Source organism: Arthrobacter sp. ZGTC131, assembly GCF_002929275.1.
Lineage (GTDB): Bacteria > Actinomycetota > Actinomycetes > Actinomycetales > Micrococcaceae > Arthrobacter.
In genome coordinates this window covers 1-113,750 of record NZ_PJIK01000009.1, presented here as the reverse complement: position 1 = coordinate 113,750, position 113,750 = coordinate 1, and the positions used below count along the sequence as shown (strand labels likewise).

Annotated in this window: 104 protein-coding genes, 4 pseudogenes and 1 riboswitch (1 of these 109 running past the window's edge); of the genes and pseudogenes, 42 read left to right on the top strand and 66 right to left on the bottom strand. The window is 65.9% G+C overall.

Features of this window, described 5'->3' with window-relative positions; all coding sequences use genetic code 11:
* The 3 genes in view from CXQ90_RS12880 to radA are tightly spaced (at most 57 nt apart) and all read left to right on the top strand, a layout consistent with a single transcriptional unit that may run on beyond the window.
* On the top strand, window positions 1-150 hold the end of the coding sequence (locus CXQ90_RS12880; protein WP_104139646.1) for an NAD-dependent succinate-semialdehyde dehydrogenase. The gene continues 1,359 nt to the left of window position 1, outside the view; the window shows 150 of its 1,509 coding nt (coding positions 1,360-1,509); the start codon falls outside the window, past its left edge; the stop codon is at window positions 148-150.
* A gap of 44 nt (window positions 151-194) precedes the next feature.
* Complete coding sequence (locus CXQ90_RS12875; RefSeq protein WP_104139645.1) at window positions 195-1,319, top strand: aromatic acid exporter family protein; 1,125 nt, start codon at window positions 195-197, stop codon at window positions 1,317-1,319.
* Between the two features lie 57 nt (window positions 1,320-1,376).
* Window positions 1,377-2,750 (top strand): DNA repair protein RadA, encoded by a 1,374-nt coding sequence (radA, locus tag CXQ90_RS12870; protein WP_104139643.1) that lies wholly within the window; start codon window positions 1,377-1,379, stop codon window positions 2,748-2,750.
* 178 nt (window positions 2,751-2,928) lie between these two features.
* Here radA and CXQ90_RS12865 read toward each other — a convergent pair whose 3' ends face one another.
* Window positions 2,929-3,705 (bottom strand): YcnI family protein, encoded by a 777-nt coding sequence (locus CXQ90_RS12865; protein ID WP_104139641.1) that lies wholly within the window; start codon window positions 3,703-3,705, stop codon window positions 2,929-2,931.
* Window positions 3,706-3,820: 115 nt separating this feature from the next.
* A complete protein-coding gene (locus CXQ90_RS12860) occupies window positions 3,821-4,435 on the bottom strand; it encodes a hypothetical protein (protein ID WP_104139640.1) in 615 nt (204 codons plus the stop codon).
* 268 nt (window positions 4,436-4,703) lie between these two features.
* Between CXQ90_RS12860 and CXQ90_RS12855 the strand changes: the two genes are divergently transcribed.
* Complete coding sequence (locus CXQ90_RS12855; RefSeq protein WP_104139638.1) at window positions 4,704-5,333, top strand: hypothetical protein; 630 nt, start codon at window positions 4,704-4,706, stop codon at window positions 5,331-5,333.
* A gap of 119 nt (window positions 5,334-5,452) precedes the next feature.
* Window positions 5,453-6,235, top strand: coding sequence for a YcnI family protein (locus CXQ90_RS12850; RefSeq protein WP_104139637.1), 783 nt, complete (start codon window positions 5,453-5,455; stop codon window positions 6,233-6,235).
* Between the two features lie 29 nt (window positions 6,236-6,264).
* On the opposite strand, the gene CXQ90_RS12845 is transcribed toward CXQ90_RS12850, so the two are convergent.
* Together CXQ90_RS12845 and CXQ90_RS12840 are read right to left on the bottom strand one after the other, a co-directional pair.
* Window positions 6,265-7,485 (bottom strand): beta-ketoacyl synthase, encoded by a 1,221-nt coding sequence (locus CXQ90_RS12845; protein ID WP_104139635.1) that lies wholly within the window; start codon window positions 7,483-7,485, stop codon window positions 6,265-6,267.
* Window positions 7,486-7,640: 155 nt separating this feature from the next.
* Window positions 7,641-9,254, bottom strand: coding sequence for a peptide chain release factor 3 (locus CXQ90_RS12840; protein ID WP_104139634.1), 1,614 nt, complete (start codon window positions 9,252-9,254; stop codon window positions 7,641-7,643).
* A 398-nt stretch (window positions 9,255-9,652) separates the two neighbouring features.
* On the opposite strand from CXQ90_RS12840, the gene disA reads away from it, so the two are divergent.
* On the top strand, window positions 9,653-10,729 hold the full coding sequence (gene disA, locus CXQ90_RS12835) for a DNA integrity scanning diadenylate cyclase DisA (protein ID WP_104139632.1): 1,077 nt from the start codon (window positions 9,653-9,655) through the stop codon (window positions 10,727-10,729).
* 75 nt (window positions 10,730-10,804) lie between these two features.
* Here the strand turns inward: disA and CXQ90_RS12830 are convergent, their stop codons facing one another.
* The gene (locus CXQ90_RS12830; protein WP_258064520.1) at window positions 10,805-11,497 is read right to left on the bottom strand and encodes a hypothetical protein; all 693 of its coding nucleotides are present in this window, start codon (window positions 11,495-11,497) and stop codon (window positions 10,805-10,807) included.
* A 223-nt stretch (window positions 11,498-11,720) separates the two neighbouring features.
* Between CXQ90_RS12830 and CXQ90_RS12825 the strand changes: the two genes are divergently transcribed.
* The 3 genes from CXQ90_RS12825 (at window position 11,721) to CXQ90_RS23170 (ending at window position 14,024) form a co-directional block, all read left to right on the top strand.
* Complete coding sequence (locus tag CXQ90_RS12825; RefSeq protein WP_104139629.1) at window positions 11,721-12,185, top strand: hypothetical protein; 465 nt, start codon at window positions 11,721-11,723, stop codon at window positions 12,183-12,185.
* 196 nt (window positions 12,186-12,381) lie between these two features.
* The gene (locus CXQ90_RS12820; RefSeq protein ID WP_258064525.1) at window positions 12,382-13,218 is read left to right on the top strand and encodes an A/G-specific adenine glycosylase; all 837 of its coding nucleotides are present in this window, start codon (window positions 12,382-12,384) and stop codon (window positions 13,216-13,218) included.
* Between the two features lie 131 nt (window positions 13,219-13,349).
* Complete coding sequence (locus CXQ90_RS23170) at window positions 13,350-14,024, top strand: hypothetical protein (protein WP_181038551.1); 675 nt, start codon at window positions 13,350-13,352, stop codon at window positions 14,022-14,024.
* Window positions 14,025-14,067: 43 nt separating this feature from the next.
* On the opposite strand, the gene dhaM is transcribed toward CXQ90_RS23170, so the two are convergent.
* The 9 genes from dhaM to lysS form a co-directional block, all read right to left on the bottom strand.
* Window positions 14,068-14,823: a dihydroxyacetone kinase phosphoryl donor subunit DhaM gene (gene dhaM / locus CXQ90_RS12810; protein WP_104139626.1), complete on the bottom strand. Its 756-nt coding sequence runs from the start codon at window positions 14,821-14,823 to the stop codon at window positions 14,068-14,070.
* Entirely contained in the window at window positions 14,820-15,446 is a 627-nt protein-coding gene (gene dhaL / locus CXQ90_RS12805; RefSeq protein ID WP_104139625.1) for a dihydroxyacetone kinase subunit DhaL, read from the bottom strand. The genes dhaM and dhaL overlap by 4 nt, the downstream gene beginning before the upstream one ends.
* 2 nt (window positions 15,447-15,448) lie before the next feature.
* The gene (gene dhaK, locus CXQ90_RS12800) at window positions 15,449-16,450 is read right to left on the bottom strand and encodes a dihydroxyacetone kinase subunit DhaK (RefSeq protein ID WP_104139623.1); all 1,002 of its coding nucleotides are present in this window, start codon (window positions 16,448-16,450) and stop codon (window positions 15,449-15,451) included.
* 422 nt (window positions 16,451-16,872) lie between these two features.
* A complete protein-coding gene (locus CXQ90_RS12795; protein ID WP_104139622.1) occupies window positions 16,873-17,382 on the bottom strand; it encodes an amino-acid N-acetyltransferase in 510 nt (169 codons plus the stop codon).
* A gap of 196 nt (window positions 17,383-17,578) precedes the next feature.
* Window positions 17,579-19,711 (bottom strand): prolyl oligopeptidase family serine peptidase, encoded by a 2,133-nt coding sequence (locus CXQ90_RS12790; protein ID WP_181038550.1) that lies wholly within the window; start codon window positions 19,709-19,711, stop codon window positions 17,579-17,581.
* Window positions 19,712-19,907: 196 nt separating this feature from the next.
* Window positions 19,908-22,400 carry an ATP-dependent Clp protease ATP-binding subunit gene (locus CXQ90_RS12785; RefSeq protein WP_104139619.1) on the bottom strand — a complete coding sequence of 831 codons (2,493 nt, stop codon included), beginning with the start codon at window positions 22,398-22,400 and terminating at the stop codon, window positions 19,908-19,910.
* A gap of 440 nt (window positions 22,401-22,840) precedes the next feature.
* Window positions 22,841-23,167, bottom strand: a complete 327-nt coding sequence (locus CXQ90_RS12780; RefSeq protein ID WP_104139617.1) for an Lsr2 family protein — start codon at window positions 23,165-23,167, stop codon at window positions 22,841-22,843.
* Window positions 23,168-23,303: 136 nt separating this feature from the next.
* Window positions 23,304-23,561 carry a hypothetical protein gene (locus CXQ90_RS12775; protein ID WP_104139616.1) on the bottom strand — a complete coding sequence of 86 codons (258 nt, stop codon included), beginning with the start codon at window positions 23,559-23,561 and terminating at the stop codon, window positions 23,304-23,306.
* A 2-nt stretch (window positions 23,562-23,563) separates the two neighbouring features.
* Window positions 23,564-25,102: a lysine--tRNA ligase gene (gene lysS / locus CXQ90_RS12770; RefSeq protein WP_104139614.1), complete on the bottom strand. Its 1,539-nt coding sequence runs from the start codon at window positions 25,100-25,102 to the stop codon at window positions 23,564-23,566.
* Window positions 25,103-25,201: 99 nt separating this feature from the next.
* Between lysS and CXQ90_RS12765 the strand changes: the two genes are divergently transcribed.
* Both CXQ90_RS12765 and CXQ90_RS12760 read left to right on the top strand, forming a co-directional pair.
* Window positions 25,202-26,233 (top strand): alpha/beta fold hydrolase, encoded by a 1,032-nt coding sequence (locus CXQ90_RS12765; RefSeq protein ID WP_104139612.1) that lies wholly within the window; start codon window positions 25,202-25,204, stop codon window positions 26,231-26,233.
* A 9-nt stretch (window positions 26,234-26,242) separates the two neighbouring features.
* A complete protein-coding gene (locus CXQ90_RS12760) occupies window positions 26,243-27,079 on the top strand; it encodes an alpha/beta fold hydrolase (RefSeq protein WP_104139611.1) in 837 nt (278 codons plus the stop codon).
* 139 nt (window positions 27,080-27,218) lie between these two features.
* Here the strand turns inward: CXQ90_RS12760 and CXQ90_RS12755 are convergent, their stop codons facing one another.
* The 11 genes from CXQ90_RS12755 to ftsH form a co-directional block, all read right to left on the bottom strand.
* Window positions 27,219-28,742, bottom strand: a complete 1,524-nt coding sequence (locus tag CXQ90_RS12755; RefSeq protein WP_104139609.1) for an MDR family MFS transporter — start codon at window positions 28,740-28,742, stop codon at window positions 27,219-27,221.
* A 107-nt stretch (window positions 28,743-28,849) separates the two neighbouring features.
* The gene (locus CXQ90_RS12750) at window positions 28,850-29,779 is read right to left on the bottom strand and encodes a pantoate--beta-alanine ligase (protein ID WP_104139608.1); all 930 of its coding nucleotides are present in this window, start codon (window positions 29,777-29,779) and stop codon (window positions 28,850-28,852) included.
* A 1-nt stretch (window position 29,780) separates the two neighbouring features.
* Complete coding sequence (locus tag CXQ90_RS12745; protein ID WP_104139606.1) at window positions 29,781-30,701, bottom strand: Rossmann-like and DUF2520 domain-containing protein; 921 nt, start codon at window positions 30,699-30,701, stop codon at window positions 29,781-29,783.
* Entirely contained in the window at window positions 30,694-32,325 is a 1,632-nt protein-coding gene (locus CXQ90_RS12740) for a PH domain-containing protein (RefSeq protein ID WP_104139744.1), read from the bottom strand. Before CXQ90_RS12740 ends, CXQ90_RS12745 begins: the two co-directional genes overlap by 8 nt.
* Window positions 32,326-32,339: 14 nt before the next feature.
* Window positions 32,340-32,852, bottom strand: a complete 513-nt coding sequence (locus CXQ90_RS12735; protein WP_104139605.1) for a PH domain-containing protein — start codon at window positions 32,850-32,852, stop codon at window positions 32,340-32,342.
* Entirely contained in the window at window positions 32,833-33,384 is a 552-nt protein-coding gene (locus tag CXQ90_RS12730) for a DUF3180 domain-containing protein (protein WP_104139603.1), read from the bottom strand. Before CXQ90_RS12730 ends, CXQ90_RS12735 begins: the two co-directional genes overlap by 20 nt.
* A 4-nt stretch (window positions 33,385-33,388) precedes the next feature.
* Window positions 33,389-33,925 carry a 2-amino-4-hydroxy-6-hydroxymethyldihydropteridine diphosphokinase gene (gene folK, locus CXQ90_RS12725; protein ID WP_104139602.1) on the bottom strand — a complete coding sequence of 179 codons (537 nt, stop codon included), beginning with the start codon at window positions 33,923-33,925 and terminating at the stop codon, window positions 33,389-33,391.
* A complete protein-coding gene (gene folB, locus CXQ90_RS12720; protein ID WP_056631968.1) occupies window positions 33,922-34,281 on the bottom strand; it encodes a dihydroneopterin aldolase in 360 nt (119 codons plus the stop codon). Before folB ends, folK begins: the two co-directional genes overlap by 4 nt.
* 13 nt (window positions 34,282-34,294) lie before the next feature.
* Window positions 34,295-35,212 (bottom strand): dihydropteroate synthase, encoded by a 918-nt coding sequence (folP, locus tag CXQ90_RS12715; RefSeq protein ID WP_104139600.1) that lies wholly within the window; start codon window positions 35,210-35,212, stop codon window positions 34,295-34,297.
* 10 nt (window positions 35,213-35,222) lie between these two features.
* Window positions 35,223-35,861 carry a GTP cyclohydrolase I FolE gene (gene folE, locus CXQ90_RS12710; RefSeq protein WP_104139598.1) on the bottom strand — a complete coding sequence of 213 codons (639 nt, stop codon included), beginning with the start codon at window positions 35,859-35,861 and terminating at the stop codon, window positions 35,223-35,225.
* A 10-nt stretch (window positions 35,862-35,871) separates the two neighbouring features.
* The gene (ftsH, locus tag CXQ90_RS12705) at window positions 35,872-37,938 is read right to left on the bottom strand and encodes an ATP-dependent zinc metalloprotease FtsH (protein ID WP_104139597.1); all 2,067 of its coding nucleotides are present in this window, start codon (window positions 37,936-37,938) and stop codon (window positions 35,872-35,874) included.
* 473 nt (window positions 37,939-38,411) lie between these two features.
* Between ftsH and CXQ90_RS12700 the strand changes: the two genes are divergently transcribed.
* Window positions 38,412-39,245 carry an endonuclease domain-containing protein gene (locus CXQ90_RS12700; RefSeq protein WP_104139595.1) on the top strand — a complete coding sequence of 278 codons (834 nt, stop codon included), beginning with the start codon at window positions 38,412-38,414 and terminating at the stop codon, window positions 39,243-39,245.
* Between the two features lie 172 nt (window positions 39,246-39,417).
* Here CXQ90_RS12700 and hpt read toward each other — a convergent pair whose 3' ends face one another.
* The 4 genes from hpt to dacB all read right to left on the bottom strand — a co-directional run bounded on the left by hpt (window position 39,418) and on the right by dacB (window position 43,946).
* Window positions 39,418-39,969 (bottom strand): hypoxanthine phosphoribosyltransferase, encoded by a 552-nt coding sequence (gene hpt, locus CXQ90_RS12695; RefSeq protein ID WP_078027431.1) that lies wholly within the window; start codon window positions 39,967-39,969, stop codon window positions 39,418-39,420.
* 45 nt (window positions 39,970-40,014) lie between these two features.
* Window positions 40,015-41,064 (bottom strand): tRNA lysidine(34) synthetase TilS, encoded by a 1,050-nt coding sequence (gene tilS / locus CXQ90_RS12690; RefSeq protein ID WP_181038549.1) that lies wholly within the window; start codon window positions 41,062-41,064, stop codon window positions 40,015-40,017.
* A 140-nt stretch (window positions 41,065-41,204) separates the two neighbouring features.
* Complete coding sequence (locus tag CXQ90_RS12685; RefSeq protein ID WP_104139594.1) at window positions 41,205-42,323, bottom strand: zinc-dependent metalloprotease; 1,119 nt, start codon at window positions 42,321-42,323, stop codon at window positions 41,205-41,207.
* A 102-nt stretch (window positions 42,324-42,425) separates the two neighbouring features.
* Entirely contained in the window at window positions 42,426-43,946 is a 1,521-nt protein-coding gene (gene dacB, locus CXQ90_RS12680) for a D-alanyl-D-alanine carboxypeptidase/D-alanyl-D-alanine-endopeptidase (protein WP_104139592.1), read from the bottom strand.
* 140 nt (window positions 43,947-44,086) lie between these two features.
* On the opposite strand from dacB, the gene CXQ90_RS12675 reads away from it, so the two are divergent.
* Both CXQ90_RS12675 and CXQ90_RS12670 read left to right on the top strand, forming a co-directional pair.
* Entirely contained in the window at window positions 44,087-44,575 is a 489-nt protein-coding gene (locus CXQ90_RS12675; RefSeq protein ID WP_104139591.1) for an inorganic diphosphatase, read from the top strand.
* Between the two features lie 221 nt (window positions 44,576-44,796).
* Entirely contained in the window at window positions 44,797-45,396 is a 600-nt protein-coding gene (locus CXQ90_RS12670) for a hypothetical protein (protein WP_104139589.1), read from the top strand.
* Window positions 45,397-45,511: 115 nt separating this feature from the next.
* On the opposite strand, the gene CXQ90_RS12665 is transcribed toward CXQ90_RS12670, so the two are convergent.
* Complete coding sequence (locus CXQ90_RS12665; RefSeq protein WP_104139588.1) at window positions 45,512-46,357, bottom strand: HAD family hydrolase; 846 nt, start codon at window positions 46,355-46,357, stop codon at window positions 45,512-45,514.
* A 165-nt stretch (window positions 46,358-46,522) separates the two neighbouring features.
* Window positions 46,523-47,803, bottom strand: coding sequence for a serine--tRNA ligase (gene serS, locus CXQ90_RS12660; RefSeq protein WP_104139741.1), 1,281 nt, complete (start codon window positions 47,801-47,803; stop codon window positions 46,523-46,525).
* A gap of 136 nt (window positions 47,804-47,939) precedes the next feature.
* Here serS and CXQ90_RS12655 point away from each other — a divergent pair, with 136 nt between their 5' ends.
* On the top strand, window positions 47,940-49,028 hold the full coding sequence (locus CXQ90_RS12655; protein WP_104139586.1) for a diacylglycerol kinase family protein: 1,089 nt from the start codon (window positions 47,940-47,942) through the stop codon (window positions 49,026-49,028).
* 109 nt (window positions 49,029-49,137) lie between these two features.
* Here CXQ90_RS12655 and CXQ90_RS12650 read toward each other — a convergent pair whose 3' ends face one another.
* The 3 genes from CXQ90_RS12650 to CXQ90_RS12640 form a co-directional block, all read right to left on the bottom strand.
* Complete coding sequence (locus CXQ90_RS12650; protein WP_104139585.1) at window positions 49,138-49,359, bottom strand: hypothetical protein; 222 nt, start codon at window positions 49,357-49,359, stop codon at window positions 49,138-49,140.
* 93 nt (window positions 49,360-49,452) lie between these two features.
* The gene (gene pheA / locus CXQ90_RS12645; protein WP_104139583.1) at window positions 49,453-50,433 is read right to left on the bottom strand and encodes a prephenate dehydratase; all 981 of its coding nucleotides are present in this window, start codon (window positions 50,431-50,433) and stop codon (window positions 49,453-49,455) included.
* Window positions 50,434-50,473: 40 nt separating this feature from the next.
* Window positions 50,474-50,800 (bottom strand): rhodanese-like domain-containing protein, encoded by a 327-nt coding sequence (locus tag CXQ90_RS12640; RefSeq protein WP_104139582.1) that lies wholly within the window; start codon window positions 50,798-50,800, stop codon window positions 50,474-50,476.
* 193 nt (window positions 50,801-50,993) lie between these two features.
* Here CXQ90_RS12640 and CXQ90_RS12635 point away from each other — a divergent pair, with 193 nt between their 5' ends.
* Together CXQ90_RS12635 and CXQ90_RS12630 are read left to right on the top strand one after the other, a co-directional pair.
* On the top strand, window positions 50,994-52,472 hold the full coding sequence (locus CXQ90_RS12635; RefSeq protein WP_104139580.1) for an amidase: 1,479 nt from the start codon (window positions 50,994-50,996) through the stop codon (window positions 52,470-52,472).
* Between the two features lie 75 nt (window positions 52,473-52,547).
* A pseudogene (locus CXQ90_RS12630) lies at window positions 52,548-54,030 on the top strand (peptide MFS transporter).
* Here CXQ90_RS12630 and CXQ90_RS22410 read toward each other — a convergent pair.
* The 3 genes from CXQ90_RS22410 to CXQ90_RS12615 all read right to left on the bottom strand — a co-directional run bounded on the left by CXQ90_RS22410 (window position 54,011) and on the right by CXQ90_RS12615 (window position 56,468).
* Window positions 54,011-54,571 (bottom strand): hypothetical protein, encoded by a 561-nt coding sequence (locus tag CXQ90_RS22410; RefSeq protein WP_181038548.1) that lies wholly within the window; start codon window positions 54,569-54,571, stop codon window positions 54,011-54,013. The pseudogene CXQ90_RS12630 and the gene CXQ90_RS22410 sit on opposite strands and share 20 nt — an antisense overlap.
* Before the next feature lie 108 nt (window positions 54,572-54,679).
* Window positions 54,680-55,270, bottom strand: a complete 591-nt coding sequence (locus tag CXQ90_RS12620; protein ID WP_104139577.1) for a DUF4190 domain-containing protein — start codon at window positions 55,268-55,270, stop codon at window positions 54,680-54,682.
* Window positions 55,271-55,379: 109 nt separating this feature from the next.
* The gene (locus CXQ90_RS12615) at window positions 55,380-56,468 is read right to left on the bottom strand and encodes a nuclease-related domain-containing protein (protein WP_104139576.1); all 1,089 of its coding nucleotides are present in this window, start codon (window positions 56,466-56,468) and stop codon (window positions 55,380-55,382) included.
* Window positions 56,469-56,788: 320 nt separating this feature from the next.
* Between CXQ90_RS12615 and pgm the strand changes: the two genes are divergently transcribed.
* On the top strand, window positions 56,789-58,438 hold the full coding sequence (gene pgm / locus CXQ90_RS12610; protein WP_104139574.1) for a phosphoglucomutase (alpha-D-glucose-1,6-bisphosphate-dependent): 1,650 nt from the start codon (window positions 56,789-56,791) through the stop codon (window positions 58,436-58,438).
* A gap of 171 nt (window positions 58,439-58,609) precedes the next feature.
* Here the strand turns inward: pgm and CXQ90_RS12605 are convergent, their stop codons facing one another.
* Window positions 58,610-59,215, bottom strand: coding sequence for a malonic semialdehyde reductase (locus tag CXQ90_RS12605; RefSeq protein WP_104139573.1), 606 nt, complete (start codon window positions 59,213-59,215; stop codon window positions 58,610-58,612).
* Between the two features lie 286 nt (window positions 59,216-59,501).
* Between CXQ90_RS12605 and CXQ90_RS12600 the strand changes: the two genes are divergently transcribed.
* A complete protein-coding gene (locus CXQ90_RS12600) occupies window positions 59,502-60,848 on the top strand; it encodes a uracil-xanthine permease family protein (RefSeq protein ID WP_104139572.1) in 1,347 nt (448 codons plus the stop codon).
* Between the two features lie 149 nt (window positions 60,849-60,997).
* On the opposite strand, the gene CXQ90_RS12595 is transcribed toward CXQ90_RS12600, so the two are convergent.
* A complete protein-coding gene (locus CXQ90_RS12595) occupies window positions 60,998-61,540 on the bottom strand; it encodes a hypothetical protein (protein ID WP_104139570.1) in 543 nt (180 codons plus the stop codon).
* Between the two features lie 123 nt (window positions 61,541-61,663).
* Window positions 61,664-62,563, bottom strand: a complete 900-nt coding sequence (locus CXQ90_RS12590; RefSeq protein WP_104139569.1) for an SDR family oxidoreductase — start codon at window positions 62,561-62,563, stop codon at window positions 61,664-61,666.
* A 257-nt stretch (window positions 62,564-62,820) separates the two neighbouring features.
* Here CXQ90_RS12590 and CXQ90_RS12585 point away from each other — a divergent pair, with 257 nt between their 5' ends.
* Together CXQ90_RS12585 and CXQ90_RS23165 are read left to right on the top strand one after the other, a co-directional pair.
* Window positions 62,821-63,309, top strand: a complete 489-nt coding sequence (locus CXQ90_RS12585) for a DUF6328 family protein (RefSeq protein ID WP_104139567.1) — start codon at window positions 62,821-62,823, stop codon at window positions 63,307-63,309.
* Window positions 63,310-63,335: 26 nt separating this feature from the next.
* A pseudogene (locus CXQ90_RS23165) lies at window positions 63,336-63,452 on the top strand (DUF6766 family protein); the annotation flags it as partial.
* A gap of 58 nt (window positions 63,453-63,510) precedes the next feature.
* On the opposite strand, the gene CXQ90_RS12580 reads toward CXQ90_RS23165, so the two are convergent.
* Complete coding sequence (locus tag CXQ90_RS12580) at window positions 63,511-64,635, bottom strand: glycerate kinase (protein ID WP_104139566.1); 1,125 nt, start codon at window positions 64,633-64,635, stop codon at window positions 63,511-63,513.
* Window positions 64,636-64,777: 142 nt separating this feature from the next.
* On the bottom strand, window positions 64,778-65,011 hold the full coding sequence (locus CXQ90_RS12575) for a DUF6480 family protein (RefSeq protein ID WP_104139740.1): 234 nt from the start codon (window positions 65,009-65,011) through the stop codon (window positions 64,778-64,780).
* A gap of 192 nt (window positions 65,012-65,203) precedes the next feature.
* Here CXQ90_RS12575 and CXQ90_RS12570 point away from each other — a divergent pair, with 192 nt between their 5' ends.
* Complete coding sequence (locus CXQ90_RS12570) at window positions 65,204-65,677, top strand: hypothetical protein (protein WP_104139564.1); 474 nt, start codon at window positions 65,204-65,206, stop codon at window positions 65,675-65,677.
* Between the two features lie 172 nt (window positions 65,678-65,849).
* Here the strand turns inward: CXQ90_RS12570 and CXQ90_RS12565 are convergent, their stop codons facing one another.
* The 5 genes from CXQ90_RS12565 to CXQ90_RS12545 all read right to left on the bottom strand — a co-directional run bounded on the left by CXQ90_RS12565 (window position 65,850) and on the right by CXQ90_RS12545 (window position 69,744).
* Window positions 65,850-66,428, bottom strand: coding sequence for a GNAT family N-acetyltransferase (locus CXQ90_RS12565; RefSeq protein WP_104139563.1), 579 nt, complete (start codon window positions 66,426-66,428; stop codon window positions 65,850-65,852).
* 127 nt (window positions 66,429-66,555) lie between these two features.
* Window positions 66,556-67,308 (bottom strand): glycerophosphodiester phosphodiesterase, encoded by a 753-nt coding sequence (locus CXQ90_RS12560; RefSeq protein ID WP_104139561.1) that lies wholly within the window; start codon window positions 67,306-67,308, stop codon window positions 66,556-66,558.
* Between the two features lie 148 nt (window positions 67,309-67,456).
* The gene (locus tag CXQ90_RS12555) at window positions 67,457-67,699 is read right to left on the bottom strand and encodes a hypothetical protein (protein WP_104139560.1); all 243 of its coding nucleotides are present in this window, start codon (window positions 67,697-67,699) and stop codon (window positions 67,457-67,459) included.
* A 116-nt stretch (window positions 67,700-67,815) separates the two neighbouring features.
* Window positions 67,816-68,634, bottom strand: a complete 819-nt coding sequence (locus CXQ90_RS12550) for an HAD family hydrolase (RefSeq protein WP_104139558.1) — start codon at window positions 68,632-68,634, stop codon at window positions 67,816-67,818.
* Between the two features lie 57 nt (window positions 68,635-68,691).
* Window positions 68,692-69,744, bottom strand: coding sequence for a LacI family DNA-binding transcriptional regulator (locus CXQ90_RS12545; protein ID WP_258064519.1), 1,053 nt, complete (start codon window positions 69,742-69,744; stop codon window positions 68,692-68,694).
* Window positions 69,745-69,930: 186 nt separating this feature from the next.
* On the opposite strand from CXQ90_RS12545, the gene CXQ90_RS12540 reads away from it, so the two are divergent.
* The 6 genes from CXQ90_RS12540 to CXQ90_RS12515 all read left to right on the top strand — a co-directional run bounded on the left by CXQ90_RS12540 (window position 69,931) and on the right by CXQ90_RS12515 (window position 77,662).
* Window positions 69,931-71,256 carry an ABC transporter substrate-binding protein gene (locus CXQ90_RS12540; protein WP_104139557.1) on the top strand — a complete coding sequence of 442 codons (1,326 nt, stop codon included), beginning with the start codon at window positions 69,931-69,933 and terminating at the stop codon, window positions 71,254-71,256.
* A 63-nt stretch (window positions 71,257-71,319) separates the two neighbouring features.
* Window positions 71,320-72,246 (top strand): carbohydrate ABC transporter permease, encoded by a 927-nt coding sequence (locus CXQ90_RS12535; RefSeq protein WP_104139555.1) that lies wholly within the window; start codon window positions 71,320-71,322, stop codon window positions 72,244-72,246.
* Window positions 72,243-73,073 (top strand): carbohydrate ABC transporter permease, encoded by an 831-nt coding sequence (locus CXQ90_RS12530; RefSeq protein WP_104139554.1) that lies wholly within the window; start codon window positions 72,243-72,245, stop codon window positions 73,071-73,073. Before CXQ90_RS12535 ends, CXQ90_RS12530 begins: the two co-directional genes overlap by 4 nt.
* Window positions 73,074-73,157: 84 nt before the next feature.
* Window positions 73,158-75,740, top strand: a complete 2,583-nt coding sequence (locus CXQ90_RS12525) for a glycoside hydrolase family 78 protein (RefSeq protein WP_104139552.1) — start codon at window positions 73,158-73,160, stop codon at window positions 75,738-75,740.
* Between the two features lie 51 nt (window positions 75,741-75,791).
* The gene (locus tag CXQ90_RS12520) at window positions 75,792-76,547 is read left to right on the top strand and encodes a sugar phosphate isomerase/epimerase (protein ID WP_104139551.1); all 756 of its coding nucleotides are present in this window, start codon (window positions 75,792-75,794) and stop codon (window positions 76,545-76,547) included.
* Window positions 76,544-77,662 carry a Gfo/Idh/MocA family protein gene (locus CXQ90_RS12515; RefSeq protein WP_104139549.1) on the top strand — a complete coding sequence of 373 codons (1,119 nt, stop codon included), beginning with the start codon at window positions 76,544-76,546 and terminating at the stop codon, window positions 77,660-77,662. Before CXQ90_RS12520 ends, CXQ90_RS12515 begins: the two co-directional genes overlap by 4 nt.
* 58 nt (window positions 77,663-77,720) lie before the next feature.
* Here CXQ90_RS12515 and CXQ90_RS12510 read toward each other — a convergent pair whose 3' ends face one another.
* Window positions 77,721-78,053, bottom strand: a complete 333-nt coding sequence (locus CXQ90_RS12510) for a DUF1508 domain-containing protein (protein ID WP_104139548.1) — start codon at window positions 78,051-78,053, stop codon at window positions 77,721-77,723.
* Window positions 78,054-78,384: 331 nt separating this feature from the next.
* On the opposite strand from CXQ90_RS12510, the gene CXQ90_RS12505 reads away from it, so the two are divergent.
* Window positions 78,385-79,848 (top strand): YdiU family protein, encoded by a 1,464-nt coding sequence (locus CXQ90_RS12505; protein ID WP_104139547.1) that lies wholly within the window; start codon window positions 78,385-78,387, stop codon window positions 79,846-79,848.
* Between the two features lie 50 nt (window positions 79,849-79,898).
* Here CXQ90_RS12505 and CXQ90_RS12500 read toward each other — a convergent pair whose 3' ends face one another.
* Together CXQ90_RS12500 and CXQ90_RS12495 are read right to left on the bottom strand one after the other, a co-directional pair.
* Entirely contained in the window at window positions 79,899-80,354 is a 456-nt protein-coding gene (locus CXQ90_RS12500; protein ID WP_104139545.1) for a nucleoside deaminase, read from the bottom strand.
* Window positions 80,355-80,421: 67 nt separating this feature from the next.
* Entirely contained in the window at window positions 80,422-81,327 is a 906-nt protein-coding gene (locus CXQ90_RS12495; RefSeq protein ID WP_104139544.1) for a trypsin-like serine protease, read from the bottom strand.
* Window positions 81,328-81,562: 235 nt separating this feature from the next.
* Here CXQ90_RS12495 and CXQ90_RS12490 point away from each other — a divergent pair, with 235 nt between their 5' ends.
* The 6 genes from CXQ90_RS12490 (at window position 81,563) to CXQ90_RS12465 (ending at window position 88,215) form a co-directional block, all read left to right on the top strand.
* Window positions 81,563-82,798 (top strand): CaiB/BaiF CoA-transferase family protein, encoded by a 1,236-nt coding sequence (locus CXQ90_RS12490; RefSeq protein WP_104139542.1) that lies wholly within the window; start codon window positions 81,563-81,565, stop codon window positions 82,796-82,798.
* Window positions 82,799-83,674 (top strand): hydroxymethylglutaryl-CoA lyase, encoded by an 876-nt coding sequence (locus CXQ90_RS12485; RefSeq protein WP_104139541.1) that lies wholly within the window; start codon window positions 82,799-82,801, stop codon window positions 83,672-83,674.
* 83 nt (window positions 83,675-83,757) lie between these two features.
* Window positions 83,758-85,191, top strand: a complete 1,434-nt coding sequence (locus CXQ90_RS12480; RefSeq protein WP_258064518.1) for a 2-hydroxycarboxylate transporter family protein — start codon at window positions 83,758-83,760, stop codon at window positions 85,189-85,191.
* A gap of 87 nt (window positions 85,192-85,278) precedes the next feature.
* Window positions 85,279-85,818 carry a gamma carbonic anhydrase family protein gene (locus CXQ90_RS12475; RefSeq protein ID WP_104139539.1) on the top strand — a complete coding sequence of 180 codons (540 nt, stop codon included), beginning with the start codon at window positions 85,279-85,281 and terminating at the stop codon, window positions 85,816-85,818.
* 34 nt (window positions 85,819-85,852) lie between these two features.
* Window positions 85,853-87,541: a thiamine pyrophosphate-binding protein gene (locus CXQ90_RS12470; RefSeq protein ID WP_104139538.1), complete on the top strand. Its 1,689-nt coding sequence runs from the start codon at window positions 85,853-85,855 to the stop codon at window positions 87,539-87,541.
* A gap of 20 nt (window positions 87,542-87,561) precedes the next feature.
* A complete protein-coding gene (locus tag CXQ90_RS12465; RefSeq protein WP_104139536.1) occupies window positions 87,562-88,215 on the top strand; it encodes an IclR family transcriptional regulator in 654 nt (217 codons plus the stop codon).
* A 277-nt stretch (window positions 88,216-88,492) separates the two neighbouring features.
* On the opposite strand, the gene CXQ90_RS22655 is transcribed toward CXQ90_RS12465, so the two are convergent.
* A complete protein-coding gene (locus tag CXQ90_RS22655) occupies window positions 88,493-89,242 on the bottom strand; it encodes an SHOCT domain-containing protein (RefSeq protein ID WP_219816683.1) in 750 nt (249 codons plus the stop codon).
* Window positions 89,243-89,851: 609 nt separating this feature from the next.
* On the opposite strand from CXQ90_RS22655, the gene CXQ90_RS22960 reads away from it, so the two are divergent.
* From CXQ90_RS22960 to CXQ90_RS22955, 3 genes and pseudogenes are all read left to right on the top strand, one after another.
* On the top strand, window positions 89,852-89,980 hold the full coding sequence (locus tag CXQ90_RS22960; RefSeq protein WP_258064517.1) for a hypothetical protein: 129 nt from the start codon (window positions 89,852-89,854) through the stop codon (window positions 89,978-89,980).
* Between the two features lie 796 nt (window positions 89,981-90,776).
* The gene (locus CXQ90_RS12455) at window positions 90,777-91,601 is read left to right on the top strand and encodes an alpha/beta fold hydrolase (RefSeq protein ID WP_104139534.1); all 825 of its coding nucleotides are present in this window, start codon (window positions 90,777-90,779) and stop codon (window positions 91,599-91,601) included.
* Window positions 91,602-91,682: 81 nt separating this feature from the next.
* A pseudogene (locus tag CXQ90_RS22955) lies at window positions 91,683-91,885 on the top strand (helix-turn-helix domain-containing protein); the annotation flags it as partial.
* Window positions 91,886-92,021: 136 nt separating this feature from the next.
* Here the strand turns inward: CXQ90_RS22955 and CXQ90_RS12445 are convergent.
* A complete protein-coding gene (locus CXQ90_RS12445) occupies window positions 92,022-93,026 on the bottom strand; it encodes a DMT family transporter (RefSeq protein WP_104139533.1) in 1,005 nt (334 codons plus the stop codon).
* 835 nt (window positions 93,027-93,861) lie between these two features.
* Between CXQ90_RS12445 and CXQ90_RS12440 the strand changes: the two are divergent.
* Window positions 93,862-94,202: pseudogene (locus CXQ90_RS12440) on the top strand (helix-turn-helix domain-containing protein); the annotation flags it as partial.
* Between the two features lie 229 nt (window positions 94,203-94,431).
* On the opposite strand, the gene CXQ90_RS12435 reads toward CXQ90_RS12440, so the two are convergent.
* The 12 genes from CXQ90_RS12435 to CXQ90_RS12380 form a co-directional block, all read right to left on the bottom strand.
* A complete protein-coding gene (locus CXQ90_RS12435; protein ID WP_104139531.1) occupies window positions 94,432-95,817 on the bottom strand; it encodes an MFS transporter in 1,386 nt (461 codons plus the stop codon).
* Between the two features lie 179 nt (window positions 95,818-95,996).
* On the bottom strand, window positions 95,997-97,982 hold the full coding sequence (locus CXQ90_RS12430) for an FAD-binding monooxygenase (RefSeq protein ID WP_104139530.1): 1,986 nt from the start codon (window positions 97,980-97,982) through the stop codon (window positions 95,997-95,999).
* Window positions 97,983-98,326: 344 nt separating this feature from the next.
* Window positions 98,327-98,854, bottom strand: coding sequence for a MarR family winged helix-turn-helix transcriptional regulator (locus CXQ90_RS12425; RefSeq protein ID WP_104139528.1), 528 nt, complete (start codon window positions 98,852-98,854; stop codon window positions 98,327-98,329).
* Window positions 98,855-99,462: 608 nt separating this feature from the next.
* A complete protein-coding gene (locus CXQ90_RS12420; RefSeq protein ID WP_104139527.1) occupies window positions 99,463-100,125 on the bottom strand; it encodes a hypothetical protein in 663 nt (220 codons plus the stop codon).
* A gap of 396 nt (window positions 100,126-100,521) precedes the next feature.
* Window positions 100,522-100,656: a hypothetical protein gene (locus CXQ90_RS22950; protein WP_258064516.1), complete on the bottom strand. Its 135-nt coding sequence runs from the start codon at window positions 100,654-100,656 to the stop codon at window positions 100,522-100,524.
* Between the two features lie 31 nt (window positions 100,657-100,687).
* Window positions 100,688-101,380, bottom strand: a complete 693-nt coding sequence (locus CXQ90_RS12410; protein ID WP_104139524.1) for a VOC family protein — start codon at window positions 101,378-101,380, stop codon at window positions 100,688-100,690.
* Window positions 101,381-101,890: 510 nt separating this feature from the next.
* On the bottom strand, window positions 101,891-103,231 hold the full coding sequence (locus tag CXQ90_RS12405; RefSeq protein ID WP_104139522.1) for a right-handed parallel beta-helix repeat-containing protein: 1,341 nt from the start codon (window positions 103,229-103,231) through the stop codon (window positions 101,891-101,893).
* Between the two features lie 30 nt (window positions 103,232-103,261).
* Window positions 103,262-104,845: a glycoside hydrolase family 32 protein gene (locus CXQ90_RS12400; protein ID WP_104139521.1), complete on the bottom strand. Its 1,584-nt coding sequence runs from the start codon at window positions 104,843-104,845 to the stop codon at window positions 103,262-103,264.
* Window positions 104,846-104,883: 38 nt separating this feature from the next.
* Window positions 104,884-105,927 carry a LacI family DNA-binding transcriptional regulator gene (locus tag CXQ90_RS12395; protein WP_104139519.1) on the bottom strand — a complete coding sequence of 348 codons (1,044 nt, stop codon included), beginning with the start codon at window positions 105,925-105,927 and terminating at the stop codon, window positions 104,884-104,886.
* Window positions 105,928-105,996: 69 nt separating this feature from the next.
* On the bottom strand, window positions 105,997-106,950 hold the full coding sequence (locus tag CXQ90_RS12390) for a carbohydrate ABC transporter permease (protein WP_104139518.1): 954 nt from the start codon (window positions 106,948-106,950) through the stop codon (window positions 105,997-105,999).
* The gene (locus tag CXQ90_RS12385) at window positions 106,950-107,837 is read right to left on the bottom strand and encodes a carbohydrate ABC transporter permease (protein ID WP_104139516.1); all 888 of its coding nucleotides are present in this window, start codon (window positions 107,835-107,837) and stop codon (window positions 106,950-106,952) included. Before CXQ90_RS12385 ends, CXQ90_RS12390 begins: the two co-directional genes overlap by 1 nt.
* 68 nt (window positions 107,838-107,905) lie before the next feature.
* Entirely contained in the window at window positions 107,906-109,186 is a 1,281-nt protein-coding gene (locus CXQ90_RS12380) for an ABC transporter substrate-binding protein (protein ID WP_104139515.1), read from the bottom strand.
* A 676-nt stretch (window positions 109,187-109,862) separates the two neighbouring features.
* Window positions 109,863-110,065: riboswitch (cyclic di-AMP (ydaO/yuaA leader) on the top strand.
* Between the two features lie 3 nt (window positions 110,066-110,068).
* Between CXQ90_RS12380 and CXQ90_RS12375 the strand changes: the two genes are divergently transcribed.
* Window positions 110,069-110,959, top strand: a complete 891-nt coding sequence (locus tag CXQ90_RS12375; RefSeq protein WP_104139513.1) for a LysM domain-containing protein — start codon at window positions 110,069-110,071, stop codon at window positions 110,957-110,959.
* Window positions 110,960-111,017: 58 nt separating this feature from the next.
* On the opposite strand, the gene CXQ90_RS12370 is transcribed toward CXQ90_RS12375, so the two are convergent.
* The gene (locus CXQ90_RS12370) at window positions 111,018-111,587 is read right to left on the bottom strand and encodes a MarR family winged helix-turn-helix transcriptional regulator (RefSeq protein ID WP_104139512.1); all 570 of its coding nucleotides are present in this window, start codon (window positions 111,585-111,587) and stop codon (window positions 111,018-111,020) included.
* Between the two features lie 90 nt (window positions 111,588-111,677).
* Entirely contained in the window at window positions 111,678-112,520 is an 843-nt protein-coding gene (locus CXQ90_RS12365; RefSeq protein ID WP_104139510.1) for a DUF2382 domain-containing protein, read from the bottom strand.
* A gap of 275 nt (window positions 112,521-112,795) precedes the next feature.
* Here CXQ90_RS12365 and CXQ90_RS12360 point away from each other — a divergent pair, with 275 nt between their 5' ends.
* Window positions 112,796-113,596: a hypothetical protein gene (locus CXQ90_RS12360; RefSeq protein ID WP_258064515.1), complete on the top strand. Its 801-nt coding sequence runs from the start codon at window positions 112,796-112,798 to the stop codon at window positions 113,594-113,596.
* Window positions 113,593-113,750: phage holin family protein (locus tag CXQ90_RS22945; RefSeq protein ID WP_146068894.1), on the top strand; the 158-nt coding region annotated here is incomplete at its 3' end. The genes CXQ90_RS12360 and CXQ90_RS22945, both read left to right, overlap by 4 nt.

Here is a 113,750-nt window from a genome sequence, read left to right as displayed (position 1 = left end):
GGCTTCAACGCCGGGGTCATCTCCAACGCCGCCGCTCCCTTCGGCGGAGTCAAACAGTCCGGGCTCGGCCGCGAAGGGGGCTCCGAAGGCATCGCCGAGTACACCACCACCCAGTACATCGGCATCGCCGACCCGTGGGCGGCCAAATAGGCCCGGGGCAAAGTCGAGGGCAGCTCCGGCAATAGACTGAAGCCATGGCCCAGACCGGACTCTCCGCAAGCAGACGGTTCCTTCGCGGCCGGATCCGCACCGGGCTGGTCCGCAGCCGGAACTCGCTGATCCCCGGGATCCAGATGACCGTCGGCGCTGTGGGAGCTTACGCCTTCGCGGAGTATGTCCTGGGCCATTCCGGCCCGTTGTTCGCCGCCACGTCCGCCCTGATCGCCCTGGGTTTTTCCCGTGATCCGCGCTTGCGGAGGGTGATTGAGGTGGGCCTGGGCTGCACCATTGGCATTGCGGTGGGCGATCTGCTGCTCCACTGGCTCGGGGCCGGGATCTGGCAGGCCGCCGTCGTCCTTTTGATTTCGATCCTGCTGGCCCGCTTCCTGGACAGCGGCAACATCTTCACCACGCAGCTGGCGCTGCAGTCACTGCTGGTGGTGCTCCTGCCGCCGCCCGCGGGCGGGCCTTTCACCCGGAGCCTCGACGCCGTGGTGGGCGGCGTCGTCGCCCTGCTCGTGACCGTCCTGGCGCCCAAGGACCCGCGCCGGGAACCGCGCAAGGACGTCCAGAAGCTGCTCCATGAACTGGCGGAAGTGCTGCGCGAGTGCGCCTCGGCACTGACGTACAGCGACTCCACCCAGGCCTGGCACGCCCTGGTCCGCGGCCGTAGCAGCCAGCCGCTGGTGGATGCCATGCGGCACTCGCTGCGGGCATCCGGCGAGGTGGCCACGCTGGCACCCGCCTACCGGAGGCACCGGGACGAACTGGACCGGCTGGAGCAGTCGCTGGATTACATCGACCTCGCGCTGCGCAACAGCCGCGTCTTTGCCCGCAGGCTGACCAGCGCCATCAATCACGCGGCACTCACCGACGAAGCCACCGAGAACATTGCCGATGTCCTGCAGGAGACAGCGGCGGCCATCGACGAACTCTCACTGGGGCTTGCTGAAGTCCACGAGGGCGCCCGCAGCTCCCACCTGCGCAGCGCCAGGCAGGAGCTGGGCACGATCGCCGGCCGGCTGCATCCGAAGATGCTGGAAGTGGAGCGGCTGGAAGGCGAAACCGTGGTGATGCTCTTCCGGCCGCTGATGGTGGACCTGCTGGAGGCCGCAGGCATGGAATCCCGTGAAGCCCGGGACATCCTGCCCCCGCTGTAGACGCCCGGCCGAACCCGACTGAACAGGAATGTCACGCCTGCCGGATAGTGTGGAGCAATGGCTACAAAGACTTCCCGGGCGTCCAAGACACCGGGCTATAAGTGCGCGGAATGCGGCTGGACCACGGTGAAATGGGTGGGGCGCTGCGGCGAGTGCCAGGCGTGGGGAACCGTTGAGGAAACCGGCGCCGCGGTGGCCCGTACGACGGCGGCCACCACCGTTTTGGAGCCCGCCCGCCCCATCGCGGAGGTGGACGCCACCACCGCCGCCTTCCTGCCCACGGGCGTAGACGAGCTGGACCGCGTACTCGGCGGCGGCGTGGTGCCCGGCGCGGTGATCCTCCTGGCCGGTGAGCCTGGCGTCGGCAAGTCCACGCTGCTGCTGGACGTGGCCGCCAAGTTTGCCCGGACGGGCCAGAGTGTCCTGTACGTCACGGGCGAGGAATCCGCGGCGCAGGTGAAGCTGCGGGCCGAGCGGATCGACGCCCTCGCGGACACGCTGTATCTGTCCGCGGAGACCGACCTTGGCCAGGCCCTGGGCCAGGTGGAGAAGGTGGAACCGAAGCTGCTCGTGGTGGACTCCGTGCAGACGCTGAGCAGCGCGGACGTGGAGGGCAGCTCGGGCGGTGTTTCCCAGGTGCGCGAGGTGGCGGCCTCCATCATCGCGGCCGCCAAGCGCCGCAACATGACCACGCTGCTGGTGGGGCACGTGACGAAGGACGGATCCATCGCCGGGCCGCGCCTGCTGGAACACCTCGTGGATGTGGTGTGCCAGTTCGAGGGCGAGCGCCACTCACGCCTCCGGCTGCTGCGTGCGGTCAAGAACCGTTACGGTCCCACGGACGACGTCGGCTGCTTCGACCTCAACGAGGACGGCATTGAGGGCCTGGCGGACCCCAGCGGGCTGTTCGTCACCCGCACCAAGGATCCCGTGTCCGGCACATGCATCACGGTGACCATGGAGGGACGGCGCCCCCTGCTGGCCGAGGTGCAGTCGCTCCTGGCCGAAAGCCCCAACTCGCAGCCGCGCCGGGCCACCAGCGGCTTGGACAGTTCGCGCGTGGCCATGCTGCTTGCCGTACTCCAGCAGCGGGCGGGCTGCCTGCTGCACAAGGACGACTCCTACGTGGCCACCGTGGGCGGCGTGAAGCTCAGCGAGCCGGCCACAGATCTGGCCGTGGCGCTGGCCGTTGCGTCCGCCAAGGCCAAGAAACCTCTTCCGCAGCGGCTCATTGCGTTCGGCGAGGTGGGGCTGGCCGGCGAGGTCCGGCCCGTGCCCGGCATCAACCAGCGCATCCAGGAGGCGCACCGGCTGGGCTTCACGCACGCCGTAGTTCCCGCCAGCCACAACGGCCCTGGCCCTGTGCCGGCAGGCTTCTCGGTGCGGGAAGTCGGCCACCTGGCCGAGGCCCTGACTCTCCTGATCAGCTAGCGGCGCGCCGCCGGGCCCGGTGGCCTTGCCGCTGTCCTGCCTGAAGGCCGCGGTCTGGCAGCAACGCCAAGTGCCCCGCGCCGGATCGTCGACGCGGGGCACTGCTGTTGCTGGTCACCCGGGGCCGGACTGCCGGCGCGCGCCACTGCTGTTGCTGGTCGCCCGTGGGCGGCCCGGGCTAGTTCTTCGGCGCTCGGGTGCGGATCAGCGCGGTGGCGCCGGCGGCGAGGCCAAGCACGCCCGCTAAGAGCCCGAACCAGCCGGCCGTTTCACCGCCGCGTGACGCGGCCGGGGCCGTTGAAGCGGCCGGCGCCGCGTCCGTCGTCGAGGTTTCAGCTGCAGTGGCTTCGGCTGCCGTGGTGATGAAGGCGGGAGCCGGGTGGTGCTCTTTTTCCGCAGTCGCAGGCGCCGACGCGGACGGGGACGGGGACGCGGACGCTGCGGCGTGATCGTGCCCGGCGTCGTCCGTGTCAGCCCAGTTGACAGTGGTTCCGTCGGTGTAGCCCTGGGCGGCAGGCAGCGTCACTGTTGTGCCGGCAGCCGGCAGCCGGCCGACCGAGATGGTGAAGGTCTGGAATTCGTTCTGACCGATCTGGTGGGCGGTGTCGGCGGTCCAGATCACGCTGGTGGGAGCCTTGGTCACAGTAGCCCCGTCAATCTCCACAGGCTTGGGCAGTGCGGTGGTGACAACCAGCGCCTTCCAGCCGTCGATCGGCTTGACCGAGACCGTCGTCAGAGGGGTGCCGGTGGGAAGTTTCACCTCAAGCCGGTTGGTCTTGGCGGTTTCGGATTCATTCGGGACGCTGAAGGTCAGCTTGGTGAATCCGCCCTCGGCCGTCTTGGAAGGATCGACCGTGACGTGCGCGGAAGCGGCCGCGGCACCGGCGGCGAGAAGCCCTGCGGTCATTGAGGCGGCGGCTGCGGTCTTGAGGGTACGGCGAAGGAAGCTATGCATGGCAGGGGTGCCTTTCACAATAGGAAAAATCATCAGGAACACGCCCGCAGCGTGGCCGGCGCAGGAAAGCAGCTATGGGCGGCCTTCGGTCCCTGTCCTCATGTGAAGGGACCCTCTAGGCGGCCATCGCCAACGCGGGCGGGCCCCGCAGGGCCGGCAAGCGCAGCCCTGGGCCGGCCTGCGGGAGGATTGCCGGCACAGCGCAGGGACCGGGGACACGTGCCGGAACGATGCCGACGGGTTCGGGCCATCGGACCAGGGGACGCAGCCAGGAGGCCAGGACCCCGAGCGCCCGTTCTCCGCGAGCCATGATCACTGCCGTGGCCAGCGTGGCCAAGGCGTGCGCTGCAAACATGAGGCCGTCCGAGGCGGACACGTGGGCCGGTGATGCACCGGCGAAAGCCTCCGCAGCCAGTACCGTCCCGGAGTGCCGGGCATGGCCCGCCATCAGCGGCTGGGGCGCCGTCGTAGGCGAGGCGGCCTGCAGCGCTCCGAACGCCCAGTGAAGCCAGAGCTGCCCGGCACCGAGCAGACCCGTTAGCGCGGAGAACGAGAGCCGGAACCGCGTTAGGGCTGCCACCGGGATCATGGACACGGCACAGACTGCAGCGAGGATCGCAGGCTCCGGCAGATGGCCGCCGACGGCAAGGTGCCCGCCGGCCGCGAATCCGATGACGATAGACCCGATCAGGGCGGTGCGGAAAAGCCGGAATGAGGCGCGAGGCAGCATCGGCGGTCCTTTCCGGAAGATCAGCTGTTCGAGCAGCGCCAGCCCGAGTCTGGCGGTGGCATGGTTCTAGCGGTGGCACAGTTCTGGCGGTGGCTCAATTCTACTGTCCTGCCCGTGCGCCCCGTCTCCGGTGGGCGATGATGACGCGCGGCCCACCCGTCCGGGGCGGCCTTCCTGTCGGGCCGCCCTCCCGGGAACAAGGTTTTCCCACGCTGCCGTGCCTAGCGTCGGCATGTCACAGCAGCCTGCGCTCCGAGGGGAGGCACAGATGGATCTTCGGAACTCACTGCGCCTTTTCCGCGCCGCGCTCATCACTGCCATGGCCATGTCCCTGGCCAGCGCGGGCCATGTGCTCGGCGGCGGGGCGCTGCCCGGACCGGCAGTCACAGCCGTGCTGACGGTGCTCCTCTTGGCGCCGGTGGCCTGGCTCGCCAGCCGGCCGCTGTCCCTCCTGACATTGCTGGGCGTGCTGGGAGCAGCGCAGCTTATCCTGCACACCGCCTTCACGTCCCTGTCCCCCGGAGCCCGATGCGCGCCGTCGCTGGCCGGGCCGCTCCCGCACCACAGGCCGGTCCCAGGCGGCGCCGGATGCTTCGGAACCGACCCCGCCGCCTCCCTTCACGCCGGAGTGGAAGCCGCGGCACCCGACATGACGGCCGGCCATCTCCTCGCGCTGGTGTCCACAGCCTGGCTGCTCCAGCAGGGTGAAGAGGCACTGTGGCGGCTGCTGGCCTGGCTTCGCCCGCTCGTGCGCCTTCCGCGGCCTGCCAGCAGCGTTCCCGCCGGCTATGAACCGGCGGCAGCCCACCGGTCATCCGTGCCGTCGGCGCGGCTGAACCTTCGCCATGACAGCCTTCGCGGGCCTCCCGCTGCGTTCCGCCCGTGCACCATGCCCTGACTGCGGCATGCCCGGAGAGCCTGTCCGGTCCCCGGGGCGGTGCACGGAACTCAGCGTCCCCCACCCCCAAGCACCGTCCGCCGCCATGGGTGCGGCAGTGCACGCGAAAGGCCTTCATCATGAACATCCCGACTTCACGCACGCTGAAATCCGCCGCTATCCTGGCCACCGCAGCCGGCCTCATGGCCTTGGGCGCCGGTGCAGCCTCCGCCCACGTCAGTGTGGACCCTGCCTCGACCTCCGCCGGCGGTTTCTCCCAGCTGACCTTCAAGGTCCCCAACGAGTCCGAGACTGCCAAGACCACCAAACTCGTTGTCACGCTGCCCACCGGCACTCCGTTCACGTCGGTGTCGGTCAAGCCCATTGACGGCTGGACGGCGAAGGTCACGGAAGCCAAGCTTCCGGCTCCCGTCACCGTCAACGGCGCGACGATCACCAAGGCCGCGTCCTCCGTCAGCTGGACGGCAGACAAGGCACATGAGCTTGGACAGCATGAGTATCAGACGTTCTCGATATCCGTCGGCCGGCTCCCTGCGGCCGGCACCACGGTGGCGCTGCCGGCGGCGCAGACCTACTCCGACGGAACGGTAGTGAACTGGAATGAGCCCGAGGCCACCGGCCAGGCCGAGCCCAAGCACCCGGTTCCTGCCTTCGTCACCACCGCTGCCGCCGATGAGCACAGCCACGGCGAGAGCGCCGGTCCGGCGAGCCCTCACACGAAGACAGCGGACACCACGGCAGCGGATGCGACCTCTCCTGACACAACAGCGGCATCAGCAACCACGCCCGTGGCAGCTGCTCCGGACAACACCTTCGGAATCGCCGGGCTGGGGGCCGGCCTTCTCGGCCTTGCCGCCGGGACCGCCGCTCTCATCCGGACGCGCACACCGCGCAAGAACTGAGCTGGTCGGGGCGGGACGCGGGCTGTGGCCTAGGAAGCCACTACCACCAGCGCCACGCTGTGCCCGCCGAAGCCGAACGCGTTAACGATGCCCGCCGCCGCAGTGCTGCCGCTGACGGTACCGGTGATGACGTTGAGGCCCACCTCGGGGTCCATGTTGTCCACGTTGTAGGTGCCCGGAAGGTCGCCGGTCCTGAGTGCCTGGAGTGTGGCGATCGCGCCCAGCGCGCCGGCACCGCCGAGCAGGTGCCCGGTGAGCGACTTCGTGGACGTCACCGGCACCGCGGTGCCGATCACGGCCTTGATGGCCTGCGCCTCCAGCCGGTCGCCCACCGGAGTGGACGTGGCGTGGGCGTGCACAAACCCGATATCCGCCCCGTTCAGATCCGCCGACGCGAGCGCCTTCTCCATGACCCGCCGTTGCATGTCCGGGTCCGCGGCCACGATGTCACTGGCGTCGGAGGTCACGGCGCCGCCCGCTATCGCGCCGAGGACTTCCGCGCCGCGCGCCCTGGCGTGGTCCTCGCTCTCCAGCACCAGGATCCCGGCGCCTTCGGCGATGACGAAGCCGTCGCGGTCCCGGTCAAACGGACGCGAGGCCCCTCGCGGGTCGTCGTTGCGGGTGGAAAGGGCCCTGATCTGCGCGAAGCCGCTGATGATGAGGTCGTTGACGCACGCATCAACACCTCCGGCAATGACGACGTCGGCCGCTCCGGACCGGATCATTTCGGCACCCTGGGCGATCGCTTCGGCGCCGGACGCGCAGGCGCTGACGGGCGTCCGTGCCCCGCCGCGGGCGCCGAGGTCGATGGAGACCCAGGCCGACGGGCCGTTGACCATGATCCGGGTCAGGGTGTGCGGCGAGACCTTTCGCGGGCCGCTGGTGTCCAGCTCCCGGGTCTGGGCGAGGGTGGTGTCCAGTCCCCCGTAGCCGGAACCGATCACCACGGCGAGCCGATCGGGGTCAACGTCGGGGGTTCCTGCCTGGGCCCAGGCCTCACGGGCAGCAACGAGCGCGAGCTGCCCGCAGCGGTCCATCCGCTTGAGCTCGCGGGTGCTCAGCAGGGACGCAAGATCGGCGGTGACGCGTCCCGCCATCCGCACCGGCAGGGCCTGCGCCCAGTCCTCGGACAGCGCGGCGATGCCCGAGCGCCCGGCCAGCATCGCCGTCCAGGTCTCCGGAACCGTGGCGCCGAGGGGGTTGAGCGAGCCCATGCCGGTAACGACGGCCCGGGATGAAACTGCAGACATGGCACACCTTGCTTCCAGTAACCGGACCTGATGCCCGGCGTTGAACAATTCGGCACCGCTCGGCCGACCGGAAACCGGTGCGGCCCGTAGGACCGGACAACCCCGGGGTTCCATGGAGTATTCGGATCCATGGGGCCCGCGGATGGCCGGAGCGGCTACTTTGCGGGGTTGTGGGTTCCGATCGGCACGAGCGTGAGGTCCGGATGGTTCTTCTCAATGCGGCGCAGCGCCCAGACGTCGTTGAACAGGGCGAGGTATTCGCCGTCGGACCGGAGCAGCACCTCCGCGCCGATCACGTTGGCCAGCGCGGGCATGGCATCCGCCGTCGAAATTCTTGCCATGGAATACGGGAGGCGTTCCAGCCGCATGGGTGCGCTGAAGTCGTGCGCCATGCGGTCCTCCACCACTTCGAACTGCATGGGGCCGACGGCGGCAAGCACCGGCGCCTGGTCACCGCGGACGTCGGAGCGCAGCACCTGGATGACGCCTTCGTGCTCGAGCTGCTCGATGCCGCGGCGGAACTGCTTGAAGCGGCTGGGGTCCTTGGAACGGGCCACCTGGAAGTGCTCGGGAGCGAACAGCGGGATGGCCGGGAACTCCACGGGTTCCTCGAGGAAGAGGCTGTCCCCCACCCGTAGCGAGGACGCGTTGACCAGGCCCACGACGTCGCCGGGGAAGGCTTCGTCGATGACTTCGCGTTCCCGGCCGAAAACCTGCTGGGCATACTTCGTGGCGAAGGACTTTCCGGTGCGCGTCTGCGTCACCACCATGCCGCGTTCGAACACGCCGGAGCAAACGCGGATGAAGGCGACGTGGTCGCGGTGGGCCTTGTTCATGCCGGCCTGGACCTTGAAGACGAACCCCGCGAACGGGGAGTCGACGGCCCGCGGCTGGCCGTCTACGTCGGGGCGCGGCGCGGCGGGCGGAGCGAAGTCGACCAATGCGTCAAGGATTTCCTTGACGCCGAAGTTCAGCGCCGCGGAACTGAACAGGATGGGGGTGGCCTTGCCGGAGTGGAACGCGTCGACGTCGAACTCGAGGTTGGATTCGATGACCAGTCCGGCTTCGTCGACGGCGTTGGACCAGTCGTCACCCTGGCTCTCCGCCGCTTGCTCGGGGGTGAAGTACTCGGTAAGGGCGATGTTCGCGCCGGCGTTGTTGCGCTGGAACCGGGCGAACCGGTCGTTGCGCAGGTCCCACACGCCGCGGAAGTCGCCCGAGATGCCCACAGCCCAGGTCAGCGGCATGGGCTGGAGCCCGGTGCGTTCGGTGATTTCGTCCATGAGCGCCAGTGGGTCAAGGCCCGGGCGGTCCCATTTGTTGATGACGGTGATGATGGGCAGGTTCCGCTGCTTGCAGACCTCGAAGAGCTTCATGGTCTGCGTTTCCAGGCCCTTCGCCGCATCCACCAGCATCACTGCGCAGTCGACGGCGGCCAGCACCCGGTAGGTGTCCTCCGAGAAGTCCGCGTGGCCCGGGGTGTCCAGCAGGTTGATCACGGTGTCGCGGTAGGAGAACTGCAGCGCCGCGGAGCTGATGGAGATGCCGCGGTCCTTTTCCATCTGCATCCAGTCCGAGACTGTCTCCTTGCGGTTGGCCTTTCCGCTGGAGGCTCCCGCCGTGCCGATGACCTTGGCGTGCAGGGCGAGGGCCTCGGTGAGCGTGGACTTGCCGGCGTCCGGGTGTGAGATGACAGCGAACGTCCGGCGTCGGCCCGCCTGCTTGTGAATCTCATGGACTCGGGCGGGGCTGAGGACTTCTTGGGACACGGTGCTACTTTCGCTGCGATCCGCGGAGGATCCTGGTTTCGGAAATATATGCGGGAGGACTGAAAGGTCAGAAGCCCTGAAAAATCTGAGGCTTAGGAGAATTCAGCTGCCAGGTGGCGGCGGGGACCAGCCAGCCAAGGCTTCAAGTTTATCGCAGGCCCGGAAACCGTGCGGAAGGCGGGCCAAAAGTGCCCGACCGCCGGCCGCCGTCGAACGCGCTCCGGAGGGCTTTTCCGCAGTCCTCCGACGGGGCACTTTGAGGCTTGTCCGTGCGGTTGTTGCGGTAATCTACGTCTAGGATGGTGCTTGCGGGAAACCGAGTACTTTTGATCCTGCCGGCTCACACGTGAAAACCGGCATACCTGCAGGCCCGCCCTGCACCTTTGAAGGGAATGTCTATGGCTCGCAGCCCTGAAGAATCGCTGAAAGCGACTTTGGGGAGGGTGGCCCCGGGAACCCCGCTGCGGGACGGCCTGGAACGCATTCTCCGCGGACGCACCGGCGCATTGATTGTGCTGGGATCGGACAGGACCATCGAGTCGATCTGCTCCGGCGGCTTCGACATCGGCATCGACTTCTCCCCCACGCGGCTGCGCGAACTGGCCAAAATGGACGGCGCCATCATCTGCGACAAGGACGCCGGGAACATCCTCCGCGCCGCAGTGCAGCTCGTCCCGGACTCGAGCATCGAAACGCAGGAGTCCGGCACCCGCCACAGGACGGCGGAACGCGTCGCCATCCAGACCGGCGTCCCGGTGATCTCGGTGAGCCAGTCCATGCAGATCATTGCCCTCTACGTAAACGGGCTGCGGCACGTGCTGGAGGGATCCGAGAAGGTCCTGGCCCGCGCCAACCAGGCCCTCGCCACGCTGGAACGCTACCGGTCCCGGCTGGACCAGGTCACCAGTTCACTCTCCGCCCTAGAAATCGAGGCGATGGTCACCGTGCGTGACGTCGCCGTCACGCTGCAGCGCCAGGAAATGGTGCGCCGGATCTCGGAGGAGATCTCCCAGTACGTGCTGGAGCTCGGCGAGGACGGCAGGCTCCTGTCCCTCCAGCTGGACGAGCTCACGGTGGGCCGGGGGCCCGGCAGCGACATCATCATCCGTGACTATGCCGGGCCTAACGCGTCCCGGGCGGACATCGACGGTGCCGTCAATGCCCTGCTCAGCCTGGGCCCCACCGAGCTGATCGACCTCGGCAAGATCGCCGGGATCATCGGATTCGCCGGCGGGGTGGACACGCTCGACGCCGTGGTTCAGCCGCGGGGCTACCGCCTGCTGTCCGGGCTGAAGGCCGTCCCCAAGGCCGTGGCGGACCGGCTCGTTGACCACTTCGGCGGGCTGCAGCACCTCATGGCCGCGAGCATCGACGATCTCATGACCGTGGACGGCATCGGCGACCAGCGCGCCCGCACGGTCCGCGAGGGCCTCAGCCGCATGGCGGAAGCCAGCCTCCTCGACCGCTTCCTCTAAACCCGCAGCGGCTGCTCCATAACTGCCCTTTGGGCGCCACAAGGGCAGTTAGGGAGCAACAAATGGCGGAAAGCGTCAGCCCAGCTGGAAGACCGCGGGGGGGCTGACCTTGGCGCCGAGCTTGGCGATGAACACGTAGTATCCGCTGCCGGCACCCGACCCCTCGGAGATCTTCGCGCAGCCCTGCACCGAGCGGCTGCGCGACCACGGGAAGTTCGCCGTCTCGCTCTTGCCGGGGGCGATGGTCTTCACGAGGTCGTTGCTGGACGCCTGGCAGTCACCGGACGAGAAGATCCGGTCCGAGCCGCTGGTGACCAGGAACTCCATCTGCGACGTCCCGATGTTCACCTTGCACGGCAGTTTCCCGCCGTTCGTGACCTTCAGGGTAAGCACCGGCTTTTCCTCCGGGCCGTAGGAAGCCTTGTTGGTGGCGGCGGTGACGGTCACCAGCTTTTGGTCACAGACAGGCGAGGCCGACGGCGTGGCGGAGGGGCTCGCGGACGGCGCCTCCTGGCTGTCGGTCGGCTGAGCCGTGCCTCGGCCCTCGGTGGAGGCCACCTGCTCCGTTTTGGCGCTGACGGCGGCGGACACTGTGGCGACACCGCCGGCGATCAGGCCCAGGACCAGGACCAGCGCTCCCCCGGCGAACAGCCGGCGGCGGCGATACACGGCGGGGCTCGGCTTCCGCACGGTCCGGGGGCCCGGACCAGCAGTGTTTTTTCCCGCGCTTTTTCCAGCTGGCGCCTTCGCGGCCGGTTTCTTCTTCATCGCCGGTTTCTGCGCCGGACCCCGGCCCGCGCCGGATGTCGGATCGTCTTGCCTACCCATCCTTCTAGGCTAGAGAACGGCCGCGTTTATGGAGTCCCACCACGCCGGACCCCGGACCAGCCATGTCCAATTCGTTGCTCAATTTCCCGTGACAACTGTCAGCAGGCTTACTAAAATTGAATTCCGGTTACCACTTACCGGGCCTAGTAGGAGAGGACCACTGATGGAAAATCATGTGTCTGTCGGTCATCTTGAGCGCGTCCTGCTGCCGCTGACTTTTGGAAAGCATCAAAACCACGGAACGGAGTTCACAGTTCTCGCCGTTGAGATCTGGGACACGGGCATCGTGGTCAACCTGCACCTTGCCTCAACCAACGGCTCCGAGCCCAGCACCCCGGAAATTGCCATCCACGACCACTTCGGCACGGAGTACCGGCTTGATCAGGTTGCCACGGTCGGCGCCCGTCAGCTGCAGTTCTTTGCTCCGTCGATCCCCGAAGGGACGCGGAGCCTGACCATCCGCTGCGCGGAGCCGGACGGTGCCAGCTTTGTGGTGGCGCTTGCCGTGCCGGCCGCCAACGGCCGGGGAGGCGAGACGCTTCACGGCCACGTGAAACGCCTGCCCGCACGGCCCGACGGAACACGGTCCAACGGATTGGGCCCGGACATGCAGCAGGAAGCCAGCTGACAAAAAACCGGCCGGCATGGAACCAGCGGATTTCTACTAGAGTGTTGGCATCAAAACCACAACCGATTATCCAGCTGTGCCCGCGGGCGCCCCTGCAGAAGTAGAGCTGTCTGCGATCCACCGGACCCTGGAGAACTGGTTCGGGGCCGAAGCCAGGGACTTGCCGTGGAGGGCGCCCGACTGCTCTCCGTGGGGTGTGCTCGTGAGCGAAGTTATGCTCCAGCAGACCCCCGTGGTGCGGGTTCTCCCGGTCTGGGAGGAGTGGCTGCGGCGCTGGCCCGAACCCGCAGCCCTTGCCGGCCAACCGGCCGGTGAAGCGGTCCGCGCGTGGGGTCGTCTGGGCTACCCGCGGCGCGCCCTCCGGCTGCACGGCGCTGCCCTTGCGATCGTTCAGGACCACGGCGGCGAGGTTCCCGGGGACTACGCCGAGCTGCTCAGCCTTCCGGGCGTGGGCGGCTACACGGCGGCCGCCGTCGCGTCCTTTGCCTTCGGGCAGCGTGAAACTGTGGTGGACACCAATATCCGCCGCGTCCACGCACGCCTCTTTTCCGGCAGCGCGCTGCCGGCTCCGGCGCTAACGGCCGCGGAAATGCGGCTGGCCGGCGAACTGCTGCCGGACGACGTCGGCAGTTCCGTGCGCTGGAACGCTTCGGTCATGGAACTGGGGGCGCTGGTCTGCACCGCGCGTGCGCCGAAGTGCGCCGTGTGTCCGGTGCGCGAACGGTGCGCGTGGCTGGCGGCGGGCGAGCCGCCGCCGTCGTACACGCCCAAAGGCCAGGCCTGGCACGGCACTGACCGCCAGGTCCGCGGCGGCGTGATGGCTGTCCTGCGGCTGGCCGACGGGCCGGTGCCGGCGGAGATGTTCCAGCAGGCGCCCGCGGACCTCGGCTTCGGGGCCTCCGGGATCGGCGTCCCGCTCGCCGCGTTGCACCGCCTGAACTGCGCGCCGGAGCAGCTGGAGCGGGCACTGGCCGGGCTGCTGGCGGACGGCCTCGCCGAGCTGCATCAGGGCGGGTACAGGCTGCCGGCGTAGCCGAAAACTGTATTCCACTGGGCCGGGTTTTGATCTCAAATCGGCAGTCGTTCCGGTGTCAGGCGTAACGATGTCTGCACCACTTCCTTGTACGCGTCCGCACGCCATTGCGCCGGATCTACCCTGAAGTTATGGGCAAGGCAAGGGTACTTCTGGCCACGTTTGCGACGACGGCGCTTGTCTCCGGATGCCATGTATTCGAGGTGGCGTGTCCGGCGATCGCCCAGGCATCAGGGGTGTCGGTGACGGTGGCGGCCAGCTACGCCCCGGCGGTGCAGACCCTTCACCTGAAGGCATGCCAAGAGGGCGTATGTAGGGAGTCTGACCTGGTGCTGGTGCCGGGCAGCATTTCCGTGGACCTGGGCTGCGTACCCTACGCTCCGGAGCCCGGCATTCCGAAACCTGGCATTCCGGGTCAAGGCGTTCCAGGCGCTCCGGGGACCGGCATTCCCGAGCCAGCTGTTCCGGGTGCCGGTGTTCCGCCCGCCGACGTTCCGGGGACCGCCGTTCCGCCGACCGCCGTTCCGCCGACCGCTGTTCCGGAGCACGGCGGCCGCGGACCGGACATGCCGTGCTCAGCTACGGCCTCGCCGGACGGGACCAAGCGGGGAATGCTCGTGCTGGATATCCTGACCGAATCGCCCATGGACGTTACGGCCTCGGGAACCTCCATTGACGGAAGTCCCCTGCCGGTGCGCACAGTGCGCTTCACGCCGAGGGGCGACTACCCGTTCGGCCAGCCGTGCGGGCGACTTGTCTCCGCTTCGGTAGTACTGGATGAGACCAGCCTCCGCCAGGATCGCTAGGGTACTGGTCCGCTAGGTTGCCGGCCCGCTCCCAAGTCGCGGTTCAGGGCTCTCCGAAACCCTCTTGCACCAGGCCGGCCACGTACGCCACGGCGCGTTCCGCGTCCGGGCCGGACGCTTCCACATGCAGCACCGAGCCCTTTCCAGCCCCCAGCGTCATGAGCCCCGTCATGGAGGCGCCGTCAACGCCGTTCACCGTCACCTCGGCATCGAGCGCGGCGAGGCCGCCGGCGATCTTCGCCGCGGGCCTCGCGTGCATGCCGGCCAGGTTGACGAGCTCAAAGTCGCCGGTCGCGTCCGGGACAGCGGGAAGTCCCGGCTGCTGTCCACCGGCGCGGGTTGTTCCGCCGGAGCGCGCGCCGGACCCTGCGGCGACGTGCGCGGCCGAGGAAACGTGCTCCTCGTCCTTCGGCCGCGAGGCAGGGTAGCCGTGGGTTGCCTCGGCCGCCCGCTTAACGGCATGCACGCTGGCGCCGCCCTGGGCTGCCACGGCGGCCGCCACCAGGCCTTCCACGATGGGCGCATCGGCGAGGAGCACGGCGCCTGGCCCCTCCGCGAATTCCAGCGCCGCTTCAGCGGTCATGACGGCCGAGCCAAGGTCCGTGAGCACCACAACGCCTTCGCCGCCGGCAGCGAGTTCCAAGGCCGACATCACCTTTTCCAGGCTGGTGCCGATCCGGCCGTCCGAGGTACCACCGGCCGGGACCATCATCACGTCCGGCGCCATCTGCGCTGCCAGTTCCACAGCGCCGTCGGCGATCTTTTGACTGTGCGAAACCACAACAATCCGCACTGTCACGCGGCGGCTCCCGCTGCGGCACGGAGGATCAGGGCGCTCGAGGCCGCCCCGGGATCGCGGTGGCCGGCGCTGCGCTCGCCAAGGTAGCTGGCACGGCCTTTGCGTGCCACTAGGGGCTCCGTGGCCACTGCCCCGGCCTCGGCGGCCTCGGCCGCGGCAATCAGCACGGCAAGGGTGTCGCCGTCGGCTGCCGCTGCGGCGGCGGCTTCGACGGCGGGGGTCCACGCATCGACCATGGTCTTGTCTCCGGACTCAGCCTTGCCGCGGGCCACGATCCCGTCCCGGGCGGCGCCAAGCGCCGCAGCCAGCCCCGCAGCATCGATGTAGGCCGCGTCTCCGAGTGCGGTACCGGCCCGCAGGAACGCCGTGCCGTAGAGCGGACCGGCCGCCCCGCCCACCTTGGACATCAGCGCCATGGCCGTCAGCTTGAGCGCAGCCCCGGGGGTTTCCGGCGGGTTTTCAGCCAGCTTGTCCAAAACGGCCTGGAAGCCGCGGTCCATGTTCTCCCCGTGATCCGAATCGCCGATGGCCCTGTCCAGTTCGATGAGCCACACCCGGTGCTCCGCCATCGCCTGCGCAGACAGCGTCAGCCACTTCACGGCCCAGTTAACGTCCAGCCCCACGGCTACACGCCCCAGCGGAGGGCAGGGGTGTGGACGGGGGCATCCCAGAGGGCAGTCAGTTCGTCATCAAGCCGGAGCACCGAAATGGAGCAGCCCTGCATCTCGAGGGCTGTGATGTAGTTCCCGACGAGTGAACGCTCCACTGTGGCTCCCCGGTCCGCCAAGACCTGCGCTGCGCGGCGGTAGACAATGTAGAGCTCGCTCAGCGGAGTTCCGCCCATGCCGTTGACGAACAGCAGGACCTTGTCTCCGGAGGCGACTCCGAGGTCGTCAAGCACGGGTTCCAGCAGACGGTCCGTGATGGCGTCGGCGCCTTCCATGGCGATCCGGTGCCGCCCTGGTTCACCATGGATTCCAATGCCGATCTCGATCTCGTCTTCCTCGAGGTCGAAGCTCGGGGAACCCGCATGCGGGACAGTGCAGGCTGAGAGCGCGACACCCATGGTGCGCACATTCTGGTTCACCCGGTCCCCGATGGCCGCCACGGCGTCCAGGTCGTCGCCCCGCTCAGCAGCAGCGCCGGCAATCTTTTCGACCAGGACCGTGCCGCCCACGCCCCTGCGCCCGGCGGTGTAGAGCGAGTCCTCCACGGCAACGTCGTCATTGACCAGCACCGTGCGGACCTCCACACCTTCCGCCTGCGCCATCTCGGCCGCCGTCTCAAAATTGAGGACGTCGCCGGTGTAGTTCTTGACGATGTGGACCACGCCCGCGCCGGAGTTGACGGCGATTGTGGCAGGGATGATCTGGTCCGGGGTGGGTGACGTGAAGACGGCGCCGGGCACCGCGGCGTCGAGCATTCCCAGCCCCACGAAGCCGGCGTGCAGGGGTTCGTGCCCGCTGCCGCCGCCGGATACCAGGCCTACTTTTCCCGCCACGGGGGCGTCCCGGCGGGTAACGAACTTCGGGTCTGCGCTGACGGTCACGAGGTCGGCATGGGCGAGCCCAAACCCTTCCACGGATTCGTCCACCACAGCGCGGGGGTCATTAATGAGCTTTTTCACGGCCGGGCTCCTGGGCTCTGGGTGCTTCGTCATGGACATCGGTCAGGATGTGATTTGACCCTACTACCGGGACCCGGGCTTCGGTAGCTCTGGTTACGGCTATGTGCGGAAACCCGCGATCACCAGCGGGAATACCGGCGGGAACAGGCCCCGGAACAGTGCCCGAAACAGTGGAAGGGACAGCCCCCAATGACTGTCCCTTCCAAACTCCCGCAAGTTTATCCAGCAAATGTATGAAAGGAAAGATGTGGTTGAGGGAACGTTGAGCGGATCTTGATCGGTTCCAGTGGGACACGGTGATGTACGCGGCGCTGGCGGTCCCCAAGATCCTGCCGAGGGTGCACCTTCCGGACTGGGGGCGCGGGCAGCGGCCCGAGACCCGCAGCATCTATCCGGAAGGGCAGACGGCCGGCCGGAAGACCTTAGAGGGTCTTGATCATGCGGGTGTTGCCGAGAGTGTTCGGCTTGACCCGGGCAAGGTCAAGGAACTCGGCGACTCCCTCGTCATGTGAGCGGAGCAGTTCCGAGTACACCTGTGGGTCCAGCGCCGACTGGTCGGCCATCACTTCAAAGCCGTGCCGCTTGAAGAAATCCACCTCGAACGTCAGGCAGAACACCCGCGAGACGCCGAGTGCCGCGGCCTCCTCCAGGAGGCTCTCGACGAGGACATGGCCCACGCCCTTCCCCCGCCAGGCATCCGAGGCGGCAAGCGTGCGGACCTCCGCGAGGTCCTCCCACATGACATGAAGGGCGCCGCAGCCGATCACCTCTCCGTCGGCCGACTCGGCGATCCGGAACTCCTGCAGGCTCTCGTAGTAGGCCACCGTCTCCTTGGCCATCAGGATCCGCTGGTCGGCCAACGGCGCCACGAGTTGTTTGATCGCGGCCACGTCGCTGGTCCGGGCGGGGCGAATAGAGAAGGCGTCAGTCACAGCCCCCATCTTACGGCGGGCGCCCCACCCACCTCCGACCCGCCCGGCTCGCCCGACCCATGGACTCGCCTCCAGCTCGGACCGACTCACTTCACCGCACGCTCGGACCGACTCGCGTCCGCAGCGGCCGGACGGCCATTTGCCGGCGCCTCGGGAAACGACGGAGGTGACTCGAGGCGTCGAACCGGCACCAGGTTTAGAGACCGAGTTCGGCGGGGACGGGGATGTCCTTTCCTAGGACGTTCTTGGCGAGGAAGTGCTCCACTACGCCGTACCAGACCTTGGCGTGCTGCGGCTGCAGGATCCAGTGGTTCTCGTCCGGGTAGAACAGGAACCGGTGGCTGGTCTGGCCGTTCTCGTCGGCGGCGAGCTGGGATTTGGAGAGAAGTTCGTACCAGAGCCGCAGGCCTTCGCCGATGGGCACCCGGTAGTCCTTGTCCCCATGGATCACCAGCATGGGCGTCCTGATGTTCTCCACGTGGAGGTGCGGCGAGTTCTCCAGCGCCATCTCCGCCGTCATTTCCTTGAGCCAGTACTGGGACGAGTCGGTGGTGGGCCCGAACTGGTCCAGCGCCCACAGGCTGGCGTGCGTCACGATCGCCTTGAACCGGTCCGTCTGCCCGGCCACCCAGTTGGCCATGTAGCCGCCGAAAGATCCGCCCATCGCGGCCGTCCGGCTTTCGTCAATGTCCGGCCGCTGCACCACGGAGTCCGTGATCGCCATCAGGTCCGTATACGGTGCCTTCCCCCAGCCGCCCCAACCCCGCTGGATGTGAGCCTGGCCGTAGCCCGTCGACAGTGCAGGGTCCGGCAACAGCACCGCGTAGCCCTTGGCGGTCAGCAGCCAGGGGTTCCAGCGCCAGGTCCACGCGTTCCAGGAACCCAGCGGACCGCCGTGGATCCACAGCAGCAGCGGGGCCGGGCTGTCCGTCGACGCCCCTGCGGGCAGCGCAAGGTAGGCGGGAACGCGTGCGCCGTCGGCCGCCGTCGTCTCCACCCGTTCCAGCGCACCGTCAAACTGCGGGCGCTCAGCCGGCGAGGGCAATCTATTGACGTCCCCGGTGGCGAGATCGATCCGCACGGGTTCTGGCGGAAACTCGTAGGAGCTGCGGAGCGCATAGGCGCTCGCGCCGTCCGGTGAAACCACGACGTCGGTATAGGCCGCGGCGTCCGGCGTCACCCGGGCGACGCTCCCCCGGGCGGCTCCTGCCGCAGCGGTGACACTGAAAACCGGCGAGGCGCCGTCGTCGTCCGCGGTGACCAACAGAGCAGAGCCGTCCGGGAGCCAGGCCTCCGGGTGGGCCCAGCGGTCCCACTCGTGAGCCAGGGGAATGAGGTCCTCAAGGCCGGTCTCGCCGGAAACATCCAGAAGGTGGAGCTTGACCTGCGGGGCCTCCTGCGGCGTGGTGTCACTTTCGCTGACGACGGCCAGGAACCTCCCGTCCGGACTGACGGGCCCAGGGAAGTAGCTCATCCCTTCGCGGTCGAGGAGGACGCGCTGCGTGCCCGTGGCGACGTCCACCGCCACGAGGACAGAGCGCAGGTCCGCCTTGGCCAGGGGTTTGACGAAGCTCGTGTAGATGGTTTTCCCATCCGGACTGACAACCGATTCGGCCTCACGGAGCCTGGATCCCGCCGCCGGGGTGAGGTTTCTGAGCGTCAGGCGCGCTGCGCCGTCCACCGTGCCGGGCTTGCCGGGTTCCCGCTCCGGCCCGGATTCCACAGCGAACAGCCGCGGCTGGGCGGGGCCGAGGTCCGCGTCCCAGTACCGGACGGGGTATTCGCTGTGCAGGATGGCCGCCACCTTGTTGTCCTTGCGGCTCTTGCGGCGTTCGGTGTCGGTGTCTTCGTCCGTAGAGCCCGCAAGGACCGAAGCAACCACGAAGGCCGCGTCGGCGTCCCGCGCCGCCATCACCTTCTCCACGCCGCCGCTCCTGGACAGCACCACCCTGGCCTCCCCGCCGTCGGCAGGCAACAGCCAAAGAGCAGCCACGGGGTCATCGTCACGGTCTTTGCCGCCTGTGCTGTCCGGATCGGGGCGGGCGGACGTGAAGTAAACGTCTCCGTTGGCCGCGAACACCGCACCGGCCTCGCCCTTGGCGCTGCGGGTGATGCGGCGGGCCTGCCTCTGCCCTGCGGGATCGACCTCCCAGAGCGCGGTGGCGTACTCCGTGCCCTTGCTGTTGAGTGTGGCGACCGTCGTGACCAGCCGCCGCCCGTCCGGGCTGAGGGCCAGGCCACTAACGCGGGGGATGGCCAGGTAGTGGTCGAGGTCGTGGAAGGGGGTCGCTGGTTTTTCGCGCAGGGTCTCTGCGTCATCGGAAGCCATGCTGCGATTCAACACCGTATGTGCCGTGGATCACAGGGACGTTCACTAACAGTGAAACGGTGCTTTCAGAACTGGCCTGGGGCGAGAACGTGTGGCCGGGGCGTTTCGGCAACGGCACGAGCATGGATGCGCAAAGAAGCCCCGCCCGCTCCTTGCGGGGCGGGCGGGGCTTCTTGGCGCTGAGTGCGGCTCGAGCCTAGGCGCTCGGGGCGATCTCCGGGATGCGCGGCTTGGCGTTGCCGGCGAAGGTGAACTTGGCGTCGTCGCCTTCGCCGTCCACATCCACCACCACGATGTCGCCGGCGTGGATCTCGCCGAAGAGGATCTTCTCCGAGAGCTGGTCCTCGATTTCGCGCTGGATGGTGCGGCGCAGCGGCCGGGCGCCCATGGCGGGATCGTAGCCGCGGGTGGCCAGCAGCACCTTGGCCGCCGTGGTCAGCTCGATGCCCATGTCCTTGTCCTTGAGGCGCTTCTCGAGACGACCCACGAACAGGTCCACGATCTCGATGATCTCGTCCTGCGTCAGCTGCGGGAACACCACGACGTCGTCAACACGGTTCAGGAACTCGGGACGGAAGTGCTGCTTGAGCTCCTCCGTGACACGGGCCCGCATCCGGTTGTAACCGGTCTGGGTGTCGGTGCCGGACTGGAAACCGGTGGCTACACTCTTGGAGATGTCCCGGGTGCCCAGGTTCGTGGTCATGATGATCACGGTGTTCTTGAAGTCCACCACGCGGCCCTGGGAGTCGGTCAACCGGCCGTCTTCCAGGATCTGGAGCAGTGAGTTGAAGAGGTCCGCATGGGCCTTTTCCACTTCGTCGAACAGGACCACGGAGAACGGGCGGCGGCGGACCTTCTCGGTCAGCTGCCCGCCTTCTTCGTAGCCCACGTAGCCCGGAGGGGCACCGAAGAGCCGCGACACCGTGTGCTTCTCCGAGTACTCGGACATGTCCAGGGTGATCAGGGCGTCTTCTTCACCGAACAGGAATTCGGCGAGGGCCTTGGCGAGTTCGGTCTTGCCGACGCCCGTGGGGCCGGCGAAGATGAACGAACCGCCGGGGCGCTTCGGGTCCTTCAGGCCTGCCCGGGTGCGGCGGATGGCCTGGGACAGGGCCTTGATGGCCTCGTTCTGGCCGACGACGCGCTTGTGCAGCTCGTCTTCCATCTTCAGCAGGCGCGAGGACTCTTCCTCGGTCAGCTTGAACACCGGAATGCCCGTGGAGTTGGCCAGGACTTCGGCAATCAGGTCCTCGTCCACCTCGGAGATGTCGTCCATGCCGCCGGTCTTCCAGTGGCGTTCCTTCTCCGAGCGCTCCGTGATGAGCTTCTGCTCCTTGTCACGCAGCGCAGCAGCACCCTCGAAGTCCTGCGCGTCAATCGCGGACTCCTTCTCCATCTTCAGCTCGGAGATGCGTTCGTCCATCTCCTTCAGCTCCGGCGGAGCGGTCATGCGGCGGATGCGGAGCCGGGCACCGGCTTCGTCGATGAGGTCGATCGCCTTGTCCGGCAGGAAGCGGTCCGAAATGTAGCGCTCGGAGAGGTTCGCTGCCGAGGCGAGGGCACCGTCGGTAATAGTGACCCGGTGGTGCGCCTCGTAGCGGTCACGCAGGCCCTTGAGGATCTCGATCGCATGTGCAACCGAGGGCTCCTTGACCTGGATCGGCTGGAAGCGGCGCTCCAGCGCGGCATCCTTCTCGATGTGCTTGCGGTACTCATCGAGCGTGGTGGCGCCGATGGTCTGCAGCTCACCGCGGGCCAGCATGGGCTTCAGGATCGAGGCCGCATCGATGGCGCCTTCTGCGGCACCGGCACCCACGAGGGTGTGGATCTCATCGATGAAGAGGATGATGTCACCGCGCGTGCGGATCTCCTTGAGGACCTTCTTGAGCCGCTCTTCGAAGTCGCCGCGGTAGCGGGAGCCGGCCACAAGGGACCCGAGGTCCAGCGTGTACAGCTGCTTGTCCTTGATGGTCTCCGGCACGTCGCCGCGGACGATCGCCTGGGCAAGACCCTCTACGACGGCGGTCTTGCCGACGCCGGGCTCGCCGATCAGCACCGGGTTGTTCTTGGTGCGGCGGGAAAGGACCTGCATGACGCGTTCCATTTCCTGCTCGCGCCCGATGACGGGGTCCAGCTTGTTCTCGCGGGCGGCCTGGGTCAGGTTCCGGCCGAACTGGTCCAGGACAACCGAGCCGGCCGGCGTGCCTTCAGCCTGTCCGGGGCCGACGCCTGCGCCGGTGGTTTCCTTGCCCTGGTAGCCCGAAAGCAGCTGAATGACCTGCTGCCGGACACGGTTGAGGTCCGCACCGAGCTTGACCAGCACCTGCGCCGCAACACCTTCACCCTCACGGATGAGTCCCAGCAGGATGTGCTCCGTGCCGATGTAGTTGTGGCCAAGCTGCAGGGCCTCGCGCAGCGACAGCTCCAGCACCTTCTTTGCACGCGGGGTGAAGGGGATGTGGCCGGAGGGCGCCTGCTGGCCCTGGCCGATGATCTCCTGTACCTGCTCGCGGACGCCGTCGAGCGAAATGCTCAAGGACTCAAGAGCTTTGGCGGCAACACCCTCACCCTCGTGGATCAGACCCAAGAGGATGTGTTCGGTACCAATGTAATTGTGGTTCAGCATGCGTGCCTCTTCTTGGGCAAGCACAACTACGCGACGGGCACGGTCCGTAAATCGCTCAAACATTTCGCCACACTCCTAGCTACGACGTACTTTGATGCTACGTGGGAGATCCGGACTTGGGGAGCTTGTTCGCCACAGGGGAAACCGGGACGGTTGCGCCGCCTGCTGAACGGGCTGCCGGAACCGGCCTGAACGCCGCCCAAGGCGCCTCTTAACGTGCCTCCGCAGATACCCTTCCCGGCACCGCCCCGGCCGGCCTGCGCATTGCGCGCCCCACAACCTCTTACGGGCCGGGAATAGCGGTTGACGTCCCCGTCACATTTACCGACGTACACCCCGTGGAGGAACAGTCATTCACGAGCTGGCTGATTACTCCGAGGCCAGCAGATGAATCCGCCAAGCAAAGCTTGATCCATTATGGCGGCGGGAACGATCTGATACTTAAAGGACGGCGCCCCCGGTAAACACCGGGGGCGCCGTCCTTATGCTCAGGTGCCGGCAGGCTAGGAATTTGCCTTTTGGTAGGCTTCCTGAATTTCAGCCTGGATACGGCCGCGGCTATTAACCGTGTAACCGTGATCCCGCGCCCACTGCCGTATCTGCGCCGAGTCCTGGCTACGTCCACCCGATGTCTTGGCGCGGGCGGGGCGGCCTCCGGACATTTTGCGGCCGGCGGAAACAAAGCGCTCCAGCGCGGACCGTAGTTCTGACGCATTGGCGGATGACAAGTCAATTTCGTAACTCACACCATCCAGCCCAAAGCGGACAGTTTCGTCCGCCGATCCCCCATCCAGATCGTCCACCAGGACGATATTGACTTTCTGTGCCATGAAAATTCTCTCTTTTGGAAAGGGTCCTGAATCAGAAAAGCAGGATGTAACTATTCAAGTATCTCCCGCATTAAGGCAACGCGTCAAAACCGCGCAATGGTTCCCTGTGGAAAAAACCCGGAAAGAATGTTGCCTGTTATTTGTCTGATTCAGACGGCGGCGCGGAAGGCGCGTCCGGAGCAGCGCCGGGACGAGGCACCTCCGTGCCGTCCTGGCCCGCCGCGGACCCGCTGGCAGGTGCGGACCCGTCGGCGGCCGCGCGGGCGTCAGCTTCGGCCTGGGCTGTTGCCTCTGCCTGACGCTCCGCCTTGTCAGCGTTGAAGATGGACTTCATGGCAAACCAGAAGAGCAGGCCGACTACCAGCGATGGCAGCAGAACGGCCACGTACTCCATGGTCAGTGCCCCTCGGGCTTAAGGAGCGGGAAGAGGATGGTCTCGCGGATGCCGGCCCCGGTGAAGAGCATCACGAGGCGGTCGATGCCGAGGCCGATGCCGCCCATGGGCGGCGCCCCGTACTCGAGGGCACGGAGGAAGTCCTCGTCCAGCTGCATGGCCTCGACGTCGCCGGCGGCCGCGTGCCGGGACTGCTCGGTGAGGCGTTCGCGCTGGATGACGGGGTCGATGAGCTCGGAGAAGGCGGTGCCGCGCTCCATGCCGCCGATGATGAGGTCCCAGGCCTCGATCAGGCGGCCGTCCTCGCGGTGCGGGCGGGCAAGCGGCTGGGCCGACGGCGGGTAGTCGTACACGAAGGTGGGGTTCAGCAGGGTGGGCTCCACGATCTCGCCGAACAGCTCGACCGCCAGCTTCTCGGCGTCCCACTTCGGGTCCATCTTGACGTCGTGCTTCTCGGCCACTGCGCGCAGTTCCTCCAGCGGGGTGTCCGGCGTGATCTTCTGGCCCACAGCCTCGGAAAGGCCGGGGTACACGGACAGCCAGGCCCAGTCGCCGTCGAGGTTGATCTCGCCGGCTTCGGTCTGCAGGGTGCGTCCGGCGCCCACGGCGTCCGCGGCGTCGAGGATGATCTCCTTGATGCGGTCCGCCATGACGAACTGGTCAGCCCAGGCCTCGTAGCATTCGAGCGTGGTGAACTCGGGGCTGTGGGTGGAGTCCACGCCCTCGTTGCGGAACACGCGGCCCATGTCGTAGACCCGGTCGATTCCGCCCACCACGGCGCGCTTGAGGTAGAGCTCGGTGGCGATGCGGAGGGTCATCTTCTGGTCGAACGCGTTCATGTGCGTTTCGAACGGGCGTGCCAGTGCGCCGCCGTGGACCAGCTGAAGGATGGGGGTCTCCACCTCGACGTAGCTGTGGCGGTGAAGGCTTTCACGGATGGAACGGGTGATGGCGGCGCGGGTGTAGACCATTTCACGCGCCTCATCGCGGACCATCAGGTCCACGTAGCGCTGGCGGACGCGGGTTTCCTCGTTCAGTTCGGCGTGCAGGACCGGCAGCGGACGCAGCGCCTTGGACGCCATGGTCCAGGAGTCCGCCATGACGGAGAGCTCGCCGCGGCGGGAGGAGATGACCTCGCCCTTGATGAAGACGTGGTCGCCCAGGTCCACCAGGGCCTTCCAGTCCGCGAGCGCCTCTTCGCCGACGTTGGCCAGGCTGAGCATGGCCTGCAGCCGGGTGCCCTTGCCGTCCACGCCGCCCTCCTGGAGCGTAGCGAAGCAGAGCTTGCCGGTGTTCCGGACAAACACCACACGCCCGGTGATTCCGACAACGTCGCCCGTGGTGTCGTCGGCTTCGAGGTGCGCGTACTTTTCGCGGATCTCGCTGAGTGAATGCGTGCGTTCAACACCCACCGGATATGCCTCGGCCCCGCGTTCAATCAGCTTGGCGCGCTTTTCCATGCGGATGCGCATCTGTTCGCTGGCGTCGACCGGCTCTGGGGCATTCTTGGGGGCAGGGGTGTTTTCGGAAGTCACAATCATCAAGTTTACCGGGAAGTCGCCTGCCTGGCTTTCGGGCTGCCGCCGCGCTGGCCTCCCCTGACCGGAATTCCTGTCGGGGGTGGGGCATAGACTCGGGCTGTGGAGACGTGGACGGTTGAGACGGACGACGGCGGCGGGCAGCTGGAGGTGCATTCCTTCCGGCCCGCGGGCCTCACCGCAGCTGGCGGCGGCCCGCCGGCCCGCGCTGACCGACCGGATCGCATCACAGCGCACAGCACCACGACGGACCGGACCACCGCCGCCGGCGACCCGACCGCGCCGGCGCCACCCGGCGTCGTCGTCATCCATGGAACGCTGGTAACCGACGCCTTATACCGTCCGTTCGCCCGGAAGCTCAGCCTCCTGCTGAGCCGCCCCGTGCACTGCTACAACCGCCGGGGCAGGGCCGGGTCCCCGCCGCAGCCGGACAGCTATTCGGTGGCCACCGAGATCAGCGACCTCTCGGCCGTCATGCGGGCGACGGGATCGCAGGATGTTGTGGCCCACAGCTATGGCGGTTTCGTGGCGCTTCAGGCTGCACGCAGCATTCCGCTCCGGCGGCTCGTGACCTATGACGCCGCGGTGTCGCTGTCCGGGAACCTGAACCACCGCTGGCGTCCCGAGCTGGAGGAGGCCGTGACGGCGGGGCAGCTCAACCACGCCTGGGCGCATCTGGTGCAGGGCCTGGCGACGGCCGGGCCGGTCTCCTACCTGCCGCTCGGGGCGCTCCGGATGCTGAGCATCCTCTCCGCGCGGACCAACCTCGGCGCCGAAATGCGGGAGCTGCTGCCCACAGCCGTCAAGGAAATGCGGGCCGTGCTCGACGCCGACGCCCACCTGGAAGACTTCGTGGAGCTGTCCACGCCCACGCTCATGCTCAGCGGCGGCTGGAGTCCCGGATATTTCGCCGACACGGGGCGCCAGCTTGCCGCGGCCGTTCCGGCCATCGAGTTCGCCGTGGTCCCGGGCCAGTTGCACGAGGGCCCCATCCGCCCCGGGAAGCGCCTGGCCATCAGGATGGCGCGCTTCCTGAACGGCACCGACGGCGGCCCGCAGTCAATGGGCCTGGAGTCCCTGAGCAGACGGCGGCGCAAGCGGGCCGGGCTGTCAGGAGGGGCTGGCCTCGGCTAGGCTCGGAGCATGACGCGCGAGATCATCAGCACACCCGACGACGGCAAACTTGAGCTGTTCACCACGGGCGCGGAGCTCGCATCGGCGGGTTCCGGCGTCGTCGTCGTTACGGCCTCCATGGTGACAGCCGCCGACTACACCCGCTTCGCCCAGAAGCTCAGCGCCGAACTGGGCCGCCCGGTCCACACCTTCAACCGCCGAGGCCGCGGCGAATCGTCCGAGCAGCCCGCGGACTACACGCTGGACGTCGACATCCGAGACCTCGATGCCGTGATGAAGCACACGTCCAGCACGGACGTCTTCGGCCACAGCTTCGGCGGCGCCGTGGCGATCCACGCGGCCAGAACCCTCCCCGTCGAGCGGCTTGCCGTCTATGACCCGGCCGTTTCCGTCAACCACAGTGTCAAGGCGGACTGGACCACCGAATATGAACGCGCGACGGCGGCGGGAGACGACGACCGCGCACTCGCCGTTTTGCAGCGGGGGCTTGAGGCCGGCGGCGCGTTCTCGTCCCGCATGCCGCTGTCCATGCTGACCTTGGCCAACAAGCTCACGGCGGGCACTTCGGTGGGCAAGCAGCAGCGCGAGATGATGCGCACCGGCGTCCGTGAGATCAAGGCCATCATTGCCGCGGACATGCCGGCCGAGCCGTTCCTTGAGCTGCCCCTGGAGACACTCATCATTGTGGGCGAGAAGAGCCCGGCATATTTCGGCGTCGCATGCGGCCAGATCCACGACGTCCTGTCCGGCTCCAGCTACACCATCCTGCCGGGCTTCGGACACGACGGCGTCAACCGCGCACCGGACAAGCTCGTCACGGAACTCAGCGAGTTCTTCGCCGGCTGACCCTGCCCTTGGTCCGCCGCGGAGGTTGAGCCCGTCGAAACCAGCGCGAACCAACACTTGCGGCCCCCTTCCAGCGGAAGATTCGGGGCTCAAGTGTCCGTTCGCGCTTAGCGGGCGGGGCTCAAGTGTCCGTGCGCGCTTAGTGGGTGGCGGCGCCTGGCGTCTTTCGCATCATGGCGGACAGGACGACGGCGGCAACGGCGATGATGGTGGCCGTCAGGAAAGCTGCGTTCATCCCGGCGACGAGCCCGGAGCCTGCCGAGACCACGGCGAAGATGGACACCAGCAGCGCCGTGCCGGCGGCACCGGCCACCTGCTGCAGGGTGCTCATGATGGCGGACCCGTGCGAGTACAGGTGCGGCGGCAGCGGATTCAGCCCGGTGGTGAAGGCCGGCGTGAACAGGAGCGCGAGCCCCAGGCTCAGGCCAACATGCAGGGTAATGATCCACCACACCGGAGTGTCGGCATTCAGCAGCGAGAACTGCCACAGCGCCAGCACCATGAGGGACGAACCTGTCACGGTCAGCGGCAAGGGGCCCAGTTTATCGAACAGCCGGCCGATCACCGGTCCGAGCAGGCCCATGGCGAGGCCGCCGGGCAGCAGGGCGAGGCCGGTCTCGAGGGACTTCAGGCCGCGGATTTCCTGCAGGTACAACGGAAGCAGGATGACAGCGCCGAACAGGGCAATCATCGCCACCACCAGGAGCATCACGGACACCGTGAACATGCGGAAGTTGAATGCCCTCAGGTCTAGCAGCGGAGCCTCGGACTTCTGCAGCTGCAGCTGGCGCAGCACGAACGCCACGAGTCCCACTACGCCGATGACCAGGGCTGTCACGGCGAGCGTGCCCGGTCCGCCGCCGGCGCCGTGCCCGCCGCCGATCTGGCTGAGGCCGTAAACCAGGCCGCCGAACGCGGGGATGGTCAGCACCACGGAGAGGAAGTCGAGCCTGGACTTTTCCGTTTCGCCCACATTGGTCAGGAACCTGGCGCCGATCGCCAGCGCCGCCAGTGCGATGGGCAGGACAAAGACAAACATGAAGCGCCATGAGAAGTGCTCAAGGATCAGGCCTGACACCGTGGGGCCCATGGCCGGTGCCACGGAAATGGCGATGCTGACGTTGCCCATGACGGCGCCGCGGCGTGCCAGCGGTACCAATGTGAGGATGGTGGTCATCAGCAGCGGCAGCATGATGGCGGTGCCGCCGGCCTGGACGATCCGCGCCAGCAGGAGGATCTCGAAGCCGGGTGCAACAGCCGCCAGTGCAGTTCCGCCCGCGAAGAGGCCCATGGCCAGCAGGAAGACGGCGCGGGTTGACAGCCGTTGCAGGATGAAGCCGGTGGTGGGGATCACCACCGCCATGGTCAGCATGAAGCCCGTAGAAAGCCATTGCACCGTGGGAGCGTCCACCCTCAGGTCCACCATGAGCCGCTGCAGGGCGACATTCATTATGGTCTCGTTCAAGATCACCACGAAGGTGGCCACGAGCAGCGTGGCGATGACGGTCACGGACTCGCGGGACATCTTGTCAGCCGTCGGGGTTCCAGTCGGGGCTGGAGGCGCCTGCTTCGTTTCAGTGACAGCGCCGGCTGGCGGGCTCAACGCAGCGTCGGGCTCCCGCACGGGTTCACCGTGGGAATTGGACGTGACTTCGGTAGACATGGAGAGACCCTCGGAGAGTTGGGAGTGATGGCTTGCGGACAACGCCGCTGCAGACTCCAACAGTCTAAGGGCCGGGCGCATTCCCGCCCACGGGAGAAGAGTTGACGCTAGGAGCTGAGCGGCGCGTTGTCGATGAGCCGCACGGCACCCACCCTGGCCGCCACGATCGCCAGGCCCTCACCGCGGAACGGGGTCTCCCGGCAGTTCTCGGCCAGCGGTTCCAGCGTCCCGGGATCCACCACTTCGAGGTAGTCAAGTTCAACCAGCGGCTGGGATTCTATGAGCGCCCGGGCCGACTCCACATCGAGGGCCTCATTGGCGTTCGCCCGGTCCTCAATAAGCCGCAGCGAACGGGACAGCACCAGGGCGGCCTCGCGCTCCTCCCCCGAGAGGAAGCGGTTGCGGCTGGACAGCGCCAGCCCGTCATCCGAACGGACCGTGGGCACTGCTACGATCTCCACCGGAAAGTTCAGGTCAGCCACCATCCGCCGGACCAGGGCAAGCTGCTGGGCGTCCTTCTGCCCGAAGTAGGCGCGGTAGTCGGGCAGCCCTCCTCCGGCGCCGGTGACGAACGCACCGCTCCCCGGAAATCCGGTGCCGGGAATCCCCAAATGGAGCAGTTTCGCCACAACGGTCAGGGCGCCGTCGAAATGCCCCGGACGGGACACGCCCTCCCATTTATCCCCCAGCGTGCCGGCCGTCACCCGGACCATTGGCCTGCCGTCGGGGTACATCTCGTCCACGGACGGGGCGAACACCAGGTCCACTCCCTGTTCCTCGAGCAGGGCCATATCAGCCTCGAGCGTCCGCGGATAGCGTTCCAGGTCCGCCGCCTCGCCGAACTGCAGCGGATTCACGAAGATGGACGCCACCACCACGTCGTTCTGTTCGACGGCGGCCCGCGCCAGCTCCGCGTGCCCCTCGTGCAGGGCGCCCATGGTGGGCACCAGCCCCTGGGAGGAGCCATTTTTCTGAGTCAAAAGCAGGCGGCTCTGGGCACGGAGCGACGCTCCGGTGGTCACAAGTCGGATTCCCATATCAGTGTCCTCCCGGGGCCTGGGGGCCGTCGTCATCTGTGCTGGCAAGGGCGTTGCGGATTCCCTCCACCTGGTCCGGTTTCAGCAGCCCGCGTCCTTCAGCCCGCCGCGCCGTCGTCCGAGCCATCGCCAGGTACGCCTCGAGGATGTCGCCGCCGGCACCGCCGTCGTACTCCCGGAGCGCCCGCGCGTGAGCGGCCACGGTCCCCGCGTCACCGCGGGCCACCGGCCCGGTGAGGGCGGACTCGCCGGAAGCGAGCGCGTTCTCCAAGGTGGCCCGCAGCAGCGGACCGAGCATGCGCTCCGGAGCGTCCACGCCCACTTCGCGGAGCAGCTGTGATGCCTGCGCCACGAGCGTGACCAGATGGTTGGAACCGTGCGCGAGTGCTGCGTGGTAGATGACGCGGTCGCCCTCCGCGATGGCCACGGGTTCAGCTCCCATCTCCACCACCAGGGCCTGGGCGATGGGCAGCATGGCCGCATCCGCGGTGACGCCGAACGTGCAGTCCAGGAGCCGGGTCAGGTCAAGGCTCATGCCGGTGAAGGTCATGGCCGGATGAAGCGCCAGCGGCACGGCTCCGGCGGCGCGCACAGGGTGGAGAACGCCGACGCCAAAACGGCCGGACGTGTGTGCCACGAGCTGCCCCGGCTGCCAGGCGCCGAGTTTGGCCAGGCCCGCCACGAGCCCCTCGAGGGCGTCGTCCGGCACGGCCAGCAGCACCAGTTCCGAGCGCTCCACGATGTCCTGGACGTCAAGCACCGGGACTCCGGGGAGCAGGGTTTCGGCCCGTTCCCGGCTCGCGTCCGAAACGGCGGAAACCCCGACGACGGCGTGCTCGGCGGCGCGCAGCGCCGCGCCGAGGACCGCGCCGACCTTGCCGGCCCCGATGATTCCGACGCCGAGGCGTCCGGGCTTAGCCACGTTGCGGGCCTTCCTGTTGGGTTGCATTGGGCGCGCGGGGCGAAACCCGCTGATCGAGCTCGTCGCCACGCCAGCCGGGTTCCCCGGGCGAGCTTGCGAGCTTAGGGGGCTGGTGGGGATCGAGATCCACGGTTTCGACGAGCGTCCCGGCTTCGGCAGGCTCAACCAGCGGAGCAGGCTCAACCGGCGAAACAAGCGGGGTCACCTGCGCCAGCCAGTGTTCGCTGGTCTGCCGTTTCCGGGCGGCGCGGGCGCGGGCTGCCTGGGCGTCGAACAGGGCCAGGGCAGTCCCGGCGTCGGCCTGGATGACCCGCGGGAGCACTGGCCCGGCGGTGGTGTGGAGCACGAGGTCGGCCAGCCGGAACCTGCGCGCCAGCGGCCCCTGGTGCAGCGCCATCGACTGGGTGCGCTGGTGCGGCACCACCACCAGCTGCCGCCACCAGCGTCCCGATCGCATCAGCAGGGCGGTGTCGGTCGCGGCAAAGCCGTTGCGCCGCCAGCCGAGCGGCGCCAGGAACCGGGCCCGGCGCGGTGTGGTGACAAAGCCGCCGTCGGAACCAAGGCCGTCCAGGCCGCACTGGAAAACACGCAGGGGGTCGGCGGTGCCCGGATCCGGCAGGACCAGGGCCAGCATGTTCACGACGTCCCCGATCTCCCCGACCGGCAGCAGGGTGGTCCGGGATCCCCCTTGGCCGTCACTCCCGGCGGCCCCGTACCCGGCGACGTTGACCTGCATCCGGTACCAGCCGAAGATCCGCCACAGCGGCGGCTGCACCACTCTCAGCGCCTGGATCCGGCCCGGCGGAAGGGTCTGCGCCTGTGTGTCCAGGAGCCCGTACCGGAGCCGGATGCCGTCCGGGGAAACTGCCGCCGTGAAGTTGTAGCCCTTGTGGAAGGAGCTCCAGTAGGCGGCGATCAAGCCGAGTGCCGCCGGGATCAGGTAGAGGAAGAAGCCACTGTTCTCCGTAACCGCGGACAGCACCACGGACGCCACACCGCCGAGCACCACGAAGATGCTTTGCTCACTGAGCAGCAGGGAACCGATCAGGCGCGACGGCGGGACCTGCAGGACCTGCTGCTCCGGCGCCTCCGGCGCGGCTGCTTCAGGACGCCCGGGCTCGAGTTCAACACCCGAAGCGCGGGCCAGAATGGTGGCCCGCAACTGCCGGGCATCCTCCATCCGCAGGTACGCGAGCCGAACTGCCGACTCGCCGGCGTCCGCAACCTCGAACTTCAGTTCGGCAAGCCCAAAGATCCTCGCCAGCAGGGGCTGCACGATGTCGATCGCCTGGACCCGGTCCAGCCGGGCCTGCCGCTGCTGCTTGAACAGGAAGCCGGTATTGACGCGGACATAGCCCTCCGCCACCTGATACCGGGTGAAATACCAGGACAGGATGAACCCGAGGACGGCCAGCACCAGGACGAGTGCCCCGCCGGCCAGGAGCCAAGGGGCCCGGCCGGCAATCTGGCCGCCCACGAGCGGCTCGCCCTGGAGCATCCGCTCGAAGGTGTCCCGGCCGAAGAAGTACCCGATCGCGGCCAGCGCAACCCAGCCCCGCACGAACGGTGAGGCCGGGTGCACCCGTAGCCACTCGCCGTCGTACTTTTCTCCGGGAACGGGCATGGGACCGCCGGCGGTCACAGCCCGGCCAGCCTGGCTTCACCGCGCGCTGAGAGCTGTTCGCGCAGCCGTGCGCCTTCCTCGGCGGGCAGCCCGGGAATCGAGGCGTTGGTTGAGGCGGACGCCGTGTGCAGCTTCAATGTGCACAGCCCCAGCCGCCGCTCCACCGGCCCCACGCTTATGTCCACGTACTGCATGCGTCCGTAAGGGACCACCATCACGCGCTGAAAGAAGATGCCGCCGCGAATGAGGAGGTCGTCGTCGCGCTCCGCATAGCCGATGGCGCGAACCTGGCGCGGAATCAGGACCAGGCGCCACAGCGCGAGCACCAGCATGAACGCAGGCACGGCGACGGCCAGCCAGCGGGGCGGCCACGTCCACCAGCCGAGCAGGACGAACAGCAGGGGCAGGCTCAGCACGCCAAGCACGACCAGGTTGCCAAGGGCCCATTCGACCAGGCGGACCGTAACGTATTTGGGGGAAACGCGAAGCCACGTGATCCCCGGCGGGTCAATCGCCGCGGTATGCATACTCGCCTTCCCCCTTTGCCTTGCCGCGGTGGCCCTGGCCGGGCATGCCCTGCGGGGAGTCGGCGTCGCCGTCTTCGGGCGGGATCTTGCAGAAGCGCTCGACGACGAGCCCCACCACCACCATGATGAGGCCGCCGGCAGCCATGCCGAAGGCAAGCCAGGTGATGTCCAGGGTGCTGCGGAGGCTCCAGATCCGCAGCTGGTCGACGAAGATTCCGGCGTGCCAGCCGAGCAGGACGGATCCCGCGTAAGCGCAGGCCTGGGCGAGCACAAGGGTCCTCGCGGCGAGGATCGGATTGAGGGGGATCCTCTTCTTCGTACCGTTGCTGTTCTTCGTGCTGTTGCGCCAGCGCAGGACCCTGATGCCCAGGACCAGCGTGAGGGCCACGATCACGCCCATGGTGACGAAGGCTGTGGCAGGCAGCACCGGAGTTGCCATGCCGTAGCGGCTGGTCAGGATCGCAGCGGACCAGCCCACGACGGCCACCGCGAGGCCCACCACGGCGAGCAGGAGCGGGTTCATGGGCTTCACGGCCTTACACCGCCCCCGCTGTGGGCATGCCGTCGAAGTCCCCGAACCCGTCGAACGGGGTGAGGTCAGGGTAGTCGGCTGCCTTGGCCGCCAGTTCGCCCACGCGCTGCCCGTTCAGGGTGGCGGCAGGTTCAACCAGGGACCAGGGATAGAGCACAAACGCCCGCTCCGCGGCGCGGGGATGCGGAAGGGTGAGCGCCGGATCGGTGCTTACCAGGTCCCCGTAGACGATGATGTCGACGTCGAGCGTCCGCGGCCCCCAGTGCACCTCGCGGACCCGGTGGTGTTTGTTTTCCACCGCCTGGCAGTGCCTGAGAAGCTCCAGGGGTTCGAGCGTCGTTTCCACGGAAATCACCATGTTGAGGAAGTCCGGCTGGCCGGCGGGGCCGCCCACGGCCTTGGTCTGTACCACCGGCGACACCACAAGCAGCCGCACCTCCGGCCGGTCGACGAGGTCCGCCACGGCTTCGCTCAGCGTGTCATTCCGCTCGCCGAGGTTGCTGCCCAAGGCGAGCACCGCCCGCGTGTACTGGGTGTTCATGGGCGCTCCCGGTAGACGCTGACGGCGACGTCCCCGAAGGGAACCTCGATTGGGGCCTTTGGCTTGTGCACCGTGATCTCCACGGCTTCGATCTTGAATTCCTTGAGCAGGCCCTCGGCCATGCGTACGGCCAGGGCCTCAATCAGGTTCAGGGGCTCACCGGTGATCCAGTCCGTGATCCGCCCGGCCACCTCGCCATAGTGGGCGGTGTCCCGGACATCGTCCGACGCCGCAGCCTGGCTGAAATCCAGGTGCAGCACGGCGTCGACCACAAACGGCTGGCCCTCGCGGCGTTCGAAGTCGAACACCCCGTGGTAGCCGGTGGCGGTGACACCGCTCAATGAGATCCTGTCCATCGTGCCTGCCTGCTCAGTGGCCCGGTCTGGGGGCCATGCGGGCGGCGACCTTGACAGCGTCCAGGCTGGATCCGACGTCGTGAACGCGGACAGCCCACGCCCCGCCGGCCGCGCTGATGGCCGTGATGGCGGCGGTGGCGGCGTCGCGCTCCTCCGGGAGCGCGGCCTTGCCGGACACGGTGAGGAGCGTGCCCAGGAAGCGCTTGCGGGAAGCGCCCACGAGAACCTTGTGCCCCATCGCCTCGAGCCGGCCAAGGTTTCCGAGGAGCTCCCAGTTCTGTTCGTCCGTCTTGGAGAAGCCGATGCCCGGGTCAATGATGATCTGCTCGGGCAGCACGCCTGCTGCGTAGAGCTTGTCCCGGACGCCGCTGAGCTCAGACACGACGTCGTTCGCGACGTCGTCGTACTCCGTCAGCGACGTCATGGTCTTGGCGTCGCCGCGGCGGTGCGTCAGGACGTACGGTGCCTTGCGCGCGGCCACGAGCTCGGCCATTCCCGGTTCGATGCTGAGACCCGAGACGTCGTTGACGATCGCGGCCCCGGCGTCCAGCGCGGCTTCCGCCGTGGAGGCGTGGGTGGTGTCGATGCTGACAAGCGCGCCGGCCTTGACCAGGGCCTCAATGACCGGCAGGACCCGGCGCTGCTCCTCGTCGGGGCTGACTTCCTCCGCCCCCGGGCGCGTGGATTCACCGCCGACGTCGATGATGTCGGCTCCCGCATAGAGCATCCGGAGGCCGGCCGCGATGGCGGTGTCCGGCGTCGGGTGCTTGCCGCCGTCGCTGAATGAGTCCGGGGTGACGTTCAGGATGCCCATCACCAGCGTGCGGCCAGTGGGCAGGTCTTCGAATTTGGCTGCCGGCCGCGGTTTGCGCAGGACGGGCAGCGGTGATGTAGCGGGTCCGGTTCCAGGTGCTGCAGCTAGGGAATCCATAGTCTGTTTATTACCTTCCGAGTATGAGGCTCATGGCTTCGGCACGGGTAGCCGGGTCATGAAGTTGCCCGCGGACCGCGCTCGTGACGGTTTTGGCCCCGGGCTTGCGGATGCCGCGCATGGACATGCACATGTGTTCGCATTCCACCACCACAATGGCTCCGCGCGGCTTGAGGTGCGTGACCAGCGCTTCGACGATCTGCGTGGTGAGGCGTTCCTGCACCTGCGGCCGGCGGGCGAAAATATCCACCAGCCGCGCGAGTTTGCTCAGTCCCGTGACCTTGCCGTCGTGGGAGGGGATGTAGCCCACATGCGCCACCCCGTGGAAGGGAACCAGGTGGTGTTCGCAGGTGGAGTAGAACGGAATGTCCTTCACCAGCACCAGTTCCTCGTGGTCGAGGTCGAAGGTGGTGGAGAGGACGCTTCCCGGATCTTGGTGCAGGCCGGCGAAGACCTCGGCATAAGCCTTGGCCACGCGCCGCGGGGTGTCGTGCAGGCCGCCGCGGTCCGGGTCCTCGCCGATGGCCAGCAGGATTTCCCGCACCGCCGCTTCAATCCGCGGCCTGTCTACCTTGTGGTGCCGGCCAGATCCGCCCCCCGCCGAGTGATCGGCGGAGGCGGAAAGGTCGTCGTCTTCGAAGTGAGTCACACCAAAGAGCTTAGCCGTGGTGGCCGTCTGGACCGGCCTCCGTTACTCCGCCCTGGAAGGTGGCGTCCTCGGGAACGCCCTGCGGGTGCGGCGGAAGCGCGTCCAGCGGTTCCTCCAGCCGGGCTTCCGTGGCTTCCTCCTGGGCCTCGCGTTCGGCCCTCTCCTGCCGCGATTCCACCGGGCCGGCCGTCTGGACGGGCCGGGTTTCCTTGGACAGCCAGACTTCGCGGAAGTCGCGCTTGCGGATGTCGCGGAAGACGTGCGCGATCTCGGCCTGGTTCAGGGTTTCGCGCTCGAGCAGTTCCAGCGCCAGCTGGTCCAGCACGTCGCGGTTCTCGGTGAGGATGGCGTAAGCCTCGTCATGCGCCTGGTCGATCAGGCGGCGGACTTCCTCATCCACAATGTAGGCGATCTGGTCCGAGTAGTTGCGCTCGTGGCTGGCGTCCCGGCCGAGGAACGGCTCGCCGCCGCCCTGGCCCAGGCGGACTGCGCCAACACGCTCGCTCATGCCGTACTGCGTAACCATCTGGCGGGCCGTCGCCGTGGCCTTCTCGATGTCGTTCGAGGCGCCGGTGGACGGATCGTGGAAGACGATCTCCTCCGCAACGCGGCCGCCCATGGCATAGGCCATCTGGTCGAGCAGCTCGTTGCGGGTGATGGAGTACTTGTCGTTCTCCGGCACCACCATGGTGTAGCCAAGGGCGCGGCCGCGGGGCAGGATGGTGATCTTGGTGACCGGGGCGGAGTTGCGCAGTGCCGCGGCAACCAAGGCGTGGCCGCCCTCGTGGTAGGCCGTGATCTTACGCTCGTGCTCCTTCATAACCCGGCTGCGCTTCTGCGGTCCGGCCATGACACGGTCAATAGCCTCGTCCAGCGCGCGGTCATCGATCAGGTTGGCGTTGGAGCGGGCGGTCAGCAGCGCCGCCTCGTTGAGCACGTTGGCCAGGTCCGCACCCGTGTAGCCGGGTGTTTTCTTGCCCACTGCCTTGAGGTCCACGTCCGGCGCCATGGGCTTGCCCTTGGAGTGCACCTCAAGGATCTGGACGCGGCCCACGAGGTCCGGGGCTTCCACGGAAATCTGCCGGTCGAAGCGGCCCGGGCGGAGCAGCGCCGGGTCCAGGACGTCTGGCCGGTTAGTGGCGGCGATGAGGATGACGTTGGTCTTGACGTCGAAGCCGTCCATTTCAACCAGGAGCTGGTTGAGCGTCTGCTCGCGTTCGTCGTTGCCGCCGCCGATGCCGGCGCCGCGGTGACGGCCGACGGCGTCGATCTCGTCCACGAAGATGATGGCGGGCGCGTTGGACTTGGCCTGTTCAAACAGGTCGCGGACGCGGGAAGCGCCCACACCCACGAACATTTCAACGAAGTCCGAGCCCGAGATGGAGAAGAACGGCACGCCGGCCTCGCCGGCGACGGCGCGGGCCAGAAGCGTCTTGCCGGTGCCCGGAGGACCGTACAGCAGCACACCCTTGGGAATCTTGGCGCCCACGGCCTGGAACTTGGCAGGCTCTGCCAGGAATTCCTTGATCTCCTGGAGCTCTTCCACGGCTTCGTCGGCACCTGCGACGTCCACGAAAGTCACCTGCGGCATGTCCTTGTTGACCATCTTGGCCTTGGACTTGCCGAACTGCATGACCTTCGAGCCGCCGCCCTGCATGCGGGACAGCAGGAACCAGAACAGGACACCGAGCAGCAGCACCGGGATCAGCAGCGAGAACAGGCCGGAGAGCCAGTTACTCTCCACCGGCTGGTCTGTGTAGCCCTTGGAGGGGTTCGAGTCCGTGACGGCCTTGACCACGTCCGGGCCGCGGTCGTTGACGAAGAAGAACTGGACGTTCTTGCCCTTGTCCTGGCCATCGATGACGAGGTTGTCCTTCAGGACCAGGTCCACGCGGTTCTCGCCGTCGAAGATCTTGGCCTGTTCCACCTTGCCGCTCTGGGAAAGGAGCTCGAGGCCGGGCTGGGTGTCGATCCGTGTCGCACCGCCCGGAGCCAACGTTGCAAAGGCCAGCAGGAGCATGCCGACCACAACAATGATCCAGATGCCCGGGCCTTTGAAGAAACTCTTAGCTTTCATCTGTTCGGGGCTGGCCCCGTCCCTCCTGGTAGTGCTGCACGGCGCGTGGACTGCGCGCGTGTGGTGCTGCTTCGCTTCTAGCTATACACCGTCCGGAGTAAATCACGCACGGTGTAGGGCAAAAGTTCCCTCTGGGCGTAGCACGGGCGCGGACGCGGGTCCACTGGCGCCTGTGTCTCGGCCTCCGGACCGCCCTCTTGCGCCACCGCCGTGCGCCGCCGTGCCGCCGCCGTGGGCACCCTGGGCACTTTTGCACCACTTTCAACGCCGCCGGGACCCCGGCTCCCGCGGATTCAGTGGGTCCGGCTCAGTCCTGGGTGACCAAAGTGGTGCAGAAGTGCCGGACGGACCCGTCGGTACTCCCCGTCCCCGGCATCGGCACTCCCCCTCCACAGCATCGAAACTAGCCGGGTTGTCCACCTAGAAGGGCAGGCGACTGCCGCAATTCCGGGGAGCGGTGAAGGCTGGACGGCATGCTTCCCGCGGATTTCCTCACCGGCAAGGGCGGAGTGACCAGGCTCGCGCATCTGCGCAGGGCAGGCTTCACGCGCGGTCAGATCGACCATGCAGTGGACTCGGGCCTGATGCTCAAACACCGGCACGGGGTCTACCGCCTGCCCCTGGCCGATCCGGACTTTGTCCGTGCCTATGAGCTCAACGCCGCGGTCACGTGCGTCTCGGCCGCGGGCCACTACGCACTGTGGACCATCCGGACTTCGGACCGTCCGCATCTGGCCGCATCGCATCGCCGCCTCCCCGCCGGCCATCTTGCCCACAGGGTCAGCGGAAATGTCTCGACGCTGCTTCCCCCGGTCCTGCCCTTGAAGGACGTCCTGGTTCATTGCCTCCAGTGCCTGCCCGAACTTGAGGCCTTGGTGATGGTGGAGTGTGCCTACAACCGCGGCGGCACAGATCCGGATTTCTTGCGGCGGCTGCTGCCTGGCGCCCGCAACGGCCGGGCACGTGCGGTTCTGGACCTCGTGGAACGGGGGTCGGATTCGTTGCTCGAGACGGTTGCCCGCGTGCTGTTCCGGAGGCACGGCTTCGACGTCCGGACGCAGGTTTATCTCGAGGGCATCGGCTACGTGGACTTCCTCATTAACCGTTGCCTCATTGTCGAGATCGACGGCGTGGGCTTCCATCTCAACAAGCCACAGTTCAAGAAGGACATCAGGCGGAACAACGTTGGCGCAGCAACCGGCTACCGTGTCCTGAGGTACCTCTACGAGGACGTGCTGCATCGTCCCGACGAGATGCTGGAGCAGATCCGGCTCGCCCTGGCCACGCCGCCCCGGACATCACGCTAACTGGAGCTTCCCTCGGCCGCCCAGGCTTCCCGCAGCCCCACTTGCGCATTTTTGCACCCTTTAACCACCTCACGCCGCCGTCGAGCCCTTGTTTCCAAGGTTCGGCGGCGGCGTGTGGTCCCAAAGCGGAGCAGAAATGCCCGGCTGCCCGGCCCGCGGGAAGGGGGGGAGCTTACTCGTATACGTGCGGGGCCAGTGTGCCCACGAAGTCCAGGTTGCGGTACTTTTCGGCGTAGTCCAGGCCGTAGCCCACCACAAATTCGTTGGGGATGTCGTAGCCGACGTACTTGACGTCGATCTGCACCTTGGCGGCCGTCGGCTTGCGGAAGGCCGTGCAGATTTCCACGGATGCGGTGCCGCGGGACTCGAGGTTGGTCTTCAGCCAGGACAGCGTGAGGCCGGAATCGATGATGTCCTCGACAATGAGCACGTCCTTGCCCATGAGGTCCGTGTCGAGGTCCTTCAGGATGCGCACCACGCCGGAGGACTGCGTGCCGGAGCCGTAGGAAGAAACGGCCATCCAGTCCATGGAGATGTGGCTGTGCAGTGCACGTGCAAGGTCGGCCATGACCATGACCGCGCCCTTGAGCACACCCACGATGAGGATTTCACGGCCTTCGTAGTCTTTGTCGATCTGCGCCGCGAGCTCGGTGATGCGCTGCTGGATCTGTTCCTTGGTGTAGAGAACGTGTTTAAGGTCTGCCTGGACGTCGGATGAATCCACCAATTGCTCCTGTGTAGATGCGGGGATGTGTCGGTGCGGGTGCGACTATTTACGGATCGGTTTTCGAAGCCGGAATACAAGCTTCCCACAGCGTGCGCCCCCGCGGGGAACCCCGGCGGTACCGCCCTGCTCCTCACCAGGCTCGCCTGCCAGCAGCTGGGCGAGCGAAAGACGGTAAACACTGACTCCGCCGGGTAGCTCCACCGGCCCGGCCGAACCCTGCCGTCGAAGCAGCGCTTCCGCGGCGAGGAGCCGCTGGTAGCTGGGCTGCTGACCGCCGACGTCGGCGGCGGCCTTGGCGATCACACGGAACCTGATGGCCGGCGCTAGTTCGTTGAGGGCCGCCTCCGGCAGGCTGACGTCGGGACCGCTGCGCTCTGCGAGCGCGGCATAGGTGTTGTTGGCCACGTCCTCCAGATAGTCCGCGTCCAGCTGGAGGATGGCGGCGGTGCGGGCAAGGGACTCCGCAACGCCGGGTCCGAGCTTTTCCTCGAGCAGCGGCATGACTTCCACGCGGGTCCGGGAGCGTGCAAAGGCAGGGTCCGCATTGCTGGGATCGTGCCACGGTTCGAGCTCCTCGGCCCGGCAGATCTCCTCGGTGTCCGCGCGCCTGAGGCCCAGAAAGGGCCGGAGCAACCTGCCGCGCTCCGGCCGCATCCCAGCCAGAGACCTCGTGCCGGAGCCGCGCGCGAGGCCGAGAAGCACCTGCTCGGCCTGGTCATCGAGCGTGTGCCCCAGGAGAATCGCGTCCGCGCCCCACTCCGTCGCCGCGGCTTCGAGCGCGGCATGCCGTGCGTCCCGGGCTGCCGCCTCCGGGCCCGCACCGCTGGAAGCAACGTCAACGGTGCGGATCTGAACCGGGCTGAGGCCAAGCTCCCTGAGGGTTTTTGCCGTGCGGGCAGCCACTTCCGCGGAACCGGCCTGGAGCTGATGGTCTACCACCACTGCACCCACCTCCACAGCGTGGCCGTCCACGTGGCCGCGGCGGGCGAAATAGGAGGCGACGGCGGCAAGGGCCAGCGAATCGGGGCCGCCGCTGCAGGCCACGAGGATCCGTTCCGGGTAGCCGGCCAGGGACAGCGCTTCCTGCAACATCTTCCGTGCCGTGCCGAGGACAGGCGCCAGCCGGCCGGGCCGGCGTCGGCCGGAGCGGGCGGGGCTGCCGCCGCCGGATGGGGGAATCGAGCCGCCGGCTGGGGGCACCGAGGGGGCCGTTGATGCACCCTGCACGGAGACTAAAGCCCCATCCTGTCGACCCAGATCTTGGCGTCGTGGATCTCGGCCTCGGTGGGCAGGTTCTCCGCCGCTTCCCAGACCCGGTTGAAGCCTTCCATTCCGGCCACTTCCACCACGGCGCGGACAAACTTGGCGCCGTCGCTGTACTGCCGCATCTTGGCGTCGAGGCCCAGGAGGCTGCGGATGAACTTCTCGATGGCGCCCCTGTCCTTGCCGCGGGCGTTGAACCGCTGCCGGATGGTCTTCACGGAGGGCACGATGCTGGCGTCCACAGCGTCCATCACCACGTTGGCATGGCCCTCTAGCAGGCTCATCACGGCTGTGAGGTGGGACAGCGCGGCTTTTTCCTCGGGGTTCTGCAGGAGGTCCAGGATGGCGCCCCTGCCTGGCGTGGTGCCTGCGGCGGTGCGGTCTTTCAGGGACCGGGCGGCCGCCGTCGCCCGCTCCATTAGCGAGTCGACGTTGCCCAGAAGGTGGCCGCTGAGGTTGTCGATCTCGTTCAGCATGTGGTGGCGGAGCCAGGGTGCTGCGGCGAACTGCACGCGGTGCGTCTGCTCGTGGAGGCACACCCAGAGGCGGAAATCCTCGGGGGTCACGTTGAGCTCGCGCTCCACAGCGATAATGTTGGGAGCCACGAGCAGCAAGCGCCCGCCCGACGGCGCCTGCGAACCTTCGGCGAGGGCGGCGAACGGATCGTACTGGCCGAGTACCTTGCTGGAAAGGAATGCCAGCACGGCGCCAAGCTGGCTTCCGGTGATGGCTCCGCTGACGCTCGCCGCACCCGGGCTGATGGTTCCGCGGCGGTTCTCCAGCATCTTTTCGATGGCGGGCTTCAGCATGACCGCGAAACTCTGCGTGTTGGCCTTGGCCCAGGAGGCCCGGTCCACAACAAGAACCGTGGAATCGCGGAGATCGCGCGCGGCCTCAAGCCCGGTGATGTGGTGGACGTGCGGCACCGATGCATCAGCCAAGTCGCGCAGCTGGTGGACGGCCTCGCCGATCTCAGCCGGTCTCAGTGAAGGGCCGGCGGGAGCAAGCCGTGCTGCTGTGGAAGCGGCAAGGTCCCAGTTGATCAGGGCCTGGGCCGGGGCTGTGGGCTGGCCTGCAGTTGACTCCATACGCACCATCAGAACACACGCGCCCGGCAACGCGCCTTAAAGTTCGCTCACCGGCGAACAGTCGGCACCGGGCCCGTCGATGGCGAACAGGGATACTGCCCGTTAACTGCAGCCGCAGGCCGCGAGCACCGTTGCCGAGGCGTCCAAGGCGGGTTTATTGCCGTCCGCACCGGGAGTCAGACCGTTGCCGATGAAGGAGAACACCAGAAGCCGGCCGTCCGCGTCCACCACGTAGCCGCTCAGTGCTATGACGCTGTTCAGGGTTCCCGTTTTAGCCCGCACCAGCCCGGCGCCTTCGGCCGTGGTCTCGTCGATATACCTGTCTCCGAGCGTCCCCGTGAGGCCGGCAACCGGGAAGCCGGCCAGCGCCGTCCTGAGGCGGGTATCCCGGCCCGACGTGACGGCACGGACCACTTCCGAGAACTGCCGGGCGGAGACCTGGTTGCCCAGGGCCAGCCCGGATACATCCGCCACCACCATGCCGTCCGTGGGAATGCCCAGGTCCGCGAGTTGGCCGAGGACCGCAGCGGTGGCCGTCTCGTTGCCCGCCTGCTTGCCGGCGGCAGCTGCGGACATGCGGCCCAGGGTCTCGGCAAGGTAATTGTCGGAAGTCTGCAGCATGTGGTCGACCTGCTGGCTGACCGTTGCCGACTGCACTTCCCCCAGAACTGCGGCCTTCGCCGTCGGTTTTCCGTCAACACGTCCGACGGCGGGCGCCACCGTCAGTCCCGCGGCCGCGCCGGCCGTTCTGAGCCGGGCCGCGAAAGCCTCGCCAGCGGCAAGGGCGGAGTCCTGGGGCCGTGGCCCGGTGGTCACTGCGGGATCGAACCGTGCGGAGTTAAGCGCCAACGGGAACAGCGGGGCCATCTCGCCTGCTGCCACGTCTTCGGGGCTCCAGGCCGGGTTGAGCGCGGGGCCGGTGAAGAGTGAATCATCTACGAGGACCTCCACTTGGCCGGTGAACCCGTCTCTGCGGAGCGACTCTGCGGTCTGTTTGGCAAGGGTGGCCATCCCGGCATGGCCGAGCACCTGGTCCTCGGCGGATTCGCCCCCACCGAGCAGGACGTCCCCGCCGCCTACGAGCACCACCGACCGCGTTCCGGCGCCGGCGGAACCCGACGGCGCGGCCGCCTGCGAGCCTGCTGGCGGCAGCGCGACCGCCTTGGTGGTGAAGCGTGCCTCGGGACCGATCGCCCGCAGCGCCGCCACGGCCGTGAGCAGTTTCATGTTCGACGCCGGGATCCTGTTGGCGGCGCCGTCCCGGTCGAAGAGCACCTTGCCCGTGGCTGCGTCCTGGACCACGCCCGTGAAGGTGCCGCCGCCGTCCGTCTTGAGCACAGCGTCCAGCTTGGCCGCCAGTTCCGCCGGCACGGGAACGGGCGCCGTGTTGCTGAGCGGCCCGATACCCTGGGGGACGGAAAGGCGTTCCGGCATGAGCTGCCATGCGGGGCTCTGGACGGCTCGGGCGGCGGACTGGTCCGGTCCGGTCAGGGCAGGCGCAATCAGCATTCCGGCGGGCAGGGCCAGCACGGCAAGAAGAAGCGTGAGCAGGGCGGTGGGCCAGGACCGGATCAGCGCATGCAGTCTTTCGCGGCTACGTGCCGTGCCCGTGGTGCCACTCATGCTGCTGGTCCTCAAAGTCCTGAAATTACCCCATTAGTTCCTGAAACCTGGGCCTCTCGCTATATCCTCAATAGTAGTCGGCGGCACTGACAGTCCATTCCTCGTGCCGCGAACACCAAGCAATCGCCGAGGAGCATTCCATGAAGCATGACGTGACTATCGAGATCCCCAAGGGATCGCGCGTCAAGTACGAAGTCGACCACGAGACCGGCCGAGTCCGTCTGGACCGCGTCCTCTTCACCTCCATGCAGTACCCCACCCACTACGGATTCTTCGAGAACACCCTCGGCGAAGACGGCGACCCGCTGGACGCACTGGTGCTCCTGCAGGACTTCGATCTGCACCCGGGCGTCATCGTTGAGGCCCGTCCGATCGGCGTCTTCAACATGACGGACGACGGCGGCGGGGATGCCAAGGTCCTGTGTGTGCCGGCCGATCCCCGCTTTGACCACATCCAGGAAGTCACTGACGTCAGCGAGTTCCTGATCAAGGAAATCGAGCACTTCTTCACCCGGTACAAGGACTTGGAGCCCGGCAAGTGGGTCAAGGCCGAGGGCTGGGCCGACCGCGCCGCTGCCGAAGCCGAGCTCGAAGCTTCCATCAAGCGTTACGTGCCTGCGGCACACTGACCCCACCGTCCGCTTTAGACACCGACGGCGGCAGGTGCGGTTCCTCGAGAACCGCACCTGCCGCCGTCGCGTTTTCTCCGCGTTTTCTCCCCCTCGGTCTCATCGCCGGCGGCACGGCCGGGTAGGATAACGCACGCCGCCGCCAGCCGAAGTGAGCTCCGTAACGTCCCCCGGCCGGAGATCTTGCCTCCCAGCTACCACCGGGTAGTCTGATTTCCACCATGTTCACGCTGACTATCAACCAAACAGACAGCCGGCGCGACGGCGACCGGGTCCCGCGGCTCCTCAAGGACCTCCGGCACATCCCGGCGCGCCTGGATTTTGACCGCTCCGTCGAGGATGAGGTGCAGGGGATTCTGGATTGTCCCCATCAGACCGTGGAAGCCGCCATGGTCGCTCTGCGATGCGGCAGCTGGTTCGTGGGGATCGGTGTCGGCCCCGTAAACGAGCCTCTGCCGAACCAGATCAAGGACGCGTCCGGGCACGGTCTGGTCTACGCACGCCGGGCCGTGGACCGCCTTCGCTACGGCAAGGAGCGCATCCCGGTGGCCGTGGAGGGTCCTCTGGCGGAAGTGGCGGCGGAATCCGAGTCAGTGCTCCGGCTGCTGGGCCACATTGTCCGGGACAGGAGCGAGGCCGAATGGCGCGTACTGGATCTGCTGACCCCCGGTGTTCGCGGCCAGCAGAAGACGGTGGCGGCGGAACTGGGCATCACCTCCCAGGCCGTCAGCAAGGCCGTGGCGAGGTCGCAATGGAACGAGGAGCACGCCGCCCGGCCAGCCGCGGCACGACTGCTGGCCCTCATCCTCGAGGTGCGCTAGACACCCCGAGGTGCGCTAAACAGTTTCCGCGGACTGCTAAAGCCCAGTCCCGCGGTGCGCTAAAGCCCTATTCCGGTCAGACCGTCGGCCCGGGATTGCCTAGGCAGACCGGCACTTACAGGAGCCCGCGCAGCACGTGCGCGGCGCCGTCGTCGTATACGGACTTGGTGACCTCATCCGCCGCGGCAACCACTTCCTCCGGAGCCTGGCCCATGGCAACGCCGCGTCCTGCCCAGGCGAGCATTTCGATGTCGTTGCGGCCGTCGCCGATGGCAACCGTGCAGGCAGCTTCCACGCCGAGCCTGCGGCGCAGGCTTTCCAGCGCACTGGCCTTGGTGACCCCCGCTGCGGCAATGTCCAGCCAGGCGGTCCAGCCCACCGAGTAGGTGACGCCGGCCAGGCCGATGTGTTCGATGGCCTCGTTGAATTCCTCGGGGGTGTTCTCCGCGCTGAAGACCACGACGCGGACGGCCGTGGCCTCAAGCATGGTCTGGAAGTCGACGCCGATGGCCTCCACCCCGAAGCTCGCGTCCTGGAAACGCTCGGTGGAGAGGAAGTTGCCGTCCTCATCCTCGAGCGCGTACTTGGCGGACGGGAGCCGCCTGCGGAGGGCGCGGAGCGCGGGGCCGGGATCGAACGTGGCCTTGTGAATGATCTCGTAGCCATCGGTCAACTCGGGGTCCAGGCGCAGGGTCACGCCGCCGTTGCAGCAGACGGCGTAGCCGCGGTCGATCCCGATCTGTTCAATGACGGGAAGGGTCGCGTTGAGTGAGCGGCCCGTGGCGATCATGACGTCGTGGCCGGCGGCAAGCACGGTCTGCGCGGCCTCGCGGACGGCGGCGGACATGTGGCCGTCGTGGTCCACCAGGGTTCCGTCAACGTCCAGGGCGATCATGAGCTTCTGCTGGATATCTCGCTGGTCTTCGATGCCAGCGGCTGAATTTTCAGTCAATGTAGTCATGCCTATCAGTAGAGCAGACACCCCTGACACCCGCTAGGACGCGGGCCACAGCACCGTGTGAACAGCAGGTAAATACTCACAGGTTTCCCCGGTGTGAGTATTTACCGCCGGCGCGCTGCCATGGCCAGCGTCGTGCGGGGAGGAGCGTCAAGCGGGGATGAGCGTCTAGAGGACCGGCAGGACCTGGAGGCCGCCGATGTACTTCTGCAGGGCTGCCGGCACGTTGACAGACCCGTCCGGGTTCTGGTGGTGCTCCAGGATGGCCACAATCCAGCGCGTTGTGGCCAGCGTCCCGTTGAGCGTGGCGACGGGACGCGTGCCCTTGGGCGTGCCGTCCTCGCTGAACACGCGCTCACGGATGTTCAGGCGGCGGGCCTGGAACGTGGTGCAGTTGGAGGTGGACGTCAGCTCGCGGTAGGCGCCCTGGGTGGGAACCCATGCTTCGCAGTCATACTTGCGGGCAGCGGACATGCCGAGGTCGCCGGCAGCGGTGTCGATCACGCGGTACGGGAGCTCGCACTTGGCCAGCATCTCCTCTTCCCAGGCGAGCAGGCGTTCGTGTTCCGCGGCTGCCTCTTCGGCAGTGGTGTAGATGAACATCTCCACCTTGTTGAACTGGTGCACGCGGATGATGCCGCGGGTGTCCTTGCCGTGCGAGCCGGCCTCGCGGCGGTAGCAGGAGCTCTGGCCGGCGAAACGGATGGGACCGGGCGCGAGGTCCAGGATCTCGTCCGCGTGGTACCCGGCCAGCGGAACCTCGGAGGTTCCCACGAGGTAAAGGTCGTCTTCGGCGAGACGGTAGATCTCGGCGTCGTGCTTGACGTCAAAACCGGTGCCCTGCATGGTCTCGGGGCGGACCAGAGTCGGAGTGATCATGGGGACGAAGCCGGCCTCGATGGCCTGGTCCATGGCCATCTGCAGCAGGGCCATCTCAAGCCGCGCGCCTACGCCGCGGAGGAAGTAGAACCGGGATCCGGACACCTTGGCGCCGCGCTCCATGTCGATCGCGCCGATCAGTTCGCCGATTTCCAGGTGGTCCCGCGGTTCGAAGTCGGGGAACTCACGCGGCGTGCCGACGGTCCTGACCACCACGTAGTCATCCTCGCCGCCTTCCGGCACACCGTCCTCGATGAGGTTCGGGATAGTGCGCAGCAACTCTTCCTGCTTGGCCTGCGCGGCGTCGGCCTCGGCTGACGCCGCTTTGACCGCCCCGGCGAGCTCGCGGACCTCTGCGAGGAGCGCCTGCTTTTCCTCGCCCTTGGCTTGGGCCACCTTCTTGCCGAACACGTTCTGTTCAGCACGAAGGTTTTCGAAGCTGATCAGGGCGGCCCGGCGCGCGGCATCCGCGTCGATGATCGCGTCCACCAGGGTTTCATCCGCACCGCGGGCACGCTGGCTGGCGCGGAACTTGTCCGGGTTTTCGCTGAGGTCTTTTACGTCGATCACCAGACAAGAGTATCGAATCCGGAGCGCTGCCCGGGCGGGTGCCGTGGACAGCCGGCCCCGGACCCGAAATCCGGACAGCACGGGTGGCAGGTTGCTGAACTGCGGGCGGCGCCGGCCGGGATAGTGTTGGAGCACCATGAGCGACCTGCTTCTCTACGTCCTGATCGCTGGGGCACTGGCGTTCGCCGTCTCCAGCTGGTGGGGTGTGCGCAAGCTCAAAGCCGCCCACGCACGCAGCGCCGTTTGGGAGGACGCCCACGAGCACGGCCTCGAACACCAGCGCGTGGCCGTAGTCCTGAACCCCGTCAAAGCCAAGTCCGCGGAGGCCCGCGCCACAATACAGCGTGCCTGCCTGACGGCAGGCTGGGAGGCCCCCCGCTTCTTCGAGACGACGCCGGAGGACCCCGGCCACTCGCAGGTGCGGGCGGCGCTGGAATACGGGGCCGACGTCGTCCTGGTGGGCGGCGGCGACGGAACCGTACGCGTTGTGGCCGAGTCCCTTGCGCACACAGGGGTTGCAATGGGCCTGATCCCGCTGGGCACGGGCAACCTCCTGGCCCGCAACGTGGACCTGGACTTGTATGACCTGCACGGCAATGTGCAGACTGCCCTCTTTGGCCATCAGCGCTACATCGACACGGCCCGGATGCGGATTGAGAATTCGCAGACCGGCCACTCATCCAACCACGCGTTCCTCGTGATTGCGGGAATCGGAATGGATGCCGAGGTGGTAGGCGATACCAACGCCGGGCTGAAGCGGGCCGTGGGGTGGCTCGCCTACACCGAGGCAGGCGTCCGCCACCTGCCCGGGCGGCGGAAGAAAGTGTCGATCTCGCTGGACGACGAGCCTGAACAGGCCCGCAAGATCCGGAGCGTCCTCTTTGCCAACTGCGGGCTCGTGCCGGGCGGAATCGACCTCATTCCCCAGGCCATGATCGACGACGGGATGCTCGACGTGGTGGTCATGAGCCCCCGGAGCGCGGTCGGGTGGCTGGCCATGTACGCCAAGATCCTCTTCAAGCACAAGCGGCACCTGCCCGTGATGAGCGTGTACCGGTCCGGCAAGGTGGTGATCAAGTGCCCGGAGCCGATGCCTACGCAGCTCGACGGCGACACGTCCGGGGACGCTACGAAGGTCACGGTTCAGGTGGAGCCCAGGTCACTGCTGGTCCGGGTCAGGGAAACACAGCCCGTCAGCAACGGGACCGGCTGGATCAGCGGGTAAGGACTTTCAGTCGGGGGCTGGCGGCCAGGTTCTGGAACACCGTCCACGCTCCGGCGCGAAGGTTCTACAACGCGCAAAGCGGAGTGGCGGTCGCGGAATGATCCCCGGCCTAGGCCGTCTTGGCGGTTCCCGGATGCTTGGCGGCTTCGGCGGCGGCCTTTGCGGCTGCACGCGCCTCGGACTGCTCGCGGATCATGGCCTGTTCCTCTTCGAAGCGCAGGCGGTCGGCCCGGTCCGCGTCATCCCCGTCCCAGTCAACGTTTTCGGAGGTCGGTTTGGGGTTAACGATCATTCCCTGGCCGTCGTTGTCGGTGCTGGTACTGTCTGACATGACCCGCTCCCTTCGTTGGGGCCACCCCCCTTATTGATCAGGCAAGCATACGCACAGTCACATGGGCAGGGAAGTGCCTCAACGGGCATTTGTCTACGCTGTGGGCGAAGCTTTCACCGTCAGTCCGGAGCCGAGAGTTTCCCCTGCGAGTATCTCGCCGACCCATGCATGCGCGGCACGGAATGCTTCGTCGGACGTATGAGGCGGCACCACGGGGGTTTGCGCGTCCGCGCGCCCGTAGGAACCCAGGAATCGCGTGGCGGGGCTGATGCGGTGCAGGCCGGCGAGGGCGTCGGCCACCCGGGCATCCGCCACGTGGCCGTCGGCGTCAATGCTGAAGAAGTAGTGGCCGAGGTACTGGCCCGTGGGCCGGGACTCGATCCGGCTCAGGTTGACCCCGCGGGTGGCGAACTGGTCCAGGATCTCCATGAGGGCACCCGGCCTGTCCTCGGGCAACGGGACCACTACCGTGGTCTTGTCCGCGCCGGTCCGGGCGGGCAGCACCCCGGGGCGGCTGACCAGGACAAAGCGGGTCACCGCTCCTGGGTTGTCGCCGATGTTCTCTGCCAGCACATGCAGCCCGGGCTGTTCCCGGGCGACGATCGGTGCACAGATGGCGGCGTCGTAATGCGGATCGTCCTCCAGCAGCCCCATTGCCGCGGCGGCGGTGGAGGATCCCGGGAAGTATTCCACGCCGGGAATATTGGCGTCCACCCAGAGCCGGCACTGCGCCCAGGCGTGGCCGTGCGTCGACACCCTGCGGATCTGCGAGATTTCCACGCCAGGCCTGGCCACAAGCACAAAGCTGATGGGCACCAGCGCCTCCCGGATGATCCGGAGCTCTTGCCCTGTGGCGATCGCATCCAGCGTGGCCGTCACCCCGCCCTCCACCGAGTTCTCAATCGGCACCATGGCAGCGTCAGCGGAGCCGTCGCGGACCTTGTCCAGCGCGGTGTTGACGTTGGACGACGGGATGCGCACAGCCTGCACTGCGTCCGGAACCTGCATGAGCGCCGCCTCCGTGAATGTGCCCTCAGGGCCAAGGAAGGTATAGGTGGGGCGGGAGGAGGGCATGTGCAGTTTTCCTTTGGTGTTACGTCAGGGGGCGCGGAGGTCAGAGAACCACTGGTTTGAGGCCGTTGTCCGAGACCAGCGGCTTGCCGGATTCAAGCCACTGGTCCATGCCCCCGGCCACGTTCATTGCCGAGTAGCCCTGGCCCGCGAGCCACTGGGCAGCGCGGAAGGACCGCCCGCCGGTGCGGCAGATGACGTAGAGGTCATCGTCCGGGTCAAGGTCATCGAGGCGTGCGGGAAGCTGGTCCAAGGGGATGTGCACGGCGCCTTCCGCGTGTCCGGCCACCCACTCGTAGTCCTCCCGGACGTCCAGGATGGTGGCGTCCGCCGGAACGTCGTTGACGGTGACGGTATCGAAGTCACTCATGGGGGTCCTCTCCTTGGCTCAAGCTCTCAGCACCAGCGTATCGCCAGCGACGGGCCGCGCACCCCCGGCTGCGCAGGTTACGCTGGTCAGCAGACCCGAAGGAGAGCCTCAGTGCCTGCCCGTCCCCTCATAATCCGAGCCGCCGCCACCGGCAACGTGGCGGGAACACCCGAGCGGGCGGAGCTCCGCTTCCGTGGCTGATATCCACCACCTTTCCGCCGTCCGGCTCAGGGATGCCATCCGCTCCGGCGAGCTCTCCGCGCGGGAGGCAGTGGCTCATTTCCTGGGCAGGATCGACGCCTCCAATCCCCGGCTGGGGGCGTTCGTCACCGTCACCCCAGACATGGCCATGGCTGATGCCGCCGCGGCGGACCACCTGTACGCGCGGCGCTCTCCGGGCCAGGAACTGCCGCCGCTCCATGGCATGCCGCTGGCCTTCAAGGACCTCACCGATGTGGCCGGCGTGGTCACGACTCACGGCAGTGCCGCCCTGGAACGCCGCCCCGCTCCGATGGACGGCGCCCTGGCGGCGGTACTGAAAGGTGCCGGCGCTATTTCCCTGGGCAAGACGCAGGTGCCCGAGTTCGGGCTGACCGCCTACAGCGAAAACCGCATCGCGCCGCCGTCGCGAAATCCGCATGCCCTGAGCCGCAGCTCGGGCGGTTCCTCCGGCGGCAGTGCCGCAGCGGTAGCAGCCGGGCTGCTGCCGTTCGCGCCGGGAACCGACGGCGGCGGGTCAGTCCGGATTCCGGCTGCGGCCTGCGGCCTGCTGGGGCTCAAGCCCGGACGGGGACTGGTCCCCGCCGGAGAAAGCGGCGGTGACCCGGCAAAGCTGGTGGTGGCGGGGCCGCTGGCGCGCTCGGCAACCGACGCCGCGCTGATGCTCGACGCGCTGGTTGGGGACCGGTCCCAGGGTGCTGGCCAGGGGTCAGGCGAGGGTCCAAGCCAGGGTTCAAACGGCCCGGAGTCCGTAGCCGGGTACCTCGACTCCGTGAACCGTGAACCGGCCAAGCTGCGCATCGGGGTGAGCCTGGACAGCCCCTGGGCCGGAATCTTCCCGTTCACACCGGATGCCGAAGCCCTGGACGCGCTCGAGACCGGGGTCCGCCTGCTGACTGAGGCCGGGCACGACGTCGTCGAAACTGCCGTCCGCTACGACAACCGCTACCCGGACGCCTTCACGACGGCCTGGACCGCAGGGGTCGGGGCTGCCCGGATCGCACCGCAGCGTGAGGCCCTGCTGACTCCCCTGACCCGCACGTTCCGGCGCCGCGCACAGCAGCGGAGCGCCTCGAAACTCAGCGAGTCGCTGGCGTTCCTGCGTCAGTTCCAGCGCGACACGGTGGCACAGTACGCCGAGTGGGACCTGATCCTCACCCCGTCGCTGGCACAGACGCCGCGGCCCGTGGGCTGGTTTACTGGGTCCGCCCACGGGGACGGTCACTGGCCCGTCTCGGAGTGGGCCGGCGACGCCGACGGCGACTACCGCCGGCAGTGCGAGTTTGCGCCGTGGTCCTCCATGGTGAACGTCTGCGGCCTGCCGGCAGTCAGCATCCCGGTGCACTGGACGGGCGGCGCCGCCGGCCAGGGGCTGCCGATGGGGATCCAACTGATCGGCCATCCGGGCTCCGAAGCACTGCTCCTGCAGACGGCGGCGCAGCTGGGATTCTAGGCCGCCGCGCGGCAGCAGTTGCTGCGGGCAACCGAAGATGTGACAACCGCTGGCCGCAGTGTCACCCTTGAGTAAATGAGCACTACTCATTTATCCGATCGCCCCGCTACAACGCCGGGCGATACTTCCTTTTTCGGCCACCCAAAGATGCTGGCCAGCCTTTTCTCCGTGGAAATGTGGGAGCGGTTCTCCTTCTACGGCATGCAGGGGATCCTGCTCTATTACATGTACTTCACGGCGGCCGAGGGCGGCCTCGGAATTGAGCAGGGGCTGGCCGCCGGCCTGGTGGGTGCCTACGGCGGCGGCGTCTACCTGTCCACCATCCTCGGCGCCTGGCTTGCGGACCGGCTGTTCGGTTCCGAACGCGTGCTGTTCGGCTCCGCCATCCTGATCATGTGCGGGCACATCGCCCTGGCACTGGTGCCGGGAATTCCCGGTCTGATTGCGGGACTGGTGCTGGTGGGCGTCGGCTCCGGCGGCCTGAAGGCCAACGCCACCGCCCTCGTAGGCACGCTGTACGGCGAGAAGGATGACCGCCGCGACGCAGGATTCTCCATCTTCTACATGGGCATCAACCTTGGCGGGCTGATCGGTCCGCTCGTTACCGGCTGGCTGCAGGAAAGCAACGGGTTCCACTGGGGCTTCGGTGCCGCCGCCGTCGGCATGGCCCTGGGCCTGGTGATCTATTCGCTGGGCCGCAGGAAGCTCCCGGCGGAGGCGCACCGGGTGCCCAGCCCGCTGCCTGCGGCGCAGCGCTCCCGGTACGGGCTCATTTTCCTCGGCATCGCCGGGGTCCTCGCCCTGCTTCTCGCGACGGGAGTGGTGAATGCGGAGAACCTTGCCATAACCGTGGCCTATGCGGCCATCGGTGCTTCCGTCCTCTACTTCGTGCTGATCTTCGCCAGCAAGAAGGTCACCGGCACCGAACGCAAGCGGGTGGCCGCCTTCATCCCGCTGTACATTGCCTCCGCAGCGTTCTGGGCGCTGTTCCAGCAGCAGTTCACGTTCATCGCCGTGTACTCCGAGGAGAAGCTGGACCGCAACGTGTTCGGCTGGGAGATGCCGGCCGCCTGGGTCCAGTCCATCAACCCGGTGTTCATCATCGTCTTCGCCGGGGTCATGGCCGCTCTCTGGACACGGCTCGGCTCCCGGCAGCCCGGATCGGCCCTCAAGTTCTCGATCGGCCTGTTCGTGATGGGCCTGGCCTTCTTGGCGTTCATTCCACTCGCCGGCGAAGGAAAGACGCCCTTGCCCGCCCTCGTGGGGATCCTGTTCCTGTTCACCCTCGCCGAGCTGTTCCTCTCCCCCATCGGCCTGTCCGTGACCACCAAGCTCGCGCCGCAGGCCTTCCACACGCAGATGGTGGCGCTGTTCTTCCTGTCGGTCTCGCTCGGCACCACGCTGGCGGGCATCCTGGCGGGGCTCTACAACCCCGACGACGAACTTCCGTACTTCGTCGGCATCGGCGGCGCGGGCATGCTGCTGGCTATTGGCCTGGCAGCAGCCTCACCGGCTAGCCTCACCGGCTATCCGGAAGCTCATGAGCGGCGTACGCTGACCGCGTGAACCCTGTGAGTCGGCTCCCGGTTGAGCGCCGCCTGTACGTCGCGGTTCCCGGTGAGGCATCCGACGTCGAACTCCTGCCGGCCGGCGACGTCACCGACGGCATGGTGCGGGTGGGCGGCACCGTCCGCCGCCCGCAGCAGCCGCAGAGCTACGCCGTGGCCGAGTATCTGGACTGGCTGGAGGATGCCCGCTTCGAGGGCGCGCCGAGGTTCCTTGGCCGGGACGCAGACGGCCTGGACGTCCTCACGTTCGTCCCGGGTGAATGCGCCGGCGCCGTGCCGGAACAGTGGGTGCAGTCCGAGGAGCTGCTGAGCTCCGTGGCGCTGTTGGTGCGCCGCCTGCACGAGGCGTCGGCGGGCTTTGTGCCATCCCGGCATCTGTTTCCTCGGCATTTGTTGCCGCCTGGACCGGTCCGGCTGGATCAGGGCGAGCTGGTCTGCCATCTCGATGTGACCCCGCGGAACGTGGTTGTCCGCGCCGGCCAGGCCGTGGGCGTCGTGATCCGCCGCCGCGGCCCGCTGGCTGGAAGACAACGGGCCGCGGCTGGTCGAGGCGCTGACGGTTTAGTACCTCAGACGGTGCCGGTCGGAGTGTGCCGGTCAGGCGGTGCTAATCGGACGGTGCCGGTCAGAGTGTGCCGGTCAGAAGGTGCCGGAGGACGTGGTGGAGAGGCCCGCCAGAAGCAGCCCAAAAACAACGATCACCAGGATCGTCAGGGCGATGCCGATGTATCCCATCACGAGGCCCGCAATGGCGAAACCCCGGCCCGACGGTTCGCGCCGCAGGGCCATGTGGCCCAGGATCACTGCCGCCACCTGCGGCAGGAGGAAAACCCCGAATCCCACGAATACCGCAATCCCGCAGCACAGGCTGGCGATGCTCAGGTTCTTCGGCGCTGCGGCCATGCCGTAGTAGGAAGGCTGGCCGTAGGGGCTGCCATACTGTCCCGCGTATTGCCCTGCGTATTGCCCTGGCTGGCCATAAGGACTGGCAGGTTGGGCGTACGGGCTCCCGGCCTGCGAATACGGGCTGCCGAAATTCGCCCCGGCACGGTCATTCTGCCGGCCCTGCCCGCCGTACTGCTGCCCGTACTGCTGGCCGTACTGCTCGCCAGGCGGCGTGTACAGCGGCGGCGCCGGGATGTCCGATCCCTGCGGCGGAATGTACGACGGCGGCTGGTAGCCGTCAGGTTTTGGGTCGCCGCCCGTTCCGGCGGGGCGCTGCTCTGTCATGGAAAATCCCCTTATTAAGTCCTGAACAAAACACTACCGCCGCACCGGGAGTTTTATCCCCCAGCGTTGCCGCCGCCAGGTGCTGGGAACGTCCGTCACAGGCCTGGTGCTATTTGGGCAGCAGCTCCCACAGCAGCCACAAGGGCGGGGCGAGCAGCGCGGTGGAAACGAGACCGGCGATCAGGGCCATTCCGGCTGAGCGAAGCACCGGCCTGGACTGATACTCCCGGCCGAGTGCGTCCAGGCCGCCGGAGTATTGGCGCCGGGAAGTTTGGCGGGAGGCTTGGCCGCGGAATCCGGGCCGCTTGGCCGGCGGGAAGGCTGGCCGGGCAGTTGACGGCAGGACTGGCAGAACAGAAGACGGCAGGACCGTGGCGTGCCGGAAACCGGAGTTCCGGACGCTGGCGTGCCGGGGAGCAGGCGGCGGCGCAGCAGACGGCGCGGCCAATGACGAGACTGCGGCTGATGGATCGGCCGCCGGCCGCAGGGTGGTGGACGCGCGGGAAACTGCCGAACCCGAGGCATCGGCGGGGGCTCCTGCATTCTTCGCCAACGCGACCCGCCCGGGCCTGCCCCCGGGGCCGCTAGCGTCCGGCACCTGGGGCTGGGTCAGGAGCCGGCCGAGCTGGGTATAGAGCTCCACAATGGCCCGGGAATCCAGCACATCCGGCAATCCGGCCACGGCTGCCACCACACTGTCGATTCCATGGACTTCAATGCCCGCGGCTGTGGTCCCGGAGAGGCCGTGCTGCCCGGCCATGCAGATCAGGGACCGGACGAAGCGCCGCCGGGGCGCCGGAAGCAGGGCGGCCACAGCGGCGGCCTGCCCCAGGGCAACTTCGATGGCCGGGTGCCGTGCATACCCGTTCTGGCGCAGCACACCGTCCGTGACCTCCACTTTGCCGTTCCAGCTCTTGGCTCCGATGACGATCACGCCACCCGGACCCACCAGCACGTGATCCAGACGGGCCAACGGCCGCCCGGGCCAGTGGACGTCATGCAGGAGGAACCAGCCCCACGGATCCAGCTCGCCGAGCCTGGCCGCCATGAGCTGATCGCAGCCCGGACCCGCGCTCACGCGCCCCGACCCCGACCCCGACCCCGGGGCATGGTCCGCCCGGTCGAGGTCGCGCTTCAGCCGCGCAATCCGCTCGGACGCCAGGCGCGTCCGCTCGAATGCCCCATCTGCAGCCCCCATTGTTCCCCCTGAGTTCCTCGTACTTCCAAAGCGAAACGCCGTTCCGGTAGACCGTTGTTCCGGAAATCAATGTGCGCCGCCGCTGCCCGCGGGCAGGCGCCGCCGGAACTTTCCACCCGGCCGGACGCCCGCCGTCGTCATTGCTGTTGAAGGTAGCAGTCCATTATTCCGCCGGTATATAGGTACTTTTTGCCCCCTGTACTCAGTTTTGACCGGCATACGTCCAAGTAGTCGGCCCTATTTGGGGACATCCGGCGTCACAGGGGCCGGATTTCGGACATGCCGTGTTGCGCCCCCCCGTCGTCTGGCATGCTGGTGCAATGGCTAGCCGCGCGGGCACAGTTGCCCAACCCCAAGACCTTGTTGACCTGACCGCACTTCTGGATGCGTATTACGACGTGAAGCCTGATCTGGGAGACCCCGGACAGCGCGTGGCGTTCGGGACCTCCGGGCACCGCGGATCCAGCCTGAAAGCGTCCTTCAATGAAGGGCATATCGTGGCCATCACCCAGGCGATTGTGGAATACCGCGCCGGCCAGGGCATCACCGGACCACTGTTCCTTGCCAAGGACACGCACGGGCTCAGCGAACCGGCGCAGAATTCCGCGCTGGAGGTGCTGGCGGCCAACGGCGTGAACGTCCTCATCGACGCCCGCCACGGCTACACGCCCACCCCTGCCCTGAGCCACGCCATCCTCACCTACAACCGGAACGCCCCGGCCGGCGCCCCGCAGGCCGACGGAATCGTGGTCACCCCGAGCCACAACCCTCCCGCTGACGGCGGCTTCAAGTACAACCCGCCGCACGGCGGCCCCGCTGACACGGACGCCACCGGCTGGATCGCCAACCGCGCTAACGAACTGCTGGAAAACGGTCTCCGCGGCGTGAAGCGCATCCCCGTGGCCGACGCCCTCGCCGCCGAGACCACCGGCAAGTTCGACTTCCTCAGCAGCTACGTGGACGACCTCCCGTCGGTGCTGGACCTTAACGCCATCCGCGAGTCCGGCGTCCGCATCGGAGCCGACCCCATGGGCGGCGCCTCCGTGGACTACTGGGGCGAAATCGGCGAACGGCACCACCTGAACCTCACCGTGGTCAACCCCACCGTTGACCCGCAGTGGGCCTTCATGACCCTGGACTGGGACGAGAAGATCCGGATGGACTGCTCCTCGCCGTCCGCGATGGCATCACTCATCAACCGAATGTCCGACGGCGCCACGTTCGACGTCGCCACCGGCAACGACGCTGACGCCGACCGCCACGGCATCGTCACGCCCGACGGTGGCCTGATGAACCCCAACCACTACCTCGCCGTCGCCATCGACTACCTTTACCGCAACCGCACCGGCTGGAACCCCGAGTCGGTGATCGGCAAGACGCTCGTCTCCTCCTCCATCATCGACAGGGTGGCCGAAAGCCTGGGCCGCAAGCTCGTTGAAGTGCCGGTCGGCTTCAAGTGGTTCGTTCCCGGCCTGCTGTCCGGCGAAGGCGCCTTCGGCGGCGAGGAATCCGCCGGAGCCTCGTTCAACAAGATGGACGGCAGCGTGTGGACCACGGACAAGGACGGCATCCTGCTCGCCCTGCTGGCCTCGGAAATCACCGCCGTCACCGGCAAGTCGCCGTCACAGCTGTACAAGGGCCTCACGGACCAGTTCGGCGCCCCGGTGTACGCCCGGATTGACGCCGCGGCCACGCGGGAGCAGAAGGCGGCGCTCGGCAAGCTGTCGTCCTCCGATGTCACCGCCACCGAGCTCGCCGGCGAAACGATCACCGCCAAGCTCACCGAGGCTCCCGGCAACGGCGCGTCCATCGGCGGCCTGAAGGTGGTCACGGAAAACGCCTGGTTCGCTGCCCGCCCGTCCGGCACCGAGGACGTCTACAAGATCTACGCCGAGTCTTTCAAGGGTGCAGACCACCTCAAGCAGGTGCAGGCCGAGGCCAAGGCGCTGGTGGACGGGGTTATTTCCTAGCCCGGGCCCCCGCCCAACCGGCGCTGAACGGGACTAATATTGGAATTGGCCCGGATGCTTGCCGTGCAGTTCGCTGCAGAAATGCTGCCCCGAATGCCTCCGGAATGTCCCCCATATTGCCGGAGGCATTCCGCGCCGGGGCCCTTTGGGAGCGGGAACCCTTTTTCGGGATTAGACGGTGCGGACGACGTCCTCGTAGGCGAACTTCCGCTTCGCTTCGCCCCAGGCGTCGGCTGCGGGCTGGCCGATGTTGACCACGAGGAAGCTCTTCTGGTCGCCGGCCGGGAAGAACTCGGCGTCAATGGCGGCAAAGTCCGCGCCCGTCATTGGACCCGCGGCGAACCCGAGCGAACGCACAGCCAGGATGAAGTATCCGGCCTGCAGGTGGGCGTTGTTGTTGCCCGTGGAAGTCGCGAGGTCCGGCGAGGCGTCATACATGGCCTTCGGGGCGGTGTAGCCGGGCAGGAAGTTGTCCCACTGCTCCTGCCAGGAGATGTCGTAGCTGAGGATCGCAACGAGGGGTGCGGAAGCTGTCTTGGCGCGGTTCCCGGCGGAAAGCGCGTCCACAAGCTTGGCGCGGGCCTCGTCCGAGCGCACGTAGGTGACGCGCAGGGGCTGGGAATTGAAGGCGGTGGGACCGAACTTGGTCAGTTCATAGATGGCGCGGGCCTGCTGCTCGGTGACCTCACCGGTGAAGGCGTTGGCTGTGCGGGCTTCGGCGAAGATCGCGTCCACGGCTGCGGAATCGATAACGGCTTCTTCATGGGCGATTGTCATTCTGTTCCCTTTCGCTTTGCCGGCCGTCCCTGCGGGGACGGCCGGGCAGTCCTTCTTTCCATGGTTTCAACTTCGTGCGCGGGTGTCCTCTTCCCGTGACGGGCAGTTACGGCGTGTGACCTTACGCACGGCCTCTCCCGCCGTGCGCTTACAGCGGTCCTCCCCTGGACCTCCCGAGCACCTCTCGCGAATTTGGCCCTCTCGTGCCGGGCCGCGGCGCGGTATTGTTGCACCGAAAGATCCCAGCCCCCGACAGTGCGGGCTCCCCCTCTGAAAGGCCCCGGCAATGAGCATGCTCGGAACCAAATGGAAGCTGCACGGCAACGGAAAAGCCGTCCGCCCGGGCGAAGTGGTGGCGCCGGGTGAACGGCTTACTTGGCCCCTGACAATCGGCGTGGGTATGCAGCACGTGGTGGCCATGTTCGGCGCCACGTTCCTGGTGCCCATCATCACCGGAATGCCGCCGGCCACCACGCTCTTCTTTTCGGGCATCGGCACGCTCCTATTCCTCGTCATCACCCAGGGGCGCGTGCCCAGCTACCTCGGCTCGAGCTTCGCGTTCATCGCGCCCATCATGGCGTCCCAGCAGCAGTACGGCGTGGCCGGCGCGCTGGGCGGCGTGGTGCTGGCCGGCGTCGGGCTTGCGGTGATCGGTGCGATCGTGCAGAAGTTCGGCGCTGGCTGGATCAACCGGCTGATGCCGCCGATCGTCACCGGTGCCATCGTGGCCCTGATCGGCCTCAACCTCGCGCCGGCCGCCAAGACCAACTTCGACGCCGCGCCCGTGACCGCGCTCATTACGCTGGCGACCATCATCCTGGTCAGCGTGCTGTTCCGCGGGATTGTGGGCCGCCTGAGCATTCTCGTGGGCGTGGTGGTGGGCTACCTCGCGGCCATGATTCGCGGCGAGGTGAGCTACGCCAAGATGGACGCGGCCGCCTGGGTCGGGCTGCCCCAGTTCCAGACTCCCGAATTCCATCTCGGCGTGGTTGGCCTCTTCGTGCCGGTAGTGCTGGTGCTCGTGGCCGAGAACATCGGGCACGTGAAGTCCGTCTCCGCCATGACCGGGCAGAACCTGGACGGCGTGTCCGGCCGCGCCCTGATGGCCGATGGCGCTGCCACGGTGCTGGCCGGCTTCGGCGGCGGTTCCGGCACCACCACCTACGCGGAAAACATCGGCGTCATGGCTGCCACCAAGGTCTACTCCACCGCCGCGTACTGGGTTGCCGGTATCTTCGCCGTCCTGCTGAGCTTTTCACCGAAGTTCGGCGAGCTGATCGCCACCGTGCCCCCGGGTGTGCTGGGCGGCGCCGCCACCATGCTGTACGGCATGATCGGCATCCTGGGTGTGAAAATCTGGGTGCAGAACAGGGTCAACTTCTCCAACCCGGTAAACCTGACCACCGCCGCCGTCGCCCTGATCATCGGCATCGCGGACTACACCTGGACCATCGGCGACCTGAAGTTCACCGGCATCGCGCTGGGATCCGCCGCCGCCCTGGTGATCTACCACGGCATGAAGGCCACTGCGAAGGCCCGCGGAACTGCAGCCGAGCCGGAGGCCGAGGGACCGGTGCCGGCTGCCAAGGCTGCGATCAACGCGGCCGCCAAGCGGACTCCGAAGAAGCGGTAGGCCCAGCGGCATAGGATTCCCGGGCATTTCTGCACCGTTTTCAGCGCCGCCGGCCCCTTGGCGCCCCGGGAATTCGGGGTGCCAAGGTGCCGGGTCGGCTGCAAAGCGGTGCAGAAATGCGGCCCAGCGGCCAGGTTTCCGGCCCGCGGCTACCCGGCGTCGAACGTCTCGTCGTCGTCATTGGGGGACTTTTCCTTCGGCAGATCGTTGCCGCTGCCGTCCGGCAAGCCGCCGGCCTCCTGCCCCGGTTCCGAGGAGAACTGCCCGGAGTCCGAATCGTCCGCATTGCCCTCATCAATTTCGGCGTCCGCAGACGGCACAGCGACGTCCTCGGCCCCGGGAGGAGCACCGGGATCGCGCGGAACCGGCGACTCCCCTGAGTCCTGGTCGAAGCCTGCCCCGCCACTGTCGCCCTCCGCATGGAGCTGCTCGTCAGTGCCTCCGAAGCGGCCCGCCCCGGGCTCGCCGGCGCTGTCCCGGTCCTCCTCGTCGAAGTGGCTGAGGTTGGGTGTGCCCGTATCGAAGGTCTCGCCGTCCGGGCTGTTCTGGTTCAGGCCCGCGGCATCGAAATCCTCCTCCTCGCGGGGCTGCGCGAACTGCTTGGCATCTCCGCCGGTTTCCTGCTCAGCGGTGGGCGTGCCGTAACCTCCCGCCACCTCTTCAGGGGCTGCGTGCTGGTTGTCCTGGCTCATGTTTTCCTCCTGGTTGGCTGGAAATTGTTGGCTGGAAAATTGCTGGAAATTGGTGGGCGTCGGTGCCGGGCCGGGTCCGCCTGAAGCTCATTGCCGCCAGACGGCCAAGGCATGGCAGCCCCGTCAGAGCCCCTTGCCGCCGGTGACGGGAACCACTGCGCCGGAGATGTACGACCCTGCGTCGGATGCGAGCAGGACGTACGCGGGGGCCAGCTCCGCCGGCTGGCCTGCTCGCTGCAGGGGCGTGTCCTGGCCAAACGTGGGTAGCTTGTCCGGCCATTCCGTGGCCGGAATAAGCGGGGTCCAGATGGGGCCGGGCGCCACGGCGTTGACGCGGATTCCCTTGGGCCCCAGCTCCTGGGCGAGAGCCTTGGTGAAGGCAACCTGCGCCGCCTTGGTCATGGCGTAGTCGATGAGCCCCGGGGACGGGTTGAAGGCCTGGATGGACGCAGTGGTGATGATGGACGCACCGGCTTTGAGGTGCGGCACAGCCGCACGGGCAGTCCACAGCAGAGAGTACAGGTTGGTCTTGAAAACCCGGTCAAACTCTTCGGTGGGGAGCGATTCGAAGCTCTCCCGGTTCTTCTGGTAGGCGGCGTTCAGCACCACCACATCCAGCCGGCCGAACTCCGCCACGGCGTCATCCACTAACCGCGTGCTGAATTCCTCTGTCCGGCCGTCCCCTGCGAGGAGCAGCGCACGCCGGCCGGTCTTGCGGATCCATTCGGCTGTGTCTTGGGCGTCGTCCTCTTCCTCCGGGAGGTAGGAGATGGCGACGTCGGCCCCTTCCCTGGCGAAAGCGATGGCCACAGCCTTGCCGATACCGGAGTCACCGCCCGTGATGAGCGCCGCCTTGCCTTGCAGCGCGCCGCTGCCTTCGTAGCTCAGTTCGCCGTGGTCCGGCTGGGGATCCATCGGGGCGGTAAGGCCCGGCTGTTTCTGCTCTTGCTTCGGAAAAGGCCCCGCATGATACGTCCCGCGGGGATCGGCGGGCTGGTCAGGCTGCTTCTCTGAATCACTCATAGTCCACCTACTCACATGTTCGGGCTAACAGTGCAAATCGTTTAGGGCCGGCACTTCGCGGCGAAAGGATCAAGGTCCGTCCCCGCTCCGGCACGGCCGGACGGTCCGGCTCTTCGAACCTAACGCAGTTCTGACGACCAAGTCCACCACCTGGACGAAAATAGACAGCAAACTTAGCAATTGTTGAATTCGGTGAGGGTTGAGCCTAGGTTTGGAGCCAAAGAGGCAGCCGTGACGACGCCCGTGGAGGAGGATGCATGACAGATCCCGACAGTCCGGCTGGCAGCGGTAGAAATGAAACGCGGGAGGAACAGCTCGACCGGAACTGGATGGAACTGATCCAGGAGCTGCGCGTACTTCAGACGGGCGTGCAGATCCTTGCCGGCTTCCTGCTGACGCTACCCTTCCAACAGCGCTTCGAAACGCTCGACGACTTTCAGACCAACCTTTACCTCGTGAACGTGGCGCTTGCCGCGTTAACCACCGCCTTCATCCTGCTGCCCGTCAGTGTGCACCGGCGGCTCTTCCGGAAACGGCTCAAGGAAACCCTGGTGACCAGCGCCGACAACATCACCAAGATCGCTTTGGCAGGCGTGGCGGCCCTCAGCGTGGGAACCGCCGCGCTTGTTTTCGACGTCACGGCCGGACGCAGCGCCGGCCTCATTGCGGGAGCGGTGCTCCTTGTGGTGCTCGCCCTTCTCTTGGCCTATGTCCCCCTGCATCTCCATCGGCAGGCGCGGAAATAGGCTGCCGGCCAGGACCGCGAGATTTCTGGCAAAGCGAGTTCCTCGCCGTGGCGGTGCTGGTGGACACGTCCGTCTACCTGCGCGAGAAGGGCTGCCCCGAGTCAAAACCGGTGGCCGAGCCGCACTACGAAACCGGAGCCTGAGCCGGCCGCTCAGAGCGACGGACGGTCAGCGGTCGGAAGCCGCCCGCAGTCGGCGCGGTCAGGCTCCTTCGAGCACCTGCTTCGTGGCCCATGCAAGGTACTTTCCGGCATTGGCGACGGCGTCCTCCGGGCTCTCCGCCACGTCCAGCAGCTGCGCCGCGGCCACCACGCCGTGTTCGGCCAGCTCCTCCGGAGTGACCAGAATCCGGCCGGCCACCACAATCACCGGAATCCCCCGTTCCCGGGCGGCGTCCGCGAGGGCGATGGGCGCCTTGCCCGTGAGGGACTGCGAGTCCATGGACCCTTCGCCGGTAATGACCAGGTCGGCGTCCTTGAGCTGTTCGGCGAGCCCGGTCAGCCCGGCCACGAGCGCGAAGCCGCCTTCCAGCGTGGCCTGCGTGAAGGCAAGGAACGACGCCGGGAAGCCGCCGGCCGCTCCGGCACCCGGCACGTTGACGTCCCGGCCCGTAGCCTGCCGGAGGATGGACGCCCAGTTGCGCAGGCCGGCGTCGAGCTTTTCCGTGGCGTCGTCGTCGGCGCCCTTCTGCGGGCCGAAGACATGCGCGGCGCCGGTGCTGCCGTACAGCGGGTTCTGGACATCCACGGCGATCCTGAACGTCACGGCAGACAGGCGCGGGTCCAGCCCCGAGACATCCACGGACACCGCATCAGCCAGGGATCCGCCGCCCAGCGGCACCACATTTCCGGCGGCGTCGAGCGGCTTGAGCCCCAAGGCACGCAGGGCTCCGCTGCCGCCGTCGCTCATGGCCGAGCCGCCTACGCCCAGCACGATCTCGGTGGCGCCGGCATCGAGGGCGGCCGCGATCAGCTGCCCGCAGCCGTAGCTGTGCGCCCGGAGGGAATTCTCCGGTGTTGGCTCCATGTGGGCGAGGCCGGACGCCTGGGCCGTCTCGATCACGGCAGTGGCTCCCCCAGTGCCGTCCTTCCGCAAGGCCCAAGCCGCGCCGATGGGAGCCAGGATTGGGCCCACCACGGCGTTGATCCGCTCCTCGTAACCTGCAGCGACCGCTGCTTCGAGGGTGCCTTCGCCGCCGTCGGCCACCGGAAACTGGGTGGCTACGGCGTCGGGATAAACGCGGAGGGCGCCCTCGGCGATGGCGGCGGCGGCTTCGACGGCGGTAAGGGACCCCTTGAACTTGTCCGGGGCAATGAGGATTCGCATGCCACCATCCTGCCAGCAATGCGAAGGATCACCGCCGCCCTTTCCGTCATTTGGGCAGCGCGTGGCGCTGATGCGGCCCGGGGCAGCGCGTGGCGCCGATGCGGCCCGGCGCAGGCGTCAACGTTCGGCGTGCGGCGCGGGGCTACTCCTCGTGCCCCTGGTCCCCGCTCATTTGGTCTTCGGCGGGGGGCGTCTCCCCGGGCGGCACTCCGCCGCCGGGCTCCAGGCCGGTGATGTTGCCGTTCAGCGGATCCGGATTCGGCGAGCTGGCCGAGTCCTCGCGTTCTTGTGAACCCCGGGGCTGTTCGTCCGCGGCGTCCCGCGCGGCGGGCCGGTCCGGGTTGGCGGGGTCGTTTTCGGGATGGTAGGTGCTCATGTTCCTGCGGTCCTCCATGGCTAGGGTCATCTGCTGAGGACACCGGGAGGGGGTGACAGCGGAGCTTGGCGTCCCGTGCCCGGCGACACTGGACTAATTGTAAGCATACTGATAATTCTGGAACAGTCAGATGCCGCGCAGTCCGGCCCCAAGCCGGACCGCAGGTGCGGGGCCGCACAGAAGGAGCAAGCTATGGGAATCGGCGACAGCATTGGCAAGGCAGCAGAGAACGCGATGGAAGACCTGGCCGGAACCTCGGAGCCGGCGGACGATGCCCACGCCCCCGAGCCGGGCGCGTCGGACGACGACATCCAGGTCCACTCCTCAATCAGCGAAGGCTCCAACGCCGGGGATAACAGCGACGCATTACGCGGATCCGAGGGTGGCGAACCGGCCGGCACATCGCAGCATGCCGAAACGGGCCGCACTATGGGCGCCACTGGTGCGTCCGGGGAACGGGGGGCGCCCGGGGAACCGGACTCCCTGGAGGAACCAGGCGCGTCGGGTGGTCCCGGCGTGAGCGATGCCCCGGACGACACCGGAGCCTCCGACGCTCCGCGGGATATCGCCGGCCCGGCCGGACTTCCCGAACCGGACCCCGACGAGCTGCGGGCAGACCCTTCCGAGGGGGACCGGGACCCCAGCACCGGCCTGGGCCGCAGCTAGCAAACCGGCGGCCAGCGAGCTCCGGCTCGCCGCAGGCAAGAGCCGAAGCCGCCGGGAACCCCGGCGGCTTCGAACTAGCACCTGAGCCGGGGTCGACCGTCGTCAGCCGTTCAACGGTGAGGTCATGAGTTAGGCCTCCGGCAGCGTAAGACCGGGCCTGCAGGTGCCAGCGTCACTGCCTAATGACGGCGGTCCGGTGTAGCTCCCATTCACTCCGGGAGATCGCGTACTCGACGTCGCCGTGTTCATCCCCCGGGATGGAAACTGGCCAGTCTGCGACGAAGGCACGTACGAGTCGCATCCCAGATTTCTCCATCACCCTTCGCGAGGCTGTGTTGACGGCCATTGTCGAAGCAACCACGCGCTGCACTTCGAACTCGGTAAACCCGTTGGCGATCAGGGCACGGGATCCCTCGGTCGCGTATCCCTTTCCCCAAGCTGAGTGGCGCAAGCGGTAGCCCAGTTCCGGCTGATCGAGTGGGTCCCCGGGGGCGGGTCGGTAGTGGAACCAGCCAAGGAAATCTCCGGTTGATTTCTCTATCGCGGCCCAAAATCCGTAGCCGGGGAATTTTCGGTAATAGCCAAGGAACGCCGGAAGTACCTCGCCTTCAACCTCCTGCCTGGACGTCGGGGCGCCGCCCGTGATGTACCGCATCACGCGGGGATCGCCGTCCAACTCCACGAGCAGGTCTGAGTCATGGAGATTGAACTGCCGCAGCAGGAGCCGCTCCGTTTCCAGGAATATGAGCATGCGGACATTCTCGCATCGGGGCGGGATGCCCGCTACGGCGATCGGGGCAGCCAGGTGTTCAACGACCAACCCCAAGGTCATCCGCGGGATCGGCCATGACACGGGCGGCCAACACCCCGCAAACAGGTCAGGACCACTCGCCGCGGCTCTGCAACACTCCCTTGAGGAGGTCCGCGCGGTCCGTGACGATGCCGTCCACGCCGAGATCCAGGAGCCGGCGCATCTCCGCCGGCTCATTGATGGTCCACACGTGCACGTACAGGCCGAGCTGATGGGCGCGGCGGACATATCCCGGCGTCACCACGGGGATGGACTTGTAGCTGACCGGCACCTGCAGGGCGTCTACGCCGCGCAGCCCACGGCGCAGCGCGGCCCGCACCAACGGGCCCACCACCGGAACGGCCAGCACGGGGCCCAGCAGCACAAACAGGGCGTTGGTCACGATCCCTGCCGAGGACGCCGTTCGGCGGCTGAGCAGCTTCAGCACCGCCCGTCGTCGGCGGTCCGAGAAGCTGGCGATCAGCACCCGGTCATGGACGCCGTGGCGTTCGATCGCGGCAGCGAGGCTGCGCACGGAGTGCCAGTCCTTGACGTCGAGGTTGAACCGGGTGTCCGGAAGAGCCCCCACGACATCATCGAAGGTCGGCACGGGTTCCGCTCCGCGGATTCGCGCCCGTGAAACCTCTTCCGCGCTGAGGCCGGAGATCCGCCCGATGCTGTCCGTGAGCCGGTCCAGCGACGGGTCATGGAACAGGAGCAGCACGCCGTCGGACGTGGTGTGGACGTCCGTTTCGACGTACCGGCAACCGAGTTCGACCGCGGCGCGGAACGCGGCCATGGAGTTCTCCATGCCGTCGCGGGAAAATCCGCGGTGGGCCATGGCGACCGGCCTGCCCGCTCCGGGAACAGCCCCGGCACCAGAACCCGTATCAGGACCCGCACCAGGACCGGCAACGGGCCCGGTAGCAGAGAAGAATGGCAGGGGTTCGGTCACCTTCGAAGCGTAGCGGAGGGGCGGGGGTTCCCGGTCAGTCAGGGAGAATCTCCACGCCGTCGCCGCAGTGCAGCAGCGTGCGGCCGCGGCCGCCGTCGAGGTCCACCCAGACCACCGTGTGATCCGGCGTGACCGCAGAAATGAACCCGCCGGTTTCGAACCCCGGCGTGAGCCGCACGGTGACGCGGTCCCCCGCGCGCAGGGCGGACCAGTGCACATCGGGCTCCGCGCGGCGCAGCGGAGTATCGGCCGCGCTGACTGTCTTGTTCCTGGCCACGACGTCCCCTATCGGTCAAACTCATGAATCATCAGACGTACCCAATCTAGGGTTCGAACGTGAACGTAAGTTGTCCGCCAGTTGGGAGTACGGTGGCAGGCCGGCGACGGCAGTGTTTACGGCAGGCTGACGCCGAGCGCGGCGAGCTTCTCCTCGAGAATCTGGGCCACGCCGTCGTCGTCAAAGTGCGGCGCCTGCTGCCCGGCGGCGCGGATCGCCTCCGGGTGGCCGCTGGCCATGGCATAACCGTGCCCCGCCCAGCGGAGCATCTCGATGTCGTTGGGCATGTCACCAAACGCCACGACGTCGGCGGCATCGATCCCCAGCGAGGCGGCGTACTCAGCCAGGGTGACAGCCTTGTTGATGCCCGGGACGGACAGCTCCAACATGGCGACGGTGGGCGCGGAATGCGTGACGGTGGCGAGGTTCCCGACTGCGGGTGACACCTCGGCAAGGAAGTCGTCCGCGGTGCCTTCGCGGACGATCGCCAGGAATTTGACGACGGCGTCATCCGCCGTGAGCGTGTCGGCCAGCGGCGCCGGGGTGAACTCGGAAAGAAGCTCGCTGGAGCCGTTTTCGATGAAGCCGGGCTCGAGGTGGAAGCCGGTGAGGGTCTCCGCGGCGAAGAGTGCCGTGGGCCGCAGTTGTTTGATGATCCGGCGGACCTCGAAGACGTCGTTAAGGCCCATGGTCCGGGCGGAAACCAAACTGTCCGCCTCAAGGTCCCACACCACGGCACCGTTGGAACAGATCACCGTGCCCGTGTGGCCCAGCTGCTCTTCGAGCGGATGCAGCCAGCGCGGCGGGCGCCCGGTGACGAAGACGAGTTCGACGCCGGCTCCCCGGCATGCGTGGAAGGCGCGGATGGTGCGGTCACTGATTTTTCCATCGTGCCCAAGGATCGTTCCGTCTATGTCACTTGCTACCAACCGCATGCTGCCAGTCTACGTGGGCCCGGAGGGACGCCTTGTTCACGTGGCTCCGGCTTCCCGTCACACGCCCGGCGGGGGCGCCGTGGTCCTGCGGACGACGAGCCGCGGGGCCACGACGGTCGATACAGCTTCCTGCCGTCCCTGGATGCGCTCCACCAGCAGCTTCGCGGCCAGCGCGCCCATCTCGATTCCTGACTGGTCCACCGAGGTGAGTCCCACCTGGGGAAGGGATGCCGCGAACACGTTGTCGTAGCCAACCACGGAGAAGTCTTCAGGCACCCTGACTCCGGCTTCGTGGAACCCGGCGAGAACGCCGAGAGCGGCCATGTCGGCTCCGGCATGCACGGCAGTGGGCGGGTTCTTCCGCTGGACCATCAGCCCCGCGGCGGACCGGCCGCCCTCCTGGCTCCACCTGCCTTCCAACACGTCAATCTCCTGCTCCAGGCCGTTTCGCACCATCGCGTCCACGTACCCCTTGGCGCGCACTACCTGAGGCATGCCGCTTTCGTTTTTTTCGCGGCCGACCTGCATCAGGTGGGCAATCCGCCGGTGGCCGAGGGAGACCAGATGGTCCACGATCAGCGCACTGCCCGCGATGTCATCGCTGGCCACCGTGTCGTAGGAATGGCTTGGCCCATGGCGGCCGAGGACAACCGTAGGAGTGCCGCGTGCAATCTCTTCAAGGTCATCTGCGGTGCCGAACGGGGCTATGAGGACTATGCCGTCCATCTTCCTGTCCACCATGGCCTCGATCATCTGCCGCTGTTGGGCAAGCCCCCTGCTCGCCTCCCCGATGAAGACCTGATAGCCGTTGAGCTCCGCTTCCGTGCGGATCCCCTCGATGAGCACTGACATGAACGTGTTGTGCAGGTCCACAACAAAAACACCCAGGGTGAAACTGCTGCCGCGCATGCCGCGGGCCAGGGCGGACGGGCGGTAGCCCAGGGTGGCCATTGAGGCTTCGACCCGCGCCTTCATGGTGCCGCTGACGCCGTAGGCGCCCCGCAGCACCTTGGAGACCGCGGCCTTGGAGACGCCGGCATGTTGGGCAACGTCGCTGATTGTTGCCCGCTTCACGTGTTCCGACATCGTTCCCCCGTCCAGCGTCCGCATAGAGCCGTTCTAGAGAAAATTGTAGACTGATCTACACAAATCTCTTGCGAGGACCTGTGACATGCCTTACAGTGGAAAACGTAGACCGATCTACACAATCCACGTAACACAGCTGGATAAGGTAGTTAGGCGAAATTGAAACGTTCCATAGGCCCGAGGGCCTGCGGGCTTTACGAGGAGGTAAAGATGGCCATTACGGGCACACGGCATTGGGCCGCCCTGGCTGGAGGCGTCACGGCGCTGGCCGTAGCACTAACTGGATGCGCCGGGGGCAGCACCAGCGGAAGCGGCGGCGGCGGCGGCGAAAAGACCATCACCTGGCTGGTAGACAACACCGAGAACACCGTCGCGTACGCGGAGCAGCTCGCCAAGGACTTCACAGCGGCGAACCCGACCATCAAGGTCGAGGTCGAGACCCGGCCCCAAGGCGGCGAAGGCGACAACATCGTCAAGACCAGGCTGTCCACCGGAGACATGGCAGACGTGTTCTCGTACAACTCCGGCTCCCTCTTCCACCAGATCTCGCCTGAGCAAAACCTGGTGCCCGTCACCAGCGAGCCTTACATGGCCAACGTTTCCGACTCGTTCAAGCCCGTCGTGACCGCCGGCAAGGAGATCTACGGCGTCCCGGTCGGCACCGGCAATGCCGGCGCGGTGCTCTACAACAAGAAGGTCTACGAAAAGCTGGGCCTGTCCGTTCCCAAGACCTGGTCCGAGTTCCTGGCAAACAGCCGCAAGATCAAGGAAGCGGGCACCGACCCGATCATCCAGACGTATCAGACCACGTGGACCTCCCAGCTCTTCGTCCTCGGTGACTTCGCCAACGTGGCCAAGGCGGACCCGAACTTCGCCGCCAACTACACGGCCAACAAGGCCAAGTACGCCACCGATCCGGCGGCCGTCAAGGGCTTCGAACACCTGGAGGAAGCTGCGAAGGCCGGACTGTTCAACAAGGACTTCGCCTCTGCCACCTACGCACAGGGGCTTGAGAAGCTGGCCAACGGCGAGGGCGCGCAGTACCCGATCCTGAGCTTTGCCCTGCCGGAGCTCAAGGTGACGTTCCCGGACAAACTCAACGACATCGGCCTCTTCCCGCTCCCGGGCGAGGACGCGTCGAAGAACGCCCTGACGGTCTGGCTGCCGGGCGGCGTCTACATTCCCAAGTCCACGAAGAACCTCGAGGAAGCCAAGAAGTTCCAGGCGTTCATCGCGAGCACGGCCGGCTGCGACTCCCAGACCAAAGCCGTCGGAGCCAACGGCCCCTACCTCGTCAAGGGCTGCGACCTGCCTGATGACGTGCCCGCCGCGGTGAAGGACATGCTTCCCTACTTCGAGGACGAGTCCAAGAATAGCCCCGCCCTTGAGTACCTCTCCCCGGTCAAGGGCCCTGCCCTCGAACAGATCACCGTCGAGGTGGGTTCGGGAATCCGCTCCGCCAAGGACGGCGCCGCCCTCTACGACGAGGACGTCAAGAAGCAGGCCAAGCAGCTGAACCTGCCGGGCTGGAACTAACCTCCATACCCAATCCGCCGTCCGGGCCGCCTGCCGGCCCGGACGGCCATTAGGGAGATTTCCATGACAGTCAACACCGCACCGACAGTTTCGGCCACGCGCCCGCGCCAGGCCGAGCAGCCCAAGCGCCGCAAGGGGAAGTCCGCGTACCCCTACTGGTTCTACCTTCCGGCCGCCGTCGTCTACACGGCCCTGTTCCTGATCCCGACCTTCGCGTCGTTCTTCTTCAGCTTCACCCGCTGGACCCTCACAGACTTCACCTTCATCGGCCTGGACAACTTCGTCCAGTTCTTCCAGGAACCCGCCCTCCTGAAAGGCCTGACCAACACCTTCATCTACGGTGTGGTGACCTCCACCCTCAAGGTGGTCCTGGGAATGCTCCTCGCCGTACTGCTGACGTCCCAGATCATCGCCCGCGGCTACCTCCGATCCGTAATCTTCTTCCCGGTGCTCCTGAGCAGCATCGGCGTCGGCATCGTCTTCACCATCCTGATGGATCCGTCCAAGGGCATGATCAACAAGGCCCTCGCGGTCGTCGGCGTCGAAGGGCCGGCCTGGCTCGTGGATCCGGCCTGGGCGCTCATGTCCGTGGCCCTGGTGGACGTCTGGAAGGGCGTGGGCCTCGCCACCGTCATCTACATCGCCGGCATCGTGTCCATCCCGCAGGAGTACTTTGAGGCCGCCAAAGTGGACGGCGCCAGCTCGTTCAAGAGCTTCTTCAACATCACCCTCCCCCTGGCCCGCCCGGCCACGGCAACGGTGATCATCCTCTCCCTGATCGGCGGGCTCCGGTCCTTCGACCTGATCTGGGCCATGACCAAGGGCGGCCCGGGCTTCACCTCGGACGTGATTGCCTCGGTCATCTTCAAGCAGTACCAGGCCGGCTTCTACGGCCTGTCCACGGCGGGCAACGTCGTCCTGTTCCTGATCGTCACCGCGATCATCCTGCCACTGTCCATGTTCCTGAACCGCAAGGAGGTCGAGCAGTGACCACCGCACTCAAGCGCTACGGGCTGGGCGCCCTGGCCATCGCCGTCACCATCGTCGTCTTCATCGTCCCGCTTGCATTCATGGCGCTCACCGCCGTGAAGGACCGCCGCGAGGCCGCCAAGCTCGACTTCTCCTGGCCCACCACCTTCAACTTCCTCGAGAACTTCCAGGACGTCCTGTCCGCACGCAAGTTCATGCTCGTCACGGCCTTCATCAACAGCACCATCCTCACGGTGGTGAGCGTCACCATCCTGGTGATCCTGGCCGCGATGGTCGCCTGGATCCTGCAGCGCCGCCGCTCCCGCTGGAACGGCGTGGCAAACTTCCTCATCCTCTCGGGCCTGATCATCCCGCCCGCCGTGGTCCCCACCATCTGGGTGCTGCAGAGCATGGGACTGTTCAAGACCCTCCCTGGCCTGATCCTCATTGAAGTGGCCTTCGGCCTGTCCTTCTGCGTCATGCTCTTCCGCGCCTTCATCGCCTCCATCCCGAAGGAACTGGACGAGGCCGCCGTCATCGACGGCTGCGGACCGGTGCGCCTGTTCTTCCGGGTCATCTTCCCGCTGCTGCGCTCCGTCATTGTCACCGTGATCGTGGTCCAGTCCGTGCACATCTTCAACGACTTCCAGAACCCGCTGTACTTCCTCCCCGGTGACGCCAATGCAACGGTCCAGCTGACGCTGTTCAACTTCCAGAGCCAGTTCGCCACCAGCTACAACCTGCTCTTCATGAACATCCTGCTGATCACCGTTCCGCCCTTCATCATGTACCTGTTCTTCAACCGCCAGATCGTCGCCGGCATGACCGCCGGAGCCGTCAAGGGCTAAGTCCCCGCCGCTAACAGGACTAACCGCCAACAGGGCAGGGCCGGACACGGCCAGCCAGCGAAACCCGAGAAAGAGACTTCCTCCATGCCTGCCACCGTCCGACCCGTGACCTTTGAACACCTGCCCGGCGCCCTCGGCATCGGCACCCCGACGCCCCGGATCTCCTGGAAAACGAGCGGAGAACCGGGCTGGACGCAGGACGCCTACCAGCTGACCGTGACCACCTCCGAGGGCACGTGGACGAGTGAGCGGCTGGACTCCGCTGAGTCAGTGCTGGTTCCCTGGCCCGCCGCTCCGCTGACCTCGGCGCAGCGCGCGGACGTCAGCGTCCGCGTCTGGGGCGGCGGTCAGGAGGAGCCGAGCGCATGGAGCCCGGCCTCCGCCGTCGAAACCGGCCTTCTCGACGCCGGGGACTGGAGGGCGACACCGATTTCGCCGAGCTGGGACGAGGACGCCGACGCGGACCGGCGGCCCCCGCTGCTTCGCCGCAGTTTCACCCTCCCGCGGCCGGTGGCCTCGGCCCGGCTCTACGTGACGGCCCACGGCCTGTACGAGATGGAGCTCAACGGATCCCGCGTCGGTGACGACGCCCTGGCCCCGGGCTGGACCGTCTACGGCAAGCGGCTGCGCTACTACACCTACGACGTCACCGACCATCTCGCCGAGGGCGAGAACGCGCTCGGCGCCTGGCTCGCCGACGGCTGGTACCGGGGCCGCATCGGCTTCAACGGCGGTCACGCGAACCTTTACGGGGACAAGGTCGCGCTGCTGGCGCAGCTTCACGTGACGCACGACGACGGCTCCGTCACCGTTGTGGGCAGCGGCACGGACTGGAAGGCGTCTTACGGGCCCATCCTGTTCAGCAGCCTCTACAAGGGTGAACGGTTCGACGCCCGGGAGGTGCCGTCCGGGTGGAGCCGTCCGGGGTTTGACGACTCCGGCTGGCAGCCCGTCGTCGGCGTCGAACGCGATCCCGCAACCCTCGTGGCCCCTGAGGGGCCGCCCGTGCGTTGCACCGGGGAGTTGCGCCCGGTGAGCGTATGGACCTCCCCGTCCGGCAAAACCCTGCTCGACTTCGGCCAGAACCTCGTGGGCCGGCTGCAGATCACCGTCAGCGGGCAGGCCGGGTCTGCGGTCACCCTGCGCCACGCGGAGGTTCTCCAGGACGGCGAGCTCTACACCCGCCCCCTGCGCCATGCGGATGCCACCGACAGCTACACCCTGTCCGGAGACGGCACGGAAACCTGGGAGCCGCGCTTCACCATTCACGGCTTCCGCTACGCCGAGATCGACGGCTGGACCGGCGGGGACATTGCTGAAAATGTGGTGGCCCGCGTCTACCACACCGATATGGAGCGCACCGGCTGGTTCGAGAGCTCCGATCCGGACCTCAACCGGCTCCACGACAACGTGCTGTGGAGTATGAAGGGCAACTTCGTGGACATTCCCACGGACTGCCCGCAGCGTGACGAGAGGCTGGGCTGGACCGGGGACATCCAGGTCTTCGCACCCACCGCGAGCTTCCTCTACGACTGCTCCGGCATGCTTTCCTCATGGCTCAAGGACGTCGCCGCCGAACAGCTGCCCGACGGCACTGTTCCCTGGTACGTCCCGGTCATTCCCGGCGGCAACTACTGGACCCCGATCCGCCCGGGCGCCGTCTGGGGCGACGTCGCCGTGCTTACGCCCTGGGCACTGTACGAGCGGTTCAGCGATGCAAAGGTCCTGGCCGACCAGTATGAGAGCGCCAAGGCCTGGGTTGACCTGCTGGACAGCCTCGCCGGCGAAAGCCATCTCTGGGACACGGGTTTCCAGCTGGGCGACTGGCTCGACCCCACCGCCCCGCCGGAGGACCCCACCCAGGCCATGACGGACAAGCACCTCGTGGCCTCCGCATACTTCGCCTGGTCGGCCCGCCATCTCGCCAAGGCCGCCGGCGTGTTGGGGAAGGCCGACGACGAACTGCACTACCTGGAACTCGCCCGCGCCGCCGCCGACGCCTTCGCCCGGGAATACATCCTTGCCGATGGCCGGATGACCAGCGACGCCCAGACCGCCTACGCCCTGGCCATCGTTTTCGGGCTGTACCCGGACGAGGCGCTGGCACGCAAGGGCGGCGAGCGCCTGGCCCAACTGGTGCGCGAAGGCGGGAACCGCATCGGGACCGGCTTCGCGGGAACGCCTGCCATCTCGGATGCGCTGACAGCTGCAGGCGCCGTTGACACCGCCTACGACCTGCTGCTGGAGAAGGAATGCCCGTCCTGGCTGTACGCAGTGAAGCAGGGCGGCACCACCATCTGGGAGCGCTGGGACTCGATGCTCGCCGACGGCACCATCAACCCGGGTGAGATGACGTCCTTCAACCACTACGCCCTCGGTGCCGTGGCCGACTGGATGCACCGGGTGGTGGCCGGCATCGCGCCGCTCGAGCCCGGCTACCGCCGGATCCTCTTCCGCCCCCAGCCCGGAGGCGGCCTCACCTCCGCCTCCGCCCGGCACGAGACCCCCTATGGAACCGCCTCGATCACCTGGCGAAATGCCGACGGCGGGCACAGCGTCTCCATCGAGGTGCCCACCGGAGCCACCGCCCGCGTTGAGCTGCCGGGGCAAGAGCCGCGGGAGGTCGGTTCCGGCCGTTTCGAATACACCGTCGCCCAGATCTCCTAGGCTAGGCTCAGCCTAGGTTTACAGATCACCAGACCCCCGCAAAGGACTGCCGTGTCTTATTCAATCCAGCTGTACACCCTCCGCAACGCTCTGCAGGAAGACCTGCCCGGCACCATCAAAAGAGTGGCAGAGATCGGCTTCACCCGGGTGGAACCGTACAATTTCGTGGGCATGGCCAAGGAACTCGGCACAGCGCTGAAGGAGAACGGCCTGACTGCTCCCTCCGGGCATGCCCCGCTGCTCAGCCAGGACCAGGACCAGATCTTCGCCGCCGCCCGGGAACTTGGGATCGGCACGGTGATCGAGCCGTACATCACGGCAGAACACTGGCAGTCGGCCGAGGACATCCAGGCCACTGCCGCGAAGCTCAATGCGGCCGCCAGGAAAGGCGCCGAATACGGCATCCGGGTGGGCTACCACAACCACCAGTGGGAGCTGGAGTCCACCATCGAGGGCCGGACTGCCCTGGAGTATTTCGAGGGCCTGCTCGATCCGGCCCTCGTCCTCGAAGTCGACACCTACTGGGTGGCGGTCGGCGGGCAGGACCCCGTGCAACTGCTCCAGCGCCTGGGCGACCGGGTGAAGTTCATCCACATCAAAGACGGCCCGCTGACCACCGACACCAAGGCCCAGCAGCCCGCGGGACAGGGCCGGATTCCCGTCCGGGAGGTCATTGCCGCCGCCGCGTCCCTGGAAGTCGGGGTGGTGGAGTTCGACGACTACTCGGGCGACATCTTCGACGGAATCGCCCAGAGCCTGGCCTTCCTGCAGTCGGATCCGTTCGGCCGGCCGGCGGCGGAAGCATGAGCGGCGCATCCTCCCGCCGGGGGCCGGTGGGCGTCGCCGTCATCGGCGCCGGCAACATCAGCAAGCAGTATCTGGACAACCTGACGATCTTCCCCGACCTCAAGGTGCACATTATCGCCGACCTCTTCGAGGAGGCCGCGGCAGCACGGGCCAAGGAATACGGCATACCGGAATGGGGCGGGGTGGACGCGGCACTGAACCATCCCGGCGTCGAAATCATCGTCAACCTGACCATTCCGGCCGCCCATGTGGAGGTGGCCACGGCCGCCGTCAACGCCGGAAAGCACGTCTGGACCGAGAAGCCGTTTTCGCTGGACCGGTCCTCGGGCCTGGCGCTGCTGAAGGCGGCGGATGCCGCCGGGCTACGCCTGGGCTGCGCCCCGGACACGACCCTCGGCGCCGGACTCCAGACTGCCCGGCGGCTCATTGAGCGCGGCGACATCGGGACGCCGCTGACGGCCCTCACCACATTCCAGACCCCGGGGCCGGAATCCTGGCATCCCAATCCGGCATTCCTGTTCCAGCATGGCGCCGGTCCCCTCTTCGACATGGGGCCCTACTACATCACGGCACTGGTCCAGACGTTTGGCTCGGTCCGCAAGGTGGCCGCCGTCGGCTCCAAGGCCAAGGACGTCCGCGTCATCGGCGCCGGCCCCAAGACCGGGGAAGAATTCGCCGTCGAGGTCCCCACTCACGTCAGCGCCATGGCGCAGTTCGACGGCGGAGCCTCCTCGCACAGCGTCTTCAGCTTCGAGTCGCCGCGCGAGCGCATGGGCTTCGTGGAAATCACCGGCACGGAGGCCACGATCTCCCTGCCGGACCCGAACTACTTCGACGGCGACATCCGGCTCTGGCGGGCGGGCGACGAGGACTGGACCACCATCCCGGCAACCGGTCCCGCCAACGGCCGTGGCATGGGCGTCCTGGACATGGCACGCTCCATCCGCGCGGGTGTCCCGCACCGCGCCACCGGACAGCTCGGCTACCACGTGCTGGACACGCTGGTCTCCATCTCCGAGTCAGTGGACTCCGGCACGTTCGTCGACGTCGAAAGCTCCGCGCCCGCGTCCGCAACCCTGCCCGAGGACTGGGAGCCGACGGCGGCCACCCTGTAGCACCGCCGCAGGAGCGCTACCCAAGCGCGTCAGGCCCCGGCAACAGACGAGCGCCTCGTCAGGCTGCGCCCGTCCAACGGGGCCTGGCCGCGGCCAGACGGGGGTTCCTGGCCCGGGCGCGGAAGCCATTTGCCGCGGCGGGCTGGCCGTCATGCGCCAGCGGAACGGCGGCGGGCTGTGCCAATTCAGGCGTTACGTTCGCCCGGTCAGCGGGGCACAGGTCGGTGACCAGACCCATGCCCGCACACTCGCGCACGGCGGCGATGCCGGCAGCAGCTCCCCGCTTGTCAGCGAACGGCGCCGACACCGCGAGCACGGTACCGTCCGGGGCGGTTAGCCGGAACCGGACATGCGATTCCGCGTCAACGAACACTTCAAACTTGCCGGCCATGGCTATCCTTCCGGTCTGCGGGCCCCTCTCCGCGAGCCTCATTGCCGCGGAGCGGGCGGGACGCATCGCTGTGTCCGGCTCCCGCTGGTCTAGTCGAACGGTCTCGGATGGTCCGTTCAGCAACTGTTAAAAAGTCTGTCGCGTGCGCGCATGACCTCACAAGGCTTCCCCCGTAAACCATAGGTAAATTGCATGCAACGCCCGGTTGACGGAGATTGGGGAGACGCGTCGCGGAGGACCCGGCAGGCCAGCGCGCGGGGACCTTCGGACGCATTCAACCGGTCAAGGCTGGAGCCAGCACCGTCCACAGTGCCGCGGGTATTATTGATGGATGAATGCCGTAGCCGCGTCAGCCGCAACCTTGAGCGGCCATTTCGCCCGAAAGTTTCCGGAGATGGCTATCGCGTGGCGGGCGGAGGAGATTCCAGACCCTCAACTGCTAGTGCTCAACGAGCCGCTGGCCGCCGAGCTGGGCCTGGACACCGGCTTCCTACGTAGTTCCGACGGCGTGGGTCTGCTGACCGGGTCCCGGCTACCCGCTGATGCCACGCCGGTCGCGCAGGCGTACGCCGGGCACCAGTTCGGCTGGTACGCACCGCGGCTTGGCGATGGGCGTGCCCTGCTGCTCGGCGAGGTCGCCCATGCCGACGGCCAACTACGGGACGTGCACCTCAAGGGTTCGGGGCGCACACCGTTTGGCCGCGGGGGCGACGGCCTGGCCGTTGTCGGACCGATGCTGCGCGAATATCTCGTCAGCGAAGCCATGCACGCGCTGGGCATTCCCAGCACACGGTCCCTGGCCGTGGTGGGAACGGGGCGCCTGGTGCAGCGTGAAACCGTGCTGCCGGGAGCGGTGCTTACCCGGGTCGCCACCAGTCACCTGCGCGTGGGCAGCTTTCAGTACGCTGCGGCCACGGGTGACACTGACCTGGTTCGCCGGCTTGCCGATTATGCGATCACCCGGCACTACCCGGCCGCGGCGGAAGCCGAGAATTCCTATCTCGCCCTGTTCCAGGCGGTGGCAGCCGCGCAGGCGTCGCTGGTGGCCCGCTGGATGCTGGTGGGATTCGTCCACGGTGTCATGAACACCGACAACATGACGATCTCGGGCGAGACCATCGACTACGGCCCGTGTGCATTCATGGACGGGTTCGATCCCGCTTCCGTCTACAGCTCGGTTGACGAAACCGGACGTTATGCCTACCGGAACCAGCCAGTCGTGGCGGAATGGAACCTCGCCCGGCTCGCGGAGTCGCTATTGCCCCTGCTCCACGAGGACCAGGAGAAGGCGATCGAGCTTGCGGTGGAATCACTGGCTGATTTCCGCCGGCAGTACAGTGCCGCCTGGGCGGCCGGCATGAACGCGAAGCTTGGATTCCGCGGGGGGCTCGAGGACGACGTGACATGGCCCCTCGTCGAGGAACTTCTGGCACTCATGCAAGAGGGCCACGTCGACTACACCTCGCTCTTCCGCAGCCTTGGCAAGGCTGCCCGCGGCCAGGCTGAGCCTGCGCGGCAACTGGTTCCGGATGTGACTGCGTTCGACGCCTGGGTAGATCGCTGGCGTGCCCAAAGCCCGGACGCCGACGCCATGGACCGGGTCAATCCTGCGTACATTCCCCGGAACCACCTGGTAGAAGAGGCCTTGGCCGCCGCCACTGGCGGCGACCTGGACCCGCTCTCCCGGCTTCTGAACGCGGTCACACACCCCTTTGACGAGCGCCCCGGTCTCGAGCGATACGCGGTTGGCGCACCGGAAGACTTCGGAACCTACCGCACCTTCTGCGGAACCTGAGACAGCGTCACAGGGGCTGCGGCGTAGGCCCCGGGCGGGGTTGCCGTTGACTACTCGGCGATGTCCTCTGCCCACAATTCAGGGTGTTCGGCCTGGAAGGCGCGCATCATGTCGACGCATCGGGCATCGTTCAACACCACCACTTCGACGCCGCGTGAGCGCAGAAGGTCGAATTCGCCGGGGAACGTCTCGGCTTCGCCCACCACCACGCGCGGAATCTTGAATTGGATGATGGTACCGGTACACATCGCACACGGCGCCAGGGTGGTGTAGAGGGTTGTGTCTCGGTAGCTCTTCTGGCGTCCGGCGGCCCGCAGCGCAGACATCTCGCCGTGAGCGATTGGGTCACCCTGCTGCACGCGCTCGTTGTGGCCGGTGGCAATCACTTCCCCGCCGCGGGCCAATGCAGCACCGATCGGAATGCCGCCCTCTCGCAGGCTCGTCTGTGCCGCCTCGTAGGCAGCCTCGAAGGCCGCATCTGTGGTGGTTCGTGCAGTTTCGGACATGGGTGCAGTCTATGTTCCCAGGTAGGAGCCCCAGGCCCGCGGCAGCCCCAGGACGTTGGGCAACTACTTAATGGCCAGCGGGATCTTCAACAACGATGCTTGCGGGCTCAAGTCCGGCCGTCGATGTGATCCATTCGATCACGTCCTGCCGGTCGGTGCGGTAGGAAAAACCCGTTCCCTTGCAGTAGCGGTTGTGCCCGAACGAGATGATGCCGGTGATGATGTTGGAACTCAAGGGACCGTAGAACAGCGGTCCTCCGGAGTCAGCTGTGCAGGTGCCGCCGCGGCCGTTGCCGTTGCCGTTGGTTTGGACGTTGTAGCCGTCGTTCGTTGCACTGGTCAGATTCGTCAGCTTGGACTCGGCCATGAGCCGTTCCCGGAACGAAGTGGTGGAAACCGGATTGACATCGGAAACCCCGAAGCCGCTGGCGGAAAACGTCGTTTCCTGCTGTCCGCGTTTCGCAGCCAACGCGTCCAGGGTGCCCGGTGCCGCCAGCGTCGCATACTCAGGGAGCGCAATGGGCTTCTTGAGGATCACGAGCCCGGCATCCTTAGTCTCGGGAACCGCGTCCAGGCCGGTGAACCCGTAGTTGTATATCTCGTCGGATTCCGCGCACAGGGTTCCCAGCGTTCCCTCCGCACAGGCATCCGGATAGCCGGTGTCCGGATCCGTTCCTGTTTCCGGGCTCCAGCCCGCGCCGGCATCCTGCTGAAAGTACACCCGCGCCGAAGTGGCGCCGGCGGTGCAATGGCCGGCCGTCAGGAACACAGTGGGCGAGAGCAGGGATCCCGAGCACCGGTGGTGGAACGAGCCGTCGGTGTCGTAAAAGACAATGAGCCCCACGAAGGGATGCTCGTGGTCTTCGACGTAGTCGCCTGTGACAGCGCCCGCTGGAACCGCCGTCGTCATGACCAGCGCCGCCACTGCCGCCATCGCGCCGATTCCGGCACGCAGTTTCTTCAAAGCGCGCATACAAACCCCAGCTTCTTAGTGCACGGGAGCCGGCTACGCGCAAGGTTGAGACCGCGCGGCAGGCGCCAAGGACATGGTGTCACCACCCAATAGGGCGGTAACTAAAATTATCACCCGCCGCCGGACCCATAGGTGTTGCGCGCGTCACATAGCGATGCTATCGTCTATCCGCCCAATGACAAGCATCTCCCACTGAGTGGGAAGTCTTGCACTCAAAGACGCAGGCAGGAACCACATGACGCAGGAACTTTCTCTGGAGGGCAACTCCCTCCCTCTCCACGGCATCCGTGTGCTGGAGCTTGGCAGCTTTATCGCGGCGCCGTTCGCCGCCCGACTTTTTGGTGACTTCGGTGCGGAGGTCATCAAGATTGAAAAGCCCCAAGGGGGCGATGAGCTGCGGGACTGGCGCAAGACCCGTGGCACCACCTCCATGCTGTTCCGCACCATCGGCCGCAACAAGAAGTCGGTGGCCCTGGACCTCCGTTCCGAGGCGGGACGCGAGGCGGTCAAGAAGATCGCCGCACAGTGCGACGTGGTCATCGAAAACTTCCGCCCCGGCACGCTGGAGAAGTGGGGGCTGGGCCCGGACGTGCTCCAGGAGCTCAATCCCGAGGTGGTCATGGTCCGGATCTCCGGTTATGGCCAGACTGGCCCGTACAAGAACCGTGCCGGCTTTGGCAGTTCCGCCGAGTCGTTTGCCGGCCTTCGCTACATCACAGGCGAACCGGACCGTCCCGCCGGCCGTGCGGCGGCCAGCATGGGGGATACCGTCGCCGGTTTGTACGGTGTGATTGGCGCGCTGATGCTTATGCTGCAGAAGGCCCGCGGGCTGCAGACCGGCACTTCCAATGTGGTCGACGTGGCGCTTTATGAGGGCGTTTTCAGCCTGCTCGAGTCGCTGGTTCCGGACTATGACGCTTACGGCATGGTCCGGAAGCGCACCGGCGGCGCCCTGCCTGGCGTTGTACCCACCGGATCCTACCTTTGCCAGGACGAACTTGAGGTGGTTATCGGCGGGAACTCCAACTCGGTGTTCGTCCGACTTATGCGGGCAATTGGCCGCGAGGACCTCGCGGAGGACGAAACCCTCCTCACCACCGAGGCGCGCGGCGCACGCGAAGAGGAACTCAACGGCGCCATTTCCGCATGGACGGGCGGCATGCCGCTCGCTGAGGTACTGGACAAGCTGGACGACGCCGGAGTCCCCGCCGGTCCTGTGTACGACGCACCCAGCATTGCCGTGGACAAGCACTACCTTGCACGCGACATGATCCAGACCCACGAAGTGGTCATCGAAAACGAGCCCGAACTGATCCGCTTCCCGGGCGTCGTCCCGAAAATCCCCGGCCACGAGGGCCGCGTCAAATGGGTCGGGCCTGAACTGGGCCAGCACACCGAAGAGGTGCTGCAGGAACTCGCCGGCATGACCACTGACGAAATTGCCGGGCTCGGACTGCAGGAGGTGCGCTAAATGAAGGTGGAAATCACCGACGTCTTCCTGCGCGACGGGCTGCAGGACGAACCCGTCATCGTGTCCACAGCGCACAAGCTGGAAATTGCCGAAGCACTGGTGTCCGCCGGCGTGAAACGCATCGAGGCGGCCTCATTCGTCAATCCGAAGCGCGTGCCGCAGATGGCCGATGCCGCCGATGTCATCTCCACCCTGCCGGCTATTCAGGGCGTCACCTTTACGAGCCTGGCACTCAACGGCAAGGGCATTGAACGGGCCGTTACGGCCGGTGCTACGGACATCCAGGTGGTCACCTCCGCCAGCCAGGCGCACAGCAACGCCAACGCCGGGCAGGCCATCGAAGACGCCCTCGCCGGCATCGGCGAAGCAGTCTCCCGGTTCCCCGAAGTCCGCTTTTTCGCCGGCATCTCAACCGCCTTCACCTGCCCGTTCGAAGGCAGCATCGACCCCGGCTACCTGCTGCGCGTGGTCCGCGCCTTCAAGGACATGGGAATCTCCGACGTCGGGCTGGCGGATACGCTGGGCACAACCCCAACCGAGCAGGTGATGGCCAGCATGCGCTTTGTCCGCGACGCCGAACCTGACCTGACCTACTACCTCCACCTCCACAACGCCCACGGCCAGGCACTGGCTACGGCAAGCGCTGCCGTGGGGATCGGCGTCGTCCGTTTCGACGCCGCCCTGGGCGGCTACGGCGGCTGCCCGTTCGCGCCCGGCGCGCACGGCAATATCGCCACCGAGGAACTCGTCAGGCACCTGCACGCCGAGGGCCACGACACCGGCATCGACGAGGACCGACTCGCCGACGCCGTCCGGCTCGCCCGCGAAATCATCCTGCACTCCCCCGCCGCCGGCCTGCTGGACCCTGCCCGCTAGATCCCTTCGCGTCCAACATCAGGCCCAGCACCAGACAATCAGCAGCAAAATAACAATTCCTACTCACCGTTTTGGAGACGAAGATGTCTACAAGCCCACGCACCACGGAACTCCCCACCGACCCAACGGACACGGCCATGAACGAGACCTCCCCCGGCCCCGCCGGCGGCATCGAACATCCGGTAGCCCGCACGGTCGGCTCCCGGCCCGGGACCCACTACCCTGGCCGTTTAGGTTTCAGAATCGCCAGCATCCCCGCCCCTCTCTACCTCGTCCTCGCGGCCCTTGTCCTCACCGCCGCCCTCACAGGCAACCTGCCGGACACCATGGTGGTCGGCTTTGCCACCACCATCCTGCTCGGCGGCCTGTTCATCTGGATTGGGAACCTGTTCCCTGTGGTCCGCGACTTTGGGCTGCCGACCGTCCTGTGTACCTTCGCTCCCGCCACACTGGCTTTCCTCGGCCTGATGCCCGAGAACTTTGTCACCGTGGTGCAGAACTTCATCGACGGACACGGCTTCCTGGACTTCTTCGTCGTCGGCATCATTGCCGGCTCCATCCTTGGCATGCCACGCGCGCTCCTGCTCAAGGCAGGACCGCGTTTCGCGGTCCCCATCGTGGGTTGCCTCCTCGCTACATTCATCCTGGTCGGGCTCATCGCTGCCCTGACCGGCTTTGGGTTCATCGAAGGCATTCTCTTTATCGCTGCGCCCATCATGGCAGGCGGCCTTGGCGTCGGCGCCCTGCCGATGTCCGAGATGTATGCCTCCGCCACCGGCGGCGACTCCGCCACCTTCATGGGTGAGCTCATGTCCGCTGTTGTCATGGCCAATGTGGTATGCATCCTCATCGCAGGCATCTACAACGGACTGGGCAAGCGCAAGAAGCAGCTCTTCGTCGGCTTCAACGGTCACGGCCAGCTCCTGCGGATCAAGGGACGCTCCGACGAACTCACCCTGCCCCCAAAGCGGGACACCTCCTCCTTCATCGCCTTGGGCAAGGGCCTGCTCATCGCGGGAAGCCTCTTTGTCTTTGGCAACCTCGTCGCCGCGCTCCTTCCCGGACTGCACCCCTACGCCTGGGCTATCATCGCGGCCGCCGCCGTCAAGATCTTCGGGTTGCTCCCCCAGGACGTTGAAGAGTCCACGGCCGACTGGGGCGACATGATCGGCGCCGTCCTGGTTCCCGCACTACTGGTGGGCGTCAGCCTCACCTACATCGACATCACTGACGTGCTCGCCTCGCTGAGCAACCCGCTGTTCATCCTCCTGACCATCTGCACGGTCGTCATCGCGACCCTGACCTCCGGCATCCTTGGATGGCTGGTCAAGTTCAACTTCGTCGAAGCATCCATCACACCCGGCCTGGTGATGGCGGACACCGGCGGCAGCGGTGACGTGGCAGTCCTCAGCGCGGCCAACCGGATGCACCTGATGCCGTTCGCGGCCCTGACCAACCGCCTCGGCGGAGCGCTGGTCCTCTTCGTGACCTCGCTGATCGTCCCGTTCCTCGTCTAGCGGCATTTTCACTCAGCGCGGAATTACGACGGCGGTGCCCCGCACGTTCAACGGGGCACCGCCCTTTCACCCCACCTAAGGACCCCCATGACCTCCCACATCCTGGCCGTCGACGGCCGCAACCCCTCACTTTCGGACAATACGTGGATAGCTCCCACGGCCGTCGTCGTCGGCTCGGCAACCATCGGTGCCGGCACCGGAATCTATTACGGCGCCGTTGTGCGGGCGGACATGGAGGACATCAGCATCGGGGCTGGCAGCAACATCCAGGACTGCGCCGTTGTCCACGCCGACCCCGGCTACCCGGCACGGGTTGGCAGCCGGGTCAGCGTGGGGCACGGTGCCGTGCTGCACGGCTGCACCGTCGGCGACGGGACACTGATCGGCATGAATGCGACCGTCCTGAACGGCGCCGTCATCGGCGCCGGCTCCCTGATCGCAGCCAACGCACTGGTGCTTGAAGGCATGGAAGTGCCGCCGGGATCGCTCGTGGCAGGCGTCCCCGGAAAGGTGCGCCGCCCGCTCACACCCGAGGAAATTGAGCACTGCAGCCAGAACGCCGCCACCTACCTCGAACTCACCGGGAGGCATCGCGGCGCCGCGTCGCTGGTCCCCACCGCCAGCTAGAGCCTTGCCCGAACCCAGGAACGTGAAAGAAGCCATGACCAGCACCAGTACTGAACTTGTAGCCGACGGCAAGGCGCCCGTCCTCCCGGACGAGGGCCACGTCTCCGCGATTGTCGCCGACGTCGTGGCGGAACGCGCGCGCCACCTGTTTGGGCTGATGGGCAACGGCAATGCCCATCTCATCAGCCGGCTGACGCGCCGGGGTTTTCCCTTCACGTCGGCCCGGCACGAGTCCGCAACCGTGGCCATGGCGGATGCCTACCACCGGGCAACCGGAGACATAGCCGCCGCCACCACCACCTACGGCGCCGGCTTTACCAACGCATATACAACTCTCGCCGAGGCTCGGATGGCCCGGATCCCGCTGGTCCTAGTGGTCGGCGATGCTCCCTCCACCGGCCTCCGGCCGTTCGACATCGACCAGGCCAAGGCAGCCGAAGCGGCAGGAGTGGTAACACTGGTCGCCCGGCCGGGCAACGCCGCCGCTATCACGCACCGCGCGTTCGACCTCGCCTTGCAGACAGTCCAGCCCGTGGTCCTGGCCATTCCCTACGACCTCGCCACCGCCCCGCCGTCGGCCCCGGAACCGCTCGAACCCCTGCCGGTGAAGCCGGCGTGGCCCGCGGAACCCGATGATCTGGAACGTGTGGCGGCCTTGCTCGCTGCGTCGGAACGCCCGCTGATCCTGGGAGGCCGGGGCGTGCTGCTGGCCCGGGCTGTTGAACCGCTGCGCCAAGTTGGGGACCGGCTCGGCGCACTCTTCATGACATCAGTCATGGCGGCAAACGCTTTTGACAGCCCCTGGGACCTGGGGATCGCCGGCGGCTTTACCCGCAGCCACAGGCTGGATGTTGCACGCCGGGCGGATCTGGTTCTGGTGGTGGGAGCCAGCCTGAACATATTTCAGACGCGCTACGGAACGCTGTTCCCGGAAGGCACCAAAGTCATCCGGGTGGACAACGAACCGGACCCGGGACACCCCGCAGCGGACTACATCCGGGCGGACATCCGCCCGTTCATCGAGGGACTGCTGGAGCGGATCCCCACCGCCTCCTCTACCTGGCGGAGCCAGGTCCCGGACGTATCCGAGGCGGAGTTCCGGTCCTCCGTCCCGAGCGAAGACCCGGTGGAGTTCGGGCCGGACGGGCGCTTGAACCCGCGTGCCGTCGTCGCCGCGCTGGACCGCATCCTGCCAGCCGAACGCTCAGTTGTCATGGACGGCGGGCACTTCATCGGGTGGGCGCCCATGTACCTTTCCGTACCGGACCCGCACGCCATGATCCTGGTAGGAACCGCCTTCCAGTCCATCGGCCTGGGCTTCGGATCCGCGGCCGGCGTCTCGGTGGCCCGCCCCGAACGAACCACCGTCCTGGTCAGCGGCGACGGCGGCGGACTGATGGGCCTTGCCGATTTCGAGACCTTCCTCCGGGCCACGCGAAAGGGTGTGGTGGTGGTCCTCAACGACTCCGCCTACGGGGCAGAGCTTCACCAGTACGCCGCCAAGGGGCTCCACAACCAGGCGATGCTGATTGACGAAGTGGACTTCGCCGCCGTCGGACGTGCACTTGGCGCCCAGGGCACCAAAGCCCGCACACTGGCCGACCTGGCCCCGTTGCAGGAGTGGCTCGCGTCCCACGAGGAGGGCGTGTACGTCCTGGACGTAGCGATCTCCCAGAAAGTGGTGGCTGAGTTCATGGCTGAGTCCGTGGCAGCCAAAGGCTAGGGACGCCATAGGCTAGCCACATGCCGTCTCCTGACACCAACGGAAGCAACCGCACGCTCGAACGTACCGCCGCCATTCTCGATGCGGTTGGCCGGTCCGCCGCGTCAGCGAGCGAGCTGTCCCGGCGGACCGGCCTGTCGCTGTCGACCGCACACCGCCTGGCGCTGCAGCTCGCCGACTACGGCTTCCTCCGCCGAACCACGGATGGGTCCTTCCGGCTCGGTGACCGGTTTGTCCGCTCCGCGCTTGAGAACGCGGGCCTGCAGATCCTCAACGACCTGCGGGACCAAACCGGCGAGACTGCGCAGCTGTGGGTTCGGCGAGGCGATGAACGCGTCTGCCTGCTCAGTGCCGACAGCCGGCACGAACTCCGTGCCACCTTGCCTCCCGGATCCAAGCTATTGCTGCCCCAGGGGTCCAGCGGCCGGCTCCTGGCCGGCGAGGAGGACGCCATGGAGGAACTGGCGAGGACGGGCTGGATTGAATCGGTGGGGTCCCGCACGCCCGGGTTGGGTTCGGTCAGCGCTCCGGTGCGGACCGACGAAGGTATTGTCGCTGCCGTCTGCCTCGCCATGCCCCTGGCCCGGGTGACCGAATCCCCTGGCAAAGACTGCGGCGACGTGGTGGTCCAGGCAGCGCAACGGATCGCCGAGGCCATGGCGCGGCAAAACTAGCGGCTTGCCGCAACACCTGCCTCAGGCGTTTCGAACATTGCGGGCGACTCGAGTTGAGTTGAAAGCCCCCATGTTGTTACCGACATAACGTCGGTTATCGGCCTGGAAAGCACGGGAGTGGAAGTAGCCGCGAGAACTCCCGTTCCAGGAGGAAACAATCGACTCGTCCGCGGCCTGCGCCAGTTGCGTTAGCGGCCCCCGGTGGTGGTTAGCTCCATTTTCTGGGGAGGGTTCCCGTCTGGCCTCACTGGGAACGCTTGCAGCGACCTAGTTGTTGTCAGTCTCCATCGAGTATGCGGGCTTTCTCTCGGTCGAACTCCTCCGAAGTGAGGATTCCGTTGTCCTTGAGTTCACCAAGCTTTTTGAGGCTCTCGATCCTGGAGGTCCCGGAACCGGTGATGGCCGGGGCCGTGTCCGGAGCCGGGGCCGCGGTTGGTTCCGGGCTCTCGCTCCTCCTCATAAGTGCTGTAATCATCGAACTCCAGGCTCGGGCCTCGCGACTTGTCTTCTCATGGGCGAAGCCGCCCCGATTCGTTTGACCCTTCAGGAAATTGACGTCGAGAATTGGGGTCTGCGGATCGTCCAGCTCAACGCGTAGGCTGATGCTTTTCACGACGTCTGTCGACTTATTCTTGGCGCCAAGGCCGCCGATGATCGCGCCTGTGGAGCCGGCCAAAGCGTTGCCAACGACGGCAGCTCCGATTTGGCGACCACGGTGGGCGTGCTCTATCGAACGTTGATCCTCGTAAACGGAAACCGACAGAATCTTCGTGGCATCGACGAACTTCGAGGCAAAGGACGGATTCAGCGCGTAAGCGAGCCGGCAAGACTCCGTTGTATCGACCGCAAGAAAAATGGATTCGCTAGTATATAAACGCGTCGCTGTGAACCCGCGCTTAGACATGTCCTTATGAAATCTGATCAGCGATTCCTTTCGCGCGGCCTTGTCTTTCGACTTCTCAACGAAGCCCCAAATCATCAGAGCCAAGAGGCCCCCGATTACAACAATGGTCCAAAAGGCTTCCACGCGTCTGCTCTCTGTCGCACCAGTACGCCTGCAATGGCGCACGATTCACGAGAATTACATCACAGCGGTTTGCAAAAGTCCTGCTCGCGGACGCCATGTGCATTAGGTGTTCTGACAGTCTGTTATTGGTGCACCCTACGGCGCAGGGCAGTTCGTTGGTTGCGGTAGACGGAGGGCAACAACTCCGGGAGACGACCAAGGGCCGCAGACCGTGAGTCGTTCTGATCCCCGAGACGGTATTTGCCATGCTGGCAACTCCTATTCGGGTCCAACTGTAGTGAGACGAAAGCACCATTGACCTGGCCTCTGGTTTCTGCCAAAAGGCCAATTCGGCATGTAGGGCAAGAAGAATCAATGACCCCCGACGAACTAGCGAGACGTTCAACCGACATAGCCGAATCAGCCACCCATGCGGCGTGGTGGTCCGCAGCGGGAGCGATCGCGACCGCGGTATTGACTCTGGGCCTGCTCGTCGGCGCCATTTGCCGCTTGGCACACAGCCAAGGCGTCTCTGAGGCAGGCACGGGAGGCTCAGCTCCAGATCAAGCTCGACAGCATCGAGCAAACGCGCCCGTTTGTCTTTGCCCGTATTGTGCCAGGGATCGGTGGGTGAGCACCTGGGATCTGGTGGTGAGTAACTCAGGAAAATCCAGCGCCTTAGACCTCACCATCGACACTGATGATTGGCCGGAGAACGACGATCTGATCGTCAGCGCCCTGAAGACAATGTTTCCATAAAACAGACGCTGCCCCCAGGAGTAAGTTTGCGGTCGTTCTGGCGCATAGACCCTACTCCCGGCAGCAAAAGGTCTGATGGCGGACCCGATGTTGACGGGATGCCGAGGACTGCCACTTTGACGCCGACCGTATAGCTGCTGTCCCGTTGAGGTGCTCCAATGCGCAATCGATTATCCGGCCGCGAAAGCCTGCAAGCTCCATGGGCGTACTAGATCCATCTACGCTTTCAGCTTGGCAGTGTCACGACTACATCTAGGGTCGACAGTGCTAAGCCTTAGAGCCCCGCCACGAATTGTTCCATGGTGCGTTTGGTTTCCATGACGCCTTCGCGGGACAGGTGGCGGAATGCGGCGGTCACGGCGTCGGCGAGGTCGAAGTCCCGGTGGACTAGCCATTGGGCTTGGAGCCCGTCCCAAATTGTGACTGTCTCGCCGCCGAACCGCTCGGGGTCGACGTCGGGATGGGCGAGGCCGTTGTCCTGGCGGATGCGTTGGCAGCATAGGCCAAGGACAGGCAGTAGTGCTCTGCAATGTGCTCATGTTCCGGATGAGTCGGGTCGGAAGCGCGCGCCAACACTTCCGTGAATAGCCGTAGCCGTTTTGGTTCGCCTACCTTGGCCGACAACGCTCTGATCGCGATCATGGTCCCTGTCGGGGAGTCGCGTAAGCCGCGTCGCATGTAATGGGCAGAATCGACGTCGCCTTGAAGGTCATAGTGGGAGGATCCCTAGGATTCTCTACTTCCCGTGGATAGTATCTGGGACAGGACGCCACCCTACGCGAGGGTCAGTGAGAATGTGATCGAAGCAGTTGCTGCCGTAATGGGCCGGAACAATGTCACTATATTCGGCCGGGATGATGGGCCTGTGATGATGTTTGCCCACGGTTTTGGCTGCGATCAGGCTATGTGGCGGAAGCTGCTGCCCTATTTCGTTGACGATTACCGGCTGGTGCTTTTTGATCATGTTGGTGCAGGACACTCCGACATCAGCGCCTATGACTGGGAGAAGTACGGGTCCCTGGATGGGTACGCGTCGGATCTGCTGGAGATTTGCGCCGCCCTTGAACTTGAGAACGTCATCTTGGTGGGCCACAGTGTCAGCACGATGATCGCCGTGATCGCCGCAGTGCAGGACCCCAACCGTTTCTCCCACCTGGTCCTGCTTGCTCCTTCACCCCGTCATACGGATGACCCGTACGACGGCTACGTGGGCGGGTTTTCGCGGGAAGACATCGAGGGCCTGCTGGCATCTCTGGACAGCAACTATTTCGCCTGGGCCGCGGCCTTGGCGCCCATGGTTATGGGCAACCCGCAGGAGCCGGAATTAGCGGAGGACCTGCGTGTCAGCTTCTGCCGGACAAATCCGCCCATCGCACGGCACTTCGCCGGGGTAACTTTCTTTTCCGACACCCGCCCTGAACTGAAGAAGTTGCGCACCAGCTGCCTGATTCTGCAGTGCTCCGACGATCGGCTTGCCCCGCCGGAAGTGGGCGCCTACCTGCACAAGAATCTGGATCACAGCACCCTGGTGCAGCTTCAGGCCACCGGGCACTGCCCCCACGTCAGCGCTCCGGAGGAAACGGCCCGGGCGATTCTGCACTACCTCGACACCCGCTCGTGACAGGCGCCGCCGGCCCCTCCCCCGCTCGACTTTGAAGCCTTCTGTCATCAAGCACCCTGCGGGTGCCTGACAACAGATGATGATAGGGCCTCCGAGCTCGTTCAGCGCGCCGGCACCGGTGTTCCAAAAGCCTCGTTGCCCGTGACTACGGGATCAGCCGGGAGACCGTCTACCAGTACCTCCGGAACGCAAAGCTGGAATCAGCGTTTCCCTGCCGGGACGGTCGTCATGCCATATCTGCACGTCGCCGTAGCTTGACGGAATATCCGTTATCGGCGTTCTAGAAGTCCCTCAAAAGCCCGGGGGAAAAACCCCATCTGCGCGACTGTTCAGTACGCTGCGGCGCACCAATGAGTCGGCTGCATTTCCCGCGTCGGCGACACGGCATTTGCAGCCTGGCGCGCTTCATTGCGGCCGGGCTCAGCGCTGCCAGAACCTCCGCAGCGCTAATCCGGGCAACGCCGCGATGATGATTGCGGCCAGTGTGAGCAGGGTGCCGAATATGGTTTGCGGATAGATGGCGCTGCCCGCCACCGGCAGCAGCCAGTCCATGAGCAGTGCTCCGATCAGCTGGCCGGCGATCATGCCCAGCGCAGTCAGGAGCACGCCGATATGCCGGATCAGCAGCGCGCTTAGAACCAGGTTGATGCAGCCCAGCGCCCCTCCGGTGTAGAGCCACAACTCGGCCGGCAGCGTGGGCAGCCCTCCGGCAACGGCCAGCTTCAGGATCCAGATCAGGGCCAGCGCGAGGCTGCCAATCAGATAGTTGATCAGGGTGCCGGGAATTGGCGACCGGACCTGTGCCGCGATCCTGCCATTCACGGCGTGCTGGAAGGGCATCAGGATCCCGCCCAGGGCAACCAGCGCGAGCGGGACCAGCATGGTGATGGGCTCAGACTCGCCGGAGAGCCGAGGCGACACCGCCCAAAACACCGCGCCCACTGTGAGTAGTACAGCGAGCACTCGCAGCCCGGTAATTGCCCGTTTGCCGCCGGGACCGAGTCCGAGCCGGTCCACGGCCAGTCCGCTGATTGTCTGGCCGGTCACCACCGCCACCGTATAGATGGCAATTCCGACGCCTGCGACGAAGCTGGTCTGCGCAAAGATGAAGTAGGCGCCGATGATGCCGGCGCCATGGAAGTACCAGGGAATGGTGCGCTGGCGGGTGGTGGAGAGGAGTTTCACGAACGCGGCACGGCCGCTGGGAAGGACCAGCGTGGCAGCGGCCATGATCAGGGCCGCACCGCCGAAGCTGAACAACCCTGCCAGCAGTGAATCCTGCAGCCGGTGCCCCAGCTCGCCGTTGATTCGGGCCTGCAGGGGCAGGGTGAGGCCTGCGATAACGGCGAGCGGAATGCCTGCGGCCAGCAGGCGGGCTGGCGATCGGAGCTGCGGAGCGGTTGGGGCACTGACAACCGACGGCACTTTAGAAGCCCGCCTGGAAGGCGATGGCGAGTCCCGGCGTGGTCGGTGTCGGCGTGCTCCCTTGCCGGACCAGAACAATCTGGAATCCTGCGCGGTGGCGGTTGTGCAGCATGATCAAGGTGTACTCCGGAGGCAGGTGCGATGGATTATCCGCGCGATTGGCGGGGTTCTGCTGCGGCTCCGTACTCAGCAGGACTAGGCAACCGCCCTTTAGCGGTGAACTGCCATTTTTGCGATGGGGTTGACCAGTTGGTGCGGGGGCTGTTTCCTGAGTAAAGCTCACAGCTTTGCAATCGAGCAAGTAAAACACGTTCTACAGCGCGCTGGCAACCGATTGCCACGACGACGCACTTCATCTTTTGGGCAGCATGCAGTGGCAATCGGTTGCGAAAGTGTGGGCCTGATTGGACGGCCTCGGGGCCACTGCTGCGCGCCGAGACTCCGCACCCCTGTGTTGGTGTGTAGCCGGCGCGTCCCACTCGCACCCTGCCCCGGAAGAGGACCTCCATGGCCGCCCGCCAAACCCCAGCCCAGCCTCGACGCCCGCCCGATGGACAGCAAGGCAGCGGTGGCTGGACCTGTACGACCAGCTCCGCCGGGCCGCACCGAGCTCTGCCTCCGCTACCTCATTTGCGGGACAACCCGACGTCATTCGAACTTGCCGCCTGGGCGACCGCGCTGCAGGAGTTGGCGGAGTCCACGCCGCTCGGGTCCCGGTGGTGCTGGTCAGCAACCCCCCTCAGCCGAGCGTCTACGCTCTGTGAGGCAACCGGCCATCATCGGCGCCCGCGACGACCCTGGAAACCACCCTCTCGCCGCAACCGCGATGGGTACCCTGGTCCAGGGCCTGACCCGCAATGGCGTGTGGGTGGAGTTCGTCAAAAATTGCCTGGTCTTCACGGGGGAGGACTCCCCCATCGCCAACCTATGCTCTCCGTCATGGGCGCCATCACCGAATCCGAACGCTCCCTCATCAGGGAACGCCAAGGGGAAGGCATCGCCCTGGCTAAGCAGCGCAGCGCCTACAAAGGCCGGAAAAAGACCCTCACCCCGGACCGGGCAGCCAAAATGGTCCAGCCCGCCGAAAGCGGGGTTCCGAAATCTGTTCTTGCCCGTGACTACGGGATCAGCAGGGAGACCGTCTACCAGTACCTGCGCCAAGCCAAACTGGAGTGAAGCGCTCCCCTGCCGGGGTACATCCATATGCTTTTGCCCGATTGGCCATAGCTTGACGAAAGGCCGGTTATCGGCGCTTCGAAATGGGCAGGGGAGTGCGCCCAAAAGGGGCTGTGCCGGACCGAGCGGACGCCCGTTTCACTTTGGCTAATGAGCGCACTTTCCTGGCTGGCTTCCGCCGCGTGGGGCCGGGCGCCGCAGCTAATTCCGGCCCCAAGCGGCGGCGTGGTTAGTTGGTGCGGGCAGGCTCATTGGAGGTGTCGACGGTTCGCCGGTCAAAGACGAGTGCTCCGACTTCCTGTTGGGCCTGGTTTCGGATGGAAAGGTCCATGCCTGAGCGGTCCCGGACCAAGGAGACGGCCGCGAGGGAGACAAGGGTCATCCCGACGAGGTACAGGGAAACGGCTTCGGTTCCGCCTGTGGCCTGGACGAGGGCGGTGGCGATTGTCGGGGCGAATGCGCCGCCGAGGATCGCACCGAGGGCGTAGGAGATGGAGACGCCGGAGAAACGTACCGAGGCTGGGAACATTTCGGAGTACAGGGCAGCCTGCGGCCCGTACGCCAGTCCCAGGCCCACGGTGAATATGGTCATGGCCAGGTAGAGCATCGCCAGGTCGCCTGTGTTGATGAGCCAGAAGAGCGGGAAGCAGGCCAGTAGTTGGGCGCTGAATCCTATGAAGTAGGTTCGCTTGCGGCCTATTTTGTCCGAGAGGTATCCGGCGAGGTAGGTGAAGCCGAGCCAGATGGCGGCACCGTAAGTGACGGCGAGGAGCACGTCAGTGCGTTCGTGACCGACCGCGGGGCCGGAGGCGTAGCTGGGGATGAAGCCGCCGGTGGCCATATACCCTGCTGCGTTGTTTCCCGCGAAGATCAGGGCGGCGATGACCACGAGCAGTCCATGACGGCGGAACAGTTCCACGATCGGTGTCTTGGGTTGTTTTTTCGCTGCGGCGATTTCCTCGAAGACGGGGGATTCGTCCACCGCGCGGCGGACGAAGTAGCCCACGACAATGAGAACGATGCTCAGCAGGAAGGGCACACGCCATCCCCACTCGAGGAAGGCCGCTCCGGGTGAAATTACGCCGGTCATGAGCGCTGTGATGCCGGTGGCCAGCAGCAGCCCCAGCGGGACGCCGAGTTGGGGGAAGGCCCCGGCCCGTCCGCGACGGTTGCTGGGGGCGTGTTCAACTGCCATCAGGACCGCGCCGCCCCACTCGCCGCCTGCGGAGATGCCTTGCAGGATCCTCAGCAGCAGGAGCATGACCGGGGCGATAACGCCAGCGGTCGCATAGGTCGGTAGGATGCCGATCAGCGTGGTTGCCGCGCCCATCAGGATGAGTGTCAGCACGAGCATGGCCCGGCGGCCTATTCTGTCGCCGTAGTGGCCGGCCAGGAAAGCTCCGAGGGGCCGGAAGAGGAAGCTGATGCCCACGGACGCGAAGGACAACAGCAGACCGATGGATTCGCCGGCCGGTTCGAAGAACAGTTGTGCGAATACCAGGCCGGCGGCGGTGGCGTAGATGAAGAAGTCGTACCATTCGACGGTGGTGCCGATGACGGTAGCGAAGGCGACGCGACGTTGGTTCGCCTTCGAACTGTGGTGGGACGTGCTCATGATTCTCCAGATGGTGTGAGCGGTGTGACCCCGGGGGAACCCCTGGGGGGTTGGACGGTGCTGCGGACTTGTCGGTGGGGCCTGAAGGGTTTGGTCAGGCGGGTACCGGAATCACCGGAGTGCTGGTGGTGGTGCCGGTCGTGATGCCGGCACCACCCGCGGTTCAGGGCTCCAGTGGGTTAGGTGTTGGCCGGGACTGATGGCGTGGGGGCTGAAGGCGCAGTGTCCGCGCTAGAAAGTGCAGAGGATGAGAGCTCCTCCGGCTGCCGCCGCTGTAGGAGGGGTTCGAAGAACGCGGCCAGCTCGGCGGTCGCCGTGAGCGGCAGGACGTTTGCCACGTACTGGTCCGGGCGCACGATCACGACGACGCCGTTGTGGTCCACGCCGCGCAGGTCGAAGATGTCCGCGTTCGGGTCTGTTGCGTAAATCTTTTCGTAATTCGTGAGCTGGAACGGGCCGACCTGGGGTTTGAACACTGCCGGAATGGCGGTGATGTCGACGCTTGTGTGGTCCTGCTGGTAGATCACTTTCACATCAAACCAGGCGTCGGGGTCGGCGCCGACAGGCGTGGCGGCGAGCGGGGATTCCGGTGAGTTTGCGATCCACTCGGCGAACTGTTCGGTGGGCGAAGTGGTTCCGGCCTGCGGCGTTTGGGGCGTCGCCGGGCCGGCGAAGATGTAGATGCGCCACCGGCCGTCGGCCGTGGCGTGGTGGCCGAGGTGTACCGGGTTGGCGTCGGCGACCCGCACGGCGGGGGCGGACTTGAAGCGCTTGCCGATCGGAAACCCGGTAGCCAGGTGCTGGTGTTCAGAGGCAGCAACGAGCACTGAGGGGCCGTACTGGGTCATGAAGCCGGCGGGGAATTCGGCGGTGCGGACGTAGAAGTCCTCCAGGTCGGAGGGGTTTTCGAAGTCCTCCGGTTTCTTCGCCATGAGTGTGGACCACTTTTTGTCGAAGTCGATGAGGTTCTGCGCGACCACCTGGCGTTCGGCTGAGTAGGTGGACAGCAGGCTTTCGGGGCTGCGGCCTTCCAGGACGTGGCCGAGCTTCCACGCCAGGTTGAAGCCGTCCTGCATGGAGACGTTCATGCCTTGGCCGGCCTTGGCGCTGTGGGTGTGGCAGGCGTCGCCGGTGATGAACACGCGCGGTGTGCGGGTGCCGCGGTCCTCCGGCAGGACGTCATCGAAGCGGTCTGTGAGGCGGTGGCCGACCTCGTACACGCTGTGCCAGGCGACGTTGCGGACATCGAGGGTGTAGGGGTGGAGGATGGCGTTGGCCTTGTCAATGATCTCCTCGATGGAAGTGCTGCGCACCGCGCCCTTGTTGTTGGGGTCCACCTCGCCCAGGTCAACGTACATTCTGAAGAGGTGGCCGCCTTCGCGAGGGATCAGAAGGATGCTGCCGCCTGTACCGGATTGGATTGCGCATTTGAGGCGGATATCTGGGAAGTCTGTGACCGCCAGGACATCCATGACGCCCCAAGCGTGGTTGGCCTGGTCTCCGGCAAGGGTGCAGCCGATCGACTCCCGCACCTTGCTGCGTGCGCCGTCCGCACCCACAACGTATTTGGCCCGGACAGTGCGCTCCTGCCCCTCGTGGGGACCCGAGCTGTGGAGAAGCGTCACGGTGACCGGGTACTCCCCCTCGTCCTCGACGTTGACGGAACGGAACTCGAAGCCATAGTCGGGTGACATGCGTGCGGGCGAGTTGGCCATGAACTCGGCGAAGTAGTCCAGTACGCGGGCTTGGTTAACGACGAGGTGGGGGAACTCACTGATTTCGGCGGGGTCATCCGGGGTGCGGGCAGTGCGGATGATACGGGAGGGGTCCGTGGGGTCCGGTTTCCAGAACGCCGTCTCGGTTATCCGGTAGGCCTCGGCGATGATCCTCTCGGCAAACCCGAAGGCCTGAAAGGTCTCGACTGTGCGGGTCTGGATTCCATCGGCCTGTCCAATGGCCAGCCTTCCGGGCCGGCGCTCCACGATGCGTGTGGTGACATTTGAGAACTGGGACAATTGCGCGGCCGCGAGCATGCCGGCAGGGCCTGCGCCGACAATCAGGACATCGACCTCTTCCGGAAGTTCAGCCGGCCTGTTAATGCCGACTCCTGCCGCCGGCTGGACCCTTGGGTCCCCGGATACATAACCGTGATGGTGAAACTGCACGGATTCCTCACTTCGTTGTAAGCGGTTGGCGTCGAAGCTCCTCAGAACTGGACGCTGGTATCTGATATTTGATTGGTCCGCACCCGCCAAGGCGGTGCCGACTCTCACGGGATCTGTCCCCTGTTACGGCTACTGCGCGGCTCCACCGAGGACAGGCTCCGAACCAAACACCGTCGGGCGGCGGGCATGGAACCCGCGAACCCCGGAACAAATCCCATGGCGATGCCCCAGTTCAATGACTGCGGTCGACCGCGGTACTCGTCAAGGTGCAGGTGAACCAGATGAACGTTCGGGTGTGCAAGGGGAAAATCAGCGGCTATCCGGATTCAAGGTGCCCTCAAGTCCTAGGAACGAGGCGGGTGGTGTTGTAGAAGCTTCCGCAACAGTTCAGTAAGGATGGTTGCCTCGGTCCTTGTGAGGCCATCTGCCCAATCGCTTTCACGCAGGCTGTTCTTGCGCGCGAGCTCTGTTACGCGTTCCTCCCCCAGTGGGGTGAGCCGAACAATTGTTTTGCGCTTATCTAGCGTGTCTGCCTCTCGGCTCACCAGCCCATACTTTTCCAGGGTGTTAAGCAGGCTCGACATAGAAGCGGTTGAAACGCTCGACAGCCTTGCTAGCTCATTGGGATACCCTGCTCCAACAGCTCGAATTGTGAACAGAAGCCTGAAAGCAGAAAAACTGAGGCCCTCAGGGCGATGGACATGGACTTCGAGGTCGGTCGTGATCCTGTTAGCCAGACGTATCAGGTTGAAGCAAACAGCCATGGCGGCGGCATCGTACTCGGGAAACAACTCTTTCGTGGAGTCGTTCGCGAGCTTTTCGAATGCGCTGCCACTGACTTTTACATTCCTATGGGTTGCCGACTCGGTCATCGTTTGGATCGCAGCTCCTCTAGCGATTCATGCTCCTGCATAGCCCGGGAGTTCCTCTCTGCAAAGTGGCGTTCCTCGTTGTGTCACTCGGTAGTCCACGATGTTTTTACACGCAGCCATGTCGCGGCTGCTTCTTCCTCAGTTTATTAGAAGTCTAATCATTCTGCAATGCCCGCTTCCTTTATTCCGGGCAGAAAGCTCGGGTTGCTCCGCCCGATACCTTTACCTTAGGCGCTGTCTGAGAAAACCGAAGCTAGAACAGGGCGTGCAGGTATAGATAGAAATCTAGCTATCGCTTCGGTGTGGCTGCTCCGCTGAGTTGGTCCCTCTTGATCCGGTGCCGGCTGCAATCTGCGACCCGCAGTCGACGGCGTCCCGGTCGAGGCCCGCCTCGCCCGAGCTGCAGCACGACGCACACGTCCACGTCCACGTCCACGTCACGACGAAAGGTACGAAACCCGAGACCGAGACTGGACCGCGCCGGCGGAAGGAATGCGTGTTTCCGCAGGTCAGCTGCAGGTCGCAGTGCCTTGCTTGCCAGTCGTGCGTAGTGGGTGTGGTGCGTAATGGCACGGCTTAGCAACGGCATCTCTCAATACACGCTGGCGCTACTTTGTGTTGGCTTCGAGCTGGGCCCGTTTCGGGTGGTCCGGGCAGAGCATCAGTGCCCGGACCACTTCGGCGGCCTGATTTTCGCTGAGCGGACCGTCAACGTAGTGCCCGGCTGTTGCGGCACATACCGTGTACAGGAACCGTGCTCCTCGTGGGTCGTCCGTGTAGCCGTCGTTGGCTTGCACTTCTTCCAGCGATGGCGTGCCGCCGACTTCGATCGGCATGCAGGTTTCAAAAGCCTGGGACCAGGCCGCTCTGTAATCTGTAATCCGTTCAAGGCTGCCGTCGGCCGTCGTGCAAGCAAGCGTGTAAGTAATGCCCGCCTCTGGCGCCTCTGACGCCGGCGGTGCCTCTGCCAAGACTGGTGCCTCTGTTGGAGCTGCAGAAGGTGTCATCGCTGAGGTTTCTCCACGGCAGATGTCGATGACCTTTTGGCCTTCCGCCGCGAAATCATCCAGTTTTTGGTGGTAGTCGGTGCCGTTCTCAACAGCGGACACCAACTTGTCGAGGGGTTGCCGCATACCAGCAATCGGTTCCCGGAGATCCTCGGTTGCGGTGCGGGCTACCTCGTCAAGTTCTTCGGACAGCCCTTTCGCCTTTTCGCCATTGGCAGCGTTCAGTTCGTCAACTGTACGCAGGAATTCGCCGGACCTCGTCACCAGGCCACCGTCGTCGCCGATGAGGACAGCGCAGCTGACATTAGGAGCGACGACAAGGTTCTGGCGTGGATGTCATTTCCGCATTCGTGCCAGGCGTGCCGCAGGAGGTCAGCAACAGAAGGAAAACAGGGAGGAGAGTTGACCGTCGCATCAGGTGTCCTTGGGTAGAGTGCAGGGCGCAAATAGCTGTTGCCCCTGGCGCAAAACCTGTCCCCCGACGCAAAGCAGTGACATCATATTAGCTCGCCGGCTAGGGAGCGTCTCGACCGCCCAGGGACGTTATTCCGAACGCCATCACCGCGCCGCTGCGGTGCTTCGAAGGGGCACTTCGGCCGACTACGCTCGACCAGGATGCCGCAGCACAGCGGACAGCCGGCTGGTACATCATCGATGTAATCAGCGCACGAAGGCCGGAACGTAGGAGTCGTTGAAGGGTTCGAACCAGTCCTGGAGATCCATTGGGGCGAGGCCGAGCTGGGTGTTCAGTTCGACGTCGCCTTTGAATCCGTCCATCGCAATCTGGTAGAGCATTTCGTTGTTCGTGTCTTCGAGCGTGTGCTCTTCAATCCGGTTGCGCCCGCCGTCTGTGCCACGCATCGAGCACAACACGGCCATGCGGTGATTCCAGCGTCGCGGTGAGCGGTGCGTTCTGCACAGCATCGCTCGGGCTGGTGTGAACGGCCGGAAGCTTCAGCACGTCGATCGCCTGAGTCGGAACGCCGCGCAGCACCAGGCCCTGCAGCGCCACGTCGGTGAGGGGCATGTGGGCACACGGATGTTGCCCTTCCCATTCGATCAAGCTGGGCAGCGCGCCTGCGCATTCAGTGCGGCCGTCGTCGCGGACTGTGATTCGCCACTTCAACAGTCCGTGAGGGGTTTCCCGCTGCGCTGCCTGCACCTCGCCGGGGTTGAGGGCGAAGTTGGCAAGGTCTAGACGCAGCATCTCGATCTTGCGCGTGCGTGCCACTGCGTGCACTAGGCGAGGTGATTCGCGAACAGCCTCGCGCACCTCGGGGTGGTCGAGCCCGAACCAGCGCGGCCTCCCTGGCCCCGGCGCGTCAGGGTCGATCGCGATGACCTCGAGGTAGCAGTCGGGGAAGCTCTCGCTGCTGATGGCAATAACTTGGTTGTGAGTACCCATCAACGCGTGCTTGCCACCACCGGAGGGCTGAACGCCGAACGTTGCCACGCACCAGGCCGAGCCCTGTTCCAGCGAATCGGCGGCGATGACCAAGTGATCGATAACGGCGTTCACAACTCAACCGTACCGCTCGCGGCGTTCTACAGATCGGCCCGGTGTCCCTGCCGGCGACTCGCCAACAGCGCCCGGTACTCCTAAAGCTGTCCCCAAGGAGCAAGTGACTGGTGAGCAACTAGCTCTGATTGGTCTACAGCCGGTGCAACGGGCGGCCAGTGGAATTCCCAAATCCGTCCTCGCCAGCGACTACGGCTCAGCCGGGAAACGGTCTATCAACATACCTCCGCCAAAGCCAAGCTGGCGTGACGCCCTCCCCCTGCCGGCCCAGCCGCTGACACAACAGCAACCACACCGGCATGACGGAATCATGGGTTCGGGGTCGGAAAACAGCTGAAAGTGGTGATGAAAGCCGCCGAAGGATCGGGGATGTCATCGGTGGGCTTTCTCGATAGCACCTTGGACAACGGCCCACCGCCCCGAAAGTGCTCGCAACGAGGTCCGGCAGCCGATCCCCCAGGGGTATCGCCGGGCCTGAGCGGGTGACTGGGGCAAGTACATGTGCGCCGCCTAGAAACCGACCGTGGGTGTGGCCCTAAAGGCGTTAACAGCCCTATCTGCGATAACTTGGGCGTCACTTCCGGAATCAAGGATCGTATTCCGAGCTGATCCGGAATCGACCATGACGGCCGTAACGGCGAGGCTGTCCGAAGCCTCGGTGGTCAACAGAGCGTCCACCTGCGCCGAGAAGCAGGAGTCACTTGACTTGGAGGGAACGTCCATGGCCACCACGTGGTTGTTTGAGACGAAGTTGCCGACCCCCGCCATCAGCCGGATGATGACAGGCGTCGCACCCGTCGGCCGGATGCTCTGGGAGTCGATGATCTCGGAGAAGTGGTTGCCGACGACAGAGTTGTTGCTGCCGCTGACACAGAGAAGTCCGTTGAGGTCATTCAGTCCGTTGTCGACTCCCAGGAAGGGCGCCCAGGGCTCATGGTCACGCAAGAAGTGATTCGTGGCCACGAGATTTTCCGAGCTATTCGCTGCGAGGATCAGCATCCCAGGGTAAAACGAATGCAAACGGTTGTTGGTGACGCTTGAACGCGTGACGCCGTCGAGATGGACGCTGCTCGCACCGCGGGGGAAGACGTTGTTCGCGGTTATCAGGAGCCCACCATGGTTCTCGGCGTAGATCGCGTGACCCTTGAAGCCTGCTCCGACCATGTTGTCGGTGATCTTTGATGCCTGTCCCCACCCACGCAATTCGATGCAGCTTCCGCATTCAGCGATGAAGTTGTCGTGAACTGAAAGCGCGTCCGCGTTGTAGATAGTGAGAGCGTTCTCAAGGTAGACGAACCCCATGCCGGTTACACGGAATGAGTCATTGGCGTTCGCGACATAGATACCGGTCTTGCCGTTGACGTAGGTGTTCTCCGGATGCATCCCCGAGCCATCCGAGTTGAAGTGCAACCCGTCGATGCAGAAGTTGGAGAACTCGACCGAGCTGATCCGCGGGCTCCCGCTTCGCTCCACGTAGAAAGCGGCTCCTTTAGATTCCTCCCCGTCTCCGCCGAGGGGAAGGTCGACGATGATGCGACTCCCTCCGGGCCACAGCTCATGCAAGTCGGGCCATTCGTCTTCGGGAACGTTGAACCGGATGCTCGAGGACGTGAAGCCGTGTCCCGAGCCTTGGATCCTGAGGAAGCTGACGTCGATCACCACCTGCGTACGAAGGTGGTAGTCCCCGGGCGGAATGTAGATCACGGCGCCGGGCTTTCCCCCGTTGTTCGCATCGGTGACGGTCTGCCGGTCCTTGATGTCAGCGATGATGCTGTTGATTACTTCACCGACGTCCTTGGACGGATTGCCGACGGGCCACGCGGTCACGTCGTAGTAGTTGTTGCTTGACATAGGCTTTTCCCTTTGTGTTGTGGCCTGCGGTTAGGTGAGTGCTGAGACCGCGAGCTTCAGTATTGTTGCTGAGCCTCCCTCAACCGACAGCCAGTTCTCCGGGTTTTCGGTTTCGGGGAAGATGAGATCAGTCAGGACGACCTTGCCGCCTTGGACGAATACTTCGACCGAGCAGTGGTCCACGACGATGAGTAATTTGAGCACACCGTTTTCGAGGTCAACTGGTGCTGACTCGACCGAAGCGAATTTCCCGTGGAAGCAGGTGTTTCCTGATTGTCTGCGGTCCAGGATGAGTTGGGCGCTGGTTGTGTTGTAGCTAAGAATGGTGCCCTCGCTCCCGTCACTGCTTCCGAAGAGCCGGAAATCAAGACGTTCGGCGCTTCCGGGCAGTATCTCCGTCTCGATGATTTGGGCGCTACCGGGTACCGCATCCGGCAATCGGAGGGCTGAACTTCGCAGCTCAAAGGTGTCTGCGTTCATTTGGTCCTTGGCAGTAGGCAACTCTTCTCCTGCGCAGAGTTCGGTCAGGACAGGTTGCTGGATCAGACGGGCGGAGCCGTTGACTGCTGTGAGCCGCACTTCGCGGGCGAGGGTCATCGAGGACCGCCAGGGGGCGGTGGGCAGCTCGTTGGCGTAGTCCCAGTTGTTCATCCAGCCGATGATGATGCGCCGGTCATCAGGGGCGTTGCTAAAGGATACGGAGGCGTAGCAGTCGCGTCCCCAGTCCAGCCACAGGCATTGCTGCAAGGCTGCAGAGCCCGCCTGGGGGTCGGGGAGGGCGGCCAGTCCTGCTGGTGCCGCTAGTGAACCGGCGTCCGGGAGGAACCGGGCGCCGTCGAAGTGCCCGATGAAGTACTGGCCGCCGGAACCTCCTGCCACTGCGCCGGGGTTAATGTTTACGATCAGTACCCATTTGATGTTGTCCGGGTCCCCGTTCACCGCCAGGGGAAAGAGATCGGGGCACTCCCATTCGCCGGCGTCGGCGTTGGCCGGGCCGAACTCGCTCAGAAACTCCCAGGATTTGAGGTCTTCCGAACGATAGAAGACCACCTTTTGGTGCTGCGCTTCGACGGCGACCATGACCCAGCAGGCACCTTGGTCCCCTTGATAGCGGAATACTTTGGGATCGCGGAAGTTCGCGGAGTTTCTGGTGAGGACAGGGTTTCCTTCGTATTTTCGCCACGTCATTCCTGCGTCTGTGCTGTAGGCCAGAGACTGGGCCTGCGTGCCGCTATGTTCGGCCGCGGCTTTGTAGGCACTGGTGTAAATAGCTACGAGAGCAGGTTCGTTTGCCGTGCCGAAACCGGACGTGTTGCCGTGGTCGACTACGACACTCCCTGAGAAGATGTCCTCTGTCTCGTCGCAGGCAATGGCAACGGGGTGTTCCGTCCAGTGCAGCAAATCACGGGAGGTGGCATGGCCCCAGGACATGTTGCCCCAGACGTTGCCGTACGGGTTGTTCTGGAAGAAGAGGTGGTACAGGCCGTCGTAGAAAACCAGGCCATTGGGATCGTTCAGCCAGGTATCCCTTGCCGTGAAGTGGACGGCGGGCCGGAACCTGGAGGTTCCGGCCGGGGCTGTTTCCGGGCGTGCGGCATCAAGGCGACTGGACATGTCTGGCGTTCCTCTTGGAAGTGGAAGGGGCTGGCTGCCTATTGCCGGGGAGCCGTGATGGAATCGCGGCGCACGAGGGGGCAGCTCAGAATGGTCGGGTGAAGTGCCATGAGGGAGAGGTCGGTCTTCCCCTCGACGGCGTCAATCAGGTGCTCGGTGGCCCAAGCACCCATCTCGTAGTGAGGCAGGGCCACGGTGGTGAGGCCTGGGTGAAGGTTGGCCGCTATAAGTTCCTGGTCATCGAAGCCGACGACTGAAAGGTCAGTAGGGATGACGAGCCCTAACTCCGCGGCCGCCCGGTACGCTCCCATGGCCATACGGTCGTTGTAGCAGAACAACCCGGTGAGCCGGTCTTCGCGTGCCAGGATCCGCCGGGCCGCCTCGTAGCCTCCCTGCACCTCGGAGACCTCGGACTCGACAGGTGCCGCGGCGCCGTCGAGCCCTGCTTCAGTCAGCGTGGCCCGGAAGCCCCGGAGCCGCTGGCGGGTTGCGGGAACGTCGTCGGTGTTGTTGATGAAGCCGATACGGCTGTGTCCGGCTGCTAGGAGCGCTTCCACTGCGGCGCGTGCACCACCCTCCTCGTCCGGAATCACGGCTGTGATGTTCCCTGCAGCGGCCACGGAGTCAACGAGGACCGAGGGAACGCTGCCGAGGTTGGCCGGTAACTCCACATTGCGGTGATACATCGTGGCGTAGAGGATTCCGTCCACCCGGCGTTCCAGGAGGGCCTCGACGTCGGCCCGCCGGGATTCCAGGCTTGCCGAGCCGGAGGTGTTAATGATCATGAGGTTGTAACCCCGGGCCTTGGCCGCCTCGTCAGCGCCGAGGATGATCCGGCCCGCGTGCGGTGTGGTGGCGATATCCTCGCTGACCAGACCCAGCATCCCGGTCCTCTGCGTGCGAAGGGCCTGGGCAAGGCGGTTGGGCCCGTAACCGAGTTGCTCCGCAATGATCCTGACCTTGTCCCTGGTTTCGGGGCTGATTCGGGCGTAGGAAACCTCGTTGAGGACGTGGGAGACAGTTGTCACGGAGACGCCGGCGGCGACGGCCACGTCCTTGATACCGATGTTCTTGTTGCTCATCTGTCTCCCACGTCCTTATGGTTGGCGATGCTCTTGAGCATCACCAGTAGGCTACTCGTTGTTGGTGGTCTAGCCCTTGACGGCGCCGAGCGTCATGCCTGCGACGATCTTGCGCTGCAAGAGAAGGGTGAGGAGGATGACCGGGATGGAGTACACGGCGGCCAGCGCCGTCATGGATCCCCAGTCCAGGCCGAACTGGGTCTGGAAGTTCGCGATCACCACGGGCGTTGTCTGGGAGCGGATCGCTGTCATCAGGAGGGCGAAGAGGAACTCGTTCCAGGAGGCCAGGAAAGCGAAGATCGCGGTTACGGCGATGCCGCCGGAGACCACCGGGATCACCACCCGCCACAGGGCTCCGAGTCTGCTGCAACCATCCACCGTCGCAGCTTCCTCCAGGTCTTTCGGCACCGCTTCGAAGAAGCTGGACATCAGCCAGATCGAGAGCGGCAGCGAGATGGTGGTGTGGGCGATGGACAGAGCGATGGGAGTATCTGAAAGGCCGACGGCTGCCATCATCGAAGCCAGCGGAATACCGATCGCCACCGGCGGCACCATGCGTGTAACCAGGGCGGCCATGATGAAGATCCGGCCGCTGAGGGTCTTGTACCGGGTGATGCCGTAGGCCGCCGGTACCGCCAGCACCAGCGACAGCACAGTGCTGATAATGGCCGTCTGGACGCTGTTGATGAAGGAAGCCAGGACGCCGCTGCGGCCTAGTGCGTTGGTGTAGTTCTCCAGCGTCCATTCCCTGGGGAGGATGGTCGGCGGTACCGCGATGGTATCGATCGGGGTCTTGAAGGACGTGAAAAGCAGGTACAGGAAGGGGAAACCGTAGAGCACCATGGCTGCTGCGAGGAGGACCCAGAGCAGGGCCCGGGTACTCCGACGGCCCGCTTCCAGGCCTTCCCGGTTGACGCCCCGGCGCTTGCGGCCGCTGCTCCTCGTGGTGGTTGGCACGGAAGGTCCGGCAACGACCGGTGCTGCCTTCCCGCCGTCGTTCTTAGTTCGTTCGGCGACGCGCATCAGTTGTCCTTTCCTGGCCGCCAGATGGTGGACACCGCGACGAACGCTACGGCGAGCATGGCCAGCAGATATAGGGTGCCCATGGCGCTTGCCAGCCCTGGATCACCGAAGCGGATCATGGTCCGATAGATCAGCAGGCTCATGGTTTCCGAGGCGGACTGCGGGCCGCCGTTGGTTTGGATGAGGATGGTGTCGAACGCCCGGGCAGCGTCGATTCCACGGACCACCAGGGCAACGGCGATGACCGGACGCAGGAGGGGCAGGATGATCCGGAACAGCATGGCCGGTGCGCGTGCACCGTCAAGGCGTGCAGCCTCGATCAGGTCTCCGGGGATGTTCTGCAGCCCGGCAAAAAGCACCAGGCACATAAACGAGGTGGTCAGCCAGATGTCCGGAATGGCGACGGAGTAGAGCACGATGTCCGGGTCCGAGAGCCAGCCGATCTGGTTGGGGTTGGACAGAATCCCGGCCTGGTGCAGGAGGGTTCCGATGAGGCCGAAATTATCGATCATCAGGAACTTCCAGAGGAGCCCTGCCACGATCGGGGCGATCATCAGCGGATACATGAACACGGTTCGCCAAATTTGAGAGCTTCGACCAAGGGTTGTGAACAGCAGCGCCATCCCCAATCCAAGGGCAAACTCGAGGGTGACCACGATCAGGGTGTAAGCCAAGGTCCGCCAGCCGGCACCCATGAAGGCGTCGGAGGCGAAGGCCCGGAAGTAGTTATCCAGACCCACGAAGTCGCGGGGGCCGCCGGCAATCGGCGAGATCTTGAAGAAGCTGTCCGCCACGAGGCGGAAAAGCGGAAAGGCGACAAAAACTGCCAGGAACAGCGCCGCTGGTGTCATCAGGCACAATGCGAAGCGGCGATCGGAAATACGCACGGTTTTCTCTTCCGCTGGTTGGGGGCCCGTGGCCGGCACCGGTTACTCAAGTGCCGGCCACGGAGGTCTTACTTAAGGAGGTCCTCGATCTGCTTTTTGGCGTCGGCGAGGAGAGTGGCGGAATCCCCGCCGGCCACGGCCTTCTGCAGCATGGGAACCAGTACCGTGTCCACGATCTGCTGCCACTTTTCGGTCGCAGGGCGGGTGGCCGTGGCTTTCCCGTTAAGGGTTTCGATGAGCGGCCCGAAGCTTTCGTAGCCTTCCTTGTCCTGGTACTTCTCGAACGCGGAGATGCGAGAGGCGAGGCCGAGGCTGGATTCGATGCCCATGCTGTTGTGGTCATAGGCGCACTTGACGAACTTTTTCGCAGCGTCGGTGTTCTTGGTGGCCTTCGGAACGGTGAGGTACCACGGGCCGGGAACGCCGGCCACCCCGGCGCTGCCGGCGATCATGGGAGCCGCTCCAACCTTGCCGGCCACGGGCGAATCCTTGGGGATCTGCCGGTAGGCGTGGGCCCAGAACCGGGTCATCGCCGTCTTGCCCTGATTGAACAGGTTTTGGGCCGCAGCCCAGTCGACCTGCGCGGCACCGGACGGAGCGGACTTGGTGAGGCTGACATAAAAGTCCAGGGCCTCCTTGTGCGCGGCGTTGTCGATGACCACCTTGTTGTTTTCATCCAGGATCATAGGCGAGCCAGCCTGCAGGACGTGGGCGAGCCATTCGGTTTCCACAGCGCCTTTGACGTCTGTGCCGTACATCCCGTCCCTGGTGAAGAATTCAGAGATGTCCTTGTACTGCTGCCAAGTAGTGGGTGCGGCAAGTTCGTAGCCGTACTTGGCCTGGAAGTCAGCCTTGTTCTTGGCGTCTTCAAAGAGGTCTTTGCGGTAGAGGATGATTTCGGCGTTTGTCCAGGCGGGCAGGCCGATGAAGTGCCCGTCCACGTTCGCTTCCTTGACGAGGGCCGGGAAGATGTCCTTCTTTGCCTCGTCGGTGAAGATTTCATCGATGGGCTGGACGGCGTCCTTAAAGCTGGGCAGCCAGACGGAGTCCAGGGCGGCGACGTCAAAGGAAACGTTGCCGGAGGAGAACTCGCTGGAGAGGCGGTTGAACATGCCGTCGTAGGGCAGCTCGACGAAGTTGACGTTGATTCCGGCGTCCTTCTTGCACTGTTCGGCGACGCCAGTCAGTTCGGCGTGGCCGCCTGCCTCGACCAGGACGTTGACGGTGCTGGTGCCGGCGCTACCCGTCACTGACGGGCCCCCTGCGCCGCACCCGGTGGCTGCCAGGGCGACGGCGGTGCAGATGCCGCCGATGGTGGCGAACCTGTTGATGGTCTTTCGAGTGGACATCGCTGTCGACTCACTTTCTCTCGAACGGAAATGGCGAGACGGTGCTTGGGGTGAAAAATCGTTTTGCTAAAACGACTTGGCACCAAGATAAGACCATTCTTCGCAAGGTGTCAAGGATCACATCAGGTCGATTTCGGCTATTGACGGCCGGCAATAAGAGGGAATAACGTAATGCTCGGGACTAGAAAAAACGTTTTGGCATTTGGCAGATCCACTTCGGCGGCATCGAACGCCACGCGTTGGCATCCTCAGCGACCTACATGGAATACACGTCGGCCCTCTCGTCGTCTCTTCCGCCTTGGAACGGCACGGATCGCTTTAGAGCTCAAGCAGTGATGGGTCCTCCCACACATCCTTGTAGCCGGCCGCCACAATGAAGTGCCGGAGGAAGGTGGATGAGGTGCTCGAGTTCGGGGCATCGCCCTACGAGGTGAGCCGTGTGCCAGGGCTGGAAGAAGTCCTCGGGACCGGGATGCACCCAGAACGTCATTGAGTTCCTCGATACCCATATCTTCATTCTGGTTGGACCCTCTCCGAAGCATTGCCGATGAAGGTCCGATGACGTAGCGCGGGTGGCGGAGCTACCGTTCATCCTCCATCGCCGTTACCGAAATGTGACTTTGGGTGGGAGGGTGAGGTAGCCTCTACGCGTGCCCCTGTTCCGTTTGGGGCATTCCCGTGCAGAATGCCGAGCCCTGCCACTGACCCGGGATCCGTTCGCTATTCCAATAGGCAGGGACGGGGGAACCACCTTAGTACCGGCCTTGTTCGCCAAGGCCTAGGGGTTAAGTCCAAACGCTCCCGGATAACGAGGGGCGGGACCGGGTGACTCCCATCCGAACCCGACAGCTCACCCCGCAGGCATGGGAGAGGCAATCCACCATGTCACGTAAGTCCGTTTCCGCGCGCCACCGCGCCACCCCAACAACGTCCATCGCAATGCAGGGACTGACGTATTCAGTCAGGTCTAACGCAGCGTCATTCGTCAAGCCGGCAGCAGCAGCAGCCGCAGCATCCGGCCTGCTCTTCGGCGTCGGGGCCCCGGCGCACGCCGGTACCTACGCCCCCGAGACCACCGGAAGCGCCAGCGTCCAGGCGCAGGCGGCGCCCCACGGCGCTGCGCTCAATCCGGCACCCGCCGCAGGGTCCGCCGTCGCGGGTGCATCGCACACCGTTGTGCCCGGCGATACGCTCGGTGCCATCGCAGCACGCCACGGCGTGAGCCTCGACGCAGTCCTTGCTGAGAACAACCTTGCGCTGGGTTCGATCATCTATCCCGGCACGCAGATCCTCATCCCGGGACCAGGGCAGGCGGCGCCCGCACCGCAGGCCATCACCCCGGCCGCCCCGGCGGCCCCAGAACCAGCTGCCCCGGCATCACCTGCTCCAGCCGGCATGGGAATCTATGCCGCCTCCGCGTCGATAACGCCGGCGGCAGCCGCTCCTGCGGCTCAGGCCAGCGGTGTCGGCGCCGCGCTGGTGGCCTCGGCCCGTGCTCAGCTGGGCGCTACCCAGGACTGCACCATTCTGGCGGAACAGGCCCTGCGCTCGGTCGGGAAGTCCGTGGGCGACCTCGCACCCATGCAGTTCCACCAGTACGGCACGCCGGTGTCGGCCCCTCAGCCCGGTGACCTAATGATCCGTGCCGGACACGTGGGGATCTACATCGGCGATGGACAGGCGATCAGCAGCGGCATGAACGGCGTCAATGAAACCATCGTTCACCCGGCCTCCTGGCTTGGAGGCTCCACGTTCGTAAGGGTAAACGCCTAACAATCCGGGATGGAGACCCTGAAAGCGGCAGGCGCAGCAGCGCCTGCCGCTTTCAGGTTCACTGGTCTTCGGCCGTGCCCGAGCGCAGCTGGCGGGCGAATTGTTGGCTGCTTCCACGCGCCGGCAGTGCTCGGTGATGGGGCTCATGGCCTAATGCATGTGCCGGGTGCTGCGCGCTGGCCGAGGTCGGGTTTGGCTGTTGTGGGAGCTGGAGCGCGGCGACGAACCTGTCCAGCTGCTCCTGGAGAATGTGCCAGTCCGTTGCATTCATTGATGAAGGGAAGGCATCGCTTTCCGCCTGGCGGGCGGCTGCCAGCGCGGTCCTGCCTGCGGGTGTCAGCTGCACGTGGAGTTGGCGACGGTCTGCCGGGTTACGGGTCCTGGTGATGAATCCGCCTGCTTCCAGTCGTGCGAGTACCCTGCCGAGGGTTTGGCTTTGGACATGCACCTTTGCTGCGAGCTGCTCCTGGTTCAGCGGACGGGGTGCGATTGCTTCGAGCGCGATAACAGCGGCGCGAGTCAGGTTCAGTGGTGCCAGCGCCTCGTCCTGACGGCGCTGGATCAGGCGGGCCGCCCTCATGAGCAGGCGGTAGGTGCCCTGCAGGTGCGGTTCAATATCGCGTGTCATTGGTGGACCCGTTCGTGGTGTGCGAAAAGTAGAGAGTGGAAAAGAGAGTCAGGGCAAGGACATCGCCCTGGCCCTGACTCTCCGCACCCGCTACCGGCGGGTGCCGTCTACACCGTCTGTTTCGATGCGTTCCTTGCGGATTTCCTCGTCGACCGTCACCTCGTCAGTGACCGTTTCCTTCCCCAGGCGGACCCGTTCCACAGGGACGGTTTCCTTTTCAATAATCGGCCGCTCCTCATGGAGGGTTACCTCGTGTTCCTCGTCGCTGAGGTCCGGCCCGGACATAGCGGCCCCGCGGTTGGCCTCTGTGATGGGTTCGCGTTCGATGCGCACTTCTTCGCGCTGCACCGGGACGGTCCGTGTGACGTTTTCGGTGATGATGTACTTCCGCAGCCGCGCCCGTCCCGTTGCCTGCTTCTCGGTGCCGACGTTCAGGTGCTCCTCGGACCGGGTCATGGCGTCGTCCGCGGTCGGCCCCGAAGTGTCGCGGCCTACGGTGTCGTTTGCATCAGCAGCGTGGAACCCGCCGGCGCCGGCGAACCCGCTGTCAGTCTGCGTCCGGCCGTAGGTTGCATCCCGGCCGGCCTCGGTGTCGATGTAGGCGGCCCGGCTGTTGCCCCCGACGCCGTAGTGATCGTAAAGACGGTCCTCCTCCGAGGGGTCCAGATGGCCGTCTGTGTCCACCCGGGGCGCGTCCTTGACCTGATCCTTGGTGTACGGGACGACGACGTCATCACCTTCGAGACGGGCGCCCTCGAGCGGGACGAAGGACTCGGAGGTCCCGAAAAGCCCTGTCTTGACCGTGACCCAGGTGGGCTGACCGTCGGCGTCGTCCGCATATACCTGGCCAACGGACCCGATCTTGTCACCTTCCGTGGACAGGACGTTTCCCTTGCGGTTGAGCAGATCGTCGATGCGTTCCTTGGCGAGCATGATGTCTCCTTGGATGTGGTTTCGGGGTAGCAACGCCTCCCTGCATGACATTGCACCCCAACACCATAAGCATGCTTAGTAACCACTTGGCAAGCATGCTTATTAATTTTCCCGGCAGCACCTGCATCCACGTGCATATTGGACGATCGGCAGCATTTGCCGTCTTGCGCGATGAATAGCAAGTGTGCTTAGTATCGTGTTAGTAATCATGCTTACTGTTTACCGGAACCGCTGGTTCCTGATCGCCAGCCGACCTTCCATGAAAGAGAGCAACGATGACAGAGAACCAATTCCCGCAGACATCGGATACCTACCCGGCCGATCCGTACGGCACCGCAAATGCAACCACAACAGCACAAGGCGGAGCGTCAGCCTCGAAAAAGGATGCGGCAAAGGATGAGGCCAGGCATGTAGCCGGCGAGGCCAAGGGCGCAGCCCAGGACGTGGCCGAGACGGCCAAGTCCGAGGCCGCGAACGTCGCGTCCGAAGCCAAGACGAACGCCCGGGATCTTCTGCACCAGGCGAAGTCGGACCTCACTAGCCAGGCCGGCACGCAGCAGCAGAAAGCCGCGGAAGGAATCCGGACCATCTCCTCGCAGCTGCGTTCCATGGCCGATGCGCCGGACCAGCAGGGAGTGGCCTCGGACCTCATCCGCCAGGCCGCTGAGCGTTCGGAGTCGGTGGCGTCCTGGCTGGGCAACCGGGATCCGGGCTCGCTGCTGGGCGAGGTTAAGTCCTTTGCCCGCCAGCGACCGGGCACCTTCCTGCTCCTGGCCGCCGGTGCGGGTCTCGTTGCCGGACGGCTCGGCCGCAGCCTGCAGGCCGGACCCCCCACAACCGAAACCGCAGCCGGCACCCTGCCGCAGTACCCAGTTCAACCGCCAGTGACAGAAAGCAGCCTCGCAGCCGCGCCGGGCGCACCGCTTTATGACGCGCCGCCGGCAACTCCGACGTCGTATGCAGAGACTGTGTACGGTGAGCCGGCCCGGCCGGGCTTTGAAGGCCAGCGCTCTGCGGGTGTACCGCTGCGTGATCCTGATGACCCCTACGTCGAGGGTGGAGGTCGTCCCCTGTGAGCAGCCAACTACCTGAAACGCCCCCCACACCCGCGCACGCCAAGGCAGACTCCACGTCCCTCGGTGACCTCCTGGGCGAAGTCAGCCGGGACATCTCCACGCTGATGCGCCAGGAAGTGGAACTCGCCAAAGTGGAGGCGAAACAGTCCGCCGC

Coding starts and splice junctions, on each gene's coding strand:
- CXQ90_RS12875 (WP_104139645.1), top strand. CDS start 195: ATGGCCCAGACCGGACTCTCCGCAAGCAGACGGTTCCTTCGCGGCCGG.
- radA (WP_104139643.1), top strand. CDS start 1,377: ATGGCTACAAAGACTTCCCGGGCGTCCAAGACACCGGGCTATAAGTGC.
- CXQ90_RS12865 (WP_104139641.1), bottom strand. CDS start 3,705: ATGCATAGCTTCCTTCGCCGTACCCTCAAGACCGCAGCCGCCGCCTCA.
- CXQ90_RS12860 (WP_104139640.1), bottom strand. CDS start 4,435: ATGCTGCCTCGCGCCTCATTCCGGCTTTTCCGCACCGCCCTGATCGGG.
- CXQ90_RS12855 (WP_104139638.1), top strand. CDS start 4,704: ATGGATCTTCGGAACTCACTGCGCCTTTTCCGCGCCGCGCTCATCACT.
- CXQ90_RS12850 (WP_104139637.1), top strand. CDS start 5,453: ATGAACATCCCGACTTCACGCACGCTGAAATCCGCCGCTATCCTGGCC.
- CXQ90_RS12845 (WP_104139635.1), bottom strand. CDS start 7,485: ATGTCTGCAGTTTCATCCCGGGCCGTCGTTACCGGCATGGGCTCGCTC.
- disA (WP_104139632.1), top strand. CDS start 9,653: ATGGCTCGCAGCCCTGAAGAATCGCTGAAAGCGACTTTGGGGAGGGTG.
- CXQ90_RS12830 (WP_258064520.1), bottom strand. CDS start 11,497: ATGAAGAAGAAACCGGCCGCGAAGGCGCCAGCTGGAAAAAGCGCGGGA.
- CXQ90_RS12825 (WP_104139629.1), top strand. CDS start 11,721: ATGGAAAATCATGTGTCTGTCGGTCATCTTGAGCGCGTCCTGCTGCCG.
- CXQ90_RS23170 (WP_181038551.1), top strand. CDS start 13,350: ATGGGCAAGGCAAGGGTACTTCTGGCCACGTTTGCGACGACGGCGCTT.
- CXQ90_RS12790 (WP_181038550.1), bottom strand. CDS start 19,711: ATGGCTTCCGATGACGCAGAGACCCTGCGCGAAAAACCAGCGACCCCC.
- CXQ90_RS12785 (WP_104139619.1), bottom strand. CDS start 22,400: ATGTTTGAGCGATTTACGGACCGTGCCCGTCGCGTAGTTGTGCTTGCC.
- CXQ90_RS12780 (WP_104139617.1), bottom strand. CDS start 23,167: ATGGCACAGAAAGTCAATATCGTCCTGGTGGACGATCTGGATGGGGGA.
- CXQ90_RS12775 (WP_104139616.1), bottom strand. CDS start 23,561: ATGGAGTACGTGGCCGTTCTGCTGCCATCGCTGGTAGTCGGCCTGCTC.
- lysS (WP_104139614.1), bottom strand. CDS start 25,102: ATGATTGTGACTTCCGAAAACACCCCTGCCCCCAAGAATGCCCCAGAG.
- CXQ90_RS12760 (WP_104139611.1), top strand. CDS start 26,243: ATGACGCGCGAGATCATCAGCACACCCGACGACGGCAAACTTGAGCTG.
- CXQ90_RS12755 (WP_104139609.1), bottom strand. CDS start 28,742: ATGTCTACCGAAGTCACGTCCAATTCCCACGGTGAACCCGTGCGGGAG.
- CXQ90_RS12750 (WP_104139608.1), bottom strand. CDS start 29,779: ATGGGAATCCGACTTGTGACCACCGGAGCGTCGCTCCGTGCCCAGAGC.
- CXQ90_RS12740 (WP_104139744.1), bottom strand. CDS start 32,325: ATGCCCGTTCCCGGAGAAAAGTACGACGGCGAGTGGCTACGGGTGCAC.
- CXQ90_RS12735 (WP_104139605.1), bottom strand. CDS start 32,852: ATGCATACCGCGGCGATTGACCCGCCGGGGATCACGTGGCTTCGCGTT.
- folK (WP_104139602.1), bottom strand. CDS start 33,925: ATGAACACCCAGTACACGCGGGCGGTGCTCGCCTTGGGCAGCAACCTC.
- folB (WP_056631968.1), bottom strand. CDS start 34,281: ATGGACAGGATCTCATTGAGCGGTGTCACCGCCACCGGCTACCACGGG.
- folP (WP_104139600.1), bottom strand. CDS start 35,212: ATGGATTCCCTAGCTGCAGCACCTGGAACCGGACCCGCTACATCACCG.
- ftsH (WP_104139597.1), bottom strand. CDS start 37,938: ATGAAAGCTAAGAGTTTCTTCAAAGGCCCGGGCATCTGGATCATTGTT.
- CXQ90_RS12700 (WP_104139595.1), top strand. CDS start 38,412: ATGCTTCCCGCGGATTTCCTCACCGGCAAGGGCGGAGTGACCAGGCTC.
- tilS (WP_181038549.1), bottom strand. CDS start 41,064: ATGTTGCAGGAAGCGCTGTCCCTGGCCGGCTACCCGGAACGGATCCTC.
- CXQ90_RS12685 (WP_104139594.1), bottom strand. CDS start 42,323: ATGGAGTCAACTGCAGGCCAGCCCACAGCCCCGGCCCAGGCCCTGATC.
- dacB (WP_104139592.1), bottom strand. CDS start 43,946: ATGAGTGGCACCACGGGCACGGCACGTAGCCGCGAAAGACTGCATGCG.
- CXQ90_RS12675 (WP_104139591.1), top strand. CDS start 44,087: ATGAAGCATGACGTGACTATCGAGATCCCCAAGGGATCGCGCGTCAAG.
- CXQ90_RS12670 (WP_104139589.1), top strand. CDS start 44,797: ATGTTCACGCTGACTATCAACCAAACAGACAGCCGGCGCGACGGCGAC.
- CXQ90_RS12665 (WP_104139588.1), bottom strand. CDS start 46,357: ATGACTACATTGACTGAAAATTCAGCCGCTGGCATCGAAGACCAGCGA.
- CXQ90_RS12655 (WP_104139586.1), top strand. CDS start 47,940: ATGAGCGACCTGCTTCTCTACGTCCTGATCGCTGGGGCACTGGCGTTC.
- CXQ90_RS12650 (WP_104139585.1), bottom strand. CDS start 49,359: ATGTCAGACAGTACCAGCACCGACAACGACGGCCAGGGAATGATCGTT.
- pheA (WP_104139583.1), bottom strand. CDS start 50,433: ATGCCCTCCTCCCGCCCCACCTATACCTTCCTTGGCCCTGAGGGCACA.
- CXQ90_RS12640 (WP_104139582.1), bottom strand. CDS start 50,800: ATGAGTGACTTCGATACCGTCACCGTCAACGACGTTCCGGCGGACGCC.
- CXQ90_RS12620 (WP_104139577.1), bottom strand. CDS start 55,270: ATGACAGAGCAGCGCCCCGCCGGAACGGGCGGCGACCCAAAACCTGAC.
- CXQ90_RS12615 (WP_104139576.1), bottom strand. CDS start 56,468: ATGGGGGCTGCAGATGGGGCATTCGAGCGGACGCGCCTGGCGTCCGAG.
- pgm (WP_104139574.1), top strand. CDS start 56,789: ATGGCTAGCCGCGCGGGCACAGTTGCCCAACCCCAAGACCTTGTTGAC.
- CXQ90_RS12605 (WP_104139573.1), bottom strand. CDS start 59,215: ATGACAATCGCCCATGAAGAAGCCGTTATCGATTCCGCAGCCGTGGAC.
- CXQ90_RS12600 (WP_104139572.1), top strand. CDS start 59,502: ATGAGCATGCTCGGAACCAAATGGAAGCTGCACGGCAACGGAAAAGCC.
- CXQ90_RS12595 (WP_104139570.1), bottom strand. CDS start 61,540: ATGAGCCAGGACAACCAGCACGCAGCCCCTGAAGAGGTGGCGGGAGGT.
- CXQ90_RS12590 (WP_104139569.1), bottom strand. CDS start 62,563: ATGAGTGATTCAGAGAAGCAGCCTGACCAGCCCGCCGATCCCCGCGGG.
- CXQ90_RS12585 (WP_104139567.1), top strand. CDS start 62,821: ATGACAGATCCCGACAGTCCGGCTGGCAGCGGTAGAAATGAAACGCGG.
- CXQ90_RS12580 (WP_104139566.1), bottom strand. CDS start 64,635: ATGCGAATCCTCATTGCCCCGGACAAGTTCAAGGGGTCCCTTACCGCC.
- CXQ90_RS12575 (WP_104139740.1), bottom strand. CDS start 65,011: ATGAGCACCTACCATCCCGAAAACGACCCCGCCAACCCGGACCGGCCC.
- CXQ90_RS12570 (WP_104139564.1), top strand. CDS start 65,204: ATGGGAATCGGCGACAGCATTGGCAAGGCAGCAGAGAACGCGATGGAA.
- CXQ90_RS12565 (WP_104139563.1), bottom strand. CDS start 66,428: ATGCTCATATTCCTGGAAACGGAGCGGCTCCTGCTGCGGCAGTTCAAT.
- CXQ90_RS12560 (WP_104139561.1), bottom strand. CDS start 67,308: ATGGCCCACCGCGGATTTTCCCGCGACGGCATGGAGAACTCCATGGCC.
- CXQ90_RS12550 (WP_104139558.1), bottom strand. CDS start 68,634: ATGCGGTTGGTAGCAAGTGACATAGACGGAACGATCCTTGGGCACGAT.
- CXQ90_RS12545 (WP_258064519.1), bottom strand. CDS start 69,744: ATGCGGACGCTGGACGGGGGAACGATGTCGGAACACGTGAAGCGGGCA.
- CXQ90_RS12540 (WP_104139557.1), top strand. CDS start 69,931: ATGGCCATTACGGGCACACGGCATTGGGCCGCCCTGGCTGGAGGCGTC.
- CXQ90_RS12535 (WP_104139555.1), top strand. CDS start 71,320: ATGACAGTCAACACCGCACCGACAGTTTCGGCCACGCGCCCGCGCCAG.
- CXQ90_RS12525 (WP_104139552.1), top strand. CDS start 73,158: ATGCCTGCCACCGTCCGACCCGTGACCTTTGAACACCTGCCCGGCGCC.
- CXQ90_RS12515 (WP_104139549.1), top strand. CDS start 76,544: ATGAGCGGCGCATCCTCCCGCCGGGGGCCGGTGGGCGTCGCCGTCATC.
- CXQ90_RS12510 (WP_104139548.1), bottom strand. CDS start 78,053: ATGGCCGGCAAGTTTGAAGTGTTCGTTGACGCGGAATCGCATGTCCGG.
- CXQ90_RS12505 (WP_104139547.1), top strand. CDS start 78,385: ATGAATGCCGTAGCCGCGTCAGCCGCAACCTTGAGCGGCCATTTCGCC.
- CXQ90_RS12500 (WP_104139545.1), bottom strand. CDS start 80,354: ATGTCCGAAACTGCACGAACCACCACAGATGCGGCCTTCGAGGCTGCC.
- CXQ90_RS12495 (WP_104139544.1), bottom strand. CDS start 81,327: ATGCGCGCTTTGAAGAAACTGCGTGCCGGAATCGGCGCGATGGCGGCA.
- CXQ90_RS12490 (WP_104139542.1), top strand. CDS start 81,563: ATGACGCAGGAACTTTCTCTGGAGGGCAACTCCCTCCCTCTCCACGGC.
- CXQ90_RS12485 (WP_104139541.1), top strand. CDS start 82,799: ATGAAGGTGGAAATCACCGACGTCTTCCTGCGCGACGGGCTGCAGGAC.
- CXQ90_RS12480 (WP_258064518.1), top strand. CDS start 83,758: ATGTCTACAAGCCCACGCACCACGGAACTCCCCACCGACCCAACGGAC.
- CXQ90_RS12475 (WP_104139539.1), top strand. CDS start 85,279: ATGACCTCCCACATCCTGGCCGTCGACGGCCGCAACCCCTCACTTTCG.
- CXQ90_RS12470 (WP_104139538.1), top strand. CDS start 85,853: ATGACCAGCACCAGTACTGAACTTGTAGCCGACGGCAAGGCGCCCGTC.
- CXQ90_RS12465 (WP_104139536.1), top strand. CDS start 87,562: ATGCCGTCTCCTGACACCAACGGAAGCAACCGCACGCTCGAACGTACC.
- CXQ90_RS12435 (WP_104139531.1), bottom strand. CDS start 95,817: ATGAGCACGTCCCACCACAGTTCGAAGGCGAACCAACGTCGCGTCGCC.
- CXQ90_RS12425 (WP_104139528.1), bottom strand. CDS start 98,854: ATGACCGAGTCGGCAACCCATAGGAATGTAAAAGTCAGTGGCAGCGCA.
- CXQ90_RS22950 (WP_258064516.1), bottom strand. CDS start 100,656: ATGCTCTACCAGATTGCGATGGACGGATTCAAAGGCGACGTCGAACTG.
- CXQ90_RS12405 (WP_104139522.1), bottom strand. CDS start 103,231: ATGTCAAGCAACAACTACTACGACGTGACCGCGTGGCCCGTCGGCAAT.
- CXQ90_RS12400 (WP_104139521.1), bottom strand. CDS start 104,845: ATGTCCAGTCGCCTTGATGCCGCACGCCCGGAAACAGCCCCGGCCGGA.
- CXQ90_RS12395 (WP_104139519.1), bottom strand. CDS start 105,927: ATGAGCAACAAGAACATCGGTATCAAGGACGTGGCCGTCGCCGCCGGC.
- CXQ90_RS12390 (WP_104139518.1), bottom strand. CDS start 106,950: ATGCGCGTCGCCGAACGAACTAAGAACGACGGCGGGAAGGCAGCACCG.
- CXQ90_RS12380 (WP_104139515.1), bottom strand. CDS start 109,186: ATGTCCACTCGAAAGACCATCAACAGGTTCGCCACCATCGGCGGCATC.
- CXQ90_RS12375 (WP_104139513.1), top strand. CDS start 110,069: ATGTCACGTAAGTCCGTTTCCGCGCGCCACCGCGCCACCCCAACAACG.
- CXQ90_RS12370 (WP_104139512.1), bottom strand. CDS start 111,587: ATGACACGCGATATTGAACCGCACCTGCAGGGCACCTACCGCCTGCTC.
- CXQ90_RS12365 (WP_104139510.1), bottom strand. CDS start 112,520: ATGCTCGCCAAGGAACGCATCGACGATCTGCTCAACCGCAAGGGAAAC.
- CXQ90_RS12360 (WP_258064515.1), top strand. CDS start 112,796: ATGACAGAGAACCAATTCCCGCAGACATCGGATACCTACCCGGCCGAT.